This is a genomic window from Paraburkholderia sp. CHISQ3 (assembly GCF_030464945.1).
GTDB classification, from domain to species: Bacteria; Pseudomonadota; Gammaproteobacteria; order Burkholderiales; family Burkholderiaceae; genus Paraburkholderia; species Paraburkholderia megapolitana.
In genome coordinates this window covers 57279-172621 of the sequence record NZ_JALPRG010000013.1, presented here as the reverse complement: position 1 = coordinate 172621, position 115343 = coordinate 57279, and the positions used below count along the sequence as shown (strand labels likewise).

At 62.8% G+C, this 115343-nt stretch carries 64 protein-coding genes and 2 tRNA genes (2 of these 66 cut by a window edge); 30 read left to right on the top strand and 36 right to left on the bottom strand.

Annotated elements, in window-relative coordinates:
* Positions 1 to 1414: the 5' portion of a TonB-dependent siderophore receptor gene (locus M0D65_RS27450; protein WP_266255380.1), read on the bottom strand. 737 nt of this gene lie to the left of the window's left edge; only the first 1414 of its 2151 coding nucleotides appear in the window; its start codon is at positions 1412 to 1414; its stop codon lies beyond the left edge, outside the window.
* 418 nt (positions 1415 to 1832) lie between these two features.
* On the opposite strand from M0D65_RS27450, the gene M0D65_RS27445 reads away from it, so the two are divergent.
* From M0D65_RS27445 to M0D65_RS27380, 14 genes are all read left to right on the top strand, one after another.
* The gene (locus M0D65_RS27445; protein WP_266255379.1) at positions 1833 to 3143 is read left to right on the top strand and encodes a diaminobutyrate--2-oxoglutarate transaminase family protein; all 1311 of its coding nucleotides are present in this window, start codon (positions 1833 to 1835) and stop codon (positions 3141 to 3143) included.
* A gap of 89 nt (positions 3144 to 3232) precedes the next feature.
* Positions 3233 to 4246 carry a TauD/TfdA family dioxygenase gene (locus tag M0D65_RS27440; RefSeq protein WP_266255378.1) on the top strand — a complete coding sequence of 338 codons (1014 nt, stop codon included), beginning with the start codon at positions 3233 to 3235 and terminating at the stop codon, positions 4244 to 4246.
* Between the two features lie 419 nt (positions 4247 to 4665).
* A complete protein-coding gene (locus M0D65_RS27435) occupies positions 4666 to 9138 on the top strand; it encodes a beta-ketoacyl synthase N-terminal-like domain-containing protein (protein WP_266255377.1) in 4473 nt (1490 codons plus the stop codon).
* Positions 9135 to 12470, top strand: a complete 3336-nt coding sequence (locus M0D65_RS27430) for a type I polyketide synthase (protein ID WP_266255376.1) — start codon at positions 9135 to 9137, stop codon at positions 12468 to 12470. The genes M0D65_RS27435 and M0D65_RS27430 overlap by 4 nt, the downstream gene beginning before the upstream one ends.
* Positions 12467 to 25948, top strand: coding sequence for a non-ribosomal peptide synthetase/type I polyketide synthase (locus M0D65_RS27425; protein WP_266255375.1), 13482 nt, complete (start codon positions 12467 to 12469; stop codon positions 25946 to 25948). The genes M0D65_RS27430 and M0D65_RS27425 overlap by 4 nt, the downstream gene beginning before the upstream one ends.
* A 10-nt stretch (positions 25949 to 25958) precedes the next feature.
* Positions 25959 to 27578: an MBL fold metallo-hydrolase gene (locus M0D65_RS27420; protein ID WP_266255374.1), complete on the top strand. Its 1620-nt coding sequence runs from the start codon at positions 25959 to 25961 to the stop codon at positions 27576 to 27578.
* On the top strand, positions 27566 to 31486 hold the full coding sequence (locus tag M0D65_RS27415; RefSeq protein WP_266255373.1) for an amino acid adenylation domain-containing protein: 3921 nt from the start codon (positions 27566 to 27568) through the stop codon (positions 31484 to 31486). Before M0D65_RS27420 ends, M0D65_RS27415 begins: the two co-directional genes overlap by 13 nt.
* Positions 31483 to 40632, top strand: a complete 9150-nt coding sequence (locus M0D65_RS27410) for a non-ribosomal peptide synthetase (RefSeq protein ID WP_266255372.1) — start codon at positions 31483 to 31485, stop codon at positions 40630 to 40632. The genes M0D65_RS27415 and M0D65_RS27410 overlap by 4 nt, the downstream gene beginning before the upstream one ends.
* A gap of 63 nt (positions 40633 to 40695) precedes the next feature.
* Entirely contained in the window at positions 40696 to 50292 is a 9597-nt protein-coding gene (locus tag M0D65_RS27405) for a non-ribosomal peptide synthetase (RefSeq protein WP_266255371.1), read from the top strand.
* The gene (locus M0D65_RS27400; RefSeq protein ID WP_091016594.1) at positions 50289 to 50954 is read left to right on the top strand and encodes a glycosyltransferase family 25 protein; all 666 of its coding nucleotides are present in this window, start codon (positions 50289 to 50291) and stop codon (positions 50952 to 50954) included. Before M0D65_RS27405 ends, M0D65_RS27400 begins: the two co-directional genes overlap by 4 nt.
* 80 nt (positions 50955 to 51034) lie before the next feature.
* Positions 51035 to 51514, top strand: a complete 480-nt coding sequence (locus M0D65_RS27395) for a hypothetical protein (protein ID WP_091016590.1) — start codon at positions 51035 to 51037, stop codon at positions 51512 to 51514.
* 76 nt (positions 51515 to 51590) lie between these two features.
* Complete coding sequence (locus M0D65_RS27390) at positions 51591 to 52121, top strand: YbaK/EbsC family protein (RefSeq protein WP_266255370.1); 531 nt, start codon at positions 51591 to 51593, stop codon at positions 52119 to 52121.
* Between the two features lie 6 nt (positions 52122 to 52127).
* Entirely contained in the window at positions 52128 to 53831 is a 1704-nt protein-coding gene (locus M0D65_RS27385; protein WP_266255369.1) for a cyclic peptide export ABC transporter, read from the top strand.
* A gap of 246 nt (positions 53832 to 54077) precedes the next feature.
* Positions 54078 to 54308 (top strand): hypothetical protein, encoded by a 231-nt coding sequence (locus M0D65_RS27380; RefSeq protein ID WP_266255368.1) that lies wholly within the window; start codon positions 54078 to 54080, stop codon positions 54306 to 54308.
* 144 nt (positions 54309 to 54452) lie between these two features.
* Here the strand turns inward: M0D65_RS27380 and M0D65_RS27375 are convergent.
* The 6 genes from M0D65_RS27375 to tig form a co-directional block, all read right to left on the bottom strand.
* Positions 54453 to 54528: transfer RNA gene (locus tag M0D65_RS27375), tRNA-Val, on the bottom strand.
* 84 nt (positions 54529 to 54612) lie between these two features.
* Entirely contained in the window at positions 54613 to 54885 is a 273-nt protein-coding gene (locus M0D65_RS27370) for an HU family DNA-binding protein (RefSeq protein WP_091016581.1), read from the bottom strand.
* A 360-nt stretch (positions 54886 to 55245) separates the two neighbouring features.
* Positions 55246 to 57672, bottom strand: a complete 2427-nt coding sequence (gene lon / locus M0D65_RS27365; RefSeq protein WP_091016579.1) for an endopeptidase La — start codon at positions 57670 to 57672, stop codon at positions 55246 to 55248.
* Positions 57673 to 57851: 179 nt separating this feature from the next.
* A complete protein-coding gene (clpX, locus tag M0D65_RS27360; RefSeq protein WP_091016577.1) occupies positions 57852 to 59123 on the bottom strand; it encodes an ATP-dependent Clp protease ATP-binding subunit ClpX in 1272 nt (423 codons plus the stop codon).
* 200 nt (positions 59124 to 59323) lie between these two features.
* Positions 59324 to 59977 (bottom strand): ATP-dependent Clp endopeptidase proteolytic subunit ClpP, encoded by a 654-nt coding sequence (gene clpP, locus M0D65_RS27355; RefSeq protein ID WP_091016575.1) that lies wholly within the window; start codon positions 59975 to 59977, stop codon positions 59324 to 59326.
* A 255-nt stretch (positions 59978 to 60232) separates the two neighbouring features.
* Positions 60233 to 61579 carry a trigger factor gene (gene tig, locus M0D65_RS27350; protein WP_266255367.1) on the bottom strand — a complete coding sequence of 449 codons (1347 nt, stop codon included), beginning with the start codon at positions 61577 to 61579 and terminating at the stop codon, positions 60233 to 60235.
* A gap of 496 nt (positions 61580 to 62075) precedes the next feature.
* Here tig and M0D65_RS27345 point away from each other — a divergent pair, with 496 nt between their 5' ends.
* Together M0D65_RS27345 and M0D65_RS27340 are read left to right on the top strand one after the other, a co-directional pair.
* Positions 62076 to 63221, top strand: coding sequence for a glycerate kinase (locus tag M0D65_RS27345; RefSeq protein ID WP_266255366.1), 1146 nt, complete (start codon positions 62076 to 62078; stop codon positions 63219 to 63221).
* 63 nt (positions 63222 to 63284) lie between these two features.
* Entirely contained in the window at positions 63285 to 63758 is a 474-nt protein-coding gene (locus M0D65_RS27340) for a MarR family winged helix-turn-helix transcriptional regulator (RefSeq protein ID WP_091016568.1), read from the top strand.
* A gap of 67 nt (positions 63759 to 63825) precedes the next feature.
* Here M0D65_RS27340 and M0D65_RS27335 read toward each other — a convergent pair whose 3' ends face one another.
* The 6 genes from M0D65_RS27335 to M0D65_RS27310 form a co-directional block, all read right to left on the bottom strand.
* Complete coding sequence (locus M0D65_RS27335) at positions 63826 to 65166, bottom strand: DUF3999 domain-containing protein (protein ID WP_266255365.1); 1341 nt, start codon at positions 65164 to 65166, stop codon at positions 63826 to 63828.
* On the bottom strand, positions 65163 to 68540 hold the full coding sequence (locus tag M0D65_RS27330; protein WP_266255364.1) for a DUF2339 domain-containing protein: 3378 nt from the start codon (positions 68538 to 68540) through the stop codon (positions 65163 to 65165). The genes M0D65_RS27335 and M0D65_RS27330 overlap by 4 nt, the downstream gene beginning before the upstream one ends.
* Before the next feature lie 260 nt (positions 68541 to 68800).
* The gene (locus tag M0D65_RS27325) at positions 68801 to 69787 is read right to left on the bottom strand and encodes a 2-dehydropantoate 2-reductase (RefSeq protein ID WP_266255363.1); all 987 of its coding nucleotides are present in this window, start codon (positions 69785 to 69787) and stop codon (positions 68801 to 68803) included.
* A gap of 7 nt (positions 69788 to 69794) precedes the next feature.
* Positions 69795 to 70583 carry a class II aldolase/adducin family protein gene (locus M0D65_RS27320; RefSeq protein WP_266255362.1) on the bottom strand — a complete coding sequence of 263 codons (789 nt, stop codon included), beginning with the start codon at positions 70581 to 70583 and terminating at the stop codon, positions 69795 to 69797.
* Positions 70584 to 71210: 627 nt separating this feature from the next.
* Positions 71211 to 71474: a DUF4148 domain-containing protein gene (locus M0D65_RS27315; RefSeq protein ID WP_266255361.1), complete on the bottom strand. Its 264-nt coding sequence runs from the start codon at positions 71472 to 71474 to the stop codon at positions 71211 to 71213.
* Positions 71475 to 71750: 276 nt separating this feature from the next.
* A tRNA-Leu gene (locus M0D65_RS27310) sits at positions 71751 to 71837 on the bottom strand.
* 275 nt (positions 71838 to 72112) lie between these two features.
* Here M0D65_RS27310 and M0D65_RS27305 point away from each other — a divergent pair.
* Entirely contained in the window at positions 72113 to 72937 is an 825-nt protein-coding gene (locus tag M0D65_RS27305; RefSeq protein ID WP_266255360.1) for a squalene/phytoene synthase family protein, read from the top strand.
* A gap of 67 nt (positions 72938 to 73004) precedes the next feature.
* On the opposite strand, the gene M0D65_RS27300 is transcribed toward M0D65_RS27305, so the two are convergent.
* From M0D65_RS27300 to M0D65_RS27290, 3 genes are all read right to left on the bottom strand, one after another.
* Complete coding sequence (locus M0D65_RS27300; protein WP_266255359.1) at positions 73005 to 74252, bottom strand: DUF1501 domain-containing protein; 1248 nt, start codon at positions 74250 to 74252, stop codon at positions 73005 to 73007.
* A gap of 26 nt (positions 74253 to 74278) precedes the next feature.
* Positions 74279 to 75862 (bottom strand): DUF1800 family protein, encoded by a 1584-nt coding sequence (locus tag M0D65_RS27295; RefSeq protein WP_266255358.1) that lies wholly within the window; start codon positions 75860 to 75862, stop codon positions 74279 to 74281.
* Between the two features lie 177 nt (positions 75863 to 76039).
* Positions 76040 to 76369: a hypothetical protein gene (locus M0D65_RS27290; RefSeq protein WP_091016886.1), complete on the bottom strand. Its 330-nt coding sequence runs from the start codon at positions 76367 to 76369 to the stop codon at positions 76040 to 76042.
* A 238-nt stretch (positions 76370 to 76607) separates the two neighbouring features.
* Between M0D65_RS27290 and ompR the strand changes: the two genes are divergently transcribed.
* The 4 genes from ompR (at position 76608) to M0D65_RS27270 (ending at position 80105) form a co-directional block, all read left to right on the top strand.
* Positions 76608 to 77333, top strand: a complete 726-nt coding sequence (gene ompR / locus M0D65_RS27285) for a two-component system response regulator OmpR (RefSeq protein ID WP_091016883.1) — start codon at positions 76608 to 76610, stop codon at positions 77331 to 77333.
* Positions 77334 to 77379: 46 nt separating this feature from the next.
* Positions 77380 to 78759, top strand: coding sequence for an ATP-binding protein (locus M0D65_RS27280; protein ID WP_091016548.1), 1380 nt, complete (start codon positions 77380 to 77382; stop codon positions 78757 to 78759).
* Between the two features lie 197 nt (positions 78760 to 78956).
* Positions 78957 to 79505: a peroxiredoxin gene (locus tag M0D65_RS27275; RefSeq protein ID WP_091016546.1), complete on the top strand. Its 549-nt coding sequence runs from the start codon at positions 78957 to 78959 to the stop codon at positions 79503 to 79505.
* A 75-nt stretch (positions 79506 to 79580) separates the two neighbouring features.
* Positions 79581 to 80105 carry a carboxymuconolactone decarboxylase family protein gene (locus M0D65_RS27270; RefSeq protein ID WP_091016544.1) on the top strand — a complete coding sequence of 175 codons (525 nt, stop codon included), beginning with the start codon at positions 79581 to 79583 and terminating at the stop codon, positions 80103 to 80105.
* Between the two features lie 130 nt (positions 80106 to 80235).
* Here the strand turns inward: M0D65_RS27270 and ispF are convergent, their stop codons facing one another.
* Complete coding sequence (gene ispF, locus M0D65_RS27265) at positions 80236 to 80715, bottom strand: 2-C-methyl-D-erythritol 2,4-cyclodiphosphate synthase (RefSeq protein ID WP_091016542.1); 480 nt, start codon at positions 80713 to 80715, stop codon at positions 80236 to 80238.
* Between the two features lie 60 nt (positions 80716 to 80775).
* The gene (gene ispD / locus M0D65_RS27260; protein ID WP_266255357.1) at positions 80776 to 81486 is read right to left on the bottom strand and encodes a 2-C-methyl-D-erythritol 4-phosphate cytidylyltransferase; all 711 of its coding nucleotides are present in this window, start codon (positions 81484 to 81486) and stop codon (positions 80776 to 80778) included.
* Positions 81487 to 81637: 151 nt separating this feature from the next.
* Here ispD and mfd point away from each other — a divergent pair, with 151 nt between their 5' ends.
* The 4 genes from mfd (at position 81638) to mscL (ending at position 88207) form a co-directional block, all read left to right on the top strand.
* Positions 81638 to 85114 carry a transcription-repair coupling factor gene (gene mfd, locus M0D65_RS27255; RefSeq protein ID WP_266255356.1) on the top strand — a complete coding sequence of 1159 codons (3477 nt, stop codon included), beginning with the start codon at positions 81638 to 81640 and terminating at the stop codon, positions 85112 to 85114.
* Positions 85115 to 85333: 219 nt separating this feature from the next.
* Complete coding sequence (gene argE / locus M0D65_RS27250) at positions 85334 to 86578, top strand: acetylornithine deacetylase (RefSeq protein ID WP_266255355.1); 1245 nt, start codon at positions 85334 to 85336, stop codon at positions 86576 to 86578.
* A gap of 74 nt (positions 86579 to 86652) precedes the next feature.
* Positions 86653 to 87669, top strand: coding sequence for a threonine/serine dehydratase (locus tag M0D65_RS27245; RefSeq protein WP_266255354.1), 1017 nt, complete (start codon positions 86653 to 86655; stop codon positions 87667 to 87669).
* Positions 87670 to 87772: 103 nt separating this feature from the next.
* Entirely contained in the window at positions 87773 to 88207 is a 435-nt protein-coding gene (mscL, locus tag M0D65_RS27240; protein ID WP_096718707.1) for a large conductance mechanosensitive channel protein MscL, read from the top strand.
* A 133-nt stretch (positions 88208 to 88340) separates the two neighbouring features.
* Here mscL and M0D65_RS27235 read toward each other — a convergent pair whose 3' ends face one another.
* From M0D65_RS27235 to M0D65_RS27225, 3 genes are read right to left on the bottom strand one after another with little or no spacing between them, the layout of a single operon-like run.
* A complete protein-coding gene (locus M0D65_RS27235; protein WP_266255353.1) occupies positions 88341 to 90344 on the bottom strand; it encodes a response regulator in 2004 nt (667 codons plus the stop codon).
* A 21-nt stretch (positions 90345 to 90365) separates the two neighbouring features.
* Complete coding sequence (locus M0D65_RS27230) at positions 90366 to 90848, bottom strand: response regulator (RefSeq protein ID WP_091016525.1); 483 nt, start codon at positions 90846 to 90848, stop codon at positions 90366 to 90368.
* A gap of 50 nt (positions 90849 to 90898) precedes the next feature.
* Complete coding sequence (locus tag M0D65_RS27225; RefSeq protein WP_266255352.1) at positions 90899 to 92512, bottom strand: ATP-binding protein; 1614 nt, start codon at positions 92510 to 92512, stop codon at positions 90899 to 90901.
* 403 nt (positions 92513 to 92915) lie between these two features.
* Here M0D65_RS27225 and M0D65_RS27220 point away from each other — a divergent pair, with 403 nt between their 5' ends.
* Positions 92916 to 93413, top strand: coding sequence for a hypothetical protein (locus M0D65_RS27220; protein WP_091016520.1), 498 nt, complete (start codon positions 92916 to 92918; stop codon positions 93411 to 93413).
* A gap of 147 nt (positions 93414 to 93560) precedes the next feature.
* Here M0D65_RS27220 and M0D65_RS27215 read toward each other — a convergent pair whose 3' ends face one another.
* The gene (locus M0D65_RS27215) at positions 93561 to 95978 is read right to left on the bottom strand and encodes an AsmA family protein (RefSeq protein ID WP_266255351.1); all 2418 of its coding nucleotides are present in this window, start codon (positions 95976 to 95978) and stop codon (positions 93561 to 93563) included.
* A gap of 104 nt (positions 95979 to 96082) precedes the next feature.
* Here M0D65_RS27215 and M0D65_RS27210 point away from each other — a divergent pair, with 104 nt between their 5' ends.
* Both M0D65_RS27210 and fetB read left to right on the top strand, forming a co-directional pair.
* On the top strand, positions 96083 to 96808 hold the full coding sequence (locus M0D65_RS27210; RefSeq protein WP_266255350.1) for an ATP-binding cassette domain-containing protein: 726 nt from the start codon (positions 96083 to 96085) through the stop codon (positions 96806 to 96808).
* The gene (fetB, locus tag M0D65_RS27205; RefSeq protein ID WP_091016513.1) at positions 96805 to 97614 is read left to right on the top strand and encodes an iron export ABC transporter permease subunit FetB; all 810 of its coding nucleotides are present in this window, start codon (positions 96805 to 96807) and stop codon (positions 97612 to 97614) included. Before M0D65_RS27210 ends, fetB begins: the two co-directional genes overlap by 4 nt.
* Positions 97615 to 97627: 13 nt before the next feature.
* On the opposite strand, the gene M0D65_RS27200 is transcribed toward fetB, so the two are convergent.
* The gene (locus M0D65_RS27200; protein ID WP_266255349.1) at positions 97628 to 98191 is read right to left on the bottom strand and encodes a DUF6013 family protein; all 564 of its coding nucleotides are present in this window, start codon (positions 98189 to 98191) and stop codon (positions 97628 to 97630) included.
* Positions 98192 to 98402: 211 nt separating this feature from the next.
* Positions 98403 to 99419 carry a zinc-binding alcohol dehydrogenase family protein gene (locus tag M0D65_RS27195; RefSeq protein WP_266255348.1) on the bottom strand — a complete coding sequence of 339 codons (1017 nt, stop codon included), beginning with the start codon at positions 99417 to 99419 and terminating at the stop codon, positions 98403 to 98405.
* A gap of 167 nt (positions 99420 to 99586) precedes the next feature.
* On the opposite strand from M0D65_RS27195, the gene M0D65_RS27190 reads away from it, so the two are divergent.
* Together M0D65_RS27190 and serB are read left to right on the top strand one after the other, a co-directional pair.
* Positions 99587 to 100531: a LysR family transcriptional regulator gene (locus M0D65_RS27190; protein WP_266255458.1), complete on the top strand. Its 945-nt coding sequence runs from the start codon at positions 99587 to 99589 to the stop codon at positions 100529 to 100531.
* A gap of 106 nt (positions 100532 to 100637) precedes the next feature.
* Complete coding sequence (gene serB, locus M0D65_RS27185; RefSeq protein ID WP_266255347.1) at positions 100638 to 101477, top strand: phosphoserine phosphatase SerB; 840 nt, start codon at positions 100638 to 100640, stop codon at positions 101475 to 101477.
* A gap of 57 nt (positions 101478 to 101534) precedes the next feature.
* Here serB and M0D65_RS27180 read toward each other — a convergent pair whose 3' ends face one another.
* From M0D65_RS27180 to M0D65_RS27125, 12 genes are all read right to left on the bottom strand, one after another.
* Complete coding sequence (locus M0D65_RS27180) at positions 101535 to 102719, bottom strand: cystathionine beta-lyase (RefSeq protein WP_266255346.1); 1185 nt, start codon at positions 102717 to 102719, stop codon at positions 101535 to 101537.
* Between the two features lie 67 nt (positions 102720 to 102786).
* Entirely contained in the window at positions 102787 to 103389 is a 603-nt protein-coding gene (locus M0D65_RS27175; protein ID WP_266255345.1) for a hypothetical protein, read from the bottom strand.
* 64 nt (positions 103390 to 103453) lie between these two features.
* On the bottom strand, positions 103454 to 104638 hold the full coding sequence (gene bktB, locus M0D65_RS27170; RefSeq protein ID WP_266255344.1) for a beta-ketothiolase BktB: 1185 nt from the start codon (positions 104636 to 104638) through the stop codon (positions 103454 to 103456).
* A 134-nt stretch (positions 104639 to 104772) separates the two neighbouring features.
* Complete coding sequence (gene rimO, locus M0D65_RS27165; RefSeq protein WP_266255456.1) at positions 104773 to 106152, bottom strand: 30S ribosomal protein S12 methylthiotransferase RimO; 1380 nt, start codon at positions 106150 to 106152, stop codon at positions 104773 to 104775.
* Between the two features lie 188 nt (positions 106153 to 106340).
* The gene (locus M0D65_RS27160) at positions 106341 to 107288 is read right to left on the bottom strand and encodes a nucleotidyl transferase AbiEii/AbiGii toxin family protein (RefSeq protein ID WP_266255343.1); all 948 of its coding nucleotides are present in this window, start codon (positions 107286 to 107288) and stop codon (positions 106341 to 106343) included.
* Positions 107272 to 108093, bottom strand: a complete 822-nt coding sequence (locus tag M0D65_RS27155) for a type IV toxin-antitoxin system AbiEi family antitoxin domain-containing protein (protein WP_266255342.1) — start codon at positions 108091 to 108093, stop codon at positions 107272 to 107274. The genes M0D65_RS27160 and M0D65_RS27155 overlap by 17 nt, the downstream gene beginning before the upstream one ends.
* Positions 108094 to 108511: 418 nt before the next feature.
* Positions 108512 to 109087 carry a polyhydroxyalkanoate synthesis repressor PhaR gene (gene phaR / locus M0D65_RS27150; RefSeq protein WP_091016490.1) on the bottom strand — a complete coding sequence of 192 codons (576 nt, stop codon included), beginning with the start codon at positions 109085 to 109087 and terminating at the stop codon, positions 108512 to 108514.
* Positions 109088 to 109217: 130 nt separating this feature from the next.
* Positions 109218 to 109958, bottom strand: a complete 741-nt coding sequence (locus tag M0D65_RS27145; RefSeq protein ID WP_266255341.1) for a 3-ketoacyl-ACP reductase — start codon at positions 109956 to 109958, stop codon at positions 109218 to 109220.
* A gap of 147 nt (positions 109959 to 110105) precedes the next feature.
* Positions 110106 to 111287 (bottom strand): acetyl-CoA C-acetyltransferase, encoded by a 1182-nt coding sequence (locus M0D65_RS27140; RefSeq protein ID WP_266255340.1) that lies wholly within the window; start codon positions 111285 to 111287, stop codon positions 110106 to 110108.
* A gap of 114 nt (positions 111288 to 111401) precedes the next feature.
* Positions 111402 to 113327, bottom strand: coding sequence for a class I poly(R)-hydroxyalkanoic acid synthase (gene phaC, locus M0D65_RS27135; protein WP_266255339.1), 1926 nt, complete (start codon positions 113325 to 113327; stop codon positions 111402 to 111404).
* Positions 113328 to 113715: 388 nt separating this feature from the next.
* Positions 113716 to 114552 (bottom strand): peptidoglycan editing factor PgeF, encoded by an 837-nt coding sequence (gene pgeF, locus M0D65_RS27130; protein WP_266255338.1) that lies wholly within the window; start codon positions 114550 to 114552, stop codon positions 113716 to 113718.
* On the bottom strand, positions 114549 to 115343 hold the 3' portion of the coding sequence (locus tag M0D65_RS27125) for an RluA family pseudouridine synthase (protein ID WP_266255337.1). Its footprint extends 420 nt past the window's final position; only the last 795 of its 1215 coding nucleotides appear in the window; its start codon lies beyond the right edge, outside the window; its stop codon occupies positions 114549 to 114551. Before M0D65_RS27125 ends, pgeF begins: the two co-directional genes overlap by 4 nt.

The window sequence follows — 115343 nt, the reverse complement described above, 5'->3', positions numbered from 1 at the left end:
CCGATGGCAACGGCTTGTTGTTGTTCGTCTCGTAGGTCTGGTTCAGCGCGTCGTTACGGCGCGTCGATTCGATGTGCTCGAAGCGCACACCCGGCGTAAGACGCCAACGCCCATAAGCGATGCGATCGTCGATGTAGAACGCGTGCGCGTCCGTGGCGTTGTCGAACCGACTGACCGGGACAGTCACGCCGGTTGCACGAATCAGGTTGTTGATGTTGTCGTCGCCGCGCTCGCGGATGTAGCGATAGCCGAGCGTTATGTCGTTTTTTGTCGGACCGAGCGAGAAGCGCTGCGTGAAGCGCGGTTCGATACCGAGCGTGTTGTAGTTGCGCGGTTGATTTTGCAGAAGCCGGCCCGTCGTATCGATCAGCGTGCTGCTACGGTAGCTTTCGTTGTAGTACGCGCGCACCTCGAATTCCTGATTGGCCGACAACGTATTCACGTAGCCGAGATCGACCGCCTTGCGCTCGCCGTTCCAGTAGTCGGTTGGACGCGTGTTCTGGAACGGGTCGGCATTGTATTGCGCGACGGTGAGGCCGCCTGGTGTGCGCGACTTCACGTCGTAGTACGAAAATTTTCCGTAGAACTCGGAGGTCGGTGAGAGCTCGTAGCGAAACTTGAGCGCGAGATCGTTGACGCGTTCATCGCTGCCCGCGCGCCAGTCGCGCCCGGTCATACCCGAGTACAGCAACGCGAGACCGAGACCGCTGTCGAGCTGCGTGCCGAGGAACGTGCTGTACACCGTGTTGCTGCCGCCACCGCTCGTGTAGATGTTTTCGCGCACCGATGCATCGGCGGTCAGGCCGGGTTTGCTGGGAATTTCGCGGGTCCTGAAGTTGATCACGCCGCCGACGTTTTGCGGACCGTAGCGCACCGCTCCGCCGCTGCGCACCACATCGATCGATTCGATATTGCCGAGGCTCACCGGCGCAAACGACAACTGCGGTTGACCATACGGCGCGACCGCGAGCGGAATGCCGTCGAGCAGCACCGTCGAGCGCGGCGTGTAGCGCCCGCTCAAGCCGCGCACACCGACGTTCAGCGAGACGGCGCTGCCTGCCGTGCCGGAATTATCGGTGGCTTGCACGCCGGGAATACGTCGCAGCACATCGCCGATACTCGTCGCACCGCTCTGGTTGATCGCCTCCTTGTTGACGACCGTACGTGCGCCGGCAAAGGACTTCACGCTGTTGTGCAGACCGGTTCCGAGCCAGTCTCCCGAGACGACGATCGAATCGAGCATGACCGGCTCGCTGCTGCTTGCGGTTGGGCTTGCGGATGCGCCTTTGGTCGACGTGGAAACGTCCTCGGCGGATGCGCGTTCGGGTTGCGCAAAAAAGGCAAGCGCGGCAACTGCCGCAAAACGGGTCAACGAGCTGAGCGCATCGACGCTGCGGCGTTCGGCAAAAATCATGATTCCAGATGTCCTTCGTCCTGTCCGGCGGCGCGGTTCGCGCGACGTACCCCGCCAGGACCAAGGTGCGCCGCTATCGGAAATTGTTACCAGATATTCCAGATGAGTAGGCGCAAGTATAAATGCGAATCAATTTCAATTGAAAGGTTTGTGGAAGCCTTTGTTGCAGATTTTCGTTAAATCAAGATGGAAATGCGTTGCTGTTCGGGCATGACCAGCAGATTTCGCGTGTAAAGCGCCGCAGGCAAGCGCCGCGCATAACAAAGCGACATGCCCCGTCTTTGTCCCATTTTCCCGTTGCAGACGCGACCTGGCGTGCGTGTTCCAATCCGCCCGTACTGTCACCGCATTGGCTAGCACGAAGCGACCCTCGCGCACCAGTGTCCAACAATCCGCTTTGCAAGCCGGATGACTGCAGATGGAAAAACTCAAGTACCTGAAGAATGTCGAGTCGAAGGCCCGGACCTACGCGACATCGTTCCCCCGCCTGTTTACCCACGCCAAAGGAATCCGCGTACGCGACTCCGAAGGCCAGGAATACATCGACTGTCTGTCCAACGCCGGCACGCTCGCGCTCGGGCATAACCACGCGGAAGTCAACGAAGCTGTGATGCAGTTTCTGTCTTCCGATCAGATGCAGCAGGCTCTGGATCTGGCGACGCCAGCGAAGTATGCGTTTGTCGAACAGCTTTTCTCGCTCCTGCCGAAGAAGGTTGCCGAGACCGGCAAGATCCAGTTTTGCAGCCCGAGTGGATCGGATGGCATCGAAGCCGCGATCAAGTTGAGCAAACACTACACGGGCCGCTCGACGATCATGGCGTTCCATGGCGCGTATCACGGCATGACAGCCGGTGCGCTCGCCGCGTCGGGGAATCTTGGGCCGAAGGCGGCGGGAGGCAGCGGCCACGGCGTTCACTTCCTGCCCTACCCCTACGCGTTTCGCTGTCCCTTCGGCACCGACGGTTCGACGACCGATCAACTGAGCATCAACTACATCCGCACCGTCCTGTCCGATCCAGAGAGCGGGATCACGAAGCCGGCGGCGATCATCGTGGAAGTCGTGCAAGGCGAAGGCGGCTGCATTCCCGCGTCGAACGCGTGGCTCGTCGAATTGCGCGAGCTGACGCTGCGCCACGAAATCCCGCTGATCGTCGATGAAGTTCAAACGGGTCTGGGCCGAACCGGCGCCCTCTTTGCCATCGAACACTCGGGCATCCGCCCAGACGTACTCGTGTTGTCGAAGGCGTTCGGCGGCGGCTATCCGTTATCGGTCGTCGTCTATGACGAGCGCCTCGATACCTGGCCGCCCGGCTCGCACGCGGGCACGTTTCGCGGCAATCAGATTGCGATGGTGGCGGGCCTGTCTACGATGCGCATCATCGATCGCGACGATCTGTCGGGGCACGCGGACCGCGTCGGCAAATTGCTGGTTGCGGGTCTCGAGCGTATCGCCGAGCGTTTCCGGTGTCTTGGCCAGATCCGCGGCCGCGGCTTGATGATCGGCGTCGAAGTCGTCATCCCCGGCGCGCAAGGCCAGACCGGCCCGACCGACGGCGCGCTCGCCAGGGCGATCAAGCTGAACTGCCTGAACAACGGACTGATCATCGAAACCGGTGGCCGCAATGGCGCGGTACTCCGCTTCCTGCCGCCGTTGATCGTGTCGGAAGCCGATATCAACGAGATTCTCAACCGCTTTGAACAAGCAGTGGAAACGGCCTGCCGCGCATAAACGCGCCACGGGCACAGGCGTCGATCACGATCGGATCGGATCGAATCGAATTTGCCGCGGCGCCCACCTTCGGAAAAGGAATAGCTATCATGCAGGACATAGCGCAACGCAAGCTGCTTGCCGACGGATATTCGCCGTGGTTGCTCGAACCAACCTCGAACGAGCGCGATATCGTGCAGGTGGTGAATCACAACCGGGCGGAGCTCGATGCCCTCGTGCTGGAACATGGCGCAGTGCTGCTGCGCGGCTTCGACGTTGCGTCGGTGGATCGATTCGAACTGTTTGCGAACGCCGTGTCGGCCCAGAAATCCGATTACGTCTATCGCTCCACGCCGCGCACATCGATCGGCAACGGCGTCTTCACCGCCACTGAATATCCGCCGAACGAGACCATCTCGCTGCATTGCGAGAACTCGTATCAACGCAACTGGCCGCTGCGCGTCGCGTTCTGCTGCCTCACTGCTGCGAGGACCGGAGGCGAAACGCCGATCGCCGACATGCGCGAAGTCACGCGCAGGATCGGAGCGCGCATCATCGAGAACTTCGAAACGAAGAAGGTTCGCTATGTGAGGCACTACCGGCCGCACATCGACATCCCATGGCAAACCGTGTTTCAGACCAGCGACCGCAGCCAGGTTGCGGCCTTCTGCGAAGACAACGGCATCGAGCACGAATGGCTCGACGACGACACGTTGCGTACCTCGCAGATCAACCAGGGCGTGGCCTACCATCCGCGCACGCACGACAAGGTCTTCTTCAACCAGGCGCATCTGTTCCATATATCGAACCTCGAAGCCGCGCTCGCCAGTTCGATGGTCAGTTTTTTCGGCGAAGATCGACTGCCGAGAAACGCGTTCTATGGCGACGGCAGTGCGTTCGATCCCGCCGACCTCGAGCGGATTCGCAATGCCTATCGGGAAAGCACGATCGCGTTTGCGTGGCAACAGGGCGACGTTCTGCTCGTCGACAACATGAGAGTCGCGCACGGGCGCAATCCGTTCGAAGGCGAGCGCAAGGTCATCGTGTCGCTTCTGGACCCGTACTCTCCTGACGCAACAGAGTTGCACGCCGGCGACTATCACACCCGCGAGGCGGCTGTATAAGCGATGGCGACATTTGCGCGAGCGACGCGCGAACTGTCGCCCGATTTATTAACGGGTTTTACTGAAAACCATATGGCGATCTGAGCGCAATTCAATAAACCGTCATATGCCGCATAGCTAGCATGCTTGATCGATATTTAATGGAAAACCCTGTTCCTCTATTCACGCGATTAATTTCCGAAAAGACCAACGAACCCGACGCGTTGTCCCGCATTTCCGGTGCAGACATCGTGTTGTCGAGATGCTCTAATTTCTACAGGAAAATCGGCCCCGTGCAAGACGGCGGCACGATAGCAAACGCAATCTGCGCCTGACACATGCTCGCAAGACGACCTGTCATCGCCCGTCGGAAAAACCGCGCGTGGCTTCAACGGTAGCGTGCATTCAAATCAACGCTCAGCCTACAACAAAGGTTCAGCATGTTTCCCGACAGAAAATTCAGAACTGTTACGGAATTACTGCGGTTTCGCGGCAATAACGCGTCGGACCAGACAGCGTTTATTTTTCTCGATAACGGCGAATCCGAATTAGCGCGTCTCACGTTCGGCGATCTCGACAGGCGTGCGCGCGGCATCGCCGCGCGACTGCAAGGCATGGCACAACCGGGCGATCGTGTCCTGCTGGTGTATCCGCCTGGACTGGAGTTCATCAGCGCGTGGGTTGGGTGCCTGTATGCCGGATTGATCGGTGTGCCGGCTTATCCGCCGCGCAAGAATCGTCCCGCCGACCGCCTCAAGTCCATCGTCACCGATGCCACACCGATCGTCGCGCTGACCGACGCAGCGACGCTCGATGGTATGGAGCATCGCGCGGATGGCTATTCGGAAACGCTCGAACTGAACATTCTCGCGACCGATGACGGGTTCGATGCGCCGCTCGAGCAGTGGCGCGAACCGGAGATCACGCCGCAGACGCTGGCGCTGCTGCAATACACGTCGGGCTCCACGGGTACGCCTAAAGGCGTGATGATCAGTCACGCAAACATTCTGAGCAACGTCGAAGTCATCACCGAGGCTAACGATTGCGACGCGTCGACCGTGTTCGTGAGCTGGCTGCCTGTGTTCCACGACATGGGTTTCTTCGGCAAGGTGCTGCTGCCGATCTATCTCGGTGTGCTGTCGGTGTTGATGGCACCGGCGGCGTTCGTGCAGAAACCGGTCCGCTGGCTGAACGCGATCACGAAGTATCGCGGCACGCACTGCGCCGCGCCGGATTTCGCCTATGACCTGTGCGCACGCAAAGTGTCCGACGAAGCCAAAGCGCAGCTCGATCTGAGCAGCTGGCGCGTGGCATTCAACGGTGCGGAACCGGTGCGCGCCGAAACCGTGGCGCGGTTCACGCAGGCATTCGCTTCGTGCGGCTTCGAGGCGGAAACCATGCGACCGGTCTACGGGATGGCCGAAGCGACTCTATTCATCTCCGGTCAACCGGCCCGCTCGCGGCCCCTCGTCGTGGACTTCGACGCCGACGATCTCGCCCAGGGTGTCGCGACGAAAAGCACTCAGGGCAAGCTCCATGCGCTGGTTTCCTGCGGCCGGGTCTGGGCGGAACACCGCCTGCGCATCGTGAACGCCGATAGCGGTGTGCGCTGCGCGCCCGGACAGATCGGCGAAATCTGGTTGAGCGGCCCGAGCGTCGGCGTCGGCTACTGGAACCGGGCCGAGGAAACCGAACACACGTTTCGCGCGAAGCTCAGCGACGACGACTCGGCCTATATGCGCACCGGCGACCTCGGCTTTGTCGACGGCGAGGATCTCTTTGTCACCGGTCGGTTGAAAGACCTGATCATCGTCGCCGGGCGCAATCACTATCCGCAGGATCTCGAGCAATCGGCGGAAGCCTGTCACCCCGCGCTGACGCCGAGCGCATCGGCTGCGTTCTCGATCAATGTCGATAACGTCGAGCGGGTGGTCATAGCGTGCGAAGTGCGTCGCGAAGCGCTCAACACCTTGAACGCGGAAGCAGTCGCCGCCGAAATCCGCCGCACGCTTGCCGAAGTGCATGACGTCGATCTGTACGCGGCGGTCCTGTTGCGGCCCGCTACGATCCTGCGGACCTCCAGCGGAAAAATTCAAAGGCGCCGGACGCGCGATGCATTCCTGAGCGGACAGGGTCTCGCCATCGCGGGCGAGTGGCGCCGTTCGTTTGCCGCGGAGCATGTGCAACCCGCGGCCGTTGCGTCAGCAACTACAGCAACCGCTGCAACCCCCGCAGCTTCTCCAGTCACCACGCGCGATAGCAAAACCCTCGTGCAATGGTTCATCGAGCATGTCTCGCGGCTCGCGGGAATCGCGCCTGCCGGCATCGACCCCGATGCACCGTTCAGCGCTTACGGGCTCGAATCGAAGGACGCCATCGCATTGTCCGGCGAGTTGCAGGACTGGCTTGGTGTGCCGATCGCGCCTACCGTCGTCTACGATTTTCCGAGCATCTCGATCCTCGCCCGCCATTTGAGCGGCACCACGAACGATTCGTCGGACAGCGCCTCCACCTCTACCGGAACGCGGCCCGATATCGCGATCGTCGGCATGGGCTGCCGTTTCCCCGGTGCGAATAACCCCGCGGAATTCTGGCAACTGCTACAGGAAGGCCGCGATGCAGTCGGCGCCTCGAAGAAACGCGCCGACGATCTGCCGACCACCGGATTGCTGGACCAGATCGACCAGTTCGATGCCGAGTTCTTCGGCATCAGCGCCCGCGAAGCCGAGACGATGGACCCGCAGCAGCGCCTGCTGCTGGAAGTCGCGTGGGAAACGCTCGAGCACGCGGGAACCGCCCCCCGGGATCTCGCAGGCGCACAGACTGCCGTGATCGTCGGCATCAGCAATACGGACTACATCCGTCTCGCGCAGCAGGAAGCCGCGGATGTCGGCCCCTATGTCGCGACCGGCAATGCGCTCAGCGTGGCCGCTAACCGCATTTCCTACACGCTCGATCTGCGCGGCCCGAGCTGGGCCGTGGATACCGCGTGTTCGTCGTCGCTCGTCGCCGTTCATCAGGCGTGCCGCGCGTTGCTGCGCGGTGAGTGCGACGCCGCGCTGGCCGGCGGCGCCAATCTGATTCTGGCGCCGCAACTAAGCGCCTCGTTCACGCAATCGGGCATGCTCTCGCCCGACGGCCGATGCAAGGCGTTCGACGCGTCAGCGAACGGCTACGTGCGCGGCGAAGGTGTCGGCATGGTGTTGCTCAAGCGTCTCGACGACGCGCTCGCGAACGGCGACACGGTTTTCGCCGTGATCCGTGGCTCGGCGGTGAACCAGGACGGGCGCAGCAATGGCCTGACCGCACCGAACGGTCCGGCCCAGCAAGCCGTGATTCGCAGCGCGCAGCACGATGCCGGCGTACGGCCGCAGGACATCGGCTACGTCGAGGCGCACGGTACCGGCACGCCGCTCGGCGATCCGATCGAACTGAACTCGCTGACAGCTGTGCTGAGCGAGTCGCGTCGGCCGGACGATGTCTGCTGGATCGGCTCGGTCAAGACCAACATCGGGCATCTGGAGTCGGCGGCGGGCATCGCGAGTCTGATCAAGACCGCGCTTACGCTGCATCATCGCGAGATTCCGCCGAATCTCCATTACCGCACGCTCAATCCGCACATCGCGCTCGACAACACGCCGTTCCGGATCCCGCAGCAGGTCACGCCGTGGCATTCGGAACACGCGCCGCGTATTGCCGGTGTGAGTTCGTTCGGGTTCGGCGGCACCAATGCGCACGTGATCCTGTCGGAAGCGCCGCGGCCGATAGAAGAGATCGAAGCCGATTCGACGACGACGTCGGTGGCAAGCCTCGTGACGCTTTCCGCGCGCACGCCCGAAGCATTGCAGGCGCTGGCAGCGTCCTACGCGGCGTATCTCGACGCGAATCCTCAAGTCTGTGTGCAGGATTTCGCGTTCACCACCAACACCGGACGCACACACTTCGCGCGGCGTGGCGCCATCGTCGCATCGAGTCGCGACACGTTGCGAGCGCAACTGGATGCGCTCGCGGCAAGTGCCGCCACCGAAACCCCGCCTTCGGTAACGTTCCACTTCGCAACCGACGACGGTGCGAGCGCTGAAGCCGTTCGACAACTGCTGTCGGTCAGCCCGACATTCCGTGCCTTGTTGCACCGGCACTGCGAGACGCCCGAACTCGCCGCGCCCGACGCACTATACGTAGCGTTCCAGCAGGCGCTCGCACAACTATGGATCTCCTTCGGCATCACACCGGACGCCATCAGTAGCGCAGGCGCTGGACAACGTGCCGCAGCGTCGTTCACAGACGTGCCGCAAACGCCAGAAAGCAGCACAGCAGCCACTCAAAACATCGTCATCGAGATCGGCGCACAGGCAGGCACATGGGACGCCATCCTGCACAAACTCGGCGAGCTCTACGTGCGCGGCGCAACCATCGACTGGAACGCCTTCGAGCATGACCACCCACGCCGGCGGCTCGCCCTGCCGACCTACCCGTTCGAGCGTCGCCGCTTCTGGATCACGCCACGCGAGCCGCAACATCCGCTGCTCGGCCGCCTCATGGAACAGCAAGCGCATTTGCCCACGACATGGACCTGGGAATCGCGTTTCGACGCACCGGCCACCACGTTCCTCAGCGGTCATCGCATCAAAGGGGCGCCTGTCCTGCCCTATTCCGCCTATGTGGAAATGGCACTGGCGGCCACCTCGCAGATCGGTTCGGCCAGTCACACCACGCTGAAAGACCTCGCGCTGCACGCGCCGCTGTCGCTGCGCGAGCACGAATCGCACACCGTGCAGACCGTGCTGAGCCGCGAGTCGTTCGGGCCGTTTTCGTTTGCCGTCTATCACCGGATCGAGGACACGGGCGCTGCCGCGCAATGGCAGATGTGCGCCAGCGCCGAAATTCACGAATCGGATCGGAGCCACGTATGAAGTTCGGCTTGATGTTCTTCGCCAGCAGTGAAGAGGCGTTGTCCGGCAACAAGTACCAACTGGTCATGGAAAGTGCCCGCTTCGCCGATGCGAACGGTTTTTCCAGCGTCTGGGTACCGGAGCGCCATTTCACCGAGTTCGGCTCGCTGTACCCGAATCCCGCGGTCCTGCATGCCGCGCTCGCCGCTTCCACCAAACGCGTGAAACTGCTCGCGGGCAGCGTGGTCGCCGCGTTGCACAACCCGATCCGGATCGCGGAAGAGTGGTCGATGGTGGACAACCTCTCGAACGGTCGCGTGGGCATTTCGTTCGCCTCGGGATGGAATCCCGACGACTTCGTGTTCTGCCCGGAGAAGTACGCGACCCGGCAGGACGAAATGCTGACCAATATGCGTGCGGTTCAGCATCTGTGGCGCGGCGGCATGCTCGACGCGCAAAACGGCAATGGCAAACCGGTGCAGTTGCGGATCTATCCGACGCCCGTGCAACCGGAGCTGCCGGTCTGGGTGACTGCCGCTGGCAATCCGCAGACATTCGTGCGCGCCGGTGAAGTCGGCGCGAACCTGCTGACCCACGTGCTCGATCAGGATCGCGATCAGCTCGCGCACAAGATCAAGCTTTACCGCGAAGCACGCGCGCAGCACGGCTTCGATCCGGCTACCGGCATCGTCTCCGTGATGCTGCACACGTTTGTCGGCGCAGACCCGGTACTCGTGCGCGAGCAGGCACGCGCGCCGTTCTGCAACTACATCCGCAGCAATATCGGTCTGTTGAATGGACTCGCGCAAAGCCGCGGTCAAACGGTGGACGTGCGCAGCATGGGCGCGCGCGAACTGGACGAGTTCGTCAATTTCCTCTATGAACGCTTCGCGCAATCGCGCGGCCTGATCGGCACGCCGGAAACCGGTGTCGCGCTGGTGCGCGATCTGGAATCGATCGGTGTCGATGAAGTGGCGTGTCTGCTCGACTTCGGTCCGTCGGCGGATCTGATCCTCAGTAATCTGCCGCATTTGCTCCGGCTGCGCGAGATGTGCGCGCCAAAGCGTGTCGTTCCTCAGGGCAAGTTCGACCCGGCTCCGGTGCAGGCTCGCTGCACCGATATCGTTTCGGGCGCGGACTTCAATGGCGAAATCCAGCAACACGGCGTGCAGATCGACGGCGTGTTCCACGCAATCGAACAGATCTGGCGCAGTGCCGGCGAAGCGCTCGGAAAAATCAGTCTGCCCATCGATGCGCTCGCATCGTCGCAATACGAAGTCCATCCCGCGTTTCTCGACGCCTGCAGTCGTGTGCTCGCCGCCGCTATCGATACCGACGCGCTGGACGCGAACGGCATCTATCTGCCGAGCTCGATCGGTGCGGTACGTGTTCATCATCAACCGTCGGCGCCCGACGCGTGGAGTCATGCCACGGTGCGCCAATCGACCGCACAGGGCACGCTCGAAGGCGATATCCGCGTCTATGACCTCGCCGGAAAACTGCTGATCGAAATCGACGCGCTGCGGCTGCAGCACGTGCATTCCGCGCAACCGGTCGAGCGTCATGAGTTTGCGCCGCTGCTGTATCAGCGTGTCTGGAGAGCATCGAGCGTCGAGGCGACAACCGCCGGCGCGGCTGCGGCTTCGGCTGGCGAATGGCTGATCTTCGCAGACCGCGGTGGTGTTGCTAAAAAAGTCGCGGCGTTGCTCGAAGGCACCGGCAATACGTGCTCGTTGCACTACGTCGACGACACGCTCGCCCTACCCGAGCTCGACCGGCCGCTGAAAGGCATCCTGCATCTGTGGAGTCTCGATCTCGCGCTTGCCGACAGCGCGACGAGAAAACATGTCAGCACGAGTGTGCTGCACCTGGTCAGAACGCTCGCATCGGGTGACGCGGCAGCGCGGCAAACGCGTCTGTGGCTGGTGACGTCGGGCGCGATGCCGATACTCGACGGCGAAGCGACGGCTGTGTCACAAGCCCCGCTGTGGGGCCTGGGCCGCGCGATCGCCGTCGAGCACACCGCGATGTGGGGCGGCCTGATCGACCTCGATCCCGCGCAGCAGTCCGCCACGCACATCGTGGAAACGCTGCAGGCTGCCGGCCGCGAAGACATGATCGCGTTCCGCCACGGACAGCGTTACGTAGCGCGTATCGCCCGCGACGATCGCGAGTTCGTCAGCCACCGCCCGATCCGCTTCCACGCCGATGCAACCTACCTGGTAACCGGCGGCCTCGGCGGACTCGGTTTGCGGCTCGCATCCTGGCTCACCGCGAACGGTGCCGGCAAAGTCGTGCTGCTCGGGCGCGGCGAGCCGAAACCCGCGGCCGAAAAGATTCTGCGCACGCTCGACGCTCATGTCGTGCGCGCCGATCTGTCGCAGCGCAAAGACGTCGCCGCGGCGATCGACGAGATCGCTCGCTCGATGCCGCCGCTCAAGGGCGTGTTCCATCTGGCCGGTGCGCTCGACGATGCGCTGCTCACGCGTCAGGACGACGATTTCTTCCATCGCGCCGGTAGCGGTAAAGCCGACGGTGCGTGGTACCTGCACGAGCTGACTTCAGACCTACCGCTCGACCACTTCGTCCTGTTCTCTTCGATGGCCTCGCTGCTCACGATGCCGGGCCAGGGCAACTACGCCGCCGCGAATGGCTTCCTCGACGCGCTCGCACATCACCGTCGCGCGCAGGGAAAACCGGGGCTCAGCGTCAACTGGGGACCATGGGCCGAGATCGGCCACGCCGCCACCGACTACGGGCGTCGCGCGCACGAACAGCTCGCCGGATTCGGCGTCACGCCGTTGCCGCCCGAGCTGGCCATTGCCGCGCTCGAACGATTGATGGCGTCAGGCGTCGCCCAGTCTGGGGTGGCCAAGATCGACTGGCCGACCTTGTTCCGCGTCGATGCACCAGCCGCGCAGTCGGCGCTCTTCTCCGAACTCGCGCAACCGGCCGCACAGCCGGCGCAGCAAGAAACGGAATTGCTCGCGCAGCTCAAGTCATGCGCCCCACGCGAGCGGCTCGAACTGGTCACGAGCACGCTCTCGCAGATGCTCGTCAAGACGCTGCGGCTGTCGCGTCCCGACGCGATTCCGCCGGGTCAATCGCTGTTCGATCTCGGTCTCGATTCGCTGATCGCGCTCGAACTGACTGACCGCATTACGAAGGTGTTCGGCAGACCGTTCCGCGCCACGCTGTTCTTCTCGTACCCGAATTTGCAATCGCTCGCCCAGTACATCCTCAACGAACTGTCGCCGTCGCTGCCTGCTGCCGTTGTCGAGGAAGCCTCCGACGAAGACCTCAGTGAGGACGAGCTGTCCGAACTGATTGCCCAGGAGATCGGCGCCCAATGAACTCCAAAGCCACCACAGCGCTGAAAGCCGCGCTCGACGAACTGCGCCTGCGGCGCGCGGAAATCGCGGCACTGCGTTCGGATCGTAACGAACCGATCGCCGTCATCGGTATGGCCTGCCGTTTTCCGGGCGCGAGCGATACGCCCGATGCGTTCTGGCAACTGCTCGATAACGCACGCGATGCCGTCACCGAAGTGCCGCGCGAGCGCTGGGACATCGATCGCTACTACGATGCGGACCCCGCTACACCCGGCAAGATGGCGACTCGCCATGGTGCCTTTATCGAGCGCGTCGATGAATTCGACGCCGCGTTCTTCGGTATTGCGCCGCGCGAAGCGACGTATCTGGACCCGCAACAACGGCTGCTGCTCGAAGTAGCCTGGGAGGCGCTCGAAAACGCCCATCTAGCCCCCGAGCGCTTCAGGCAATCGCCCACGAGCGTGTACGTCGGCATCACCTGCTTCGATCACGCGATCCAGGTGTCCAGCGCGTCGACGCCGTCGAGCAGCTACGCGGGCACCGGTAGCGCATTGAACATGGCCGCGGGCCGGCTGTCGTTCGTGCTCGGTCTTACCGGCCCAAGCATGGCTATCGATACGGCGTGCTCGTCGTCGCTGGTCTGTCTGCACCTCGCGTGCGAGAGCCTGCGTTCGCGCGAAAGCAACATGGCGCTCGCGGGCGGCGTCAATCTCATGCTCTCGCCCGAGGTCATGATCAGTTTCTCGCAAGCCCGCATGCTGTCGCCGGATGGACACTGCAAGACCTTCGATGCATCCGCGGACGGCTACGTGCGCGGCGAAGGCTGCGGCATGGTGGTGCTGAAGCGCCTCTCCGACGCGCTCGCCGACGGCGACCGTGTGCTCGGCATCGTGCGCGGCACAGCCGTCGACCAGGGCGGTGCGGGCGGCGGACTGACCGTTCCGAGCCGCGATTCGCAAGAGCGTGTGATCCGTCGCGCGCTGAATCAAGCTGGCCTCGTGCCCGGCGACATCTCCTACGTCGAAGCTCACGGCACCGGCACGTCGCTCGGCGATCCGATCGAGGTCGAAGCACTGGCCGGCGTTTATGGACCGGGACGCGCGGCCGCCGAGCCGCTCATGATCGGTTCGGTCAAAACCAATATCGGGCATCTGGAATCGGCGTCCGGCATCGCCGGGCTGATCAAGGTCCTGCTGTCGTTCGAGCACGACCGGATTCCCGCGCATCTACATTTCAGGCAGCCGAATCCGCACACGCCGTGGCAGGACATCCCCATCCGCGTCGCCGCCGATCCGGTTACGTGGCAGCGCGGCGAACGCAAGCGGGTCGCAGGGCTAAGCGCATTTGGATTTAGCGGCACGAATGCCCACGCCATCATCGAGGAACCGCCTGTCGCTAGCGCGCACGATGCGCAACGAGCAGTTCTGCTGCTGTCGGCGAGATCGGAGACGGCGCTGAGCGCGCTGGTACAACGCTACGAGAGCGTGCTCGCGAGCGCAGCGCCGCAGGAGTTGTTCGCGATCAGTCGCGCTGCGGCCACAGGACGTAGTCACTATCCGTTCCGTGCGGCGTGGACATCGTCGGGTGTGACACAGGTTGCGACGGAAGCCGCGCGCACAGGTAAAGCCTCGCGCATGGGCTTCAGCTTCGGCTTGGCCCTCGACCCGCAGGAAACGAGCGTCGCAGATATCGCGCGCGAACTCCACGCAACGGAGCCGCATTTCCGCGCAGCCTTCGATCGTTGTGCGGTCCCGCTGAGCGCACTCGATACCGACGCGGGTCGCTTTGCCATCGACTTCGCCTGGGCCGAACTGTGGAAGGCGTGGGGTATTCAATCGTACGTCGTGTCGGGCCATGGCATCGGCGCGTATGTCGCGGCTTGCGTCGCGGGTGTCGTGAGCGTCACCGACGCGCTGCGCCTGGTCGCCGTGCGATCCGATACCGAGGCACTGCGTACAACGCTTCAGGACGTAGTACTTACACGTCCCTCGGTCCGCCTGATCTCCGCGCATTCCGGCGCCGAAGTAACCGACGAGGCCACGAATCCGCAGTACTGGTTGCAGCATGCCGCTTCGTCGAGTCAGAGCGAAGCGCCGCGCAGGGCCGAAGAACTCGCCGCCGCCGATGGCTGGTTGCCGGCGCCCTGCTCCGGCTCCGCCCTGGAGCAGGCAATCGCGAGCCTGTACGTGCAAGGCTGGCACTTCGACTGGAGCGCGTTGTTCCCGACGTCCGCCCAGCCCGTCACGACCTTGCCGAACTATCCGTTCGAACGGCAGCGTTTCAGTCTCGGGGAAACCCAGTCGCCGACCGTCGGTATGGATGCCGCCAGCATCCAGGAAGCGTTGCGACAACTGAAGAAGTCCGGCAAGTATTCGGACGAGTTGCTGGCCACGTTCCCGGAATTGTTGCAAACCGCATTCGCTCCGGTCGAAACCGCTGCCTCCTCGGATGCACACCCGCTCTATCACGTGGTGTGGGAACAGCAAGCCGCGCTACCGGTGGCCGAGTTCGCTGGCGAGCCCTCTTCGTGGCTGATCTTCGCGGACGAGAGCGGTGTCGGCGAGCGCTTTGCGACGCTGCTGCGCGAGCGCGGTGCGTCCTGCTCGCTGGTTCGCCCTGGCAGCAAATACGGTGAACGCAAAGACGGCGCCTGGTACGTCGATCCGGCGAAGGCTGAACATTTCGTCCGCTTGCTGAAGGACGCAGCGGTCCCAGGACAGCGCATCGTCTTCCTGTGGGCGCTCGACGAAGTGGTCGGTGCGGCGCGCATGTCGACGGCCTTCCTGCATCTCGTGCGCGCACTGGGTGGTAACGAACGCGAGTGGGCGCCGCAAACCCGCCCGAAGATCTGGGTGGTCACGCGCGACGCGGTCGAAGCCGGCGAAACGCCGCTCGTATCGGGGCTCGCGCAGTCCGCGCTGGTGGGTCTCGCACGCGGCGCGATGATCGAGCATCCGGAATTGTTTGGCACCGCCATCGATCTCGATCCGGCTGCACCGGAGGACGAAACACAGGCGCTGCTGCAGGAGGTGCTCGGCGAGAGTCGCGAAGAACAGGTCGCCCTGCGGCACGACGCGCGCTATGTCGCACGACTGAGCCAGCTCGCTCAAGCCGAAACAAGCGCACTACAGATCGACCCGGAAGCGGCGTACCTGATCACCGGCGGTTTCGGCGCACTTGGATTGCACACCGCCAGATGGCTGGCAGCGCACGGCGCGGGCACCTTGATCCTGGTCGGCAGACAAGGCGCGGGGAGCGAGGAAAGCCAGCGCGCAATTGCCGAACTGCACGACCAGAACGTGACCGTGCGGTGCGAGCGCCTCGATATCGCCGACTCCACCGCCGTCGAAGCTTTCTTCGCCGCGCTCCAGCGCGAAGGCGTGCCGCTGCGCGGCATCGTGCACGCGGCCGGTGTCATTGGCTACAAGCCGATCCTGCAGGTCGAGCGCGAAGAACTTGAAGCCGTGCTGCAGCCGAAGGTAGCCGGCGCCTGGCTGCTCCATCAGCACAGCGAGCCGTTCCCGCTCGACTTCTTCATTCTCTTTTCTTCGATCGCCTCCGCATGGGGTTCGCGCGATCAGGCGCACTACAGCGCCGCGAACCGGTTCCTCGATGCGCTCGCGCATCATCGCCGCAACCTCGGCTTGCCGGCCCTGAGCCTGAACTGGGGACCGTGGGCAGAAGGCGGCATGACCTTCCCCGAAGCCGAAGCGTTGCTGCGGCGTGTCGGTATCCGGACACTCGCGGCCGAGCGTGCACTCGACGTGCTCGATCATCTCCCGCTCGTGCCCCAGGTCGCCGTCGTCGATATCGACCTCGCGTTGTTCCAGGGTTCCTACGAGGCGCGCGGACCGAAGCCGTTCCTCGACCGCGTGCGGGTCGGTGCAGCCCCTGCGAGCAAGCTTGCGATGCCCGCCTTGATGAGCGATAAATCGCCGCGCGAACGCAAGCGTCTGCTCGCGGAGATCATCGAACGAGCGGTGGCTCAGGTGCTCGGCTTCGGCTCGACGGCGCTGAACCGCGATCTCGGCTTCTTCGAGATGGGCATGGATTCGATCATGGCGCTCGACCTGCGCACGCAACTCGAAAAAACGCTGGGCACCGCGTTGTCGGTTGCGCTGCTGTTCGATCATCCGACGGTCAACGCGCTCGCCGATTTTCTCGTGGAGCAGTCGTCGGCCACGGCACCCGATGCGCCTGTAGCACCTGTGGTAGCCGCGTCGACGCAACCGGCAACGCAAGCTCCGGCGACACGCGAAGCCGGCACGCCCGAACCGATCGCGATCGTCGGTATGAGCTGCCGCTTTCCGGGCGCCGCACGCGACCTCGACGCCTACTGGCAACTGCTCAGCAACGGCGTCGATGCGATTACCGAAGTGCCGCGCGAGCGCTGGAATATCGACGCGTACTACGATGCCGATCCGGAAGCGCCGGGTCGCATGTATTGCCGCTCCGGTGGCTTTATCGACGACGTCGACCAGTTCGACCCGGCATTTTTCCGCATCACGCCGCGCGAAGCGGCCGCGATGGACCCGCAGCAGCGTCTGCTGCTCGAAGTCAGTCACGAAGCGCTCGAACACGCGGGCATTCCTGTCGACAGTCTCAAGGGCAGCCGGACCGGTGTCTTCGTCGGCATCACCACCAACGATTACGCGAACCTGCAGCTCAACAACGGCGACGGCAGCGGCATTGACGGTTACTTCTTCACCGGCAATCCGCTCAACACGGCGGCCGGTCGCATCTCCTACGGTCTTGGCGTACATGGCCCGAGCATGGCGATCGATACCGCCTGTTCCTCGTCGCTCACGGCGATTCATACGGCCAGCCAGAACCTGCGCGCGGGCGACTGCGATCTCGCGATCGCTGGCGGCGTCAATCTGATCCTCTCGCCCGATAACTCGATCGCGGTCTCGCGCACGCGGGCACTGGCGCCGGACGGCCATTGCAAAACCTTCGATGCGGCCGCAGATGGTTTCGTACGCAGCGAAGGCTGTGGCGCACTGGTACTCAAGCGTCTGTCGGATGCGCAGGCTGCCGGCGATCGCGTGCTCGCCGTGATTCGCGGTTCGGCGGTCAACCACGACGGTGCGTCGAGCGGCTTTACCGCGCCCAATGGACGCGCCCAGGAAGAAGTCATTCGCAAGGCGCTGGGCGGCATTCCCGCTGCATCCATCGATTACGTGGAAGCCCACGGCACCGGCACTCCCCTCGGCGATCCGGTCGAAGTGCAGGCACTCGCGACCGTGTTCGGTCCCGACCGCGACGCGAGTCGGCGGCTACGCGTCGGCTCGGTGAAAACGAATATCGGCCACGCGGAATCGGCCGCCGGTATCGCGGGGGTCATCAAGGTCGTGCTGTCGCTGAACCACGACCGCATTCCCGCGCACCTGCATTTCCGCAATCCGAGCCCGCTGGTGCGCTGGAACGAGATTCCCATCGAGGTCTGCGCCGAAGCCAGCGACTGGCTGCCTGGCGACCAGCCGCGCCGAGCCGGTGTCAGCGCGTTCGGCGCGAGCGGCACCAACGCTCACCTGGTGCTCGAAGAAGCGCCCGCACCGGCACTGCAAGCAACGCCGTCGCGCCACAAGGTGCATCCGCTGGTCCTGTCGGCGAAGACGCCCGCGGCACTGCGCGAGCTCGCTGGGCGTTATCAGCGGCAGCTCGAAGCCGAACCTGCGCTCGATGTCGCGGCGGTCGCGTTCTCGGCGTCGACGGGTCGCTCGCATTTTGCGCATCGGCTGGCACTACCGGTGTCGTCGATCGAAGACGCGATCGAAAAGCTGCGCGACTTTCAGGCGAAGCAGACGAAGGAATCCACCGGTGCCTCATCGGCCAACACTTCGCAACCCAACACACGGGTGAAGATGGCGTTCCTGTTCACCGGCCAGGGTTCGCAATACGCCGGCATGGGGCGCCGCCTGTACGACGCGTACCCCGTGTTCCGCGCGGCCATCGACCGCTGCCGCGCAGTCGCCGATCCGCTGCTCGCCAAACCGCTGCTCGATGTGTTGTCCGCCCAGAACGAGGACATCCATCAGACCGGCTACAGCCAGCCCGCGCTGTTCTCGCTGCAATTCGCACTGACCACCTTGCTCGCGTCGTTCGGCGTCGTGCCCGATGCCGTGATGGGACACAGCGTCGGCGAGTACGCGGCAGCCTGCGCCGCCGGCATCTTCTCGCCGGAAGATGGCCTGCGCTTGATCATCGAGCGCGGTCGGCTCATGCAGGCGTTGCCGCACGGCGGTGAAATGGCGGCGATCTTCGCCGACCTCGCGACTGTCGAGCGCGCAATCGCAGCCTATCCGCACGACATCGCCGTCGCCGCCGTCAACGGTCCCGCCAGCATCGTGATCTCCGGCAAACGCGAGAGCATCGCGAAGGTCATCGAAGCGTTCGCAGCACTTGAAGTACGCTCGGTGCCGCTCAACACCTCGCACGCGTTTCACTCGCAGCTGGTCGAGCCGATGCTGGACAGCTTCCAGGCCGTGGCGAAAGCCGTTCACACGAATCCTCCGGCGATCCCGTTCTATTCCAATCTCACGGGCACCGCGCTCGACGAGGCGCCCACCGACGAGTACTGGCGCCGTCACTGCCGCGAGCCGGTGCAGTTCGCGAGCAGCGTCGAGCGTCTCGCCGAAGCCGGCTTCAACCTGCTCGTCGAAATCGGTCCGAAGCCGGTGCTCGCGAATATGGCGCGTGCCTGCTGCGCAGCGGACGCCGGCATCCAGTTCCTTAGCCTGCAGCGACCGCAGGTGGAGCAGCAAGCCCTCGTTGAAACTCTTTTGAATCTGTATGCCCGCGGCGTGAATGTCGCCTGGGCCTCTGCCGAAACGCCTGCGCTCAGGCGTGTTTCATTGCCTTCCTATCCCTTCCAACGCAGTCGTACCTGGTTCCAGATCCAGAAAGCGGACAAGCCCATGACTCAGACAAGCGCACTCTCCATCGCCGAACCGCTGCCCATCGACCGCAGCGCCGAGGTTCTCGAATGGCTTCGCGGCAAGATCGGCGAATTGATCCAGGCCGATCCTGCCAGCATCAATATCGAACTCCCCTTCCTCGAGATGGGCGCCGACTCGATCATCCTGATCGAAGCGATCCGTCACATCGAAAAGCAGTACGGCGTGAAGCTCGTCATGCGCCGGTTCTTCGAAGACCTGGCGACCGTGCAGGCACTGGCCGAGTATGTCGCCGAGAACCTGCCGCAAGAGGTGCCGGAAGCGGTGCAAGTCGTCGAGGCTGCACCGGTAGCGGACGCAGTCGAGGTAGCTTCGTCCACCGCAGTGGTTGCGCCGGTCGCACATGTAACACCACTCACGCTCGTCCCGACCGGGTTGCCGGCTGCCGAAGGCGGCTCCGCAGTGGAACGCGTGTTGCGCGAGCAGAACCAGTTGTTGTCGCAGGTCATGAGCCAGCAGATGGATCTGCTGCGCACGTCCCTGACGGGTCAGGTCGAAGTGCGGCAGACGGTCGCTGCGCAAGCCATCGCGAGCACGGTGCTCAAGGCGGCCGTTGCAGTGCCGGCGCCGACTGCCGTGAAAGCGGTCGCGCCCGTAGCGAAGGCGACGCCTGCCGCTGCGACTGCACCTGCTGCAGAAGCCCCGCGCAAACCGATGATGCCGTGGGGTAGCCCCGTCGAACAACGCGCGCGCGGTCTGTCCGCCGTACAGCAGGAACACCTTGAATCGCTGATCGTGCGCTACACCACGCGCACGAAGAAATCGAAGGAATCGGTGCAGGCGTCGCGCTCGGTGCTGGCCGATAGCCGCGCCACGGTCGGCTTCCGTTTCTCGACCAAGGAAATGCTGTATCCGATCGTCGGTGATCGCGCGGCCGGTTCGCGGCTGTGGGATATCGACGGCAACGAGTACATCGACTTCACGATGGGCTTCGGTGTGCATCTGTTCGGCCATACGCCGGACTTCATCGAGAAGCAGGTCACGCGCGAATGGCAACGTCCGCTCGAACTGGGCGCACGCTCCGCGCTTGTCGGCGAAGTGGCCAAGCGTTTTGCGCGCGTCACCGGTCTCGATCGCGTTGCGTTCTCGAACACCGGCACCGAAGCGGTCATGACCGCGATGCGCCTCGCGCGTGCGGTAACGGGGCGCGACAAGATCGTGATGTTCACGCACTCGTATCACGGCCACGCAGACGGCACGCTCGCCGCGGCGAACGCGGAAGGTGTCACCGAAGGCATCGCGCCGGGCGTGCCGTTCGGTTCGATCGAGAACATGGTTCTGCTCGACTACGGCACCGACGCGGCGCTTGAAGCGATCCGCGGGATGTCGTCGGAGATCGCCGCGGTGATGGTGGAGCCGGTGCAAAGCCGTAACCCGTCGCTGCAACCGGTCGCGTTCCTCAAGGAACTGCGCCGCATCACCGAAGAAGCTGGCGTCGCGCTGATTTTCGACGAAATGATCACGGGCTTCCGCGTCCATCCGGGCGGCTCGCAGGCCATCTTCGGCATCAAGGCCGACCTCGCGACGTACGGGAAGATTATCGGCGGCGGTCTGCCGCTTGGTGTGATCGCCGGCACGCGACGCTTCATGGACTGCATCGACGGTGGCATGTGGGAGTACGGCGACCACTCGTTCCCGGCTGCCGACCGTACCGCATTCGGCGGCACGTTCTGTCAGTATCCGCTCGCCATGGCGGCCGCACTGTCAGTGCTCGAGCATATCGAACAGGAAGGCCCGGAACTGCAGGCGAAGCTCAACGACCGGACCGCGCAGATCGCCGAGACGCTGAATGCGTTCTTCAAGGAAGCCGAAGCACCGATCAAGGTGACCTGGTTCGGTTCGATGTTCCGCTTCGAGTTCACCGAGAACCTCGACCTGTTCTTCTATCACATGCTCGAAAAGGGCATCTACATCTGGGAATGGCGTACCTGCTTCCTGTCGACCGCGCATACGGACGCCGATGTCGATCGCTTCATCCGTGCGGTGAAAGACAGCGTCGCCGACCTGCGCCGCGGCGGCTTCATCCGGCCGCACTCGAAGCACGGCACCGTCGCTGCGCTGAGCGAAGCACAACGCCAGTTGTGGGTTCTGTCGGAAGTCGATCCGGAAGGCTCGCTCGCCTATAACGTCAACACCACGCTCGAACTGAACGGCAAGCTCGACGAGCCGGCCATTCGTGCTGCTGTACAGGGTCTGGTCGATCGGCATGAAGCGCTGCGCACTACGCTGACGCCGGACGGCTCCGGCCAGATCGTGCATCCCACGTTGACGCTGCAGATTCCGTTGATCGACACGGATCAGGATGCCTGGCGCGAAAGCGAAAGCCGTCAGCCGTTCGATCTCGTGAACGGCCCGCTGTTTCGTGCCGCGCTCGTGCGTGTGAACAGCGAACGTCATCTGCTGGTGATGACCGCGCATCACATCATCTGCGACGGCTCCACGTTCGGCATTCTGCTAGAGGACCTGGCGCTCGCGTACGCCGGCGCTGCACCGGCCGCCGCGCCGCTGCAGTTTCGCGACTACCTGAAGCAGGTCGACGCGCAGCGCAACAGCCCGGAGATGAAAGCGAATCGCGCGTACTGGCTCGCGCAATCCGCCGACGAGGCCGAACCGCTCAACCTTCCACTGGACTATCCCAGGCCCCCGGTAAAGGCGTTTCATGGCGAGCGGGTTTCGCTGCATCTGGACGCAACCTCGGCGGCATCGCTGCGCACGGCCGCTCGCAAGAACGGCTGCACGCTGTACATGATGCTGCTCGCGGGCTTCAATCTGTTTCTGCATCGCGTTGCCGGGCAGAACAGGATCGTCACCGGTATTCCGGTGACCGGTCGCTCGGTGAGCGGTAGCGATCGACTCGCGGGCTACTGCACGCACTTGCTACCGCTGCGCTCGACGCTGCCGCACGATGCCACCGTGAAGAGCTTCCTCGCCGGCACGCGACAGAGCTTGCTCGATGCGCTCGATCATCAGGACTTTCCGTTCGCCGAACTGGTGCGCGAAATCGGCGCACAGCGCGATCTCAACGCTGCGCCGCTGGTATCGGTGGTATTCAATCTGGAGCCGGTGTCGGCATTGCCCGAACTGCCCGGCCTCAAGCTCGATCTGGTCGCGCCGCTGATCCGCTATACCGCCTTCGATCTGAACGTCAACGTCCTCGATGCGGGCGAGGAACTGCTGATCGATTGCGACTACAACACGGATCTGTTCGAAGCGAGCACCGTGCAGCGTCTGCTCGGCATCTACCGGAAACTGCTGACGAGTCTTGCCGACGATACGACGGCCGCCGTGGCGAAGCTGCCGTTGCTCGATGCTGCGGCGCGCGACACGCTGACGGTCGAGTGGAATCGCACCGAGACGGATTTCGGTGCGGCCGGTGAGCAGCCGTTACATCGTTTGTTCGAACAGCAGGTCGAGCGCACACCTGAAGCCATCGCCGCCGTCTTCGAGGATGCGTCGCTGACCTACGCCGAACTCAACGTTCGCGCGAATCGCCTCGCGCATCGTCTTATCGAACTCGGCGTCGTGCCCGATGCGCTCGTCGGTGTCTCGATGGAGCGTTCGCTCGACATGATCGTTGCCCTGCTTGCAGTGCTCAAGGCAGGTGGCGCCTATGTCCCGGTCGATCCGGATTACCCCGCCGATCGCGTGCGCTTCATGATCGATAACGCGCAACTGCGCTGGCTCCTGACGCAGCAGCATCTGCTGCCGGCGTTGCCTGAGATCGCGGCGCAATTGATTGTGGTTGATCGCGATGCAGCGGATATTGCCGCCGCGCCCGCGACGAACCCGACAGCAGCGCTTACCGGCGACAACCTCGCCTACATGATCTACACCTCCGGCTCGACCGGCCGGCCCAAGGGCGCTCTCAACACGCATCGCGCCGCGACCAACCGCATCGTCTGGATGCAGCACGCGTACGGTCTCGACGCGCAGGATAGCGTCCTGCAGAAGACTCCGTTCAGCTTCGACGTCTCGGTGTGGGAATTCTTCTGGCCGCTGATCGCCGGCGCCCGCCTCGTGTTTGCGCGCCCCGGCGGCCAGCGCGAGGCCGACTATCTGATCGACCTGATCGAGCGCGAACAGATCACCACCGCGCACTTCGTGCCTTCGATGCTGCGTGCGTTCCTCGATCAACCCGACGTCGAGCGCAGCACGTCGCTGCGGCGCGTGGTGTGCAGCGGCGAGGCCCTGCCCTTCGATCTGCAACAGCGTTTCTTCGAACGTCTGGATGCGCAGCTGTACAACCTCTACGGCCCGACTGAAGCCGCCGTCGACGTCACCGCGTGGGAGTGCCGGCGCAACGACGTGCATCGCACGGTCTCGATCGGCAAGCCGATTGCCAATGCGCGCCTCTATATCGTCGATGCACAGATGCAGCCGGTGCCGGTCGGTATCGCGGGCGAACTGCTGATCGGCGGTGTGCCGGTTGGGCGTGGCTACTACGGCGAACCTGAACTGAGCGCGGCGAAGTTCATCGCCGATCCGTTCTCAAGCAATCCGCAGGACCGGCTCTATCGCACCGGCGATCTCGCGCGCTACCGGCCCGACGGTAATGTCGAGTTCCTCGGTCGCATCGATCACCAGATCAAGCTGCGCGGCCTGCGTATCGAACTCGGCGAAATCGAGGCCACGCTAGCGTCGCATCCGTGGGTCGATGCAGCGATCGTCGCCGTACGTGGCGAAGGCGACGACGAGAAACTCGTCGCGTGGCTGCTGTCCGCGCGTCCCGAAGCCGAACTGATCGGCGCAGTACGCGGCCACCTGCAGCAGCGTCTGCCCGATTACATGGTGCCGTCCGCGTTCGTCGTTCTCACTGCGTTCGAACATCTGCCCAACGGCAAACTCGATCGCGCGAGCCTGCCCGAGCCGACGAGCGATCTGCACCACTTCGCACCCGACAACGAACTCGAAGCGCAGCTCACGGCTATCTGGCGCGAAGTGCTCGGCAAGACGCAGATCAGCACGACGGCCAATTTCTTCGAACTGGGCGGCAATTCGATCACTGCGACGAAGATCGCCGCGCGCATCCGTCGCGATCTGCATGTGAAGCTCGAAATCCGCAGCATGTTTTCGCACCCGACTATTTCGAGCCTCGCGAAACGCATTGCCCATACGCAACCTATCGATTACGCCCCGGTGACACCGTTGCCGGCGCAAACGAATTACGAACTCTCGCCGGCCCAGACACGGCTGTGGGTTCAGGATCGCCTCAGCGGCGCGCAGGCCGGTGGCCCGTTGCCTGCCTCGCTGCTGTTCGAAGGTGTGCTCGACGTCGACGCACTCGTGCGCTCGTTCCGCGCACTCAGCGAACGCCACGAAATCCTGCGTACACGCTTCGTCCTCGCAGGCAATCAACCGCTGCAACAGGTGCTGCCGCCCAGCGAAGCCGCCTTTCCGGTCGAGGTCGTGGACCTGCAGGAAGCCGCCGATCGCGATGCCCAGGTCAAGACAATCGAAGCGCGCGAACTACTCGCCCCGATGGATCTCGCCACCGGACCGCTGTTCCGCGTCAAGCTGCTGCGCCTCTCCGAAATCCGTCACGTCTGCATCTGCACGATGCATCACATCGTCAGCGACGGCTGGTCCACCGAAGTGCTGCTCGACGACCTGTCGCAGATCTATAACGCGTTCATCCAGCGTCAGGACAATCCGCTACCCGCACTGTCGATCCAGTACAAGGACTACGCCGGCTGGCTGAACCGGCTGCTTGCCGGGCCGGAAGGCGCGCGCATGAAGGATTACTGGTTGACGCGACTCGGTGGCGGTCTGCGTGCACTGGACCTGCCGGGCGACGTCGAGCAACCTGCCGCACCGAGCTGGAAGACCTGGCAGTTCGAACTGCCGGCCGCGACGACGACGGCACTCGAAGCGCTCGGCAAGCGCCATGGCGGCACCTTGTTCATCGCGTTGCAGTCGGCGATCAAGGCGCTGTTCTATCGCCGCTCGGGCCAGGAAGACATCGTGATCGGTACGCCGGTTGCGGGCCGCGAACTACCCGAACTCGAATCGCAGGTCGGCCCCTACCTGAACGTGCTCGCGTTGCGCGATCGCGTCGCCGGCGACGATCACTTCGATACGCTGCTCGGTCGCGTGCGCGACACCACCATCGAAGCGTTCTCCAACCAGTTGTATCCGCTCGACCGCCTGATCGACGAGCTGCATATCAAGCGCGTGCCGGGACGCAATCCGCTGTTCGATATCGGCTTGACGTTGCAGAACCAGCGGCAAGACGCCGTCGACCGCTACGCGGGACAGGTGCGCATCTCCGAGCGGCCGAACCACGACCTGCAGGGCGCGAATGCCGAAGCCGCCACCCATTTCTGGTTCCTCGCCGAGCCGCGCGCCGAGGGTCTTGCGATCAGCGTCGTCTATAACGGCGGCCTCTTCAGCGAGTCGCTCGTACACGACCTCGCCGGCGAACTGACATCGATCGTCGACGAAGTGCTCGCCAACCCGCGAGTACGCATCCGCAACCTGACCCTGGGCCAGCGCGCGCTGCGTGCCGAGACCGGCCAGCTTGCCGTCGAACTCAGCGCGTTCTAAGGAGCATCGAGTGACTATCTCGTCCAGCACGCAAGTCTATCTGCGACCCAACATTCAGTTCGATCCGCTGATCAATGGCTGGTACGCGTGGTTTCACACCCTTCCGCCGTTGACCTCCGCCCTCAATGTGGCCGAGCGGTTCCTGCCGCGGATGAAGTCTTACGTCGCATCGCCGATGATGCATGCGGCCGCCATCAACAACCCGGCCATGCGCGGCGGTCCGTTCATCAACCTGGGTGGCCAGCGTGTCGATGAAATTCGCGCGTTGATCGAACAAACCACCGAGCGCGCCGCCAAGCAGCTCGAACTCGCCGCCGCTTACAAGGCATTCTCGACGCTCGTGCTCGAACAGGCGAAGGGGATGGCCACCGACCCGATCTATCCGCAGATTCCCGAAGCGTTGAAAGGCTTTGTCGAGATCTATTACGACCTCGAACACAACCCCTCCTTCCGGGTCTTCGAGAGTCTGCTGTATGCGAGCCCGTTCTATGCGCGCAATGCCCAGAGCATTGCGCTGTCCGCGATCGACGAAAACACGCCGCGCCCGTTCATTCTCAGCACACCGCGGCTCAAGGACGAGCGCACGGTGTTCTGCAACATGCCCTTCGATAGCCGCGCGCTCGATACGCTGTTCAGCATGCACGAGAAACCGGGCAGCTACGCGAAAATCGTCGACCTGATGCGTATCGAGGAGAAGGACGAGCCGCTGTTCCGCTCCTTCTTCGTCGAGGAAGCGCCTGAGCTCAAGCAGGATCGCTCGTTCGACGGCGACGATATCCGCATCCGCTACTACGGTCACGCCTGCATGCTGATCCAGAGCCGCGGCGTGAGCATCCTGCTCGATCCGGTCATCAGTTACGGCTATGACACGGACCTGCCGCGCTACACGTACGCCGATCTGCCCGATCAGATCGACTACGTGCTGATCACGCACAGCCATCACGATCACATCGTGCTCGAAACGCTTTTGCAGCTGCGCCACAAGGTCAAGACCGTGGTGGTCGGCAGGAATTGCGACGGCTTCCCGCAGGACCCGTCGCTGGAACTCGCGTTGCGCAACGTCGGCTTCGACAACGTGATCGAGGTTCGCGATGCGCAGGAACTGAAAGTGTGCGAAGGCGGTAGCATCACCGCAATTCCGTTCATGGGCGAACACAACGATCTGGCGATCCAGAGCAAGGCGGGTTTCATGATCCGCTTCGGTACGCGCTCGGTATTGAGCATCGCCGATTCGTGCAACCTCGACCCGAGCCTGTACGAGCATATTTTTCGCATCACCGGTAAGCCGGACACCCTGTTTCTCGGTATGGAAACCGAGGGTGCGCGACCGTCGTGGGTCTATGGCCCGCTGTTTCCGAAGGCGCTACCGCGCGACATCAACAACTCGCGCCGCGCGCGCGGTTGCAACGTCGCCGAGGCGACCTCGCTGGTCGATCACTACCCGTTCAGCGCGGCCTATGTCTACGCGATGGGTCAGGAGCCGTGGTTGAACCACCTCCTTGACAACACCTTCGACGAAAACTCGCCGAGCCTGATCCAGTCCACCCAGTTTGTCGAGCACTGCAAGGCGAAAGGCATCACATCCGAAAGCCTGTACGCGCAGAGGGAGATCGTGCTTTGTCAGAACTAAATCTCAACACGCTCGCGACCAGCGGGCAGTACCAGGACCACATGGCGTTCTGGCATGACGCGCTCGGTCGCATCGAAGGCGACTTTCGTCTTCAGCAATCGTGGCAGGCGTATGCGCTGCCGCTTGGGCCCGAACCTGTCGAGACGCTCAAGCTCGATGGTGCCGCGGCGCAGGTGCTGGAGAAACTTGCTGCAGGCAAGGACCTGAGCGCGTTCGTCGTGGTGCTGGCGGCTGTCTTCCATGTTCTCAGGCACTACGACACCCACTCCGGGCTGTTTGTGGATTCGCCGCACCTGATCGTCGAACCGGCAGCGGAAACTGGCGGCACCGTTCCGCTGATCGACGGCATCCGTTCAGGCGCCACGGTTCGCGAGTATCTGAACCAGGTTCGCGACCGCGTGCAACGCAGCTACTCGTACCAGGATTTTCCGATCGCCGCGCTCGCGCACAAGCTGCATGGCGAAACGCCCACGACCAACGTCGCGATTCGCTTCGACGGGCTGCACGAAGCCTCGCGCACGACTGACCACGATCTGTCGATCGAGATCAGCCATCGCGCAGGCTACGAAATTGTCCTGACGGGCCGACCGACGGTTTTCACGCTGCATTATCTGCAGCATTTCGCGCGGCATCTGCGCAACGTGCTCGCCGGCTTCGATGCACTGGATGCGCCGCTCGATACGGTCTCGCTGCTCGACGACGAAGAGCGCGCGCGCCTGCGTTCGCAGGCGGCGCCCGTTGCGGTACAGGACACCTTCCTCGCGCAGTTCGCGCAACTCGTGGCGTCGGCACCGGACAGCATTGCAGTCGCGACCGTCGACACAACGCTGACCTACGCGCAACTCGACGACCAGGCGTCGCGCCTCGCCGGCTTCCTGCTCAGCGAATACGCAATCGAACGCGGCGACACGGTCGGCGTAGTGGCCGACCGCTCGGAACGCTGGATCGTCGGCATGCTCGGCGTGCTCAAGGCAGGTGCGGTCTATCTGCCGCTCGACCCGGAGTTTCCGCAGGAACGCCTGCGCTTCATGATCGAAGACGCCAAAGTCAAGGCACTGCTGACGCACTCGACACACCTGTCATTGCTCGCGGATTTCTGGGAAATCCCCATCTTCGCGCTCGACTTCCAGCTCGACACGCTGGAAGCCGCACCGACGTCTTCACCGGTAGATGTCCAGCCCGACGACGCGGCATACATCATTTACACCTCCGGCTCGACGGGCGTGCCGAAGGGTGTCGTACTCGAACACGCGGGTCTGCTGAACATGGCGCAGTACCACGTCGACACCTTCGGCTTCGATGCCACCGACCGCTTCGTGCAGTTCTATTCGCCAGGCTTCGACGGCTCGATCATGGAGATCTTCGTCACGCTGCTCGCAGGCGCACGCCTCGTGCTTGCGAAGACTTCGGTGATCAAGGACGCACCGCGTTTCGTCGAATACATCGCACAGCAAGGCGTCACCACGATCAACGCGGCGCCGGCGTATCTCAACGCGCTCGACTGGGACTTGCTCGGTAGCGTCAAGCGCGTGATCAGCGCGGGCGACAATGCGCGCGTGGCCGATATCTGCAAGCTGGCCCAGACACGCTCGTGCCACAACTCGTATGGTCCCACCGAGGCCAGCGTTTGCATCACCGACTATGTGGTCGACGCGACAACCGCGTACGGTACCCGTCTGCCGGTCGGCCGGCCGATCCACAACATCCACCTCTATCTGCTCGACGAGCATGGCGCGCTGGCTCCAGAGGGCTGCGTCGGCGAGATCTGCGTGTCCGGCATCGGACTCGCGCGCGGGTATGTCGGCCGCGACGATCTGACTGCCGCCGCGTTCATCGCCCATCCGTTCGAAACGGGCGAACGTCTGTATCGCACCGGCGACCTCGGCGTCTGGTTGCCGGACGGCAATCTGGAAATCACCGGCCGTCGCGACGCGCAGGTGAAGATTCGCGGCTATCGCATCGAACTCGGTGAAATCGAAGCGGCGCTGCGGCAGCACGCCGACGTTGCCGAGGCGATCGTGCTCGTGCGCGAAGACGCTGCGCAACACAAGCAACTCGTTGCCTATGTCGCACCGGCTACCGCAAGCACCGCCGGCCTGCGCGAACATCTGAAAGAACGCCTGCCCGAATTCATGGTGCCGGCGTCGATCGTGACGCTCGAACGCATTCCGTTCACGCCGAACGGCAAGATCGATCGCAAGGCGCTGGCCGCCATGGAACTGGCGCCCATCGAGCGCGAAACCGGTTACACGGCGCCCAGCAACGATATCGAAGCGCGTCTCGGCACCATCTGGTCCGAAGTGCTGGGCCACGCTCAGATCGGCGTGCACGACAACTTCTTCGAACTGGGCGGCGACTCGATCCTGATCATTCAGGTGATGTCGCGGGCGCAGCAGATCGGCCTCAAGTTCACCGCCGAGCAGTTTTTCGCTCATCCCACGATTGCGGAACTGGCTCAGGTCGCCGTGGATGCGCCGGTCGTCAGCATTTCGCAGGAGCCGGTCGTCGGCCCGGCACCGCTCACGCCGATCCAGCACTGGTTCTTCGAGCAGGACGTGGAAGATGCGCACCACTACAACCAGTCGACCATGATCGAAGTGCCCGCGTCATTGCGGGCGGACGTGATCGAGCAGGCGCTGCTGGCTGTCGTCACGCATCACGATGCGCTGCGTTTGAACTTCGAGCGCACCGGCGACACCTGGCAGCAATCGCATGCGGCAGCGCCTCTCGCGATACCGCTCGCGGTCACCGTGCTGGCCGACGTGACGCCCGCTGAGCAGCAAGCCACCATGCTCGCGATCGCCACGCAGATGCAGGAAAGCTTCACGTTATCCACAGCGCCACTGCTGCGCGCACACCTGTTTCAGTTCGGCCCGGCGCAACCGCAGCGTCTGCTCGTGGTCGCGCATCACCTCGTGATCGACGGCGTTTCGTGGCGCATCCTGTTCGAGGATCTGTACGCGGCGTGTCGTCAGATCGAAGCGGGCAATGCGGTCCAGCTTCCGGCGAAGACAACCGCCTGGCGCGACTGGTCGAACCGTCTCGGCGAACTCGGTGCTACTGCTATCGAGGGTCTCGACTACTGGCGCGAGAGCGACGCCGAAGCGCAGGCGTTTTTCGCCGACATGCGGCCCGGCACCATCGGCGACGCCGGGTCGGTCGTCGTCGAATTCGACGAACAGCAGACGCACGCGCTGTTGCAGGACGTGCCGCGCGCCTTCAATACCCAGATCAACGAAGTCCTGCTGACCGCGTTGCTGCTCGCGTTCGGCGACTGGACCGGCAATGCTTCGCTGGTGGTCGATCTGGAAGGCCACGGCCGCGAGGACATCTTCGAAGGTGTCGATACGTCGCGCACCATCGGCTGGTTCACCTCGCACTACCCCGTGCTGCTGAATGCCGGCGACGCCACCGTGGCCGCCGAGGCGTTGCGCAACGTCAAGGAACAACTGCGCGCGGTACCGCTGCGCGGACTCAGCTATGGCGTCGCACGCTATCTCGGCAAGGACGCACGCATCGCCGCGGAGCTGGCCCAGCAGCCGACCGCGCCGGTGCGCTTCAACTACCTGGGCCAGATCGATCGCCTGCTCGCCGACGATACCGGCTGGAAACCGGTGCTCGATTTCCATAGCCCCGAACACAGCCCGCGTGCGCAGCGCGGCCATCTGTTCGAGATCGACGGGATTGTGTTCGAGGGCCGTCTGCGCCTGACCTGGCACTACAGTCGCGCAGCCTGCGAACCCGGTGTCATCGAACATCTGACGCAGTGCTACCGCAGCCGTCTGCTGTCGATCGTCGCCGCCAGCAGCGATGGCGACGCTCAGCCCGGGCTGAGCCCAACGGACTTTCCGGCTGCACGCATCAGCCAGCAAGCGCTGGACGTTCTGGTCTCGAGGATCAAATCGTGACAACCCCCACCATTGCCGACATCTACGAGCTCTCCCCCATGCAGGAGGCGATGCTCTTTCATGCCGTGCATTCGCCCGGCTCGAGAAGCAGCTTTAACCAGCTCGGTTGCCGCATCGTCGGTAGTCTCGACTCCGCGCTGTTTCGTGCGGCGTGGCAGCAGCTCGTCGACCGGCATCCGGTGATGCGCACGTCGTTCCATTGGGAGGAATTCGACAAGCCGATGCAGGTCGTGCACGCGCACGCCGCGCTACCGTGGGTCGAGGACGACTGGCGCGACCTGTCGGAAGACGAGCAGCACACACGCTGGAGCGAGCATCTCGAGCGCGATCTGAGCGAAGGCTTTGCACTCGATCGCGCGCCGCTCGTGCGTTGCCGTCTCGTGCGGGTAGCGGACGATACGCATCTGTTCAGCTGGAGTCATCATCACATCCTCGCCGATGGTTGGTGCCTGTCGCTCGTCATCGAAGAGATCTTTCAGGTCTACGGTGCGCTCACGCAGGGCCTGCCGTCGGCACTGCCCGCCGTGCGTCCCTATCGCGACTATATCCAGTGGCTCCAGCAACGCGAACCGCAGGCCGCGCGACACTACTGGACGCGTTACCTCGAAGGTTTTCACTCGCCGACTCCGCTGCCCACAGCGGCACGCGCAGAGGCAAGCGAGCGCTTTGGCCAGGGCCTTGCGCAAGTTCAGGCCGATCTGTCGGTCGATCTCAGCGCACGCCTGCGGCAATTTGCAGCACGCCATCAGCTCACGCTCAACACGCTCGCTCAGGCGGCCTGGGCGCTCGTGCTGTCGCGCTACAGTGCGGAAACGGACGTCGTGTTCGGCGCCGTCGTCTCGGGTCGAGGCGCCAATCTGCCGGGTATCGAAAGCATGCTCGGCCTCTTCATCAACACGGTGCCGGTGCGCGTGCGGGTCGATCCGCGGCAGCCGCTTGTGCCGTGGCTGAAGATGATCCAGGCGCGGGTCGCTTCGCGCGCGCCGTTCGAATACACCCCGCTGCCCGATATCCAGCGTTGCAGCGAAGTGCCGCTCACGACGCCGCTGTTCGAGAGCAACGTGACGTTCATGAACTACCCGCTCGACGAGTCGCTGACGCACGGCGCGCACGGTCTGGCGGTCGACGACGTACAGCTCTATAACCGTGCCGACATTCCGCTCGAATTCGTGGTGACGGCGCGCGACGACTGGAAGATGGAGCTGTCGTTCGATCCGCAGCGCTTCGATGAAGACACGATGCGGCGCATGCTCGGTCATGTGGCCGCGACACTCAACGCGTTCGAGGCCGATCCGAACCGTCTGCTCGGGCGCCTGCCGATGCTCTCCGAGGCCGAGCGTCATCAGCTTCTGGAAACGTTCAACGACACCGAGGTGCCGTTCGACGCCGAACTCACCGTCGTGCATCGGCTGGAACAGGCCGCCGCCGTTTATCCGGAACGACCGGCCGTCGAGTACCGCGATACTGTTCTGAGCGCAGGCGAGCTGAATGTGCGCGCCAACCGCACCGCGCACCGCCTGCTGGCCGCGGCGGAGTTAAAGCCTGACTCGCTGGTCGCCATCTGCATGCACCGGTCGGAGCGCCTGATGGAGGCGATTTTCGCCGTGTGGAAGTGCGGCGCGGCCTATATCCCGATCGACCCGAACTATCCGGTAAGCCGCATCCGCACGATCCTCGAAGATTCCGGTGCCGATGCGATCGTCACCTGCGACGGCCTGCTCCCCACCGATCTGGCCGCGCTCGCGCCGGTCGTGTACCTCGACGCCGACTACGCCGTCGACAACGAGATCGCCGATGCGTCCAATCCCGGGCGCCCTGTCTCGCCCGACAGCCTCGCCTACGTGATTTATACGTCCGGTTCGACCGGCAAGCCCAAAGGGGCGATGGTCGAGCACGCGGGCATGTTGAATCACATGCTCGCCGAGATCGACGAGTTTTCGCTGTCGCCCTCGTCGGTGATCGCGCAGACCGCGCCGCATTGCTTCGATATTTCGGTCTGGCAATTTTTCGCGGCACCGCTCGCCGGCGGCAAAACCGTGATCGTCGACGACGAACTCGTGCGCGATCCCGCACGCTTCCTCGAATATCTCGAAGCCACGAAGATCAGCCTTCTCGAACTGGTGCCGTCCTATCTGGCCGCCCTGCTCGAACGAGCATCGGAACAGCCGGCGCTGCTGCGACACCTGCGAGACATTCTCGTCACCGGCGAGATGGTCAGCCCTGCGCTCGTCGCGCAGTGGTTCGAGGCGTTCCCCGACATCGCCATGGTGAACGCCTATGGTCCGGCCGAAGCCTCCGACGATATCGCGCAGCACAGCATGGATCGCGCGCCGACTACGCCGTATGTGCCGGTCGGCAAGCCGATCCGCAATGTGCGTATCTATGTCGTCGATCCGCAGATGAATCTGTGTCCGATCGGCGTATCCGGCGAGCTGTGCGTGTCCGGCGTCGCCGTGGGTCGCGGCTATCTGAACAACGAAGCCCGCACACGCGAGACCTTCCTCGAAGATCCGTTCCACCCGCGGCGCGGCGTCCGCATGTATCGCACCGGCGACATCGGTTGCTATCTGGCCGACGGGACGATCCTGCTGCATGGACGCAAAGACCATCAACTGAAAATTCGCGGTTATCGCATCGAACTGGGCGAGATCGATAACGCACTGGCTGCCATTCCCGCCATCCGCCAGGCAGCAGCGCTCGATTACCGCGACGCAGGCGGCCGTGCCGCGCTGTGCGCCTATGTCGCCTTCCGCGAAGGCGTGTCGCTGAGCGACGCCGAGATCGCCGCGGCTCTGTCGACCACGTTGCCGGACTACATGGTGCCGGGCATCTATGTCGTGCTCGACTCGCTGCCGTTGAGCAGCAACGGCAAGATCGATCGCAAGTCGTTGCCGCCGCTCGACCGCTCGACGCTTGCTGCCGCTGGAGCCGAACCGACGCTGCCGCGCAACGCCACCGAAACGCTGTTGTGCCGCATCTGGGGCGAGGCACTCGGTATCCCATCGCCGGGCATTCATGACAATATTTTTGCGCTGGGCGGCGACTCGATTCTCAGCATGCGCATCGTCTCGCTCGCGGCAAAAGCGGGCCTGAAAATCACGACGCGACTGATCTTTCAGCGTCCGACGGTTGCCGAACTCGCCGCTGTGGCGACCCACAGCGAGATCAAGGCGGCGGAGTTTGTCGCGGCTTCCGGTCCGCTGCCGTTGACGCCGATCCAGAAGCAGTTCTTCGCACAGCGCAAAGTCGACCAGGACCAGTACAACCAGGCTGTGCTGCTCGAGGTTCCGGTGGATCTGGATGCAGGCTCGCTGCGTCATGCGTTGCGGCATGCGGCACGCTGGCATGACGCGCTTCGGCTGCGCTTCCACGCCGGAGCATCCGATCCGTCCAGTTGGGTACAGGAGGTCGTCGACGATCAGGAGATTCCCGTCGGTGTGTTCGATATCGCGGCCGATCAACTGGAGCAGCATGTCGCGCAGTCTCATGCGAGCCTCGATCTCTTGAGCGGCCCGGTGTTGCGCGCGGATCTGTTCCGCCTCGATGGAGGGCAATCGGCGCGTCTGCTGCTGGTTGCGCATCACCTCGTGGTCGACGGTGTGTCGTGGGGTGCGCTGCTCGAAACCGTGTACGAAGCCTATACCCGCCTGCGCAACGGCCAGGCGCCCGAATTCGCCGGCAGTGGTTCGTCATGGACCGCATGGACCCGCGCGATCTCGAACTGGGCCGGCTCCGGTGCCGCCGATGCCGATCTCGCGCACTGGCAGGCGCTCTCACATGCAACCGTGCCCGGTCTTCCGCTCGATCGCTCCGCTGCCGCCGACGCCAACTCCGTGTCGTCGGCCGAAACGATCGTGGTCGAACTCGGCGAAGCCGCGACCACGGCACTGCTCGGCGCCGCACCGCGTGCCTACGAAGCGCAGATCAACGATGTATTGCTTGCTGCGCTCGCGCGTGCCGTCAGTGACTGGAGCGGATCGACCGAGGTGCTGCTCGATCTCGAAGCACACGGCCGCGAGGAAGTTACCACGGACCTCGACGTCTCGCGCACGGTCGGCTGGTTTACGTCGCTCTTCCCGGTCCTGCTGAAAGTCGAGGCGGAAGTGTACGATCCGGCTCGTCTCGTTGCGTCGATCACGGCGCAACTGCGCACCGTACCATCGGCGGGTATCACTTACGGTTTGCTGCAGGATCGGCTTGACGGTGCCGCTGCGCAGTCTCAGTTGCTGTTCAACTACCTCGGGCAGACCGATCAGGTGTTCACCGGTGCGCGCGACTGGAAACAGGCCACCGAGCCGAGTGGCGACGGTCGCAATGCGGATCAGCAGCGCGAGCATCTGCTCGATATCAACGCCTACGTCACCGGCAACCGTCTGCATGTGGCCTGGGAGTTCAGCCGGGCCTTCCATGACACGGCCAACATCGAGCGCCTCGCGCAGGGCTATATCGCGGCGCTCGAATCGCTCGTCGCCGGGCATACGGCCCAGTCCGTCGCGGACCACCGCTCCGTTTCAGGTTCTTCTGTTGCAGATTACACAGCGACCGGTCTGTCAACGACCTCACTGCAGACGCTGACCGCAAGCATCCCGGACGAGATCACCGACATCTACACGCTGACGCCGACCCAGCAGGGCATGCTGTTCCACAGCCTGTACGAGCCGGAATCGGATGCGTATTTCAGCAGCCTCAATTTCCGTATCGACGGGGATCTCGATGTCGAACGGTTCCGCCGCGCGTGGGATGCGGTGATACACCGGCACGACATCTTGCGCACCTCGTTTCATTGGGAAGAAATCGAAAACCCGGTGCAGGTCGTGCATCGTCGCGTCGAATTGCCGTGGCATGAAGAAGATCTTCGCTCGGTCTCGGTCGTCGAGGCAGAGCAACGCTGGGACGCATATCTGACGCAAGACCGCGAACGCGGCTTCGACTTCACGCGGGCTCCGTTGACGCGCCTCGGACTCTTCCGTCTGGGTCCGCAGGCATGGCGTTTCTACTGGAGCCATCACCACATCCTGCTCGACGGCTGGAGTTCCGCGCTGCTGCTGAGCGAAGTAGTGGCCACCTATCAGGCCCTGCCCGACAACACCGGCACGAATCGCGCCGCGCCGCCGGTTTTCCACGACTACGTGCGCTGGCTGGAACGCCAGGACCCCGCGGCGGCCGAGCATTTCTGGAAGACGAAGCTCGAGGATTTCCCCACGCCGACGCCGCTCGTGCTGGGGCATCCCGAACTCGACGGAACGGCGGCTCCTGGCACCTATGTGGAAGAACAGCTTCTGCTCTCCGCAGCCGATACGCGCAATCTCGTCGCGTTCGCGCAAACCAGTCGCGTCACGCTCAACACGATCGCCCAGGGCGTATGGGCTCAACTACTGAGCCGCTACAGCGGCGAAACGGATGTGGTGTTCGGCACCATCGTCTCCGGTCGTCCGGCTTCGCTACCGGAGTCGGACCAGATGGTCGGGCTCTTCATCAACACGCTGCCGGTGCGCGTACGCATCGACCAACGCCCGACGTCCGCGTGGCTCGCGCAGTTGCAGATCGATCTCGCGCAGCAGGAGGACTATGCGCACTATCCGCTCGCCGAAATCCAGAAGTTCGCCGATCTGCCGCCGGGCGTGCCGCTGTTCCAGAGCCTGCTGATCTTCCAGAACTATCCGGTCGAAGAAGCGCTGACCGATGCGCTCGACGGCTTGAGGATCGGTGAATTCCAGATTGCCGATCCGAACAACTACCCGCTGACGCTGGTCGTGACACCGGGTGAATCGTTGTCGTTGCAGGTGCTGTACGACGATGGCCGGTTCGATCGCGACACGATCGTCCGGCTGCTGCGCCATGTCGAAACCCTGCTCGTCGGCCTGACTTCTGCCGACGATCGTCCGAACGGCAGCATCCCCCTGCTCACCGAAGCCGAGCGCAACGAAATCCTGCTCGACTGGAACGACACGTTCACGGCGATTCCTTCCGACAAGACGCTGCCCGAACTGATCGAGGCCGTGGCGGCCGCTCACCCTGAGCGCGTCGCCGTGCGCTACGGTACGGTGGTTCGTACCTATCGGGATCTCGTCGAAGGCGCCGATCGCATCGCGCGACATCTTCTGCAAACAGCACCGATCCAGCCCGACGACCGCATCGCTGTATGGATGCCCCGCTCGGACCTGATGCTGGAAACCATTCTGGCCATCTGGAAGGTGGGTGCGGCCTACGTTCCCGTCGATCCCGCCTACCCTGCGCAACGCGTCGAGGCGATCCTCACGGCGGCTGAACCGATCATCATCGTCGCGAGAGACTGCGTGGCGCCGGCTGCGCTGTCGTCGATCCCGATGATCGATCCCGCGCATCTGCCCGACGAACAGCGCGCAGACGCGCCCTTGTTGCCTTGTTCCCGGCCCGCGAACCTCGCGTATGTCATCTTCACCTCGGGTTCGACCGGCAAGCCCAAGGGCGCCATGGTCGAGCATCGCGGCATGTTGAATCACGTGCTCGCGATGGCGCGTCGTGTCGAACTCGGCGCGCACAGCGCGGTTGCGCAAACCGCTTCTCATTGCTCCGACATCTCCGTCTGGCAATGCTTCGCCGCGCTCGTGTCGGGCGCCACCACGGTGATCTATCCCGATGCCGTCATCCTCGAGCCCACGCTCCTGATCGACAGTCTGCATCGTGACCGCATCACGGCGATGCAATTCGTCCCGTCCTATCTGGCCACCTTTCTCGTCGAACTGGAACGGCACGCCCTGCCGACCTTCCAGCACCTCGACACGCTGGTGACGATCGGCGAGACCTTGCAGGTGTCCTCCGCGCAGGCCTGGTTCCGCCTGAATCCGACGGTCCGCCTGATCAACGCCTATGGACCGACCGAAGCGTCCGACTCGGTCGCGCACTACACGATGGAACGTGCCCCGAACCTGCCCGCGATTCCAATCGGCAAACCGATCGCGAACCTGCGCCTCTACGTCGTGGATGCGGACATGAATCTCTGTCCGGTCGGCGTCAAGGGCGAGATCTGCATCGCGGGAACCGGCGTTGGGCGCGGCTATCTGTTCGACGAGAAACGCACTAAGGCCGTGTTCCGCGACGATCCGTTCAGCACGGAACCCGGCGCACGCCTGTATCACACCGGTGACATAGGCTGCTTCGGGCCGGACGGCAATATTCACTTCTTCGGACGCCGCGACTTCCAGGTGAAGATCCGCGGATATCGCATCGAGCTTGGCGACATCGAGGCGGCGCTGACCGGTCTTGCAGGCATCTCCAATGCCGTCGTAGTCGCACGTGAGGGCACAGGCGGCGACAAATACCTGTGCGGCTACGCATCGGGAACCGGTTGGACATCCGCGCTTCTGCGTGAGGCGTTGCGCGAAAAACTGCCGGTGCATATGGTGCCCGACTTCGTGATGCTGCTGCCGGCGCTGCCCGTTACACCTAACGGCAAGATCAATCGCGCCGCGCTGCCGCTTCCGGACACCTCCTACGTACCCGAAGCCGTGTCGGCCGAACCCCAGACACCGACCGAAGCGGCGCTGCTGCGCATCTTCGCCGAAGTGCTCGGACGGCAACCGAACGGCATCGACGACAACTTCTTCGAGCAAGGAGGCCAGAGCATCAAGGCGATCCAGATGGTGAGCCGGATCAGGCGCGAACTGAAACTGGGCGTCGCGATCGTCGATATTTTCCATGCACCGACGCCGCGCGAGCTTGCGAAGAAGCTGGTTGGCACAACGACCGTCGATGCCGAGGAAATCATCCCGGCGCTTCCCGCGCAACCGTCGTACGCGGCGTCGAGTGCCCAGAAGCGCATCTGGCTTGCGAGCCGCAGCGCCGATCCGTCGACGTACAACATGGCCGGTGCGCTGCAACTGAACGGCGCGATCGATACCGACCGCCTTGTCCGCGCATTCGATGCGCTGGTCGATCGGCATGAGAGCTTGCGCACGGTGTTTGCGATGATCGAAGGCAGTCTCCGGCAACGCGTGCTGACGCGCGCGGAATCCGGCTTCCGGGTCGAGCAGATGCAGTTCGCGCAGGAAACTTCGACGGAGGAAATCGACCGGCTGATCCGCGCGGAAGCGGAGCAACCGTTCGATCTCGCCGCAGGCCCCCTGCTGCGCGTCAAGCTGATCCGGCTCTCGTCGGTGCAGCATCTGCTGTTGCTGAACATGCACCACGTGATATCGGATGCGTGGTCGATCCGCGTTCTGACCGACGATCTGCATGCGCTGTATGCCGGTCGCGATCTGCCGGCGCTGACCATCCAGTATCGCGACTACGCCGCCTGGCACAATGCGCATCTGGAAAGTCCGCGCGCGGCCGCACATCGCGACTACTGGCTCGAGAAGCTCGCGGCGCCGGTACCGCGCCTGCAACTGGCACTCGATTACCCGCGTCCCGAGCGACTCAGCCACGCCGGGCAGACACTCGATCTGCCGCTGTCCGACACCCAGCTTGCCGGACTCGCGGAGCTGGCGCGCGCTCGCCATACCTCGACCTACTCCGTCATCCTGGCCTCGTTCTGCGTGCTGCTGCATCGCTATACGGGACGTGAGGATATCGTGATCGGCAGCGTGTCGGCCGGACGCGACAGCGAACAACTCGAAGCGCAGATCGGGGTGTTTCTCAACACCGTTGTATTGCGTGTGCCGCTGCACAAATCCGCGACAGTGAACGAGGTGATCGACGCTGTTTCGAAAGCGTCTACGGAAGCCATCGAGCACGCGTCTTATCCGTTCGATCTGCTGCTCGAAGATCTGAAGGTACGCACGCCGGCGAATCACTTCCCGTTCTTCGATATCCAGGCGAACTACATCTCCGTGCCGCCGGCGCAGCAGGATCTGCAGATCGCCGATATCTCGCAGACCGACACGACGGCGAAGTTCGATCTGTCGTTCCAGATCGTGGAGAGCGAAGGCAAGCACCTGATCCAGTTTATCTACAACACCCGCCTGTTCCGTCCCGCGACCATCGCCGCGATGCGCGATCGACTGCTCGACATACAGGAAGTGTTCCGGCGCGATCCGAACACGCCCGTCGATCGTATTGCGCTCTCCAGCAATGCGCCCGCCGCCGGCCCACGGGTTCGTGTCGGTCTTCGTCTGAAGACCGCACCCGAGCCCACCGCCGATGACGCGCTCGAGGAGAAAACATGATGCGGGCCGGTGCAGTGGGTTTCACGTTGCTTTGGGTGAACACAACGTCTCAAGGAGTTTTCTGTGCAAGACAATAACGTCCTGGTCACCGACCGTCGCTTTGAGCAAACCGCGACTTTCTGGCGCGAGTGTTTGTCTCTGGTTACGGGCGTTTATCGTATTTCGCCGCATGCATCTAACGCTTCGGGTGCTTCAGGTACGCAACAGGGTGGCCCGCTATCGCGCACGGTGTCGCTCACGCCTGCTTCGCTTGAGGTGTTGAGAAGCATCGCCGACGGCGAGCTTGCCGAGTTTGCGATCACGGCCGCCGCCGTCGCGCTGCTGCTGTGGAAATACTTCCGTATCCCCGTCACGGTGCTTGGCACGCCGGGACTCGGCGAACATGCGCCGGCCGCTGCGACCACCGTTCCGCTGATCATCGAGGTACGTCCCGACGAACGCATCGAGGACTACCTGTCGCGCGTGGCCGGGATCGTGGAAGACAGCTACGCCGAGCCGCATTTCCCGCTCGCAACGCTCGTGCGCAACGAAAAGGACATGGACCTCGCGCAGCTCACGAAGGTCTCGCTGGCGGATGAACGGGTGCACGACGCCCTGACGCGGCAAGACGACGATTTGCAGTTGCACTTGCGGCTCGCGCGCGGCGAGATCGAAATCCGTTACTCCGGCGCGATCGAGCCTGTGTTGCTCGACGGCTTTGCCGGCAGTCTCGACACGGTTCTGCGCGAATTCGAACACCTTCAGAAGACGGTCGGAGAAATCGACTCGACCCCGCCCGAAGAGCAACGCATGCTGGCTGCCTTCAACGAAACCGCGACGCCCGGCCCGAGCCACCCCACGGTCGTCGCGATGTTCGAAGCGCAGGTTGCTCGCACGCCGTCGGCGCCGGCGCTCGTCACCGACAGTTCGCTCATGACCTACGCGGACCTGAACGCGAAGGCCAACAGCCTCGCGCATCAGTTGCGCAGCAACTACGGCGTCGGACCGGAATCGCTGATCGGCATCATGCTCGACCGCTCCGAACTGATGATCGTGGCGATTCTGGGTGTGTTGAAGGCGGGCGCTGCGTTCGTACCGCTCGACCCGGCGTACCCGGCCGAGAGGATCAATCACATCCTGAGCGATACCGGTTTGTCGCTACTCGTGACGCAATCGGGTCAACTGACGCAGTGGTACGAATTCTCCGGCATCACCCTGTTGCTCGACCAGGAGCTTCCGCGCTGGAAGCCGTTGCCGGCCAATCCGTCTTACACCGCGTTGCCGGAGCAGCTCGCTTACGTGATCTACACGTCGGGTTCGACCGGGCGGCCGAAAGGTTGTCTGCTCGAACACCGCAATCTCGCCCACTATATCTCCTGGGCCACCCAGTACTACTTCCCCGACGGGACGTCCGGCAGCTTCGGCCTGTATAGCTCGCTATGCTTCGACTTCACGCTGACCAATGTGTTCTGCCCGCTCGTGCGCGGAAAAACGCTGCGTATCTATCCGCAGTCGGACAGCATCGACACGATACTTTCGAGAGCGTTCCAGCCCGGTAGCGGCGTCGATACGCTCAAGCTCACGCCGACCCACATTCACCTGCTGGAGTACATGAACCTTGCCCGCTCCGGCGTGCGCAAGGTGATCGTCGGCGGCGAAGAGCTGACGTCGCAGCACATCGCGATTCTGCGCAAGATCGACCCCGCTATCGAGATCTACAACGAGTACGGCCCCACCGAGGCGACGGTCGGTTGCATCGTGAAACTCGTCGACGACGAGGCTTCTTCGGTGCTGATCGGGCGGCCTATTGCCAACACACGTGTGTACATTCTCGACGAAGCACTGAAGCCGGTTCCCATCGGTGTGGCGGGAGAAATCTGCGTGGCGGGTCACGGGCTCGCGCGTGGTTATCACAACCGCCCCGACGTTACGGCCGCGAAATTTGTCGAGAACCCTTTCGCCGGAGAGCAGCGCATCTATCGCACCGGCGATATCGGCCGATGGCTGCCCGACGGGCAGATCCAGTGCTACGGACGCATCGACGATCAGGTCAAGATACGCGGACACCGCGTCGAACCGGGCGAGATCGAAGCCGCAATCGCCACGCATACCGATGTCGTCGGCGCGGCGGTCATGCTGCGCGAAACGGCGCATGGCGTGCGCAAGCTGGCCGCCTATGTCAAGGGCACGCCGGACCTGAGCGTGGCGGACCTGCGGACCTTCCTCGCCGGCAAGCTGCCCGACTACATGGTCCCGTCGGACTTTTTCCTGATCGCCGAATTTCCGCTCAATGCCAACGGCAAGCTCGATCGCCGGGCGCTGCTCGCGATCGAACCCACTGCGGCAGCCGATGCAGCCGACACCGTCGATCTCGATGCCACACCGATCCAGCTAGAACTGGTGCGCATCTGGCGCGAGGTGCTCGACAATCCGGCCATCGATCTGACCGGCCGCTTCTTCGACTACGGCGGCGATTCGCTGCAGGCCATGCAGCTCGTCTCGCGAATCTGGAGCAGTTTCTCCGTCGAAATCGGCATCGATGCGATCTTCGAACTGCAAACCGTGAGCGCGGTGTCCGATCTGATCGAAGCATCGTCGCCGCTGTCCGGCTCGATGGCTGGCAACATTCAACCGGCAGCGCGCACCGACGACCTGCCGCTGTCGTTTCCGCAGCAGCGCCTGTGGTTCCTCGCGCAACTGGAAGGTCCGTCGGCCGCCTATAACATTTCGAGCGCGCTGCGTTTCGAAGGCGCGCTGGACGTGCAGCGTCTGCAGGCCGCCGTGTCCGAAATCAGCCGACGTCACGAGATTCTGCGCACGACGTTCCCCGCTATCGACGGTCGCGGCGTGCAACGCATCGCGGCGCCGGCGCCGGTCACGCTCGCCGTGGTCGATATCGCCAGCGAGTCCGACTCGCTCACACTGCTTGCCGAGGAAACCGACCGCCCCTTCGATCTCGCTACCGGACCGCTGTATCGCGCCGTGCTGTACCGCGTCCGTGAAGACCTGCATATCTTCGGCGTCGTGATGCATCACATCATCTCGGACGCGTGGTCGTCGGGCATTCTCATCGGCGAACTGGCCGCGCTCTACGACGGCCAGTCCCTGCCCGATCTGGCCGTGCAGTACGCGGACTACGCCGTCTGGCAGCACGAACGACTCGCCTCCGCCGACACGCATCAGGAGCTCGCGCTTCTGAGCGCATCTCTGGCCGATGCGCCCGATCTGATCGAGCTGCCCACCGACCGTCCGCGGCCCGCGATCCAGAGCTTCCGCGGCTCGGTGCTGCCGTTCCAGCTGGAAGGCGCCCTCGCCGATCGCCTGCGCGCCATCGCCCATGCTTCCGGCACCAGCACGTATATGGTCGTGCTCGCCGCGTACTCGCTGCTGCTCTCGCGCTACAGCAATCAGCAGGATATCGTCGTCGGTTCGCCGATCGCCAACCGGCGCTCGAGCATGACCGAGCCGCTGATCGGCTTCTTTGCCAATACGCTCGCACTGCGCGTGGACCTGTCCGGCAACCCGACCTTCGATGAGTTGCTGGCGAGGGTGAAGCGTGTCGCGCTGGACGGTTACAGCCGCCAGGAGATTCCGTTCGAGCAGGTGGTGGAGTCGCTCAAGCTCGAGCGCAATCTGGGCCGCACGCCGATTTTCCAGGTGATGTTCGCCTACGAGAAAGTGCCGGCCAACGGGCCGACCTTTCCTGGCCTGAGCGTCACGCCGGTGTCGGTGGAAACCTTCACCGCGAAGTTCGACCTCACGCTCTATATGCAGGATTCCGACAGCGGACTCGCGGGCGCGCTGGAATACAACACGGATCTGTTCGATGCGGCCACGATCGAGCGGATGGCGCAGCACTTCCGCAATCTTCTCGATGCGGTGGTCGAGGGTTCGAATCAGCCGCTTAACGGGCTCTCGTTGTTGAGCGATGCGGAACGCGACGTGCTAACGGTCGAGTGGAACAGCACCAAAACGGATTTCGGCGCGGACGCCGAACAACCGTTGCATCGTTTGTTCGAGCAGCAGGTCGAGCGCACGCCCGAAGCCATCGCGGCTGTCTACGAGGGTGCGTCGCTGACCTATGCCGAACTCAACGTTCGTGCCAATCGCCTCGCGCATCGCCTTATCGAACTCGGCGTCGTGCCCGATGCGCTCGTCGGTGTGTCGATGGAACGTTCGCTCGACATGATCGTCGCCCTGCTCGCGGTGCTCAAGGCAGGCGGCGCTTACGTCCCCGTCGATCCGGATTACCCGGCCGATCGCGTGCGCTTCATGATCGATAACGCGCAACTGCGCTGGCTTCTCACGCAGCAGCATCTGCTGGCGGTGTTGCCTGAGATCGAGGCGCAGTTGATCGTGGTTGATCGCGATGCGGCCGAGATTGCAGCGGCTAAAGCGACCAATCCCGCGCCAGCGCTCACCAGCGACAACCTCGCCTACATGATCTACACCTCCGGCTCGACCGGCAGGCCCAAAGGCGCGCTCAACGCTCACCGTGCAGTCACGAACCGCATTCTCTGGATTCAACACGCGCACGCCATCGGCGCCGGCGACAGCGTCCTGCAGAAGACGCCGTTCAGCTTCGACGTGTCGGTGTGGGAATTCTTCTGGCCGCTCGCCGCCGGCGCCCGCCTGGTGTTTGCGCGGCCCGGTGGCCAGCGTGAGGCCGACTATCTGATCGATCTGATCGAGCGCGAGCAGATCACCACCGCGCACTTCGTACCCTCGATGCTGCGTGCGTTCCTCGATCATCCGGACGTCGAGCGTTGCACGTCGCTGCGCCGCGTGGTGTGCAGTGGCGAGGCGTTACCGTTCGATCTGCAACAACGTTTCTTCGAGCGCCTGAATGCGAGGCTGTTCAACCTCTATGGCCCCACCGAGGCCGCCGTCGAAGTCAGCGTCTGGGAATGCCGTCGCGACGACCCGCAAGGCATTGTTCCAATCGGCAAGCCGATTGCCAATGCGCGCCTCTATATCGTCGATGCGCAGATGCAACCGGTACCGGTCGGCATTGCGGGCGAACTGATGATCGGCGGTGTGCCGGTTGGGCGCGGTTATTACGGCGACCCCGAACTGAGCGCCGCGAAGTTCATCGCCGATCCGTTCTCCAGCAATCCGCAGGATCGGCTCTATCGCACCGGCGATCTCTCGCGTTTCCGACCCGACGGCAACATCGAGTTCCTCGGTCGTATCGATCATCAGATCAAGCTGCGCGGTTTTCGCATCGAACTCGGTGAAATCGAGGGAACGCTGCGCAAGCATCCGTCGGTCGGCGACTGTGTCGTGATTGCAAAGATCGACGGTCCGCGGACGTCGCTGATCGCCTATGTCGCGACTTCTATATCCGATACGTCCGGGTTGCGCGGCTATCTGCGCGAACACCTGCCCAGCTACATGGTGCCGTCGACGTTCGTCGCACTTGAATCGCTGCCGCTGCTTCCCAACGGCAAGATCAACCGCAAGGCGCTGCCGGTTCCCGCTGAAATCGTCGACGATACCCACACCGACGCGCCTGCCGTTACGCCGCGGGAAGTCCTGCTGTCGTCGATCTGGAAAGACGTGCTGCAACTGTCGTCGATCGGTATCCACGACAACTTTTTCGAACTCGGTGGCGATTCGATCCTGAGCATTCAGGTCGTCTCGCGCGCCAACCAGGCGGGGCTGCGCATTACGGCGAAGCAGCTGTTCCAGTATCAGACGATCGCCGAGCTGGCAGGCGCGCGTGATGAACGCAGTGCATATGCATCGACGGTCGATCCGCTCGGGGACGCGCCGCTTACACCGGTCCAGCACTGGTTCTTCGATCAGGATGTCGATACGCCGTCGCATTTCAATCAAACGGTCCTGATTCAGGTGCCGGCCGATATCGACGAAGCGCGGCTCGCCGATGCGATCCAGCAGGTCTTCGAGCACCATGACGCGTTGCGTCTGCGGTTCTCGCGCAGCGCGGGCTACTGGACTCAGAAGGTTGTCGGCGGCGGCGACAGGCCCGCTCTCTTCGCGAAGCAAGCGATAACCGCCGACGCCGCCGATGACCGTATCGCAGCGATGCGTGCCGCCGCGGCTGACGCCGAACGTGGCATCGATATCGAACGTGGCCCGTTGCTGGCGGCTCGTCTTTTCAGCTTCGCCGACGAGCCGTTCGCCCGTCTGTTCGTATCGATTCATCACCTTGCGGTGGACGGTGTCTCGTGGCGCGTGCTGCTCGAAGATCTGCATGCCGCGTACCATGGCCAGCCGCTGTCGGAGAAGACGACGTCGTTCCGCGAATGGGCGCTGCATCTGCAGCAACTGGCGCAATCGCCGGCTATCGGTAACGAAGCCGGACTCTGGCAGGAGATCCTCTCGCAGAAGATCGAACCGATGCCGGTCGATTATCCAGCCGCCCGTGCGGCCAACTACGTCGGCAACACGGCGACCGTTTCGTTCGAACTGGACGAAGCCGAAACCACCGCGTTGCTGCGCCGCTTGCCGCAGGCCTACGACACCCGCATCAACGACGTTCTGCTCGCCGCGCTCGCACAGGCGTGCAGCATGGTCACGGGCAACTCGCGCACACAGATCGATCTCGAGAGTCATGGCCGTCACGTGTCGGACGCGCCGATCGACCTCACGAGAACCATCGGCTGGTTCACCTCGATTTACCCCGTCGTGCTCGAAATCGCCGCCGTGCAAACGCCGGAGGAAGCGCTGCGCGCCGCACGCCAACAGCTACGCCGCATTCCCAACGAAGGTCTTGGCTATTCGCTACTGCGCTACCTGAGTCCCGACGACACCGTACGCGACAGTTTCGCCAAACTGCCCGGTGCCGACATCCTCTTCAACTATCACGGGCAGCTCGATACGGTGTTGCAGCGATCGGATGGCTGGAACCCGGCGACCGAAGACCTCGGTTCACTACGCTCCGACAAATCGCTGCGCACGCATCTGTTCGAAATCGTTGCTTCCGTGTCCAACGGCAAGCTCCAGGTGGACTGGATCTACGGTGAGCGTATCCATCGACGCCAGACCGTGCAGAACCTGGCCGCACACTTCAAGGACCGTTTGCTCGACTTCGTGGCGTCCGTTCCCGACACGGTTGCGGCGGGCTGGGACAACGTCGAAGACAGCTATGCGCTCTCTTCGCTGCAACAGGGTCTGCTGTTCCATACGCTGTACGACCTCGATCCTGCCGCTTACTTCCAGCAGTTCAGTTTCTCCGTCAGCGGTGCGCTCCAGGTTGCAGCGCTCAAGCAAGCGTGGACGAATGCGCTCGAGCGCCATGCGATCCTGCGCACCGCGTTTGTCTGGGCAGATCGCGATCAGCCGGTGCAGACCGTCTTGCGCAACGTCGAGCTGACGTGGGAGTCGCACGACTGGCGATCGCGCAATGCATCGCGTCGCGACGATGACTTCGATGCGTTCCTCGCCGAGGACCGGCGACGCGGCTTCGACTTGCAGCAGGCGCCGCTATTTCGCTGCACGCTGATTCAGGAAACCGAGCAGCGCCATCGCTTCTGCTGGAGCGGGCATCACATCATTCTCGACGGCTGGAGCACCGCCACGCTGATGAAGGAGGTCTTCGAGGACTATGTATCGCTTGCCCGCACCGGCGTACCCGCCGTGGCGGCGTCGGCTCCGGGCTACCGTCGGTATATCGACTGGCTCTCGCGTCACCCGCGCTCGGCGGATGAATCGTGGTGGCGTAACGAGCTGGCCGGTTTTCGTGCCGCGACGCCGATCCTTGTGGACACCAATGCGGGCAAGCAAGCCGCCGGCGATGCCCCGCGCCAGGACAAGCGCCGTGAACAGCACTTCCTGCTGGACGAGGCGCTGACGACGCGGTTGCAGGCGCTCATGCGATCCAATCGACTCACGCTCAACGTGTTGATGCGCGCGGTCTGGGCCCTGGTGCTGCGCCGCTATTCGAAAACCGACGATGTCGTGTTCGGCGTTACCGTGTCCGGCCGGCCGGCGACGCTCGACGGTGTCGAATCGATCGTGGGGCTGTTTATCAATACGTTGCCGTTCCGCGTGCGCATCGCACCGCAGCGCCCGTTCACCGAATGGCTGGCGACTGTCCACACAGCGCAGACGGAGATGGAGCCGCATTCGTATAGCTCGCTCGTCGATATCCAGAAGTGGAGCGAGCTGCCTGCTCGCGACAGTCTGTTCGATAGCCTGCTGGTGTTCGAAAACTTCCCGGTTGCCGCCGCGCCCGATCTCGGACCGGATGAAATCGAAATCCACGACACGCGTGCTTTCGCGGAATCGAACTACCCGCTGACGCTGACCGTGCATCCGGATACGCGCCTCGCGTTCCGTATTTCGCACGATGCGAACCGTTTCGCGCCGGACGTGGTGCGGCAGATGCTCGATTACATCCGTGGGTTGCTGGAACGGTTCGCTGAAGATCCGGCGCAGCTTACCGGTAGTCTCGCCGATGCTCTGGTGTCGGGCGATGGTGTTCGTAACGACTCTGAGTCTGGGTCTGGGTTTGGGTCCGACTCTCACTCCAGCAGCAAGCTGGATTCAAGCACTGCAACCGGCGAACCTGGCGCACAACCGGACACTGCTGTTGCATCCACAACCACACGCGTCGTCGCCCCCACGCCGGACGAAAGCACGTTGCTCAAGATCTGGCAGATGGTCTTTGAAAGAAAGGACATCAAGCTCAGCGACAACTACTTCGACCTCGGTGGACATTCCATCACCGCGATCCGGCTGATGGCCAATGTCGAAAAAGCATTCGATCGCCGGCTGCCGATTTCCTATCTCTTCGAGAATCCCACGATCGAGAAACTGGCAGCAGCACTCGGCAAGAAAGATTCGTCCGCGACTTCCGGCGGACTCGTGCCGATCAAGGATGGCGGTCCCGCTGCCCCGCTCTTCCTGCTGCCGGGCGCCGGCGGCAACGTGATCTACTTCCGCCCGCTCGCGCATAGCCTCGTCGACACACATGCTGTGTACGGGCTGGAAGCGCTCGGCCTCGATGGTTCGTGCCTGCCGCTCACCAAGGTCGAAGACATCGCGGCGCGTCATATCGAACGCATCTGGCCGCTGGTCGGCGCGGGCCCCTACTACCTGGCGGGCCACTCGTTCGGCGCGCAGGTGGCGCTGGAAATGAGCCGGCAACTCGTCGCCAAGGGCGCTACCGTGAAACTGCTGGCGATCTTCGATGCGTCCGCGCCGGTCGTCACCACGGGCGAAACCTACTGGCACAACTGGGACGACACCGAGTGGCTCGTCGCGATCGCGCACGAGATCAGCACCTTCCTCGGCACCGACCTCCAGGTGACGCGTGATGACCTGGTCAATCTCGATCCCGACAGCCAGGCTGGCTTGATCCTCGAAAGAATCGGCGACCGTGGCAACTGGTTTGCCGACACCGGATCGGACCGCCTGCGCGCTTATCTGCGCGTCTATCAGGCCAATTTCAAATCGGACTACGCACCTGCAGCAGAACCGCTGCCCGTGCCGATCACGTTGTTCCGTAGTACCGAGCGCGATCCTGGCGATTTCGATCCGTCGCCCGAAGTCGCACAGCTGCATCTCGATCCGACCTGGGGATGGTCCGGTTTCTCGGCACTCCCGGTCGAGGTAGTCGACGTACCCGGCGACCACCTGACCATGCTGCTCGATCCGCACGCGAGCGTCCTTGCAACCCATGTCAATCAGTCTCTGGAGAAGAATCGCCAATGAAAGCCACGCCGACAATCGATAACTCCTTCGCTCGCAAGGTCTGCATCAATCTGGACCGGCGCCCCGACCGCTGGGAAGCCATGCAACAGAAGTTTGCCGAGCAGAACATCCTCACGGTGGAACGTCTGTCCGCCGTCGATGCAAAGCTCGTTCCCGTGCCGGAAGCGCTGAGCCATATGCGCCCGCAGGATTTCGGCTGCACCATGAGTCACCTCAATGCAGTGAAAGAGGCCAAGGCCGCCGGCGCAAGCGAAGTCATGATCTTCGAAGACGACGCGTTCTTCGACGCCGACTTCGCCACGCGCTTTCCGGAATTCATCGAGCAGGTGCCGGACGACTGGCACATGCTGTTCCTCGGTGCGTATCACTTCGCCCAGCCGATTCCGGTTGCGCCCAACATCGTCAAAACCGTCGAGACGCTCACGGCGCACGCCTATGTCGTCAGAGACACGCTTTACGACGCATTCATCGCGCTGAACGAAAACCCGCCGGCCATCGTCGATCGCAATAACCTGCTCCTGCAGCAGAAATTCAATTGCTATTGCTTTGAACCGAATCTGGTCGGTCAGGAATCCGGTTACTCCGACATCATGGAAGAGGACATGCCGGAGAAGCCACTCGCTTATCCGTTTCCGATTCCTAATGGTGGTAACGGCTGGTAGTGCCAGGGGACACCCGCCGAAGTCAACCGGCCGGCAACGCCGGTTGACCATCTGAATACCTCAACGGGCCACTGAACATCATGGAAATGACCACCGTCGACGTCAAGGAAGAGTTTGTCCAGTCCGTGCTCGATTCGCTGCATCGGGATCGCAGGCTCGGCGAGGCCATTTCGCTGGCCCACGGAAAATGCGAATCGGCTGCCGGCGTGATCGATCTGATTTTTCCTTTGATCACACAGAGATTGCGCATCGATTACATCCTGATGCTCAGCATCGAGAACAACCCTCGTGTGCTGTTGCAGTTTCTTCGACTGGTCGAATCGCGGCTCGTGCAGAACGACAGCTGGACCGTTGCGTCGGTCGAGGCATCGCTGCGTAGTGCGGTCGGCTCGTTGAACCTCGGTTGGGATCGTGCGCAGCGCTTGCTCAAGTGCTGCATCCTGTTCTCCGATTCGCCGCTTGAAATCGTTAGAAGCATCATGTGCCTCGGAAAGCAGGAAACGTCCCTCAGGTTGCGATCGGCCGCCGAGAACATCGAGCTTAGCCACCTGATCAGCTGAGTACCCTTCGTTCCACCATAAAAACTACTCACCAATATGCCGACAATTTTCGAATGTATCGATGCGGAGATGAACAATGGTTTTAGTCAACGAAACAGAAGCCGTTGCGGGTGTGGCTAGAGAAGACGCGGTGTTTTCCTTCCGAAGAATCATCGATTTTCTGGTTGCCGAAAAAGTTAACCACCGGGTGATGGTGCATCCACCGGAAGGGCAAACCGTTGCGGCCAGCTTGCTGCGCGGACATAGCGTTGAACAGGCTGCCAAATGCATGGTGGTAGAGGTCAAACATGACAATGGCGAGCTTTCTTATGTCCTCGCCGTTGTGTCCGGAAACAGAAGGGTCGCTTTAAAAAACGTGGCCGGTTTTCTTGAAGGCGTCAAGGCCAAGCTGGCACCGAGCCATATAGCGTCCCAGTTGACCCGGTGCGTGATGGGGGCTGTCCCGCCCATATCGTTCGATGACCGTCTTCAGGTCGTGGTCGACCGTGGACTGCTGTCCACCGAGGAAATCGTATTCAGTGCGGGGCGGCTCGATGTGTCGATCGGCGTCAACACCGACACCTACCTGAATGTCATTCGACATCAAATCGGCAGTATCTCCGAATAGTGATCCATGGACTCCGCTCAAAATAAATCGCCGCCGTGGCATTCGGTCATCGCCCTGATGTGGCGCAGTCACCCCTGGCTTACCGTAGGTACCGTCGTCACAGGTCTGATTAGCGGCGTTGCATCGATTGTCGGTGTGGGACTGATCACCAGAGTGCTGCACGATCAGAACAATCGGCAAACACTGCTGCTGATCTTCATCGCACTGAATGCGATTGCAATTTTGTGCAGGACCGCTGCTGCTGCGATGCCATCGTATGCCTGCATGAAAATCATGACGAGGCTGCGCGTCGATCTATGCAAGAGGATTCTGGCGACTCCGCTAGAGGAAATTGATAGACGCGGTGCGCCCAATGTTCTGACGATGTTGACGCAGGATATTCCGCAGCTCAGTCAGACGTTGTTGACGATCCCGACGATCATCGTTCAGGCCGTCGTGCTGGTGTGTAGCATCCTCTATCTGGCGTATCTCTCCTGGATCGTCTTTATCTCGACCGTCACGTTGATAGCCGTCGGCGTGGTGCTTTATCTATCGTTCTATCGGAAAGCAATCAACTTCACCGAAAGAGTGCGTGACGAATTCGTCCAGTTCAACGAGTACACACATGGCCTCGTGTTCGGGATCAAGGAACTCAAACTCAATCGGGACAGGCAGCGCTGGTTCACCAAGGCAGCGATCGAACTATCGTCGAAACGAGTGGCGGGATACAACTACACCGAGCGTTTCTGGTTCATGGGCGGCGACAGCCTCGGTCAGTTCACTGTAGCGGTGCTGCTCGGGTTTCTGCTTTTCGGCGTACCTGCACTCGGCGTCGTCGACCCTACGGTACTCACGGCAAGCATTCTGGCTGTTCTTTACACGATGGGACCGTTGACCGCGTTGATCAGTATTTTGCCGGCCATGGCCGAAGGCAGAACGGCGCTCGCGCGGTTGTCGGACTTTGGGTTCTCGATTGATGAGGCGCAAGAATCGCCGCAAAAAACGCAGTCCTCTGGCGTCAAGGAGTTTCTTGCGGCGAAGCCGTGGCAGTTCATCGAGTTGAAAGACGTGAAGATGAATTACCACGACTATGACTCGTCAGCCGACTTCGCGCTGGGTCCCATCAACATGACCATTCATGCCGGGGAGCTGGTCTATATCATCGGTGGGAACGGCAGCGGCAAGAGTACGTTGGGCAAGATACTGAGCGGCCTCTATGCGCCTACCGAGGGCCATATTCTTCTCGATGGAAAGGTCGTCGACAACGATGGCAGGGAGCGTTATCGCAATCTGTTTTCTGCGGTGTTTACGGATTTTCATCTGTTCAATCGAATCATCGGACCGGCTCAGAGGAGCTCAAGCATCGAGCTTGCGCAGAAGTATCTCGAGACGCTGAGGCTGGCGGATAAGGTTGAGATTCGCGGGAAAACTTATTCGACTACCAAGGCTTTGTCGACGGGACAACGTAAAAGGCTCGCGTTGCTGTGTGCCTATATCGAAGATCGCCCGATCTACATCCTGGATGAATGGGCTGCCGATCAAGACCCGGTCTTCAAGCGGTTTTTCTATGAGGTGCTGGTTCCCGATCTGAAGTCGCGCGGGAAATGCGTGATCATCATTACTCACGACGATCAGTATTTCAAACTGGCGGATCGGGTCATACATCTCGATAGCGGTCGCATCTCTTCCGATACCGCGATGTATGCCGTGCGCGCCAAAGTTGCCGGATGATTGTTGGGTCGCCGTCACGCTACTGTCCGGCTTCTGCGGGACAGTAGCGAATCGTTTCGATGTTGCGAATGCCAGCCATCACGCGGGCACCTGTTGCGCGTTCATCGGCCGCGTCAGAGCTGTATGAAAATCGACAACATTCTTTTGTTCTGCCGGCGCTTAATGGCAAACGACCTTCGGACTAGACTGGCTTCACTGAATCGCAAACGGGTGTTTGCGAAGAAACGAAGTCTGGAGGTAAATATCATGAAACTCGCTCAATCACTGATCATCGCCGCTGCTCTCGCTGTGCCGGCTGTTTCGTTTGCAGCATCGAATGGGGTGGATAACGCCGCCGCACAAAACGGCTTTGTAGCGGGCACTCATCACGCGCTGCATACCGTGGACCAGGCACTGGTTCGCGTCGATCACAAGATTCGTGCATCGATTCGTCCCGACGCTAACGACGGTATGAAGTCGATTTACTTTGGCGCGTGAAGTGGTGATGCTGCTTTCTGTTGAAGCCGTTGCACGACAGAAAGCAGGTAACAACAAAAAACCCGTGGAGCGGATAGCCACGCGGGTTTCGGTGTACTACAGCAAGTCACTGCGGACCTACCTGGAAGCAAATCGCGAAACGGTTGGTGGGTGCTGAGAGGCTCGAACTCCCGACCTACGCCTTGTAAGGGCGCCGCTCTACCAACTGAGCTAAGCACCCGTTCCGCGACTTCCACTTGCCACCTGAGTGATTAGCGCTAAAACCCTCAGCGCTCACAACCGTCAATCAGGTAACAACAGCCCGCTAGTTTAGCGCATCTTTCAGTGCCTTGCCAGGCTTAAATTTGGGTACCTTGGCGGCCTTGATCTTGATGGCGGCACCCGTGCGCGGATTGCGCCCGGTACGCGCGGTACGCTTGCCTACGGCGAACGTCCCAAAGCCGACCAGCGTGACCGAACCGCCCGTTTTCAATGTTCCTTTGACACCGCCGATCACCGCATCGAGCGCGCGTCCCGCCGCTGCTTTGGAGATGTCGGCTTGCTGCGCAATATGGTCGATCAATTCCGTTTTGTTCATTCCAACCCCCGAGAATGTTTTGGGCAATCATGACAGCGCAGGAATGCGCCGAACAGGTATCCATTTGGTCCGACAGAACGCCGGGCCAACTCATTAGAATGGGCCGAAACCCTTGTGTCAAGCGGGGTTGAGCCTGATAACCCCGGCTGGCGCCACTCCGCTTCATGACAGGATATTGCGCGGAGTCGATGCGCGTGCAACGACCTGATAAACGGGGGAAACTGCTCAGAAAATGGGATCGAATGAATACGACCGATTAAACGGCGAAACAGCCGCCCCTCTACGCTTCAATAATCGTTCGGGCAATAAAAAACCCGCGGACAAGGCCGCGGGTTTTGCTGGCGAAAAACTGCCTGAGCGTCAGTGCTTCACGAACTCGCTTGCGCCAGCATCCTTCGCCGGCTCGGCGACCGGAGCAGCGGCTGCCGGTTTCGCTTCTTCTTCGGGCAACGGCTGCGGCGTGCGTTCGAGCGCCAGTTCGAGCACCTTGTCGATCCAGCGGACCGGCATGATTTCGATGGCGTTCTTCACGTTATCCGGAATCTCCGTCAGATCCTTGACGTTCTCTTCCGGAATCAGCACCAGCTTGATACCGCCACGGTGCGCCGCAAGCAGCTTTTCCTTCAACCCACCGATCGGCAGTACTTCGCCACGCAGCGTGATTTCACCGGTCATCGCCACATCTGCGCGCACCGGGATGCCGGTCAACACCGACACCAGCGCCGTCGTCATGGCCACACCGGCGGACGGACCGTCCTTCGGCGTCGCACCTTCCGGCACGTGGATGTGGATGTCCCGCTTCTCGAACGCTTCGTCCTTGATGCCGAGACGGCGCGAACGCGAACGCACGACCGAGCGCGCCGCTTCGACAGATTCCTTCATGACGTCGCCGAGCGAACCCGTGCGGATCACGTTGCCCTTACCAGGCATCTCCGCCGCTTCGATCGTCAGCAGATCGCCGCCGACTTCCGTCCACGCGAGACCGGTAACCTGACCGATCTGGTTTTCCTTCGCGGCCAGACCGAAGTCGAACTTGCGCACACCAAGGAACGTGTCGAGGTTGCTGCCGTCGACCTTCACCGCGCCCTCTGCCTTCTTCAGCAGAAGCATCTTCACGACCTTGCGGCAGATCTTCGAGATTTCACGCTCGAGCGAACGCACACCGGCTTCACGCGTGTAGTAACGGATGATGTCGCGAATCGCCGTCTCTGCGACGTCGATCTCGTCGGTACTCAAGCCGTTGTTCTTCTTCTGCTTCGGCAACAGGTAACGCTGCGCGATGCTGACCTTCTCGTCTTCCGTATAACCCGACAGACGGATCACTTCCATCCGGTCGAGCAGCGGCGGCGGGATGTTCAGCGAATTCGACGTCGCGACGAACATCACGTCCGACAGATCGAAGTCGACCTCCACATAGTGGTCGGCGAACGTATGGTTCTGTTCGGGATCGAGCACCTCAAGCAAGGCCGACGACGGATCGCCGCGGAAGTCCTGCCCCATCTTGTCGACTTCGTCGAGCAGGAAGAGCGGATTGCGCACTGCGACCTTGGTCAGGCTCTGCAGGATCTTGCCCGGCATCGAACCGATGTACGTCCGGCGATGGCCGCGAATCTCGGCCTCGTCGCGCACGCCGCCGAGTGCCATACGCACGAACTTGCGGTTCGTTGCGCGCGCAATCGACTGGCCCAGCGACGTCTTGCCGACACCCGGAGGCCCAACCAGGCACAGGATCGGCGCCTTGACCTTTTCAACGCGTTGCTGGACCGCGAGATATTCGAGAATGCGTTCTTTCACCTTCTCGAGACCGAAGTGGTCCTCGTCGAGTACACGTTCCGCATTCGCGAGGTCGTTGTTGACCTTGCTCTTCTTGCGCCACGGCAAGCCGATCAGCGTATCGATGTAGTTGCGCACGACCGTTGCTTCGGCCGACATCGGCGACATCAGCTTGAGCTTCTTCAGCTCGGCATCCGCCTTCTTCTTGGCTTCCTTCGGCATGCGCGCAGCGGTGATGCGCTTCTCGAGTTCCTCGAGATCCGCACCTTCTTCGCCTTCGCCGAGTTCCTTCTGGATCGCCTTGACCTGCTCGTTCAGGTAGTACTCGCGCTGGCTCTTTTCCATCTGGCGCTTCACACGCCCACGGATGCGCTTTTCCACCTGCAGGATGTCGATCTCGGCTTCGAGCTGCGCGAGCAGATGCTCGAGCCGTTCGATGACCGGGAACATTTCGAGGATGTGCTGCTTCTGGTCGAGCTTGAGCGGCAGATGCGCCGCGATCGTGTCGGCCAGACGCCCGGCTTCGTCGATGCCCGACAGCGAGGTCAGGATTTCCGGCGGGATCTTCTTGTTCAGCTTCACGTACTGATCGAACTGCGACACGATGGCGCGGCGCAGCGCTTCAGTTTCGGCGCTGTCGGCATGGTCGGGTTCGAGCGGCATGACTTCGCACGAAAACTGCGTTTCCTGTTCTTCGATGGAGAGCGTCTTCGCGCGCTGCAGACCTTCTACCAGCACCTTCACGGTGCCGTCGGGCAGCTTCAGCATTTGCAGGATGTTGGCAATACACCCTACTTCGTACATGTCTTTTTCGGTTGGCTCGTCTTTTGCCGCCGTTTTCTGGGCAACCAGCATGATGTGCTTGCCGCCCTCCATTGCCACTTCAAGTGCTTTGATCGACTTGGGCCGGCCTACGAAGAGCGGAATGACCATATGCGGGAAAACCACCACGTCGCGCAGCGGGAGCAGCGGGAGCGTGATGCGTTCCGGCGGGAGGAGTTGGGTTCCTGACATTTCATTTCCCCATTAATGGAATCAGTTCGTTCGATAGTTGAGGCCAGCAGAAAAGATTGCAAGCCTCCGCGGGTGGGAAAAGTTCAGTGACCACAAAAAGTACTGCCTGACCACAAGATAAACGAAAAAGCCGTTCATCACTCGTATGAACGGCTTTTTTCCGGAACTCTTTAAGCCGATCAATTCGATCCTGCCACCTTGGGCGCGTCTTCGTAGATCAACAGGGGCTTTCCATCGCCGTCGATGACGTTGTCGTCGATGATGACCTTGCTGACGCCTTTCATGGCCGGCAGGTCGTACATCACGTCGAGCAAAGCCTGTTCCAGGATGGAGCGCAAACCACGGGCACCGGTCTTGCGGCGAATCGCCTTGCGCGCTACGGCTTGCAGCGCGGCCGGACGAATTTCCAGCTCGACCCGTTCCATGTTGAACAGCTTGTGATACTGCTTCACGAGCGCGTTCTTCGGCTCCACGAGGATCTTCATCAGCGCGACTTCATCGAGCTTGCCGAGGGTCGCAACAACCGGCAGACGGCCGATCAGCTCGGGAATCAGGCCGAACTTGATCAGATCTTCCGGTTCGACTTCGCGCAGCACTTCGCCCGCATCGCGATCCTGCTTGCTCTTCACGCTTGCGCCGAAGCCAATGCCGGTCTTTTCCGTCCGGTCGACGATGACCTTTTCGAGGCCATCGAACGCACCGCCGCAAATGAACAGAATGTTCGTCGTATCGACCTGGATGAAGTCCTGGTTCGGATGCTTGCGCCCGCCCTGCGGCGGCACCGACGCCATCGTGCCTTCGACCAGCTTCAGCAGCGCCTGCTGCACGCCCTCACCCGACACGTCGCGGGTAATGGACGGGTTGTCGGACTTGCGGCTGATCTTGTCGATTTCGTCGATATAGACGATCCCGCGCTGCGCCTTGTCGACTTCGTAGTTGCAGTTCTGCAGGAGCTTCTGGATGATGTTTTCGACGTCCTCGCCGACATAGCCCGCTTCCGTCAGCGTCGTCGCATCGGCGATCACGAACGGTACGTTCAGGAGGCGTGCGAGCGTCTGCGCGAGCAGTGTCTTGCCCGAACCGGTCGGGCCGATGAGCAGGATGTTGCTCTTCGACAGCTCGATTTCGTCTTTCTTCTCGAGATGCTTGAGCCGCTTGTAGTGGTTGTACACCGCGACCGCGAGAATCTTCTTCGCGCGTTCCTGGCCGATCACGTATTGATCGAGGATTTCACGGATTTCCTGCGGGCTCGGCAGATCGGACCGCGACAACCCGGCCTCGACACCTGCACCTGCCGCTTCATCGCGGATGATCTCGTTGCACAGGTCGATACATTCATCGCAGATGAACACCGACGGGCCGGCAATGAGTTTCTTGACCTCATGCTGACTCTTGCCGCAGAACGAGCAATACAACAGCTTTTCGCTGTTAGAACCTTTCTTGTCCGCCATAGATGTATGAGCCTCCGGACACTCGTGTGACATGATACGCCGTTTGCCCCACCCCCGCAGTCTGGGCGGGGATGACAGGGCAATGGCAGGAACGGCGTGGGCCGCGGGCGCTCAGGGCGGGCTTCGCTGGTTTTGCGGATTTTTCCGGCCAGGCGCCCCAAAACGGGGCAACCCGGGCCAGATCAAATCCGCTCAACCTGTCAGGGGCGCTTGTGCAGCACCTGATCGACGAGGCCATACGCCTGCGCATCCTCGCCGGACATGAAATTGTCGCGGTCGGTGTCGCGCGCAATCCGTTCGACCGGCTGGCCGGTGTGATGGGCGAGCAGACCGTTCAGGCGCTCTTTCAGGTACAGGATTTCGCGCGCCTGAATTTCGATGTCCGATGCCTGACCGCGTGCGCCGCCGAGCGGCTGGTGGATCATCACGCGCGAATTGGGCAACGCGAACCGCTTGCCCTTCGCGCCGGCTGCCAGCAGGAATGCGCCCATGCTGGCCGCGAGCCCCATGCACAGCGTCGATACGTCAGGCTTGATGAACTGCATCGTATCGTAGATCGCCATGCCCGCCGAAACGGAACCGCCCGGGCTGTTGATGTAGAAATTGATGTCCTTGTCGGGATTCTCGCTTTCGAGAAACAGCAACTGTGCGACGACGAGATTCGCCGTCTGGTCGTTCACTTCACCGACGAGGAACACGAGACGCTCTTTGAGCAGCCGCGAGTAGATGTCATACGAACGCTCGCCGCGACCGCTCGTCTCCACGACGATTGGCACGAGACCGAGCGCCTGTGCTTCGAGATCCCGCGACGACTGGGAAGTCAACGTGTCCAGCATTTGGGCGCGAAAGGTCATGCAATGGATCCTTGTCTGGGAATATCTGTTCGGGACTGGACAGGCGAGTGCGAGGTGAGTCCGAGGTGGGTCCTGTAACGCTGTATTCAAGTACACGAAACCGCACGACCGCACGACTCCGACACACGCTGCGCACCAGCTTCGCAAACGCCGCACAACACTGCGGCGGGCATGACGGCAACCCAGCACACGCAACCTGAAAAAACGGCGTGCAGACTGTCTGCTTCGACAGCCGGCACGCCGTTGCAGCGATGCTTACGCTTGCGCGGTCGCGCTTGCCAGTTCTTCGAAGCTCACTTCCTTGTCCGTCACCTTGGCCTTCTCGAGCACGAAATCGACGACGTTGGCTTCCACGACGTACGCTTCCATCTCGGCGAGGCGCTGCTGGTTGGAATAATACCAGCGGACGACTTCCTTCGGGTCCTCGTAGCTTTTCGCGAATTCGTCGACTTCGGCGCGGATCTGTTCCGGCTTCGCCTGCAGTTCGTTCGCCTTCACGAGTTCGGCCAGCACGAGGCCGAGCTTGACGCGACGCTCAGCCTGTTCCTTGAACATTTCAGCGGGAATCGGTGCGCTTTCGGCGTTCGGCACGCCACGTTGCGCGAGGTCCTGGCGCGCCATTTCGACGAGACGCTGCTGGTCCTGTTCGATCAGCGCGTTCGGCACGTCGAGCTCGGAGATTTTCAGCAGCGCGTCCATCACCTGGTTCTTCACGATGGACTGCATGCGGCGCTTCGCTTCGCGCTCGAGGTTGTCCTTGATTTCGGCGCGCATCTTCGTCAGATCGCCGTCTGCAATGCCCAGCGACTTCGCGAATTCCGCATCGATTTCCGGCAGATGCGGCCACTCGATCTTCTTCATCGTGATCGTGAACTGCGCGGTCTTACCGGCGACATCCTTGCCGTGGTAGTCAGCGGGGAACGTCAGGTCGAATTCGCGTGCTTCGCCGACCTTCTGGCCAACCGCGGCCTTTTCGAATTCCGGCAGCATGCGGCCTTCGCCGAGCACGAAGGCAAAGTCTTCAGCGCTGCCGCCCTGGAACACTTCACCGTCGATCTTGCCGACGAAGTCCACCGTGACGCGGTCGCCGTCTTTCGCTGCGGTGTCGGCACCGCCGTCGCCATGCTCGCCTGCTTCGCCGCGCGCGTGGAAATGCACGCGCTGCTTGCGCAGGATGTCCAGCGTGCGGTCGATTTCGGCTTCGCTGATCGTGGTCTTCGTGCGTTCGATTTCAGCGGTGGCGACGTCGCCCAGCTTCACTTCCGGATACACCTCGAACGTGGCGTCGAAAGCGTAGTCGCTTTCCGGTGCGTCGACCTTCGGGGCAAAGCTCGGTTGGCCGGCCACGCGCAGGTTTTCTGCGCGGCTGATGTCGAAGAATTCCTTGCCAACCTTGTCGCTCAGAACCTCGGCTTCCACCTGACCCGAGTACTGCTGGGTGACCATCTTGAGCGGCACCTTGCCCGGCCGGAAGCCCGGCATCCGCACGTTCTTTGCAAGCTGACGGATACGGGAATCCACTTCCTTCTGCACGGTGTCCTTCGGCAGGGAAATCGTCACACGGCGTTCGAGCTTGCCGAGGTTTTCAACAACGTTAGCCATGGCTTCAATCGTCCTAAAATTATTCGAGCGAATCAGTTATCTTTGCCGTGCCGTCTGTCGAGGTTCGTCCGGGCCTGGTGTGCGTCCTGTCTGAACGCCACCTGGGTGCCCCCCAGGAGCAATGAGCCGCGGCGTCGCCGGATATCCGGGAACGATCGCGCGCCTGTCGCCGCGGGCTCTCAGGCCGCCTGCAGCACGGTTTGGGTCAAAAGAGCCGAATATTTTAGCAAACTATTCGCGCGCCTAACCGGGAATCGATGTTTGGCGGGCTTTTTGTCTGCTTTACAGCCCATTTTCGGGCCGTTCCAACGGACTTTTCCTGCTTCGGCGGCTCATGGACCGCCTGGCGACCACGCAACCGCCGCCCCATGCCGGTCATGCCGTCCCACATATTCAGCCGCGCGCGTCATGCTGATAAGCTTGCGAACGCGGCGCACGCGGCGGATCACCACGTGCCGCAGCGCGACTCCAACCCTCCAGAGACACTCGAGACACCATGCCCAGTCCGCAGTCCACGCCCGTCGTCGTCATTGCCCCCGATTCGTTCAAAGGTTCGCTGAGCGCCGAGCAGGTCGCCCAGGCGATCGCCACCGGCATCGGCCGGGCCCGTCCCGACGCAGTCGTACGAATCTGCCCGATGGCCGACGGCGGCGAAGGCACGCTCGATGCCATGCTCACGCGAGGCGGCGAACGACGCATCGTGTCGGTGCGCGGTGCGGCAGGTGCGTTGCGCGACGCCACGGTCGGCGTGCTGGCCGACGGCGGCGCGATCGTCGAAACGGCGGAAGTGGTCGGCATCACCGATCCAGTCGGCATGGGCGTGCCTGTCGAGGCACGCAGCACACGCGGCATGGGCGAAGCAATCGTCGCGCTGCTCGATGCAGGCGTAAGACGTTTCTTCGTCGCGCTCGGCGGCAGCAGTACCAACGACGGTGGCGCCGGCCTGCTCGTCGGGCTCGGTCTGAAGCTGTATGACGCGCAAGGCGAAGCACTCGAGCCGACACCGGCCCAGCTCGCGCGGCTCGCACGTATCGATGCGTCGCAACTCGACGCGCGGGTGGCCGAGGCGACCTTCATCGGCATGTCCGACGTCGACAATCCGCTCACCGGCGAACATGGCGCCACCGCCGTGTTCGGTCCGCAAAAAGGCGTGCAACCGGAACAGATCGCACCAATCGATGCCGCGCTCGCGCACTTCGCCGATCTGCTCGAGCCGGCGCTGAACCGCACCGCCCGCGACGAACCGGGCGCGGGCGCGGCCGGCGGCCTCGGCTTCGCGCTGCGCATGCTGGGCGCGCAGTTCGAACCGGGCGCGGAAGTCGTCGCGCGGCAGATCGGTCTCGATGCCGCACTCGACGGCGCGCACTGGCTGATCACCGGCGAGGGCCGCTCGGACGTGCAGACGCTGCACGGCAAGGCGCCGTTCATCGCCTGTCGCCATGCACAGGCAGCGCAGGTGCCGGCCACCCTGCTCTCCGGCGCCGTCGATCCGGCCGCACTGCCGCGACTCGCCGAGCATTTCAGCGGGTGTTTCTCGCCGGCGCCGGGTCCGATCACGCTCGAGGTCGCGATCCGCGATGCGGCGACGCTGCTCGCCAACGAAGCCGAGCAACTGACACGCCTGAAGTACGGCACGCGTTGACCCGGTCGGCGGATGCGGCAACAATCACACCGCCAGCCGCATCCACCTACTACAGGGAAGACCATGAAGGCCGCCGACAAAGCCGGACTCGACCAGTTTCTGACATATCGCCTGCACGTATTGAACAAACTCTCCGAGCGCGGCATCGGCGAACGGTATCAGGCGAAGCTCGGCATCACGGTGCCGGAAGCGCGCGTGATTGCCTCGGTGGGATCGTTTGGACCGTTCTCGATCATGGATCTCGCGCGTCACGCCAATCTCGACAAGAGCCAGGCGAGCCGCGCAGCCGAAGCGCTGATCAAACAGGGTCTCGTGCAACGCGAAGCGAGCGACGACGACGGCCGCGTCGTGCTGGTGTCGCTCACGACCGAAGGCCGCGCGCTATACCGCAAGGTGATGCCGATCGCGCGCAAGTGGAACGAGGATTTCTTCGACTGCCTCGACGACAAGGAAAAGGCGCTGCTCGGTCACGCGCTGGACAAGGCAATCGAGAACGCGCTCGCCCGCATGGCGGGTGAAGTCGAGGCGCGCGCATAACGGCTGCTGCGCCGGGTTATCCGGCGCTCGCTTCGCTTCTTACCCTTCGCTTGTTAGCGCTCGCCTGTCATCCGCGGCTCGCTCCGCGAGCCAGCCGCCAGGCCATCGCGCCGAGCGACCCGACTGCCAGGATCAGCGCCGCCCACAGCACGTAACGACGCTTTGCGTCGCGGTCTGCGGCAGGCGGCGCGGGTGCGTCCTGCGGTAACGCCGGCAGCGCGGCGCCGACCCGTGCGGATGCCGTGCTGGACGACTCGTCGATCACGATGTCTTCGCGCTTCGCGGCCACCGAAGTCAGCGCGCCATTACCCACACCCAGTGTGAACGGCGCTTCACCGCGTGCGACGAACGTCAGCACCGCGGGTCGCCAGCCCACGGCGACGGTCAACGCACCGGCGCCTAGGCCGCCGTTACGCATATCGACCGATACACGCCATTCGCGGTCCGAATCCGGTTCTACCTCGAGCGGCGGATTCACCTGTTCGCCGCTCGCACCGTGCAAGCGATACAGCGTCGCCTGCGTGAGCTCGCGCCACGGCGTCTGCGCGTCGGGCCGCGAGTAGATCGACACGCGGGCAATCGTATTCGGTTGCGGCAGATTCAAACGCAGACGGTCTACCGGGTACGCACCGCCGGTGTCGAAAAGATATTCGCCCGCGGCAGTCCCAGGCGTCGCCGCCACCCCTTCGCGCCATTGCCGCGGCGCGCTTGCGTTCGCCGTTGCCGCCGTGTCGCCCGGCTGCACTTCGACGTCGATCGACGCAATCTGCGGCGCGCGATCGAGCCAGTGCAGACGGACATAGCGCACCCGCAAACCATCGAGCGCGATCCGCTCCTGGGTCAGCGTGTCGCCGCCATGGCCGACCTTGAGCAACTGCGCATCGGGCAACGCCTGCCAGTCGCGCAAATTGGCGCTGGCGTCGACACTCACGCGCCCCTGATAACTGTCGTTGCCCAGATGAACCTGCAACGCATCGGCACTGCCGTCGAGCCGGCCGAGATCGATCAGATCGGCCTGCGTGCCCGCGGCTGCGCCGGCGGCTTTCGCCGCAGGCGCAGCGCGTAGCGAGCCGTCCGACGCGATCGTCACGCCGAGCGCAGCCGACGGTGCTGCCGCATCAGGCGTCGGCAGCGCGAACCATTTCACTGCACGCAGCGTCGGCGCGGGCGCGGCCGCACGACGCCCATCGAGCGAATACGGCACCGGCTCCCCTGCACCGTTGAACACCCGCACGTCGCCGAGATCGGTGCGCTGGCTCGCCGCGTAGACGGTATCGGGCAACGTCAGCGTGTAGTACGCCGCGTTACCGCCGAGGTCGAGCGCGAACCGCTGGGCGAAATGATCCGTGTCCGCAGCCGCCCATGAGGACAGCGCACCCAGCATCAACGTGGCAACAAAACGCTTCATTGACTGCCTTCTCCGATTTCTCCGCTCTCCGCCCGCACCGCGCGTTTAGGCGGCAGCGGCGAAAAATAGCCGATCAGCAACAGCATCACACCGATGCCGATGAACGACACGATGCGCGCAATGCCCGTGACGTGCGACAGGTCGAACAGAAACAGCTTGACCACAGTCAGCGCCAGCAATCCCGCACCGACGAACCACAGCGTACGCGTCGCGCTGCGCGTGGCCCAGATCATCGTCGCGAGCGCGCACACCGTCCAGAATACCGATACCGAAGCCTGCACGAGCGTCGACTGCGCCATCGCGTCGAACTCGTACGGGATGCCGGTCCAGTGATGCAGCGTGCGCAGCAGCATCGTATTGAGCCACAGGAACGCGGTCGCACCGACAACAATCTGCAGCGGCAAACGATAGTTGCGCACCGGCACACCGAGCCGGTTCACGCGTACGAGCCACAGTGCGGCGAGCGCGTAGATCACGACCTGCACGAGATCGAGCGGATTGAGCAGCGGCAGGCGGCCCCAACTGCCGCCGTCCTGCGTGAGATTCGCGTAGAACGTCCAGAGCCACATCACGGCGACGAGCGGCGTCGAGGCGATCGCGCACAGCCGCACGATGCTGTCGCGCCGTGCGAGCCACAGGCCCGCAAACGCGAACGCACTCCAGCCGACGACAAACACCTGCTGGTAACCGAACGATTCGAATACCGCATCGACGTCGTACGCCGCGCCGAACCGATGATGCAGCGTGCGCAGCAGTACCGCGTTGAACCACAGGAACAGCGTAGCGAGCACCGCGTAGTCGAAAGCGCGTGGATGCCAGCGCACACCGAGTGCGGCAAGGCGCCGCAACCACACCGCGACGGCCATGAACGCCAGCAACTGCGCGACATCGAGCGGGTTCAGAATCGGCAGCCAGAAGAGCGGCGCGGCATTGCCGTCGCTCGTCACGCTGGCGATACTCCAGACCCACAGCAACGCGGCGAGCGGTGCCGAGCCCCATACCTGATACGCGAACGCAAACCGGGCGACCGGCCAGCGCACCCGCGGGCCCACACCGGACACCAGCAGGAGCAGCACGCCGAACCCGTACGCCCACGCACTCCAGCTCCACGCGCCTTCGGGCACGTAGCTGCTCAGACGCCAGTACCCTTCCAGCGCGAGCAGCACGCAGCAATTCCAGAACATCAGTGTATGGAGCGGCGCGAGAATCTTCTCGCCGACGGGGCGCTGCTCACGCCAGAGCAGCCAATACGCGCCCACCACGGCGGCGAGCCATACGCCCCCCCCGAAGGCCGCGAACGGCGCCTGGTTCAATGTGAACACACTGAAAACCAGCAGCGACAGCACGGGCGCCAACGCGAGCGCAGGCCATTCGGCAAGCGACCACTTGAGTCTTGCGCACGCCGCATGCGCAAGCCACGCAGTGAGTACCGCGAAGAGCACGAAAGCTTCAGTCGTGAGACGCACGTAGCTGCCCAGCGCGACCTGTTGCGGCATGTAGGCAACAATCTCGTTGACGCCCCCGCCGATCCACCACGCAAGCCCCCACGCCGAAGCCGCAAGACCGATCTGCGGCATCCAGTCGTGCCATGCGCGTGCTTCGGCGCGCCCGTGCAGCCACCATCCTGTGAACAGACCGCCCAGTGCGATCAGCAGCGTCGCGAGGTAGGCGCTGTTGAGAACAGGCAATCCGTGCGCCGGTGTATCGATCGCGAGCCCGGTGACGAACGCGCCGGCCGCGGCGATCTGCATCGCCATGCCGAAACCGAACGGCGCGAGACGCCGCTGACGTACGCCGAGCCACACGATCGCCGCGCCTTCGATCGCCCACGCCGCGCTCGTGGTCGGGCCGGAGAATGCGAGCGGTATCGCGAGCGTCGCGAAGATCACGGCGAGCGCGAGCATCGCTTCGAACAGCAGCTCGAGCCGGTCGCGCCGGCGCATCAACCATGCCGCGACAACCAGATAGAACGCGGCGAACCCCACCGCGCTCCATGCGAGACCAAACTCGACGTCCTTGAGCAACGCGGCCTGCAAACCCATGACGACGACCGGAGTACCGAACACGAGCGTCCCGTCGACGTAGTGCTTCAACGCAAGCTCGCGATGCACCGCGTAGAGCAACGCGATGCCCACGTACATCAGGAAGAACAGGATGAGGAACGGCTCGGTGCTCGCGAACAACCCGGGATGGTAGGCAGTCACGCCCCATGCCGTGCCGATCGAAAACGTGAAGACGAACCCGAGCAGGTTGAGCGGCCGCCACGCCTTGAACCACGCGATCGCAAAGATGCCCGCGTTCAGCAGCGCGTAGTAGCCGAACAGCAGCACGTGGCTGCCGCCGCCGCTCGCCAGCAATATCGGCGCGAGAAAGCCGCCTGCGCTGCCCATGAACGCAAGCGCGCGTGCATCCTGGCGGACCGCGAGGAACGCGCTCAACCCGCAGATCGCGACCATCAGTGGAAACGCCGCGCCGGCGGGCAACAGGTGATACAACTTCGTCGCGGCGAATACGGTCAGATACAGCACACCGACACCGCCGCCCTGCAGCACGAGCCCGTACGCGCCGCGACGATCGCCGACGCGCCAGCCCACAGCGAGCAACGCCGTCGCCGCGAGCGCCACACCGGCGAGACGAAACTCGATCGGCAGCATGTTGTTGTCGGCCGCGTACTTGAGCAGAAACGCGAGACCGAAAAACAGCACGATCATGCCGACGCGCACGACGGTATTGCCGCCGACCAGCCAGTCCCGGCCTGCCTTGAAAAGGCGTTCGACGAAGTCGGGTTCGCGCGGGACTGGTGGTTGCGGCGGTTGTGGCGGTTGCGGTGACTTGGATGGCTCAGCCGGTGCGGTGACGGGTTTCGCGACCGCCGGTTTATAGGTCTCTGCGGACGGCAATGCCGGCGTCGGTGCGACCGTAGTGCTGGCTGTCGGAAGCGACACCGCCGCAGGTTGCGCAGGCAACGCCGTCTCGCGTTCGGGCGGTGGCGCAGCGCCGGTTGTAGTTGCAGCGAAGGGTTGGGTATCCGGCGCTTGCGACACCGGCGCAACGTTGCTCGCGGCGGCAGCGTCCGGCTGTCCGCGCAGTTGCGCAAGCTCCCGTCTGAGTGTGGAAACCTCCCACTCGAGCCGCTCTACGCGCGCCTCCAGGGAAGCCGGGCGGGTCCAGTCGTCGGTTGCAGGTGGCGCTGTGGCCGGTTCCCGCTCTTGCCCCGTTGCCTGACTGGTGCGAGGTTTCCTGCTGGATAGCAGTGCGCCTGACGCTGCACCGACTATCGCACCGGCGATCCCGCAACCAAAGATCCACCAGTCGTTCACGAACCCCACCGCGACGCCGATCAAGAAGCCGATCACACCCAGAACCCAGATCATTCCCTCTCCCCTTTGCCGGCTACTTCTGTATGGGCCGGTCGATATGCCGGAGTCCGGTATAGCCACTCAGCCTTATTTTCGATTATCGCCGTCGATCTACCCCGTTAAGAACGAAGTTGCTCGCCGAATACTGAAATCAGGGATCCTTCGTGGCGAATTTTCAGCATGATCCTCCGATCTGATACAGCGGTACTTCACAAGTCATAAAAAAAGCCCGCTTTTTCGCGGGCTCGCATCTCAAACATCTCAAGCGTATCGCTTCACAGTCCGCTATTCGCCGCGCGCTGTCGTAGCAAACCCAGCACCGCGTCGCAAAACGGCGTCGGCACGTTCAAGCGGCGTCCGAGTTCGGGAAACACGCCCAGGATCGGGCCGATTTCCAGCGCGCGCCCCGCTTCGAAATCCTGCAGCATCGACGTGCGAAATGCGCCGAGTTCACGCGTAACCGCGACCCGCGCCGGCGCGCTCATGCCCGTCGACAACCCCAGTTGCGCACCGATCGCGTCGGCCTCCTCCATCATCCGCAGCACGAGCGCGTGCGTGTACGGATCGTCCAGCAGACGGTCCGCTGTCGAACCAGTGAGCGCGCTCAGCGGGTTCATGTTCATGTTGCCCCACAGCTTCGCCCAGATCTCGGTGCGGATGTCTTCGGATTCCTCGACGTCGAAGCCTCCCTCCCTGAGCGATGCAGACAATGACCGGGTGCGCTCAGCCAGTTCCGCACGAGCAGCACCGACGATCAACCGGTTGCCGCGCCCGCGACGTACGACGCCAGGCGCATCGGTGGATGAAGACAGATGCACGACGCAGCCCACCGACTGCGCAGACGGCAATGCCGCCGAGACCACACCGGCCGGATCGACCGCTTCGATGTGCTCGCCGGCGAGCGCGCCCGTCGCCCCATTGAGAAACCACCAGGGCAAGCCGTTCATCGCAGCGACGATCACCGTATGCGGTCCCACGAGTGGGCGCAGGCTCCCCGCGATTGCCGGCAGCACCTGCGCTTTCAGCGCCACGACGACGAAGTCCTGGACACCGAGCGCAGCGGCATCGTCGCTTGCCGCAACCGCCGCCGTCGACTCACTGGTCCCGTCAAGAACACGGATACCTTTCGCCCGGATTGCGTCGAGCGTCTTGCCGCGCGCGAGCACACTCACCGTGTGTCCGGCACGTGCAAGCGCGGCGGCGATCAGGCTGCCTATCGCGCCGGCGCCGACAATGGCCGTGCGAGGGGAATGCTGATTCATACGTGCCTCAATCGCGATAGGAAGGATCGATCCGGTCGACCTGCCGCAGCAGCGCGTCCAGCACATCACGGCCTGCGCCGTGACGCGGATCGAACTGCAGCGAGTCTCGTGTGCAACGTGCAGCGACGTCGTCCGGAATGCGACGGGCCGGCCCGAGCGCCGCCGTTGCAAGCTGGATTTCGCAGGCGCGGTTGAGCGTCCAGAGTCGTGCGAACGCCTGGGCGATCGTCGTGCCGAGCGCCAGCAAACCGTGATTGCGTAGAACCAGCAGGGATTTGTCACCGAGGTCGGCAAGCAACCGCGGACCTTCGTCGGCGCGAATCGTAATGCCTTCGAAGTCGTGATACGCCACCATGCCGTCCAGTTGCGCGGAATAGAAGTTCGAGTTCTCGAGCCCGGCCTGCGAGCACGCAACGGCGAGGCCCGCTGTCGTATGCGTATGCATCACACAATGCGCGTCGGGCCGCGCACGATGGATCGCCGCATGCACGACGAAGCCCGCCGGGTTCACCGGATAAGCCGATTCGCCAATCACGCGACCATCCAGATCGATCTTGACGAGATTCGACGCGGTGACTTCGGTGTAATGCAAGCCGAACGGATTGATCAGAAAGTGCGTCTGCGGACCGGGCACACGCAGCGTGATGTGGTTGTAGATCAGTTCGCTCCAGCCGAGCATCGCAAAGATGCGATAGGTGCCGGCCAGCTGAATACGCAATGCGCTCTCGGCTTGCGCTGCGTCCGCGGCATCTGATGGCGCGGCAGTCTCGGAATGAGGGGTGTCGACTGCTTGCACGGCACTCTCCTGGTTCTTGGTGGCAGGCGTCGGATAGCCGCCTTCGCCATTCTACCCAATCGGCCAATCTCGTTGTGCGCGCAACGAGATTGGAGGATCGTCGGCGCCGTCGTGCAAAGGCACGATCGCCGGACAGCAACAGCAAATAACCGCTCGACGCCGCAAAAAAAAGAAAGCCCGCATAAGCGGGCTCGATGTGCGTCGAGGTGCGTTTTCGCTTCTCTCGGACGCATGGTTCAGCAGTCTGGGCGGAACGGCTTTGCGCTTCTTTTATTCCTGATGCCCGTAGCCCTCGGAAGGCAGTAGGAGATTGCATCGCAAGCAATTTCACAGCAACGGGTATAAATACGGACGTCTTTTCATGTTGCATCGAAACAACGGTAAAAATGGGCAATGCGTAGACAAAATGTCCTTGTACCGGGCTTCGAGACGACATCATCGGCGAAAGCTGGAAATTTCCTTGCTACGCCACATTGTTGGAATTTCGCATGCGATGACCGGATCTACGAACAATTCGCGACGGCGCACGGGACACGAGATCCCAGTAAACGACGAGCCCGCGCCTCCAGAGAAGCGCGGGCCCGCTAACCACCGGGCGCGGCAAGCCGCCACGCCCTGCTACGTCATTTACTGACCAGCTTGCGAAGAACCGCTCGTCGACGGGCCGTAACCGCTTGCTTTGCTCGCGTCCTCAGCGGCAACGCGCGCTTCGGCAGCCTGAATGTTGGCCGGATAGTTCATCCAGTCGTGCGGGTTGTAGCCGGCCTTCTCCAGGCGAGCGAGGTCCGCGCGGACTTCGGCGCGGGTCAGCGGCTGATTGGACTGCGCGAAGGCGGCGAGGGGCACAGTGATCAGGACAGCGATGGCAATTGCTTCAAACAGAGACTTCATGGTTGATACCTCCGAAGATCGTTTTGTATGGCGTCGCACGCGTACGGGTGCGAGTCGATGCAAGCATTCTACGGAAATACCCTTATAGGGTAAATACCTAAATCGGAAATCACTATTGCTTAAAGTGATGTCAATCGAGATCCAGATTGCTCAAAAATGGCGCTGATGGATGTGCGCTGCGCCTGATCGCAGAATGGGCGGCTCAAATACAAAACCCCGCAAGTCCAAGACTGGCGGGGTTCTGGGGAGCGTCCATGTGAAGCTCGGGAAAAATACTGGTGCGAGGAGGGGGACTCGAACCCCCACACTCTTGCGAGCGTCAGGACCTAAACCTGGTGCGTCTACCAATTTCGCCATCCTCGCAGCCGGACGATACGCATAACGTTTTCCGCTCGCGCATCACCCGATGTCTGCCTCGCCAGCGGCTGCGCGCCCTTGTAAGAAGCGGCACCCGAAAGCGTAAGCGCGAGATTCTAACTGATCGTCATCCGCTTGTCTGCATTTGCCCATGCGGGGCGGTGCTACAATTTCGCGCTCGTTGAGGCCCACCGCACCTGACGGCCCGAGCCTGGCAACCCGGGCCCAGCGACAGCCCCACACGCTTTCCATCCCGTCCGTTTCCCCACACGCCCCATCAAGTGAATTTCGACGACTATTGCCAGCAGAAGGCAGCCCCGCCCGGATCGAGCACCTACTACGCGCTCCGTCGCGCTTCCGCCGCACGCCAGCCGCTGTTGACCGCCCTCTTCGCGTTGCGTCGGGAGTTCGAGGAGACGGTCAAAGAGACCAGCGATCCGACCATCGGCCGCACGCGGCTCGCCTGGTGGCAAAAGGAACTGGCGGCGCTGGCCGCAGGTACGCCGTCGCATCCGGTGTCGAAAGCGCTGGCGGCCCATCTCGGCGATGTATCCGAAGAAGCCCCGGCGCTCGAAGCGCTGCTAGGCGGCTTCGAAATGGACCTGGACCAGGCGCGCTACCTCGACTATCCGAACCTGCGGCGCTATTTAGAAAGCGTCGGCGGCACGTTTGCGTCGATGGTCGCCCGCGCTGGTGCCGTCGATCGCGCACAGGCGTCGAGCTGGGCCGCACCGCTCGGCAACGCGCTGATGCTCGCGCAGATCGTCGCCGAACTGGGCAACGATGCGCGGCACGGTCGCATCTATATTCCCATCGACGAAATGCAACGCTTCAACGTAACCGCCGCCGATGTCATCAACCGGCGCTACAGCGATGCGTTCACCGAGCTGATGCGCTTTCAGACCGACCGTGCACGCAACGCGCTGCGCGAGGCGCTCACGAACCTGCCCGCTCAGGAGCGCCGCGCACAGCGCACGTTGCGTGCACTGGTTGCGCTGGCGCTGGCGTTGCTCGATGAGATCGAGCGCGACGGCTACCAGGTGCTGCATCAACGCATTGCCCTTACGCCGATCCGCAAGCTGTGGATTGCGTGGCGCGCCACGTGACGACTACGCGTCGCGCCGCATCGCATGCAACGGATTCATCGAACGCAGCTGCAAGCAACACGTCACATCACGCGCGCAGCAGCGGCAAGGTTTCGAACCGCTGCTGAAGAATCGACGTCGCATCGAGTCCCCACCACGGCCCCAGCACGGTCGCATACAGCTGCTGGAAATCGACGCCGACTGGCAAGTTGCCGTTGCCGTCGAGCCGCGCCAACACCGGCGGCACACCATATAGACCACCCCGCACCCGTCCACCCGTCACGAAATGCGGCGCAACAGTACCGTGATCGGTTCCGTTGCTCTGATTCTCACGCGGTCGCCGGCCGAACTCGGCATAGGTCATGACGAGCGTGTTGTTCCATCGACCGAGTTCGGTGAGCGCATCCTTCATTGCCACGAGACCGTCGGCCAGTTGCTTCAACAACGCCGCCTGCTGGCCGGGCTGATTCTGATGGGTATCGAAACCGTTCAGCGTCAGGCGAATCACTGCGACACCCTGCCCTGCAACCGGCATCCCCTGCGGCGTACCGCTTGCCGCGAGCACCTGCATCGCCGTCTTCACCGATGTGCCGAATGCGCCGTTCGGAAAATGCGTCGTGAGCGCGTATTGACCGGCACGAGGCCGCAAGCGATCGGCGGCCTTCACGATGTCGTTCTCCACATCGAGGATATGAGCGAGCTCGGGGTTACGCTCGTGCAGCGACACCGGCGTGACGAGCCGCGACGCGCGCACGAACTGCGCCGGGTTCACGAGCGCGATAGCCTGCGCGCCGTTGGCGAGCGGCCCCATCTCCGCACTACCGATCACGACACCGTCGGCTGCAAACCCCGCGGGCACCGGACGCTGCGCAAACGCGCGCGTGAGCCATCCTTCGCGCAGATACTGATCGGAGCGCGACGCGGTGTCCCATATCTCGATCGAACGGAAATGCGAGAGGTTCGGTTGCGTATAGCTGACGCCCTGCACGATCGCCAGCTGGTGGTTTTGCCAGAGCGGCATCAACGGCTGTAGCGCGGGATGCAGCGCGGTGCGCTCATCGAGCTGGATCAGTTGCTCGCGTTTCACACCGATGTTCTTGCGCAGCGCGTAATACGTCGGATCGGCGTAAGGCACGACCGTGTTCAGGCCATCGTTGCCGCCCTTCAGTTCGACGAGAATCAGCAGGTTCGTGTAGCCATGCGCCGTTGATGTCGATATCGATGCCGATGTTCCACCGAAAACACCGGACGCCGCTCCCTGCGCTGCGAATACGCGCGGCAACCACAGCGACGTGCCAGCGGCCGCGGTCATCGAGAGAAAGTTGCGTCGTTTCATGCTGCACCTCATCCGTAATCGCCGTTCTACTTCAACTGATACGCCGGGTCCATCAGCAGTGCCTCGAGATAGGCGCTTGCCGTCGAATCGGTTTCGATTGCATCGACCGGCGCTATCGGCAGCACCGCGTGCTGCAGTTGCAGTTCGGTCGACAAGCCCGCCTTGGCGGCCGGCGCAGTGTTGTAGCGCGCGAGCCAGCCGTCGATATCGAAGCGTACGCCACCCTCACCGGTACGCGCGGCTACGCGCTGAAGCGGCGCACTCGCCTGCATGCCGGCATTTGCACCTTTGGCTCCCGGATGCGGCCGTGCCGCTTCGGTCGCGCGAAACAGCTGCTCGACGAACTGTTTGCGCGCGAGCAGCGTCGTGCTGTTGATCCACGTTTCGCCGCCAGGCCAACCCTTGACGTTCGGCGGATAAAACAGGTTCTCGCCGAAATTGCGGATCGCGCCGGCAAACGGCGCCGTCGTGTCATAGCCGATATCGAACGCGCGCAAGGTGCCGACGACAAACTCCGCCGGCGATTTCACGAGCACGCCGCGATTGCTGTCATCCCAGAACGCGTCGGACAGAAAGAGTCCACGCAGCGCGACCTTGATGTCGTAATGACTCGCGCGAAAGCGTTCGGCGATCGGTGCGATGACGGCGGGCTCAGGCGTATCGGAGATGAACTCGCGCCACAGTTTCGTCGTGACGAAGGTCGCCGTCTCCGGACGCGCGAGCAGAATGTCGAGCACCTGATCGCCGTCGAACGGACCGCTCTGCCCGAGCACGGTCTTGATGCCATCGTCGTGCAAGGGGGCGCGCCACACATACGCCTGCGTATCGGGGTCGAGCGTCCAGCCGGTATAGGCACGCGCCGCTTCCGATACGTCCCGCTGCGAGTAATGCCCTTCACCGAGCGTGAACAGCTCCATCACTTCGCGGGCGAAGTTCTCGTTGGGCTTGCCCTTGCGGCTACCGGCTCCGTCGAGATACAGCAGCATCGCCGGATCTTTGGCGACGCCATGCAGCATGTCGCCGAAATTGCCGAGCGCGTCCTGTCGCAGCAACATGTTCTGGCGCGCCATCATCTGTGGATATCCGACCTTGTCCTGCCCCGACGTGAAGTGGTCGTGCCAGAAGAGTGTCATGCGCTCGGTCAGCGGCGACGGCGTCGTCACCATTTCGCGCACCCACCATGCGCGTAACTCGTCGTAACGCTGCCCGCGCACGCGTTGCTCGTCGCGTCGCTGGTCGGGTGTCCATGCATTGCGTTCGGCGCGTGTCGGAATCGGTTCGGCGACCCACGCGAGTGGCGGCGTCACGGACTCGGTGCGGGTCGACGCGAGCACACGGTCGATCGCCTGTTCACGGGTCAGCCCGACGTACTGCACGACCTCCGCGCTATCGGGTGCAAAGCCGACACGCGTCAGAAAAAAACGTGCATCGTCGGCATCGAGCAGCGCTTCGTCTGCGGTGGGAGTCTTTGCAGTGGCAGTTGTACTTGCGCGGTGTTTGGGTCGCAGCGGATGAAGCGCGTCCTGCTGCGCGGCGAGCACCGCGACACTCGAGGCTGCGACCAGCACAGCAGCCGAAAGATATCGAGCGAGCCTGGGAAAGGAGTTCATCGTCCGGGTTCCATCCACGTTGTCGGGCACCGCGAGCCTGAGACGACAGCGCAGGCGTCTCCTGCGATTCAACGAAGCTTCGAGGACACACGTTGACGGATGAATTGCAACCGAAACTTTCACGCGACCGTGACGCCTCGAAGTACCAGGATGCTGAGCGTGCACCAACGAAAAAACCTAGCGCTTGTACAACTCACGCACGGCGTCTTCAATATGCTGGCGCAACAGTCGTCTTTCTTCGGGCGTCATATGGCCGTCGCGGCGACGCTGGTCGAGATCGGGGGGAACGGCAGGACGCATCGGTTCTTCGGGCGCGGCATGCTCGGGGTTGCGCGGCTGCCTCGGAGGTTTGAAACCGCTGAAGCGCGGCGGCTTGTGTGGGTTCGCGGGGTTGTCGGCAGGAGGCTGGGCGCGAGCGGGTTGCGGGCCAAGGGTGCCTGCGAGCGTACCGGCCACAGCCAGCGCGATCATGCTTAGCCGAACGTTCGGCCAAACCCCTCCCTTCATCTTGTTCCCTTCGTCGCGCGGCAACCGGCTACCTCAAAAGCGTATGCAGACCCCGCTGCAAAGCCGGGTGCGAGAGTTTTAACCGGCTGAAGTATCCACCGAACTACCGCATTCAGTAAAGGAGTCTACGCGTGACCGCTTTACGTCGTGCCACCATGCGGGTAAATTTTGTAACTGACTGTAACCCCCGAATTGCTGCAATCGCGCACCCCTTTCTAATCGCGCTAAGATGCCGACCATGGAAACCAAAAACCCTTCGAAAATCCTCGTCGTCGATGACGATCCGCGTCTGCGCGACCTGCTGCGCCGCTATCTCGGCGAACAAGGCTTCAACGTCTACGTCGCCGAAAACGCTCCGTCAATGAACAAGCTGTGGGTACGAGAGCGTTTCGATCTGCTCGTGCTCGACCTGATGCTGCCAGGCGAAGACGGTCTTTCCATCTGCCGCCGTCTGCGTGGCAGCAACGACCGCACACCGATCATCATGTTGACCGCGAAGGGTGAAGACGTCGATCGCATCGTCGGTCTCGAGATGGGTGCCGACGATTATCTGCCGAAGCCCTTCAACCCGCGCGAACTCGTCGCGCGCATTCATGCGGTGCTGCGCCGCCAGTCGCCTTCCGAGTTGCCGGGTGCGCCGTCCGAAACCACCGAGGTCTTCGAGTTCGGCGACTTCGCGCTCAATCTCGCGACACGCACGCTCACCAAGGCTGGCCAGGAGATTCCGCTCACCACCGGCGAATTCTCGGTGCTGAAGGTATTTGCCCGCCATCCGCGGGCGCCGCTCTCGCGTGAGAAGCTGATGGAGCTCGCACGCGGTCGCGAATACGAAGTGTTCGACCGCAGTCTCGACGTGCAGATTTCGCGTCTGCGCAAACTGATCGAACCCGATCCAGGCAGCCCTCGTTTCATTCAGACCGTCTGGGGTCTTGGATACGTGTTCATTCCTGATGGTGCGGCCTGAGTTTGATTCTTGAGGTTGATCCCGCTTCTCTCGACATGAAGGGCCCATGCGGACTGACCGGCGCCTCCTGACGCTTGCGTTCGGCGGCCTTTTCTGGCGGACCTTCCTGCTGATCGCGCTGCTGATCGCCGTGAGCCTGGCTGCGTGGTTCCAGAGCTTCCGGGTGATCGAGCGCGAACCGCGCGCGCAGCGCGTCGCGTTGCAGCTCGTCGCGATCGTGAAGCTCACGCGCACGGCACTGCTCTATTCCGATCCCGACTTGCGGCGCGCGCTGCTGCAGGATCTCGAGAGCAATGAAGGCGTACGCGTGTACCCGCGCGAGACCACCGACAAATACCGCCTGCAGCCGGACGAATCACTGAACCGGTTGATCGAACACGACATCCGCGGCCGGCTCGGCGACGACACGGTGATCGCGCAATCGGTCAATGACATTCCCGGTGTGTGGATCAGCTTCAAGATCGACGACGACGACTATTGGGTCGCGCTCGATCGCGATCAACTCGATAACGCAACCGGGCTGCAGTGGGCAGGCTGGGGGGTCTTTGCGCTCACGCTGTCGCTATTCGGCGCTGCATTTATCACGAGCCTCGTGAACCGTCCGTTCGCGCGACTCGCGCTGGCGGCGCGCAAGGTCGGCTCGGGGCAGTCGCCCGAGCCGCTGCCCGAGCGCGGCATGGGCGTCGCCGCCGAAACCAATCGCAGCTTCAACCAGATGGTGCAGGACCTCGATCAGCTCGAGGCCGATCGCGCGTTGATGCTGGCCGGTATCTCGCACGATCTGCGCACACCGCTCGCGCGACTGCGGCTCGAAACCGAAATGAGTCCATCCGATCAGACCACCAAAGATGCGATGGTCGACGACATCGAGCAGATGGACATGATCATCGGCCGCTTCCTCGACTACGCGCGCCCGGTGCAACGCATGCCGGAACCCGTCGATCTGTCGGTGATCGCTGGAGAACTCGCCGCGCGGCTCTCGAATGAAGACGGCATGCGCCTGATCACCCGGCTCGCGCCTACGGCGATGATTGAAGCCGACGAGACCGATATGCGCCGCGTGGTCGGCAACCTGATCGAAAACGCGCGCAAGTATGGTTTAAGCGAAGCCGACGGCATTCCGCACGTGATTCTCGAAACGCGGGTGTCGCATGCGCGCGTGGAACTGTCGGTGGTCGACGAAGGCCCCGGCATTCCGGAAGATCAGCTCGCGCTCGTTACGCGGCCGTTCTACCGCGTCAATTCGGCGCGCACCCAGGCAAACGGCACCGGCCTCGGGATGGCCATCGTGCAGCGGCTCGTCAGCCGTTATCGCGGCACGCTGCGCCTGCGTAACCGCACGCCAGGACCCGGGCTCGAAGTGACGATCGAGTTTCCTGCGGTCAAGAGCCAGACGTCTTCGAACAAACCGCAAGAATCCCGCTGACACTCCCCGCAAACCGCTGTGCCAACGCGGGCTATCGCCGCGGTGAAGAAAATCTATCCGCCACGTTAGTTAAAAACTATTGAATAGATTGCTTAATAGAGTTATAGTCGAGGCCATGTAACGCCTTCGTTACAGCACGCAGGTAGCTTGATCAGCTGTATCTCAACCCATTTGCAACCTCTCACAGGAGCATCCGCATGAAAACTGTCGGCGATAAACTCGAAGCTTTCACCGTCACTGCTGCGAAGCCGGGCTTCAACCATCATGAAGAGAACGGCGTGTCGGCGTTCGAAGAAATCACCGAACAATCGTTCCCGGGCAAGTGGAAGATCATCTATTTCTACCCGAAGGACTTCACCTTCGTGTGCCCGACGGAAATCGTCGAATTCGGCAAGCTTGCCAAGCATTTCGAAGAGCGCGATGCCGTATTGCTCGGCGGCAGCTCGGATAACGAGTTCGTGAAGCTGGCATGGCGTCGTGAACACAAGGATCTGGACAAGCTGAACCACTACGCGTTCGGCGACGTCAAGGGCGAGCTGATCGACCAGCTCGGCGTGCGCGATCGCGAAGCCGGCGTCGCACTGCGTGCAACGTTCATCGTTGACCCGGACAACACGATCCAGCACGTGTCGGTGAACAACCTGAACGTCGGCCGTAACCCGGACGAAGTGCTGCGTATTCTCGACGGTCTGCAAACGGACGAACTGTGCCCGTGCAACCGTTCGGTCGGTGGCGCAACGCTGTAAGCGTGGTGCTCCCGAGGCCCGCATGCTTGAAAGAGCCGGCGGGCTTTTTTTGCGACAGATTGATAGGAGAAGTTAATGGAATTCTTGAACGCGATTAAGGAACTCATCCCCGACTACGCGAAGGACATTCGCCTGAATATCGACGGCACGATTGGCCGTTCGTCGCTGGAAGGCAGCGATGCAGTCGGCGTTGCGCTGGCCGCTGCGTTCGCGGCGAAGAGCAAGACGCTGATCGATGCGATCCGCAACGCGGGCGTGCTGTCGCCGGAAGAAACCCATGCCGCGCTGACTGCAGCCGCGCTGATGGGCATGAACAACGTGTGGTACCCGTACGTCGAGATGACCGGCAACGCCGACCTGAAGTCGCAACCGGCTGGTCTACGGATGAACGCCTACGCGTCGCACGGCGGCGTCGACAAGCGGCGCTTCGAGATGTATGCGCTGGCCGCGTCGATCATCGGCAAGTGCCACTTCTGCGTGAAGTCGCACTTCGATACGCTGCTCGCTGAAGGGATGAGTTCGACCCAGGTGCGCGACGTCGGTCGCATCGCGGCGGTGGTTAACGCGGCGGCTCAGGTTATTGAGGCTGAAGGGAAATAAACCGCTGGCGGTCGCCGTTACGGCTCTGCGGGACCTCTGCAGCACTTCATTTTGCAAGCCCTGCTTTCGTTCGAAAGCGGGGCTTTGTCTTATGCGCTGCGTGCGACGTGCTCAATGCCCTTCATTCCGCTCACACGCGATTCAACAACACCGCAGCCTGCGCTTCAATCCCCTCGCCTCGCCCGAGGTAACCGAGCTTCTCATTGGTCTTCGCCTTCACGTTGACTCGATCGAGCGGCAACGCAAGATCTTCGGCGATATTCGCGCGCATCGCATCGATGTGCGGCGCGAGCTTCGGCGCCTGCGCAATCACCGTGCTGTCCACGTTGACGATCGAGAAGCCTGCTTTCACGACCCGTGCCACGCATTCGCGCAGCAGTACACGGCTGTTGGCGCCGAAAAACTGCTTGTCGGTGTCAGGAAAATGACGCCCGATGTCGCCGAGCGCGGCAGCGCCGAACAGCGCATCGGTGATCGCATGCAGCAGCACATCGGCATCCGAATGGCCGAGCAGCCCGCGGTCGTAAGGCACCGTCACACCGCCGATAATCAACGGCCGCCCCGGTACCAGCGCGTGCACGTCGTAGCCTTGTCCGATCCTGAAGTCCATATACCTTGAATCCGTCTGTTGATGATGAATGTGCTGTGTATTGGTCTATGACGCGCCGGTCTACGACGCCGCCGGCCGGCTCAGAATCGCCTCGGCCAGATCGAAGTCTTCCGGCCACGTGACCTTGAAATTGCGCAGGCTACCCTGCACGAGCCGCGGCGCGTGGCCGAGCCATTCGATCGCGCTCGCTTCGTCGGTGAGATCGTGGCCGTCCTGCTGGGCCCGCAGAATCGCTTCGCGCAGCATGCCGATACGGAACATCTGCGGCGTCTGCGCCTGCCAGAGCCCATCGCGCGGTTCGGTGCGCGCAATCCGGCCGTCGCTGTCGGGTGCGATGCGCTTGAGCGTATCCGCGACCGGCAACGCAATGATTCCGCCCACCGGGTCGTCCTTCAGCGCACCGATCAGCGCGCGAATCAGCGCCGGCGTGATACCGGGCCGTGCGGCGTCGTGTACGAGCACCCAGTCGTCGTCGTGTGCGCCGAATTCGGTGAGCGCGTGCAGCCCGTTCAGCACGGTTGCCTGCCGCGACACGCCACCGCAGCGGCGTACCGCGAAGCGCAGCCCGGCGAAGCGGCGTGCGTCGAAGTGCGGGTCGTCGGGTGCGATCGCGACGAGCGTCTGCGCGAATTCGCTGCAGGCGTCGAACGCGGCGAGCGTGTAATGCAGCAGGTCGCGGCCGGCGACAGTGCGATATTGCTTGGGCATCGCGGAGCCGGAACGGCTGCCGGTGCCGGCGCACGGGATCAGGGCAAAGAGGCGTGAAGTCACGAAGGCGGACGCCGCGAAATGAAAGTGAAGGACGGATTTTATAATAGGTGGCTCGGGTCAACACCCGAAAATCGCCGCCCGAAGATGGGCAATCCACGGGCAACACGCGTAGACTTCCCGCACATTCGACGCCCACCGGCCGCTTTTTTCTATGCCAGACACTGCTGCTTCTTCGTCTTCCCTGTCGCCGGTCGCTCTCGTCAAGGCCGGCCAGCGCTTCGTTTTCGACGGTACGCACGGTTCGTCCGACGCGCTGCTGATCGCCCGCTACCACCTCGCATACCGGCAACAGGTGCCGTTGCTGGCGGTGGTGTGCGCCAATGCCGTCGACGCGCAGCGGCTCACGCAGGAAATCGCTTTCTTCGCGCCCGAAGCGCGCGTGCGTCTGCTGCCCGACTGGGAAACGCTGCCTTACGATTCGTTCTCGCCGCACCAGGACCTGGTGTCGGAGCGGCTTGCGACGCTGCACGACCTCGGCGAAGGCCGCTGCGACATTCTGCTCGTGCCGGCCACGACGGCGCTGTATCGCATGCCGCCCGCCTCGTTCATGGCGGCCTATACGTTTTCGTTTTCGCAGGGCGAGCGCCTCGACGAAGCGAAGCTCAAAGCCCAGTTGACGCTGGCCGGCTACGACCACGTGAGCCAGGTGGTGCGGCCCGGCGAATACTGCGTGCGCGGCTCGCTGATCGATCTGTTCCCGATGGGTTCGCCGCTGCCTTACCGGATCGACCTGTTCGACGATCAGGTCGATTCGATCCGCGCATTCGATCCCGATACGCAGCGCAGCCTGTACCCGGTACGCGATGTACGCCTCTTGCCCGGGCGCGAGTTTCCGTTCGACGAAGCCGCGCGCACCGCGTTTCGCAGCCGCTGGCGCGAGGTGTTCGAAGGCGATCCGAGCCGCGCTTCGATCTATAAAGACATGGGCAACGGTGTGCCGTCGGCGGGCATCGAATACTACCTGCCGCTGTTTTTCGACGAGACGGCAACGCTCTTTCACTATCTGCCGGACAATGCGCAGCTCGCCTTTGTCGGCGATCTGGACACGGCGATCAAGCGTTTCTCCGCCGATACAAAACAGCGCTTCAATTTCCTCTCGCATGATCGCGAGCGGCCGATTCTCGAACCGCAGCGGCTGTTCCTCTCCGACGACGATTTCTACACGTTCGCGAAACCATTCGCACGGCTAGCACTGCCGTCGAACGCAGGTGGCGGCTGGTCGACGCCGCTGCCGAATCTCGCGATCGATCGTCACGCCGACGACCCGGTCGCCGCGCTGCGCGCGTATCTCGCCACGACGCCAAACCGCGTGCTGTTCGCGGCCGAATCGGCGGGCCGTCGCGAGACCATCGCGCAGTTGCTGATCGACAATCACCTGCAACCGGGCTCGAGCGACAGCTACGAAGACTGGTTGACCTCGGACACGCGCTTCGCGCTCGGCGTCGCGCCGCTCGGTATCGGCTTCACCGTGCCGGCCGAAGGTTTCGCGATCGTTACCGAAACGGAACTGTACGGGCCGCTCGCGCGTCGCGCGGGACGCCGTCGCCAGGAACAGGCCAGCAACGTCGATTCGATGGTGCGCGATCTGTCCGAGCTGAAGATCGGCGATCCGGTCGTGCATTCACAGCACGGCATCGGCCGCTACATGGGGCTCGTGACGATGGATCTCGGTGAAGGTGACACCGAGTTCCTGCACCTCGAATACGCGAGCAACAGCAAGCTCTACGTACCGGTCTCCCAGTTGCACGTGATCTCGCGCTACAGCGGCGCCGATCCGGAAAGCGCGCCGTTGCACTCGCTCGGTTCGGGCCAATGGGAAAAAGCGAAGCGCAAGGCCGCACAACAGATCCGCGATACCGCCGCCGAACTGCTCAACCTGTATGCGCGCCGTGCCGCACGCGAAGGTCATGCGTTCTCACTCGAACCGCGCGACTACGTGAAGTTCGCGGAAAGTTTCGGCTTCGAGGAAACGCCCGACCAGGCCGCCGCGATTGCGGCCGTGATCGGCGACATGACAAGCGGCAAACCGATGGATCGTCTCGTGTGCGGCGACGTCGGCTTCGGCAAGACCGAGGTAGCGTTGCGCGCGGCGTTTATTGCGGTGATGGGCGGCAAGCAGGTCGCCCTGCTCTCGCCGACCACGCTGCTCGCCGAGCAGCACACGCAAACCTTCACCGACCGCTTCTCCGACTGGCCCGTGCGCATTGCCGAACTGTCGCGCTTCAAGTCGACGAAGGAAGTCAACGCGTCGATCCAGCTGATCAACGACGGTAGCGTCGATATCGTGATCGGCACGCACAAGCTGCTGTCGTCGGATGTGCAGTTCAAGCGGCTCGGGCTCGTCATCATCGATGAAGAGCACCGCTTCGGTGTGCGCCAGAAAGAAGCGCTGAAAGCGCTGCGCGCCGAGGTCGACGTGCTGACGCTGACCGCGACGCCGATTCCGCGCACGCTCGGGATGGCGCTCGAGGGGCTGCGCGATTTCTCGGTGATCGCCACCGCGCCGCAAAAGCGCCTCGCGATCAAGACCTTCGTACGACGCGAAGAAGACGGCGTGATTCGCGAAGCGATGTTGCGCGAACTGAAGCGCGGCGGTCAGGTGTACTTCCTGCACAACGAGGTCGAGACGATCGAGAATCGCCGCGCAATGCTCGAAGCGCTGGTGCCCGAAGCACGTATCGCGGTGGCGCACGGCCAGATGCACGAGCGCGAACTCGAACGCGTGATGCGCGATTTCGTCGCCCAGCGCGCAAACGTGCTGTTGTGCACGACGATCATCGAAACCGGCATCGATGTGCCGACCGCGAACACGATCCTGATCCACCGCTCCGACAAGTTCGGTCTGGCGCAGTTGCACCAGTTGCGCGGCCGCGTCGGTCGCTCGCATCACCAGGCGTATTCGTACCTGCTCGTGCACGATCCACAGGGTCTGACGAAACAGGCGCAGCGCCGGCTCGAAGCGATCCAGCAGATGGAGGAACTCGGCGCCGGCTTCTACCTCGCGATGCACGACCTCGAGATTCGCGGCACCGGCGAAGTGCTCGGCGACAAGCAGTCGGGCGAGATTCAGGAGATCGGCTTCCAGCTCTACACGGACATGCTCAACGACGCCGTGAAAGCGCTCAAGGAAGGTCGCGAACCCGATCTCACGGCACCGCTCGCCGCGACTACCGAGATCAATCTGCACGCCCCCGCGATCCTGCCCGCCGACTACTGCGTCGACGTGCAGGAACGGCTGTCGCTGTACAAGCGGCTCGCGAGCTGCGAATACGACGACGCAATCGACGGTATCCAGGAGGAACTGATCGATCGCTTCGGCAAACTGCCGCCGCAGGCGCAGGCACTCGTCGAAACGCACCGGCTGCGGCTCGCGGCAAAACCGCTCGGCATCTCGAAGATCGATGCGGGCGAAACGGTGATCGGTTTGCAGTTCGTGCCGAATCCGCCCGTCGACGCAATGCGGATCATCGAGATGGTGCAGAAGCACAAACACATCAAGCTCGCGGGTCAGGACAAGCTGCGCATCGAAACGCGGACTCCCGATCTGTCGGTGCGCGTCGCGACGGTCAAGGAAACGCTGCGTGCGCTCGGTGCGCCGGCGCGTAGTACCGCGGCTGCAGCGCGTTAATAGAGCCTTGTGATTGCCTGGCGGTGGCGCGAAAACGGACCACCAGGCGACCGCCAGACTGCTTCGTTCGATCGCACTTCACGCCACGCGGGCAGTAACGCGCGGTAACGTTTCAAACACTTGCTGCGACGCGCCATACGAAGTAGCAGCATGCGCGTTACATAGCTCGTCCGACGCTTTTTGGGTATGATCGAAAGACCCTATGCAGGAGTCTCCGTCATGTCCCAGGTCGCTGAATCAGCGAAGCCCGTGTCTTCTTCCCCCGCTTCTGGCAGTTCCTCCACGCAGTCTCCCGTTTCGCTTCCGTGGGTCACGCGGCTCGTATCGATCGATACGGTCAGCCGCAATCCGAATCTCGGACTGATAGAAATTGTGCGCGATGCGTTGCGCGAACGCGGTGTGAAAGCCACGCTCACACACGACGACAGCGGCAAATGGGCCAACCTGTTCGCAACAATTCCCGCGCACGACGGCGAGACCAACGGCGGCATCGTGCTGTCGGGTCACACCGATGTCGTGCCGGTCGACGGCCAGCAATGGGACAGCGATCCGTTCAAGCCGGAGATTCGCGGCGACAAGCTGTACGGGCGCGGCACCTGCGACATGAAGGGTTTTATCGGCGCAGCGCTCGCGCTCGTGCCGCAGATGCAGGAAACGAAACTCGCGAAACCGATTCACCTGGCGCTGTCGTTCGACGAAGAGATCGGTTGCGTCGGTGCACCGCTGATGATCGCCGACCTGCTCAAGCGCGGCATCAAGCCGGACGGCTGCATCGTCGGCGAGCCGACCAGCATGCGCCCGATCATCGCGCACAAGGGCGTCAACGCGTATCAGTGCTGCATCCGCGGTCACGCCGCGCATTCGTCGTTGACGCCGAAGGGACTCAACGCGATCGAATACGCGGCGCGCCTCATCTGCCATATCCGCGATATCGCCGACCGGTTCCGCGCAGAAGGCCCGTTCGACGAACTCTACGACGTCCCGTTCACGACGGCGCAAACCAGCACGATCAAAGGCGGCAACGCGATCAACACGGTGCCTGCCGAATGTCACTTCGAGTTCGAATTCCGCAATCTGCCGACGCTCGCTCCGGAACCGATCTTCGCGCGCATCGAGCAATACGCGCGCGAGACGCTGCTGCCGAAGATGCTCGCCGAACATCCGGCCGCCGCCATCGAATTCACGAAACTCGCGGCCGCCCCCGGTCTCGACGCAACCGAACAGGCCGCGATCACACAACTCGTGCGTGCACTGACCGCCGATCAGGACCGCCGCAAGGTCGCCTACGGCACCGAAGCCGGTCTGTTCTCACTGGCGGGCATTCCGAGCATCGTCTGCGGGCCTGGCGACATCCAGCAGGCGCACAAGGCCAACGAATTCGTCGAGCTCGAACAACTCGTCGCCTGCGAACGTTTTCTGGCCAGGTTCGTGCACAGCATGTCTGTCGACGCTCATACCCACTAGACACGCAACCGCCGGCCACGACCGGCGGTCAGTCCCGTTCACCTGCTCTTTCGCTCTTTCTCTTACTCCGCACCATGTCCACCACGCCGCAGCACACCGACCACACGATCGACGGCGAGCCGATCCCGACGCTCGATGACATCGCCACCCAGCACTTCGCGTTGACGCCCTGGGTGGTGCGCACGCCGGTGTTCGACCGGCTCGACTTTCCGTCGCTGGAAGACACGGTCATCAACTTCAAGTTCGAGTTGCTGCAAGCAGCAGGCAGCTTCAAGGCGCGCGGTACGTTCACGAATCTGCTCGCGCTCGACGAAGCGCAGCGTAATGCCGGCGTAACCTGCGTGTCGGCCGGCAATCACGCGATCGCGGTTTCGTACGCGGCGATGCGCCTCGGCGTCAGTGCGAAAGTCGTGCTGTTCCGCTCGGCGAATCCGGCGCGGATCGCTTTGTGCAAGGCGTACAAGGCCGATATCGTGATGGCGGACAACCCGGCCGAAGCGTTCGAATTCGTGCGTCGCATCGAGGCCGAAGAAGGTCGCTACTTCGTTCATCCGTTCAACGGCTATCGCACGGTGCTCGGCACAGCGACGCTCGGTTACGAATGGGCGACACAGACGCCCGATCTCGACGCGGTCATCGTACCGATCGGCGGTGGCGGACTCGCAGCCGGTGTCTCGACCGCTATGCGCCTCGCGAATCCACATATCCATGTGTATGGCGTCGAGCCCGAAGGCGCGGATGCAATGAGCCGCAGCTTCGCGGCCAATCACACGATCAAGATGGGTCCGATGCAAGGCATCGCCGATTCGCTAATGGCACCGCACACCGAGCAGTACAGCTACGAATTGTGCCGACGTCATATCGATCGCATCGTCACCGTCAGCGACGACGCACTGCGTGCCGCAATGCTCACGCTGTTCGCGCAGCTCAAACTTGCGGTCGAACCCGCGTGTGCGGCCGCAACAGCGGCGTTGCTCGGACCGCTGCGCGAAACCTTGCAGGGCAAGCGTGTCGGGGTGTTACTGTGCGGTACGAATACCGATCCGCAGACCTTCGCCACCCACATCGAACGCGCCCGCACTCAACACTAAGCCGGCATCGAGCGTACGAAGCGCACACAGCTTGTAGCAAAAAACTACCCGTTCTCCTGATCGTTGGCTATTATTGCGCCATCGACATCAAGGAGGAATCCCAATGAGCATGTTCAAGGAGTTCAAGGAATTTGCCCTCAAGGGCAACGTAATGGACCTCGCGGTTGGTGTGATCATCGGCGCGGCGTTCTCTACGATCGTGACTTCAATTGTTAAAGACCTGATCATGCCGGTAGTCGGTGTCGTGACGGGTGGCCTCGATTTCTCGAACAAATTCATCCTGCTCGGCCATATTCCCGACAACTTCAAGGGCAACCCCGACTCGTACAAAGACCTGCAGACTGCGGGCGTCGCTGCGTTTGGCTACGGCTCGTTCATCACGGTGTTGATCAACTTCATCATCCTCGCGTTCATCATTTTCCTGATGGTCAAGTTCATCAACAACCTGCGCAAGCCCGCTGCGGATGCGCCGCCGCCGGCTCCGGCCGAAGATGTGCTGCTGCTGCGAGAGATTCGCGATTCGTTGAAGAATCGTTGAGAAATCCGCGCTAAGCGTACCTGGTCGCTAGTCGACAAACCCGCAGGAAAAGATTGGCCCGCTGTACGCGATGCGTCAGCGGGCCTTTTAACGCGTGCGAGCGTTGTGCACTCGCATCGATGATGAAATAGCGTCAGCGTGACGCGCCGCCGGCCGCTGCCGGTGCGTGGGTCTCCCCTGCCTTCAGGTTCGCCGTGCTTTCGATCAGCTGTTCGAGCTGCGAGAAGTTAACCGGTTTGGTCAGATGCGCGTTGAAGCCGGCCGCGAGGCAGCGGCGTACATCTTCATCGGTGCCGAAACCGGTCAGCGCGATCGCTGGCACATCGGAATGCTCGCGATACGCCTTGATGAAATCGATCCCCGTGCCATCCGGCAGCCCCACATCGCTGACGACGAGATCGAACACCCCTACACGTGTCGCAGCGAGCGCATCGGCCACACAACCGACCACGGTCACGTCGTGCCCCAACCCGCGTATGAGTTGCGCCATCACTTCGGCGGTATCGACGTGATCCTCGACGAGCAGAATGGTCAGCAGCTCCGGCGGATGTTCCTCGCTTGTCGTCGCCACGACGGGCTCTTCGACCGGCGGCTCGGCTGTCGGCATCGTGATCGCGAACGTCGCGCCACAGTGCGCGCCCGGGCTGCGCGCGGTCACGGTACCGCCGTGCGCATCGGTCAACGCCTTGGTGATCGCTAGTCCAAGACCGAGCCCGCCGAACTGCCGCGTCATGTTCTGGCTGCCCTGCTCGAACGCATTGAAGAGCTTGCCGATCTGTTCGGGTTCGATGCCGATGCCGGTGTCCTCGATCGAGATCTGTATATGCATGCGCTCATCAGACGTGCGCACATAGATGTGGCCACCGTCCGGTGTGAACTTCGCGGCGTTGCGAATCAGGTTCCATAGCATCTGCTGCAGCCGCGCGCGATCGGCGAGCACGTAGTGATGTTGCGCATGCTTCTCGACATGCACGTCCTGCTCCTTGACCTGGATTTCGCTGCGGAACAGTTCAAGCACACTGTCGATTACCTCATGCACGTCGACCGTTTCCAGCGACAGACGCAGCTTGCCGTTCGCAACGCGCGTGAGATCGAGCAGATCGTCGATCAGCCGCGCCTCGAGTTCGATGTTGCGGCGGATCATCCGCACGCTGGAGCGCGCGCTGTCCGGCAGCTCGGCGAGCATTTCGAGGATGCGTGTGCCGGCCAGCACCGGTGTGAGCGGCGTGCGCAGCTCGTGCGAGAGCATCGCGAGAAAACGGTCCTTCGCCCGGTTCGCTTCTTCGGCGTTTTGCCGCGCGGCCTGCTCGGAGGCAAGCAGTTGCTCGCGCTCTTCGATCGCCTCGCGTTGCTGATGCACGTCGGTGCAACTGCCGAACCACTTGCTGACCACGCCGTCCGCGTCGCGCATCGCGACGATCCGCGCATCGAACCAACGATAAGCGCCGTCATGACGGCGGATTCGCAGTTCGTGCCGATAATCGACGGCGCCGCTGCGCACGGTTTTCAGCCAGGTTCGGCGAATCTCGTCGCGATCTTCCGGATGGACGGCGTCGAGCCATGCGAGCCCTTGCGACATGCTCTCGCTCAGGCCCGTGTATTCGAGCCACTGCTTCGACAGGAAATCGCAATTGCCATCGGCATTGCAGGTGAGCACGAGGTGAGGCAGCGCTTCTGACAACGTGCGGTAATGCGCTTCGCGATCGCGCAGCAACAGCGCTTCTGCCGATGCCTTCTGCAACCGCACCTGCAACAGCACACGTTCGACCGCTTCGGGCAGATAGTCCAGGTAGTCGCCCGATTTCGGCACGACGTCCGATACCCCGGCGCGCAACGCTTCGATCACGCGTGATTCGTCGGTGAAACCGGTCACGAGGATGGCTGGAATGCGGATACCCTCGGCACGCAGGCGTCGGAAGAAATCGAGCCCCGTCTCGGGACCGTCGAGCTGATAGTCGAGCACGAGCAGATCGGGCTCGCCTTCGGCGATACGCGCGCGGGCGTCGCCGACCGAGCGGCTCGCGGCTACCCGGCAGCCGGCGCGCTCGAGCGACTTGCGCGCAAGCCGCAGAATGCCCTCATCGTCATCGACGACAAGCACAAACGCGGGCGAATGCGTGGAAACGTCTTCGGTCATGCGGGTTCTTCCATCTTGCGCTTACGGCCTCGAAAGGGGATGCCCGGGCGGCAGCTTCACCACCTGCAGGAAAAAGCCGAGGCGGCGCACGGCCTCGATAAACGCGTCGTACTCGACCGGCTTGGTGATGTAGACGTTGCATCCGAGTTCGTAGCAGCGGGCGATTTCGCGCGGATCGTCGGTTGTGGTCAGCACGATCACCGGCACCGCTGCCGTGGACGGCGACGTCTTCAGACGGCGCAGCACCTCGAAACCGTCGACGCGCGGCATCTTCAGATCGAGCAGCACGACGAAATTGGTCAGCTCGCGAGGTGCGGGACGCCCGGTCGCGTCGTCGGCCGCGGCCGGATCGCCGAAGAAATAATCGAGCGCCTCCTGGCCGTCCGAGAAACGCAGGAAGCCGTTCGAAACGCCTGCACGTCGCAGGTTACGTTCGACCAGCGTCGCGTGTCCGTCGTCGTCCTCGATCAGGATGATGCCAACGGTTTCGCCATTTGTTGCCATACTGGCTCCAGGACTGCTGTCTGTCTGCGTCACGATCGTCGTTGAATAGGTCATGCGATACGCACCGGTTGTTCTGGCAAGACAATGAAGAAGGTCGAGCCCGCCCCTTCCGCCGATTCCACCCACACCCGCCCGCCATGCCGCTCGACGATCCGCCGCACCAGCGCGAGGCCGATGCCGTCGCCCTTGGCGACGTCGCCGTGCAGACGCTGAAACGCGCGGAACGTTTTCGACATATAGGCCGCGGGAATCCCGAGCCCGTTGTCGCGCACGTAGTACGTGCGCGTGCGCGGCACGCCCGGTTGCGGCACGTCGACGACGCCCGGCTCCAGCGCACCGACTTCGATACGGCCTGGCCGGCTGGGGTCGAGGTAGTTCACCGCATTGCCGATCAGGTTGCTGAAAATCTGTTCGATTGCCGACGGATCGCCCCACGCGGGCGGCAGGTCGCGCACCGTGACGAGCGCCGCGCGCTCGCCGATCGCCGCCTGCAGCGTGTCGACCACCTTGGCCACTGCCCGCCCGACGCTCACGCGCTGCCACTGGTACTCAAGCCGCCCGGCGCGCGAAATGCGCAAGAGCGCATCGATGATCGCCGCGGCCCGCGTCACCGCCGTGCGCAGAAACTGCAGCGACTCGCGGATATCGCCGTCGAGTACCCGCGTCAACCGCCGGTGCTCGTTCTCCGGCAGTCGCGCCGCATCGACGACGCTGTTCAGCTCATCGCAGGATACCTGCAGCTCTTTCGAAAACCCTTGCAGGTTCACGAGCGGCGAGCGCAGATCGTGCGACACGCTGTAGATGAACATCTCGTTGTCCTGGGTTTCCTGGCGCAATTCCTCGTTGACGCCGGCCAGTTCGGCGGCGCGCGCTTCGAGGCGCGATTTCAGCACCGCCTGGTCGCGCTCGGCGACCCGCAGCCGCGCGCCGGTTCGATGCAGCACGGCGTCGAGCGAGGCGATTTCGTCGTTGCCCGAAAGCGGCGGCATCAGCGGTTCGCCGTCACCGAGACGCTCCGCGTTGCCGGTCAGCACATCGAGCCGGCGGCCGATATTGCGCGCGAAAGCCGCCGCGGTGGCCGCCCAGATCAGCATCGAGCCGACCACTGCGGCGATCAGCGCATATTGCTGGCGCGTGCGGGTTTCGTTCAGCGACTCGCTGCGTTGCGCATCGAGCCGCGATTCCTCGGCGATCAGCGCATTCAGCTCGTCATTGAAGATAGCGATCTGCGCCGGCATGTCACGACCTTCGTCAGCGGTAAACGGGCCGATGTTGCGGCCGTCGTGGAGCGCCTGCGAGATCTCGGTGGCCTGCTTGCGATACGCCTCGATGGCCGCGCGCATCCGCAGGACCCGCGCGGTCTGCTGCGGCGTGTCGGCGACCAGTTGTTCCAGATGGGTCAGGCGATCGGACAGATCGACCCATACCGCATGACGATCGATAAACGACGCATCGCCGACCACGATCCCTGTCCTCACCCGGGCGGCCTGACGCAGCAGCGGGTCGATCACCGAGGCTGCCTGATAGAGGATCTGTTTGCTGTTGGTCGACCACTGCGCGGCCTGCGTCGTCTGTTCCTGCGCGTCGAACACGACTCCGAGCAGCGCCAGTTCGACCGCGCTTGGCACTGCGATCAGCAGCAGACCCTTCGTGAAAAGTTTCATGTACGCCTGACAGACCTTTTAGCCGTTTGTCGGCCGCGGCGGCATGGCCGGGCGCCGAAGGCGGAGCTCGAAGCCCTGTCGCGCTGCGGCACCTTGCGCAGCGCCGTCGGGACGACGCCAATTATCGACGCGAATTTGAGATATTTCAATGTGCGCCGGACGGGCGCTGGAGCACAGAAGCCGTGCTTTTTTATCGGTGACGGAAGACATACTTCGGCGCGTGAGTCTATGATGAAGACAGCGGTACAGGGAATGCGAAGGTGTGCGGGGTGTCGGTTCGGCATGGTTCGCACGGCGACAGTAGTCCGACCAGGTCGCCGCGAGCGGTCGAATCGTCGTGAATCCGGCATTTTCGTATGCTATAAAAGATCGACGTGCGGCGCGCGAAGCCGGGAGTGGTCGCATGAGGACGCTGCGTTTTTTGCAATTCTTTTTCAGGCGAATTTTTATGTCCTTCCCGAAGAAGCGTAGGCGCGCGAAGGCGGACGGCGACGAGTCGTTCCTCGCCGTGCTGAAGCATTTCAAGCCGTTCGGCCAGCTCGACACGAAAATCACGCGGGCCCGTGCGCAGGACGAGCCGGTGCTTTATGCGCATGTGCTGCCGGGGCTCGATGTGCTGTTGTGCAGTGTCCGCGGGGCACAGCCGCCGTACCCGGCGGTGGCGGAACTGCGTCGGCGCTGCATCGAATCGATTGCTAACGCGCTGGAACAGCCGCTCGATGGCCTCGAGAACGGCGGTTACTGGTACGAAGCCGATGGTTTCGGTTTTCTGGTGTTCGCGAGCCGCGCGCGCAGCCGCGTACTGCCCGAATTCGGTGCAACCCGTGCGGCTGGGGGTGGCGCGCGGCGTGGTGTGCGGCGCAACGCGGCAGGAGATGCTACGCCGCGCTCGCTGCGCTGAGACGCTCGCGCCGTAGTCTATCGGCCCCCGCCAGGCTACGCCTCTGGGCCGCCAGATCCGGCAAGTTCTCCGACGCCTCAAAGCACGACGCCCCGTTACCGGGGCGTCGTCGTATCTGGCATCCGCAGCGCTGCTACGCCGCAGCGATCAACTTCCCTTGTATGCGGCAGCGTCGGCGGGTGCCGGTGTGCGGGCCGTGGCGGGCTTGGCCGCACCGGCCGGCGATGCGCCGGGCGCCCCCTTGAGCGGCAGCTTCGCTTTTTCCTTCTGCCCCGGCGGCGGCGCGACCGGCTTGCTGTTCACCTGAGCCAGCAATTCGCTGCATGGCAAGGCCTTGTTGTTGCTCGGTGCGATCAGCGGAATCAGCGCGGCGAACGGATTGAGCAACCCCAACCCGACCATCGCGCCGCCGCGCAGCGCCAGCGCGCCCACGTCTACGCCGACATGCGGGTCCTTGAACGTGCCCTTGACATACAGCGGCGAACGTAGCGAAAAGATGCGGAAGCCCTTCGTGTGCGGATGGACGCCGAGATCGAGCGACTCGTCGCGCAGGTCGACGTGGCCGTCGATATTGATCACGGCGTCGTCGGTATCGAGCGCAAATACGCGCGCATCGAGCACACCGTTGGTCGCGACGAAATCCGCCGCCGCGCAATTGATCTTCACGTCCTTGCCGCCGAACAGCTTCTCATAGACGACATTCGCGACGTTCAGCCCCGCTGCCTCCATGAGCAGGCGACTCACCGTGCCCTGCGTCACGAGCGTCTTCACCTCGCCGTTCGACGTCGCGGCAAGCGCCGCCGGCGAGTTGCCGGTAGCCGACAGCGCCGCATCGCCGTTGATTTCGCCGAGCGCGCTCTGCATCGTCTTGAAAGTCGGGAACAGCTGCTTGAGCTTCAGGTGACGCGCCGACGTCGATACGCGGCCCTTCAGCGGTGTCGCACTACCATCGAGATGAATGTCGGAGCTAAGCGTCCCGCCCGCTACGCCGAAGCGCAGCGGCGTCAGCGACAGCACGCCATCGGTCATCACGATATGCGTGTAGAGATCGGTGATCGGCAGATCCGCGTCCTTGACGATGCGTCGGCCCGTGAACTTGACGTCGGCGTCGATTGCTTTCCAGCGATCGGTACGGAACTGCTCGACCGGCAGCACCCTGCCCGCCGGCTGCTGCGTGGTGTCGCCGCGCTTCGCCTTGCTCGCCTTGCTGTCGGCGCCGATGATCGGTGCAAGATCGGCGAATTGCAGCAGGTTCGACACCAGTTCGCCCTGTAGCAGCGGCCGCGGCTCGCGCTGCGTATAGCTCAACGTACCGTTCAGATCGCTGCCGCCGACCCGACCCGTAAAGTTTTCATAGCGGAACGTGCTGGCGCCGCGGCGGAACTGGCCGATCAGGCGGCCATCGGTTGCGTAAGGCGGGGTATCGGGCAGGGTCACGCCGGTCAGCGCATACAGATGCGCCATGCTCGTACCTTGCAGCCACAGGCGCAGGTCGAGTGCGGCGAGGTGCGCCGGATCGGTCAGCGTGCCGACCAGGGCGACGCGCAGGTCGCCGGCCTTCACGTCGGCCTGGATCGGGAATGGCCGGTCCGCATCCTGCAGCGCCAGCACACCGCCTACCTTGCCGTTGCCTGACACCGGTGTGCGGTTGTAGGTGCCTTTGACGGTCCAGCCGAGCGAATATGCCTGCACGTCCGGTTTTGCCGCGCGCGGTGCCGTGGTTGCGCTTGCGGAGGAAGCCGTGGACGCGGTCTGCGCTCCAACTGCCGCGCCGGACACTGCTGAAGACGCCGAAGCGGTCTGCGCTCGCGCCGCTGCGTCGGACACCCCTGACGCTGCCGACGCCTCCGAAGCCGCTGCTGCCGCGGAAGCCGCCGCAGACTGCGCCGCCAGCCGCCGCGCCCCCTGCTTGCCGACCACCTGCGCAGACGCACTGCGCGATGCCGCCTCCTGCTGCTTCATCACCTCGCCGACCGGGATCGGCTGACCGAGCGTATCGATCGTCACCTTCACATCGGTCTTCGACTTCTGGTCGGCCAGCGCGACATAGCCTTTCGAAAACACGATGTCGTGTAGATCGAGCTTCCACTCGGACGGCCCGGACGACGCCGGCAGTTTGAAGGTCCAGTTATTGCGGTTATCGACAAGCCGTTCGAGGTCCACCGACGGATTCACGAGATTAATGGAAGGAATGACGATGTCGTGCGTAAGTAGCGGCAACACCTCGACCTGGAAATCGATCTCATCGAGGGTCGCGAAGTGCGGCTGTTTCGTCCAGTCCGGATTGGCCACCGTGATATTGGCCGCCGAGAAACGCGGCCACGGCACCCATGCACGCCAGCCGATCTCGCCCACCGGGTGTTGCCAGTCGACCTTCAGATCGCCCTCGATCGCAAACGGCCGGCCAATAGCCTGACTCACTTTGTCGTTGACCCAGGGACGCGCGTGATTCCAGTCGAAAGTCACGATGAAAACGGCCAGCGCAGCCACCAGAACCACGATAATCGCCAGCAGCCATGCGATGATCTTGCCAACCGTTCTTCCGAGGTTGAGCGACGACACCATGAAAACTCCCTTGTTTTTCTGATAACCGGTAGGACAGCACAGCCCGTGCCCGGTTCGCACCAATATCCGCCCCGCACTGCAAAAGGCGCACCAGCCCAGCCCCCATGACTTCCGCGTCCCCTCTCGTTGCAGCAACCGACATCGCGCGCCGCGACCCGCAGCACGGCCGCTGGCTTCTACATCCGGCCAGTCTCGCGCTACATGGCGGCGAGCGCCTGTCGATCACCGGGCCATCGGGTTCGGGCAAGAGCGTGTTCCTGCGTGCGCTCGCACTGCTCGATCCGCTCGACGGCGGTCATGTCGAGTGGCACGGCAAACGCGTCGCGCGCGCAGCCATTCCGCGCTATCGCCGCAGCATCGCCTATATTCGTCAGCGGCCGGCGCTGCTCGACGGCACCGTCGAAGACAACCTGCGTTATCCGTTCACACTGCGCGCCTACCGCGACCTGCAGTTCGAGCGCGAGCGTGTCGCATCGCTCGCGCTACAGGCTGGCCGCGACAACGATTTCCTCGACCGGCGGGCAAGCGAGCTGTCCGGTGGCGAAGCGCAGATCGCTGCATTGATCCGCGTGTTGCAACTCGATCCTGAGGTGCTGCTGCTCGACGAGCCCACCGCTTCGCTCGACCCGGCATCATCGCATGCGATCGAGGGACTCATAGGCGCATGGTTCGATGCCGGCGCAGCGAGAGACGCCGCGCGTGCCTCGATATGGGTGTCGCACGATCCCGCTCAGGCCGAACGCATGAGCGAACGGCACCTGACCATGCAAGCGGGTGTGCTCGATGAAGCCCCTCTGATTTCCCTGGACCGCGAGCGCGCCACACGATGATGCTGCAAAACCTCAGTCTCTGGGATGTCGGTATCGCGGCGCTGCTGATCGTCGTGAACGGTGCGCTATCGGTTGCGCTGAAGCTCGATCTCGAACGCAAGCTCGCGTGGGCGGCGCTGCGCACCGTCGTGCAGTTGCTTGCGATCGGTTATGTGCTCGGCTGGGTGTTCAGCTACGACCGCTGGTTCGTCGTGCTACCGCTGATGGCGCTGATGACGCTGATCGCCGGCTTCGCGGGCGCACAACGCGGTCCGTGGACCTACGTGGGTCAGCGTGCCGACAGCATCGTGTCGATCTGGGTCAGTTCGTGGCTGGTGGCAGCGGTTGGCCTCTTCCTCGTGATCCGGATTCGTCCGTGGTACGAGCCGCAATATGCGATTCCGATACTCGGCATGATTCTCGGCAATACGCTCACCGGGGTATCGCTGGGTATCGAGCGGATGATCGATGAACTGACCGCGCGGCGCGACCGCGTCGAGATGGCGCTCGCGCTCGGCGCGACGCGCTGGGAAGCGGCGCAGGAACCGGCACGCCAGGCCGTGCGTGCAGGCATGCTGCCCACGCTGAACCAGATGGCCGTTGTCGGCATCGTGAGCCTGCCCGGCATGATGACGGGCCAGGTGCTGGCCGGCCAGTCGCCGTTGCAGGCAGTCCGCTATCAGATCGTCATCATGTTTTTGATCGCGGCGTCGTCGGCGCTCGGCACCGTCGGTGCCGTGCTGCTCACATACCGGCGCGTGTTCTCGCCGGAGCACCGTTTTCTTGCTTCCCGGCTGGTGGAACGCAGCACGTCAGCGCGCCGTTGATGCAGTGTGCGCGCTAGCGTTTGGCCGACAGCACGATCTCGGTGCCGTCGCTGAGCGTGACCGCTTTGGTGCTGCCACTGGTCGGCATCGTGAAGCGGACGATCTGGCTCGTCATCAACGCATTCGGACACTTCAGCGTCTTGCCCGCCTGGGTCACGCTCTTCGTGCCACGCGGCGTCTGCGCCTGAAAATTCAGTTGGACAGTCGCGGTACCGTCAGCACCGACGACCGGCGCAAGGCGCACCTGAATCTGCCGGATCATGGCGCCGTTCGCATCGAGCGGTAGCGACGCGTAGTCGGGACAGGACTCGGGGGCTGCAACCGGACCGCCTGGCGGCACGGTCTTCCATGTGTAATCGTCGGACTGGCCCGAGCGGATCGTGCGCGTGTCCTGCGCGTTGCCGAACTGCTTCGAGGTGATCTTCAGCGTGTAGCGGATCGGGCCATCGAGTGCAGCCTGGGACGTGATCTTGATCGGCGTCGCCGCGAGCGCGGAAGACGAAATCGTGACAAGCGCGCAGGCAAGGCAGGCGGCAGAAATAGCAGCAACGGCGGAAAGTCTGAAGCTCGGGCTCATACTGTCACCTCGTTGTTGTGCCGCTGCGCGGTCCGTCGAGGTCGCGCAGCCGTTCTTAAGCATGAAGCCCTGCCAGTCTACCGCCAAGCGACCGCTTGCGCGCCTCGCGTGGATCAGGTGTTACCCCGCTTGCGGCGGCGTCGTTTCCCGTTTTGCGTTTGCCATTTCCGGGTAAGCAATGCCGTGCCGCAAGCGCGTTAGCAACCCAGCATCAAAACCCGCTCAGCACCAGCTTGCCGATCGCACGCCCTTCCTCGAGCATCCGGTGCGCGCGCCGCACGTTGTCGGCGTTGATCGGACCCAGGTTCTCGCCGACCGTCGTGCGCAGCGTGCCTGCATCGACGAGTCGCGCCACTTCGGTCAGCAGCTTGTGTTGTTCGATCATGTCGGGTGTACCGAACATCGAACGCGTGAACATGAATTCCCAATGGAACGCCGCGCTCTTCAACTTCAACAGTTCGATCTCGACCGGCTTGCTGTTCTCGACGATCGTGCAGATGCCACCCTGCGGTTTCACGACCGCTGCCGCCGCGGGAAAATGCGTGTCCGTATCGTTGAATATCAGCACATAGTCGACCTGCTCGATACCGAGTTGCTTCAGTTGAGCGGGCATGTCGCCGAAGTGATCGACGATATGGTCCGCGCCCAGTTCGGTGGCCCACTTCGCCGACGCCGGGCGCGACGCGGTTGCGATCACCTTCAGCTTGCCGAGCTGTTTCGCGAGCTGGATGCCGATCGAGCCGACCCCACCCGCTCCGCCGATGATCAGCACCGAGCGCCCTTCATCCGCGCCCTGCGGCGATACACCAAGCCGGTCAAATAGCGCTTCCCACGCGGTGATTGCGGTGAGCGGCAACGCGGCGGCGTGTGCAAAATCGAGTGAAGCCGGCTTGCGCCCGACGATGCGCTCGTCCACCAGGTGATATTCGCTGTTCGCACCGGGCCGCGTGATGCTGCCCGCATAGAACACCGGATCGCCAACCTTGAACAGCGTCACTTCCGGCCCGACTGCGGCGACCGTGCCGGCCGCGTCCCAACCGAGCACGCGTGGCGTTTTCTCGACGGCGTCCTTCGGCGAACGCACCTTGTAATCGACGGGATTCACGGAAATGGCCTCGACCTTCACGAGCAGATCGCGACCGCTTGCCTGCGGTTGCGGCAGTTCGACGTCGAGCAGCGCTTCGGGGTGATCGATGGGCAGATAGCGATGCAGACCGATGGCTTTCATGACAGCTCCTGTTTCTTGATGCGGATCGATAAGGATGGGGACGCCAGGACCGGCAGCGTCTGGGGTGACAAGGGCGCGTCGCCGATCCGATGAATACCATCGTAAGACCTTGGTTATTCTTTGAAAACAGTCATAATGACTGAAACATTTTTTTGATTTTCAGAATAATGGTGCTTTCTCCTACTTCCCACACCGAACGCGACCGGCTCGATCTGCTCGATGTGGCGTTGTTCATGCGTGCCGCGCTGCTTGCCAACGTATCGGCTGCGGGGCGGGAATTCGGGCTGTCGGCGGCAGTGGCCAGCGCGCGGATCGCACAGCTCGAACGGCTGCTCGGCGCGCGGCTGCTGCATCGAACCACGCGCCGCATCAGTCTCACCCAGGACGGTGAAGTCTTCATGGTGCAGGCTCGGACGCTGCTCGATGCGGCCGACGCGGCGCGCGCATCGGTCGGACGGGCACAGGCCGAGCCGCAGGGGCGGCTGCGCGTCGCCATGTCGTCGTCGTTTGGGCGGCAACATGTGTCGCCGGTCATACCCGAGTTCCTGCGTCGTCATCCGGGCGTGAGCGTCGATCTGCGTATCACCGATCAGCTCGTCGATCTCGTCGACGCCGGCATCGATGTCGCGATCCGGCTCGGCGCGCTGAAGGATTCGTCGCTGGTTGCGCGCCGGCTCGCCGAGAACCGGCGTGTGATCTGCTGCTCGCCCGCGTATCTGGCCGAGCGCGGCACGCCGCATCATCCATCTGATCTCACCGAGCACGAATGCATCGTGCTGTCGAACCAGCGCGACTGGGGCTTCGTCACGCCCGCGGGTCATCTCAATGTGCGCGTGAGCGGCCGGCTCGACGTCGACAACGGCGAAGTGATCCGCGACGCGCTGCTGGCAGGCTTCGGTATCGCGCTGAAATCGACGTGGGATGTCGCGCCCTACCTGCGCAGCGGCGAACTCGTCGCCGTGCTCGACAGCTATCCGCTCGCGGAAACGGTCGCGATCTGGGCCGTCTACCCGAGCCGCGCGTTCGTGCCGCCCAAGACTGTGGCATTCATCGATTTCATCGCCGCGCATTTCGGCGATCCGCCGTATTGGGATCGCGAGCCTGGCACCTGATAGCAGCCCGGTTGCGCTGCGCCGACCCGGTACAATGGCGCGATTGCCTGTTGCCCGCGCATCCCGCGCGTGGCTGGCCCACTCCGCGTCCCTGCCCCGCGTCTTCATGAACCTCATCATCCAAAGTCTCACGCCAATCGGTCCGGAACATCACAAGCCGCTCGTCGGGCTTGCACGTGGCAAACATGCGACGGTCATCGATACGCAGGCGATCCGCATCGACGGCGCCGACCCTGCGCAGCGCGGCGATCTCGACGTGTACTGTCACACGCACGAACTCGACTATGCGTTCGTCGAGCCGGGCAAGCACCTGCGCGACTTCGGGCTGTTGACGATGGACATGGATTCGACGCTGATCACGATCGAATGCATCGACGAGATTGCGGATTTCTGCGGCCTGAAGGCGGAAGTCGCGGCCATTACCGAAGCGTCGATGCGCGGCGAGATCAAGGACTTCAACGAGAGCCTGACGCGCCGCGTCGCGTTGCTCAAGGGACTCGACGCAAGCGCGCTCGAACGTGTCTACGACGAGCGGCTGCAGCTATCGCCGGGCGCGGAGCGGATGCTGGCCGGCGTGAAAGCCGCCGGCCTGAAAACCCTGCTCGTGTCCGGCGGCTTCACGTTCTTCACCGAGAAACTGCGCGCGCGCCTCGGCCTCGATTTCACGCAAGCGAATACGCTTGAAATCGTCGACGGCAAGCTGACGGGCCGAGTGACCGGCGAGATCGTCGATGCGGAAGTGAAAGCGCGTACATTGCGCGACACCTGCGCACAACTCGGCATCGAGCCGTCGCGCGCGATTGCGATGGGCGACGGTTCGAACGACCTGAAGATGATGGCGGTAGCCGGACTATCGGTTGCGTTCCGCGCCAAGCCCGTCGTGCGCGAAGCGGCCAGCGTTGCATTCGATCACGTTGGGCTCGACGGGCTGCTGCGGTTGTTCTGATACGGCGGGCGGGCCGGCCGTTTTACGGATACGCATGCCGGGCCCTCGCGTATCGCCCTACGTCAGCGCGGCGAGACGCGCTTCGATATCCGCGCGCAGGTCGACCTCTTCTTCTAGACCGATAAAGAAACGCACCAGCGTGCCGCGATGCGGCCATTGCGCCTCGGTGCGCATCGAGGCGATGTCGTACGGCATCGCAAGACTCTGCGCGGCACCCCAGCTCCAGCCTATCGCAAACAGTTCAAGCGACTCGCAGAACGTATCGATCTGCGCGGCGCCATAGCGTTCATCGAACACAACCGAGAACAACCCACCTGCGCCGCTGAAATCGCGTCTGTAGAATTCGTGACCCGGACAGTCGGGTAGCGCGGGATGCAGCACCGCGGCGATCTCCGGCCGCGTCTTCAACCAGTGCGCCAGCGCGAGCGCGGTGCGGTCGTGCTGCTCGAAGCGCACCTTCATGCTCGGCAGGCTGCGCAGGACCAGCGAGCAGTCGTCGGCCGACACGCCGATACCCATGCGCATGCGCGCAAGTTTCAGCTTCAGATGTAACTCGCGATCGACGGTGATCGTCGCGCCCATCAGCACATCGGCGCCGCCCGACTGATACTTCGTCAACGCCTGCACCGAGATGTCGACGCCGTGATCGAACGGGCGAAACGCAAGCCCCGCCGACCACGTGTTGTCGATTGCAGTCACGACGCCGCGTGCGCGTGCGGCCGCGGTGATGGCCGGCACGTCGGGCACTTCCATCGTCACCGAACCGGGTGCCTCGATCCAGATCAGCCGTGTGTTCGGCAGGATCAGGTCGGCGATGCCCGCGCCGATCATCGGATCGTAGTAGCGCGCCGTGATGCCGAAATCTTTCGCGAGCCAGTCGCCGTGGTCGCGGTTTGGCGAATACACGTTGTCGGGAATCAGCACGTCGTCGCCGGCCTTGACGAGGCCGAAGTACACATTCGAGATCGCCGACAATCCAGACGGCTGCAGCAGCGCATGATTGCCGCCTTCCAGCGCGGCAAGACGCTGCGCGAGCGTCATCGAGGTCGGCGTGGCGTGCAGGCCGTAGCGCCATGCGGCATCGTTGCGCCAGTCGAGCGCGCGCATCGTTGCAAGATCGGGAAACACAACCGTCGATGCACGCGTCACCGGCACCGAGAACGAGGCGTAGCCCGGCGGCAGATCGTCCTCCGGATGCACGATGCGCGTTTGCAGCTCGTGGCTGGAATGGGATTTCGTCATGATGGAATTTGGGTTGGATCTTCTTCAGGGACTGCAGGCGGTGTCGCGCGACGTGTGCAACGCGGGTTCATTCGCCGGTGGTCAGGTTGCTGACACCGCCGACGGGCTGGGCGCCTGTCTTCGCTGCAGCTGCAGGCGCGCTCGCGGTTGCCGGTGACGGCCCGGTTTGCCCCGCCGCAAGCGGGCGCAGATCGAACGGTTGCGGATCGGAATCGTCGACGTTCATGCGGTCGCCGGCCAGCGACCCGTCGGCGGCGAACTTGCCGACCCAGTTGCCGGTGATATGCGTGCCATCGTTGGATTCTTCGACCTCGAGCGTATCGTTGTCGCGGTCGCCGGCGATCAGGATCACTTCGCCGGTATCGGCGAACTGGTATTCGCCGTGTACACCGGATGGGTCGTCGGTTTTCGGGCCGAGCCGCAGTACGATCTGACGCTTGCCCAGCGTGCCTGCATAGCGCGGAAATTTTGCGAATTCCGCACTGGGTTTCAGCGGTAGCTGGATGGGTGCGGGAGCGGCCAGTTCCTTGACTGCATCGCTTTGCGCCCATGCGTGAACCGGCATGGAGAGCGCGACGAGCACGGCACAGGCGCCGCACGCTGCAGCCGTGGCATTCACCGTCCATCCGCGCCGCGCTACGGCCTGCTTCATCGATCCTGAATCCTGCATGCTTGTCTTCCTTGCTTGCTTTTGACTGCGCGACGGCCTGCCTGCGCAACCGCCTCGCAACCGGTCAGAGTCGTTCGAATATCGCAGCGATGCCCTGCCCGCCGCCGATACACATCGTCACGAGCGCATAACGTCCGCCGATACGTTGCAGTTCGTACAGCGCCTTCACGGTGATCAGCGCACCGGTCGCTCCGATCGGATGACCGAGCGAAATGCCCGAGCCGTTCGGATTGACCTTCGCGGGATCGAGGCCCAGTTCCTGGGTCACCGCGCACGCCTGGGCGGCAAACGCCTCGTTGGCTTCGATCACGTCGAGATCGGCAACCGTCAGTCCCGCGCGTTCGAGCACCTTGCGCGTGGCCGGGACCGGGCCGATGCCCATGTAGGCCGGGTCCACGCCGGCATGCGCATAGGCGACGAGCCGCGCGAGCGGCTTGATGCCGCGACGCTCGGCCACACTGCGCTCCATCAGTACGACCGCCGCGGCTGCATCGTTGATCCCCGATGCGTTGCCCGCTGTCACCGTGCCGTTTTCTTTTGCGAACACAGGGCGTAGCTTCGCGAAATCGTCAGCGGTCGCGTTCATACGCACATGCTCGTCCGTCACGAAAAGCGTATCGCCCTTCTTCGATGCGAGCGAAACCGGCAGGATCTGTTCGGTGAAATAACCGGACTCAATTGCGTGTGCCGCGCGACGATGCGACTCGAGTGCGAGGGCGTCCTGCGCATCGCGGCTAATGCCGTATTTCTGCGCGACATTTTCTGCGGTCACGCCCATGTGAATCGACTGGAACGGATCGTTCAGCGCGCCGAGCATCATGTCGACGATGCGCGCATCGCCCATGCGCTGTCCGAAGCGTGCGGCCGGCATCGTGTACGGCGCACGGCTCATGTTCTCGGCACCGCCGCCGATCGCGATATCGGCATCGCCGAGCAGGATGCCCTGCGCCGCCGACACGATGGCCTGCAGGCCGGAGCCGCACAGACGGTTCACCGTGAGTGCGGGCGCATGCTGCGCCACGCCGCCGTTGATGGCCGCCACGCGAGCGAGGTACATGTCTTTCGGCTCGGTATGCACGACGTTGCCGAATACGACGTGGCCGACTTCGTCGCCCGAGACGTTCGCGCGCGACAGCACTTCGCGCACGACCCGCGCGCCGAGATCGGTGGGAGAGAAATCCTTCAGGCCACCGCCGAAGTCGCCGATTGCGGTACGTACACCGCTTGCCACCACCACGTCACGTTGCATGATTCGTTCCTCGCTCTCTCAGTTTCAGGTTGATCTGCCTGGTTGATCCGAATGCTGCGTCTCGCGCCGTGAGGCGCGGCGTCTGATGTGTCGTGTCGGTTTGCCGATGTCCGCGCGACGGTTGCGCGATCGTCCTAGACCTCGCCCCACAGATCGTGGCCATCCGCACCGGTGATCTTCACCGACACGAAATCGCCGACCTTGTAGCGCTTCGATGCTTTCTTCGCTGGCTCGATATACACCACGCCGTCGATCTCCGGCGCATCGGCCGCGGTCCGGCCCACGCCGCCTTCTGCATTCAGCTCATCGACAAGTACCTTCAACGTCTTGCCGACCTTGCGGGCGATACGCTGCGCCGACACTTCTTCTGCGACTTCCATGAAGCGCGCGCGACGCGCTTCGCGCACCTCGTCGGGCAACGCGCCGTCGAGTTCGTTCGCGCTAGCACCTTCCACCGGCGAATAGGCAAAGCATCCCACGCGATCGAGTTCGGCCTCGCGAATAAAGTCGAGCAACGTCTCGAACTGCGCTTCGGTTTCGCCCGGAAAGCCAGCGATAAACGTGCTGCGGATAGTCAGATCCGGGCAGATCTCGCGCCACGCACGCACGCGCTCCAGCACTTTTTCCGCGTTCGCGGGACGCTTCATGCGCTTGAGCACCTCGGGATGCGCGTGCTGGAACGGTACGTCGAGATACGGCAGCACGTGGCCCTTCAGCGGGCCTTCGGCCATCATCGGAATCACTTCGTCGACGCTCGGATACGGATACACGTAGTGCAGACGGACCCACGCACCGTACTGCGCGGCGAGTTCGCCGAGCGCACCGACCAGATCGGTCATGCGCGTCTTCAGCGGACGGCCGTTCCAGAAACCGGTGCGGTACTTCACATCGACGCCGTATGCGCTCGTGTCCTGCGAGATGACGAGCAGTTCTTTCACGCCCGAGCGGAACAGGTTCTCCGCTTCGAGCATCACCTCGGCAACCGGGCGCGAGACGAGATCGCCGCGCATTGACGGGATGATGCAGAACGTGCAGCGGTGATTGCAGCCTTCGGAGATCTTGAGGTAGGCGTAGTGGCGCGGCGTGAGCTTGATGCCCGCGGCCGGCACGAGATCGATGAACGGGTCGTGCGGCTTCGGCAGATGGTTGTGCACTGCCTGCATCACTTCGCCGAGCGCGTGCGGGCCGGTCACGGCCAGCACCTTCGGATGAACTTCTTCGATCAGACCCGAACCGCTTGCGCTCTTCTTTGCGCCGAGGCAGCCGGTCACGATCACCTTGCCGTTCTCGGTTAGCGCTTCGCCGATCGCATCGAGGCTTTCCTGCACGGCTTCGTCAATGAAGCCGCAGGTGTTGACCACGACGAGATCGGCACCGTCGTAGGTACCGGAAATTTCATAGCCTTCGGCGCGCAGCTGCGTGATGATCTGCTCCGAGTCGACCAGGGCTTTGGGGCAACCGAGGCTAACGAACCCCACTTTCGGCGGGGAAACGGGCTTGGGATTGGATTCCAGGTGGGTTTTCAACGGTCACATCCAGTTCTGTACGGGGGGCCGACCGGCGGTGCCGGTGGCTGGGGAGTTGCGCTATTTTACCTTCGTGGCGCAGAGTGATCCGTTGAATCGGGAAAAGCGTCGTGCCGGGCTTTTTTTGACAGGTGTGGGCACCTGTGCGTCGTGAATGATCGTGTGTGCACCTCGCCTCATCTGGCACCGACGATCCGCACCAGCGTTTCTTCCAGCAGACTCCGATCCGCGGCACGCTTGGCGTCGGTGCGCCGTGCCAGGTTGCCCAGTTTGTGCCGCACGGCCGGTAGTTCGGCAGCGTGCGGAAGTCCGATTAGATCGAAGTCTGGCCGCTCATCTTCGATGGATCGCAAAAACGCACACGACGGCTCGTCCAGCCACCCGGCCACACGCGACAACAGGTGCTCATGGATGACCAGCAAGGCTTCGGCTTCGACAGGTTCAGCCGTCATACCCCTGAAGTGAGCCTCGAAGGTCACTGTGAAATCCGCAGGCATGCGGGGCGCCAGCATCTCCCAGGCAGGCTTGGGGCTACAGGTGAGATAGACGAGGAAGGTCCGCCAGAGCACCTGATCCGCCCGTTCGTCTTCCAGCAATAAACCGACATCGAAAAGATCGCGCGGATGCTGTCTCGACAATGCCGCCGCCAGCTTGCCAGCATAGAGATCGGCGAAGTTCAGCACCTGCACCGAAGCAAAGCCAAATACCTCCAGGACCCTCGGGCGTACCACCATGTCCCGCGCGGGATGAACCGTGCCGCGCATCACCGGCGTCGTCTCGATCTGGACACGCGCACGACCACGACTGGCCACGAGCCGGGTGACACCTGCGCCCTCGCCCGCCGACAATTGCACCTGCAACTGCAGGGGCCGGGCACGCAACATATCGGCCAGCCGTCCAAGTGCTTCGGCAATGAGCCTCGCGTCCTCGGCATAGTCATGCACCGGCAACCAGGCTAGATCAATGTCTACCGACAACCGGGGCAGGTCGTGCTCGAAGAGGTTGATCGCCGTACCGCCTTTGAGCGCAAAGCATGGCTCCTGCGCGAGCACCGGCAAAATCTCGACGAGCAGTCGTACGCGGTCGGTGTAACGGCGATCCCAACGATCAAGCCAGGTGTTCATCGAGATCCCCCGGCAAGGTAATCTGGTAAATCGGATGCAAGCGGCCGCCAGGCACTAGCGAGCGTTTTCCCCGCCCCAGATCGACGCTATCCAGCGGCACATGCGACAGCCATGCATGCCGATGGCGCTCGGCCAACGCCAGGAACAGCCGTTTGGCCTTGATGCTGCGGCAATGGCGCAGTAACAAACCGACCCGCTGCGGCCGCAGGGTGGTCATCGCCTGCATCAGCGCATCCACCTCGTAGATCAAGGCAGCGTCCGACACGTCATCGCACAACTCCAGGATGGCGCGTTCCGGCGTGGAACAAACCAGCGCATCGGCGCCGGGCGCGGCCTGATGCCACGCCAGCCCCTGGTCGGACAGCGCCGTCGCCAGTACCTCCGCCGTGAACGAGACCGGCGGCCAATCGAATGGCCCCTTGCCCAGATACTCGAAGCGCTGCGCCAAAGACAGATTGCCCAGCCATGCCGGTGGCCGCTGCCCCCCATACAGGGTGATCGTGCCGGCATCGCCTAGACGCAGGTAGTGCTCGTGCCCCTGCAGGCTTAGCGCAAAGCGCCCCCCCACGTGCAGCGGCATGCCCTCGCCGACCTGCAGGCTACGAACCACGCCTTCCCACTGCAGGCGCCCACCCTTGCGCATGTAGACGCCGCGCGTCGGCGACACCAGCCAGCCGCTGCGCACGTAGCGCGCGACGAGGCTGTTGGAGTAGCCATGAACCCTCAACCAGCGACTCGACACCAAGCTCGTATCGCCCAGTTCGGCCAATAGCAGGTTTAATTTTCCTGAATTTTGATCACTCATAGTGCTCAAAATACACTTTCTTTAAACTTTCACCAAGTCGTGGTGGTTTGATCAGGAAGAAAAAAGATCACCCAGAGTGATCTTTTTTTGAGAAAGATAAACCAGATGTCAGTCAAGCTGCACTGGGCACAAGGGAATCCTCCGGCCCCTCCTCACCCTTACAACGTCGAGTTGGCTTATTTCGACTGCCTTATTGAGGCCAGTTGAAGCTGACGAATGCCACTTTCGGCGGAGAAACGGACTCGGGTTTGCTATTTGATTTCCGTCCACACCGCGAAGAATGACGCGCGCAATCCAGCGCGTCATGTCCGCCCAGTGCACTCAAGGAAGGAGAAGAATGGGCGCATCACGCCCAACCGGAGTCGCAGGCGGCCTACTGCAGCCGCGCCGGACCGACATCATTACAGCGCCACACCACTCACTTCTTCTCAGGCTCCGTGCTACTCGACGCCGGCTGCGTGAACGGAAAATTGCTGAACATCGATTTCGCCTGGGTCTGCATCTGCTCCTGCATCTGCACGAACATGTTCTTCGACTGCTCGATGTAGCTGGTCATCATGCCTTGCATCATCGGTGCCTGCATGTTCATGAACTGCGACCAGACCTCCGGGTTCATCGCCTTGCCTTCAACCAGGTTCTTCGACTGGTCGGCGAGCTTTGCCTGAATATCGATGAACGCCTGAATGTTCTTCTCCAGGTAGGTGCCCATCATGCCCTGCATCGCGTGGCCGTAGAAACGGATGATCTGCGACAGCATCGATGATGAGAACATCGGCAGGCCGCCGCTTTCCTCTTCGAGAATGATCTGCAGCAGGATGGCCCGCGTCAGGTCTTCGTTGCTCTTCGCATCGATGACCTTGAAGTCTTCCTGATCGAGCACGAGTTGCTTGACGTCGGCCAGCGTGATGTACGTGCTCGTCTCCGTGTCATAGAGCCGACGGTTCGGATATTTCTTGATGAGTCGTTCGGCCGTCTTCTTTGTAGTAGTCGTCATGTAACGCCCTTGAGCGCCGATAAAGCGCAATGACGACGCCCTGCCACACACAATGGATCATTGCGTGTGCGAGACGCCGCCGGAAACATCTGAACCATTCAATGCCCACCCACGACGGGCACCGTATGGATCAGCCCATATGCAGGCCGCCGTTCAGCGAAAAATCGGCGCCCGTCGAGAAACCCGCTTCGTCCGATGCCAGCCACGAGACGATCGAACCGATTTCTTCCGGTTGCCCAAGGCGTCGCACCGGAATCGTCGCAACGATCTTTTCGAGCACGTCGGGGCGGATCGATTTCACCATGTCCGTGCCGATGTAGCCCGGCGAAACGGTATTCACCGTCACGCCCTTGGTGGCCACTTCCTGCGCCAGCGACATCGTGAAACCGTGAATGCCCGCCTTCGCGGTCGCATAGTTGGTCTGCCCGAATTGCCCTTTCTGGCCGTTCACCGACGAAATGTTGACAATACGGCCCCAGCCGCGCTCCACCATGCCGTCGATCACCTGCTTCGTCACGTTGAAGAGGCTCGTCAGGTTCGTGTCGATCACGGCCGTCCAGTCTTCGCGCGTCATCTTGCGAAACACGACGTCGCGCGTGATACCGGCGTTGTTCACGAGCACGTCGATCTCACCGACTTCGGCCTTGACCTTGTCGAATGCCTCTTTGGTCGAATCCCAGTCGCCGACATTGCCTTCCGACGCGATGAAATCGTAACCGAGCGCCTTCTGGTCTTCGAGCCACTTGACCCGACGCGGACTGTTCGGACCGCAGCCGGCCACGACTTTCAGGCCCTCCTTGTGCAGACGCTGGCAGATGCTCGTGCCGATGCCGCCCATACCGCCTGTTACGTATGCAATTCGCTGAGACATAAACCACACTCCATTATCGTTTTGCGAGGCTGCCGCCCGGCAACCTCCGTCCTCGCCTTTACTGCCCAGCCACCCCCGTTGCTTCAGGGGCGCGGCTGCATCCTGCTTCGAGTGCGCCCGCAGCGCACGGACGCACTCTTCATCGAATTACATGCGTTCAACGGCCAGCGCCACACCCATGCCGCCGCCGATGCACAGCGACGCGAGGCCGCGCTTTGCATCGCGCTTCTGCATTTCATGCAGCAGCGTCACGAGAATACGGCAGCCGGATGCGCCGATCGGATGGCCGATCGCGATTGCGCCGCCGTTCACGTTGACCTTCGACGTGTCCCAGCCCATCTGCTGATGCACCGCCAGCGCCTGCGCGGCAAACGCTTCGTTGATTTCCATCAGGTCGAGATCGCCGGGCGTCCAGCCGGCACGCTCGAGACAGCGGCGCGAAGCCGGCACCGGGCCCATGCCCATCACCTTCGGATCGACACCCGCGCTCGCATACGCCTTGATCCGCGCGAGCGGCGTGAGACCGAGCGCTTCCGCCTTCTTCGCCGACATCACGATCACTGCGGCAGCGCCGTCGTTGAGCCCCGACGCATTCGCCGCCGTCACCGTGCCTTCCTTCGTGAACGCCGGCTTCAGACCTGCGAGAGATTCGGCCGTCACTCCGTGACGCACGAATTCGTCGGTGGCGAAGCGCAGCGGCTCGCCCTTGCGTTGCGGAATTTCGACCGGGACGATTTCAGCATCGAAACGGCCGGCTTTCTGCGCGGCCTCTGCCTTGTTCTGCGACAGCGCTGCGAACGCGTCCTGCTGTTCGCGTGTGATGCCGTATTCCTTTGCGACGTTCTCCGCGGTAATGCCCATGTGGTACTGGTTGTACACATCCCACAACCCGTCGACGATCATCGTGTCGATCAGCTTCGCATCGCCCATGCGGAAGCCATCGCGCGAACCCGGCAGCACGTGCGGTGCCGCACTCATGTTTTCCTGGCCACCGGCGATCACGATGTCGGCGTCGCCAGCAATGATCGCGTTAGCCGCGAGCATCACCGCTTTCAGGCCGGAGCCGCAGACCTTGTTGATCGTCAGGCCCGGTACCGAGGTCGGCAAGCCGGCCTTGATCAGTGACTGTCTCGCCGGGTTCTGGCCGGAGCCTGCGGCCAGAACCTGACCCAGGATCACTTCACTGACCTGCTCGGGCTTCAGGCCCGCGCGTTCGAGAACTGCACGGATTACCGTGGCGCCGAGTTCGGGTGCGGCGATTTTCGCAAGCGAACCGCTGAATTTGCCGACTGCCGTACGGGCGGCCGATACGATCACTACATCAGTCATTTCCGTTTCCTCCGGGTGCTGCGGCCAGTCGCTCCGCCACCCGTCAAGTTAAAAAACCACCCACTTCTCTATGTCCGCGTCGGCATGCAGTCGGCGCTCAAACATTCCTTTGCTTCAGTCGCGCTTTTGCACATAGCGTCCAGGCGCCGCCTCGATGACGGGGTAGTCAGCGGAACCGGCCTGTGCAGGCGGCTTCACCTTCTTGCCGCCGTACTGATCGAGCCACTGGGTCCATTCGGGCCACCAGCTGCCGGGGACCTCTTCGGCCGCTTCGAACCAGCCGTCGGCGGTGTCGGGCAGCTTTTTGTGGCTGCTCTTTGCCGTCTTCGCAGCGGTCTTTCCGGTGCTTTTCGCTGTTTCGTTGTCAGAGTCCTTCACCACCCAGTAGCTGCGCTTGTTCTTGGCGGGCGGATTGATCACGCCCGCGATGTGTCCCGACGCGCCCAGCACGAAATGTCGCGGCCCAGTAAGTAGCGGCACCGATGCATAGGCTGTCTTCCACGGCACGATGTGGTCTTCGCGCGAACCGTAGACGAACGTCGGCACGTCGATACGCGACAGGTCGACCGCTTCGCCGCACACGGTTAGCGCGTTGGGTTCGCGCAAGCGGTTCTCGAGGTACGTGTTGCGTAGATACCAGACGTACATCGGTCCAGGCAACCCGGTCGAATCGCTGTTCCAGTACAGCAGGTCGAACGGCACTGGCGTGCGGCCCTTCAGATAGTTGTCGACGACGTAGTTCCACACGAGATCGTTGGGGCGCAGGAACGAAAACGTATTCGCGAATTCGAGGCCGCGCATCAGGCCCGGCTGCGTACCGTTCTTTCCACCGATCGTCTGTTCGCGCATTTGCACATGCGCCTCGTCGACGAAGACATCGAGCACACCGGTGTCCGAGAAATCGAGCATCGCGGTGAGCAGCGTCATCGACGCCGCTGGATGTTCCCCACGCGCCGCCGCAACAGAGAGCGCCGTAGCGAGCATCGTGCCGCCGACGCAAAACCCGAGCGTGTTGATCTGCTCGCGCCCGCTGATACGACGCACGGTTTCGATAGCAGTGAGCACGCCTTCGTCGACGTAGTTGTCCCACGTCTTGTGTGCAATCGATGCGTCCGCGTTGCGCCACGAAATCATGTACACCTGATGGCCCGAGTCGAGCCCGTGCGCGACGAGCGAGTTCTCCGGCTGCAGATCGAGAATGTAGAACTTATTGATGCACGGCGGGACGATCAGCAGCGGCCGCTCGCGCACGGTTGCCGTGCGTGGCTTGTACTGGATCAGCTGGATCAGGTCGTTCTCGAATACCACCGAGCCTTCGGTGTTCGCCAGGTTCTTGCCGACCACGAAACCCGATTCGTCGGTCTGCGAAATCTTGCCGCGCTGCAGGTCATTCAGCAGATTCTGCACGCCGTGCCGCAAGCTCTCGCCCTGGCTGTCGAGCAAGGTCTTCTGCGCCTCGGGATTGAGCGCGAAGAAGTTGCTCGGCGAAGCCGCCGCGGTCCACTGCTGGACCGCGAAGCGAATGCGTTCGCGCGTCTTCGGTTCTGCGTCGAGCGCATCGACGAGTTCGTGCAGATAGCGCGCATTCAGCAGATACCATGCGGCCGTGAACGCATAGGCGGGTGTCTCGCTCCATGCCTGCGCGCTGAAGCGTCGATCTTTGAGTGCGGGGACCTGCGGCTTCGCTTCGGATGCCTGCTGGATCAACTGCATCGCTTCGCGCGAATAGTCGCCCTGCAACTGCTGAAGACGCTCCTGCGGAATCGATGCGGAAGGCAGCTTCAGCCCCGCGAGCGGTTGCATGAACGGCTGCAATGTAGCGGCAAACTGACTCAGATCGGACATCGCCGCAAACGGCGACATGGGGGACGTGGCTGACATGGATGAGGCACCGTTCGCCCCAGCCTGCCCGGCAACCGACTGCCATGCATTCATCCAGGCGTGGAACCATTGCTGTGCGCCCGCAGGTTGCTGCGGTTGCGACTCGCGGGCTGATGTATCCGTACGGGAAGAATTCGGGGATTGTTGTGATGCAGCCATACCTGCTTTAGACCGGTGAGTCCTTGCGGACGGTTGAGAGGCAGGTTTCTCGCGCACGTGGGCGATTGCTCGCGACCTCGTCACGCCCTGTTCCGTGTGTGGGAAACATTCTTGCTCCCCATCGCAAGGCATGTCAATGCTTGTCCCGGATTTTGCCGCAGTGCGATATTTTTTTAATTATCGTTTTCCCCATGTGCGGCCTGTGGCGCGGCTTTCCGGGCGATCGACAATCTCGTGCGCATAAAAATGCGGCCATCTGAGCGTTATTGAAACAAGCTGTTTTGCGAACCGCATAGGCACACGACGCACGAAACCGCAAAAGCGCATCGCCGCCACGCGATGCAGCAAAATCACCGCAGCGCCGATGTCTACGCGTCGGCACCAGATTTCAATCTGCAAGCCAGATCAATGCGGCCATGCGACCCGTGTCGCGATCGCGGCGATAGGAGAAGAAACGTTCGCGTTCGGTGACCGTGCAATGTTCCCCACCGACGATTTGCGTCACGCCGATACGCCGCAACCGCACGCGCGCAAGCGCAGGCAGATCGGCGAGGTATTTGCCCGGCGTATCGGGATGCGCGACGAACGCTTGCGCAGTTGCGTCGCGTTCGTCAGCAGCGGCCTCGTTCATGAACGCGTCACGCACGTCCACACCGACTTCGAACGCGGCAGGTCCGATCGACGGGCCGAGCCATGCGTGCAGCACGGTCGTATCTACGGCGGCAAGTTGCGCAACCCGCTGCGCCGTGTTTTCGATGACACCCGCAGCGAGTCCACGCCAACCGGCATGTGCCGCGCCCACTGCCCGGCCTTCCGGGTCGCATAGCAGCACCGGCATGCAATCCGCGATCATCACGACACAAACAGTGCCGGGCACGTTGCTCACGCTCGCATCTGCCGGCGTCGGTGCGCCCTCTTTGCGCTGACGCGCAAGCACCTCGTCGGCATTGACAACGTCCGCGCCGTGAACCTGCTGAAGCCACGCGGGTTCCCGAATACCCGCGAACTGCTGCAGACGCGCACGGTTCGCAAGAACAGCACCCGGATCGTCGCCGGCACGCAAACCGAGGTTCAATCCGCCAGGACTATCGATGCCTTCGTGCCAGCGCCCGAACGGCGGCTCGCTCACACCACCGTTACGCGTCGTGACCAGCGCGCGCACGCGCGCAGCGACAGGCCATTCGGGTTGCAGAATATCGGCCTGCGTCAGGTCGGGCAGCGTCATGCGTGGTCGTCCTCATCGTCATGCGTATCGAACGATGCGTCGTCCTGGTCGTAAACGTCGTCGTCCATATCGTCGTATTCGTCCGCATTGCCTTGACCGAAACCGAGCGCCTCCGATAGCGCCGCGATATCGTCGGGCACCGCCGCTCGCCATTGCATCGGACGGCCGGTCTGCGGATGGATCAGGCCGAGGCGCCATGCGTGCAGCGCCTGACGCGCGAAGTCGCCCGGCAGCGGCGCCACCGAACGCTTGCCGCGGGCACGGCCATACACCGGATCGCCAAGTAACGGATGGCCAATATGCGCGCAATGCACGCGAATCTGATGCGTGCGTCCGGTTTCCAGATCGCAATGAATCGCCGATACCGGCTGGCGCTCCCACACCGTGCTGTCGACCCGCCGGAAATGCGTGCGCGCCGGCTTACCCGCCGCACTGGTGACCACGGCCATGCGCGTGCGTTCGCGCGGGTCGCGGCCGATCGGTGCATCGATGGTGCCCTCTTCCCGCACGTTGCCCCATACGAGCGCGAGATATCTGCGCTTCACGGTACGCGCCTGCAACTGACGCACGAGGTCGGTTTGCGCTTCGAGCGTCCGCGCGACCACCATCAAGCCGGACGTCTCCTTGTCGAGCCGATGCACGATGCCTGCGCGCGGTAGCCCCGCGGCGGCGGCGCCATAGCGATGCAGCAGGCCGTTCAGCACCGTGCCACTCCAGTTGCCGGCCGCCGGATGGACGACGAGACCCGCGGGCTTGTCGATGACGACGAGCGTGTCGTCTTCATAAACGAT

Excerpts from the sequence above, each read along its gene's own strand:
- M0D65_RS27235 (WP_266255353.1), bottom strand. The coding sequence starts at position 90,344 with ATGACCGAAGACGTTTCCACGCATTCGCCCGCGTTTGTGCTTGTCGTC.
- M0D65_RS27220 (WP_091016520.1), top strand. The coding sequence starts at position 92,916 with ATGAGGACGCTGCGTTTTTTGCAATTCTTTTTCAGGCGAATTTTTATG.
- M0D65_RS27430 (WP_266255376.1), top strand. The coding sequence starts at position 9,135 with ATGAAGTTCGGCTTGATGTTCTTCGCCAGCAGTGAAGAGGCGTTGTCC.
- M0D65_RS27340 (WP_091016568.1), top strand. The coding sequence starts at position 63,285 with ATGAAGGCCGCCGACAAAGCCGGACTCGACCAGTTTCTGACATATCGC.
- M0D65_RS27160 (WP_266255343.1), bottom strand. The coding sequence starts at position 107,288 with ATGAACACCTGGCTTGATCGTTGGGATCGCCGTTACACCGACCGCGTA.
- M0D65_RS27175 (WP_266255345.1), bottom strand. The coding sequence starts at position 103,389 with ATGCAGGATTCAGGATCGATGAAGCAGGCCGTAGCGCGGCGCGGATGG.
- pgeF (WP_266255338.1), bottom strand. The coding sequence starts at position 114,552 with ATGACGCTGCCCGACCTGACGCAGGCCGATATTCTGCAACCCGAATGG.
- M0D65_RS27395 (WP_091016590.1), top strand. The coding sequence starts at position 51,035 with ATGGAAATGACCACCGTCGACGTCAAGGAAGAGTTTGTCCAGTCCGTG.
- M0D65_RS27440 (WP_266255378.1), top strand. The coding sequence starts at position 3,233 with ATGCAGGACATAGCGCAACGCAAGCTGCTTGCCGACGGATATTCGCCG.
- phaR (WP_091016490.1), bottom strand. The coding sequence starts at position 109,087 with ATGACGACTACTACAAAGAAGACGGCCGAACGACTCATCAAGAAATAT.
- bktB (WP_266255344.1), bottom strand. The coding sequence starts at position 104,638 with ATGCAACGTGACGTGGTGGTGGCAAGCGGTGTACGTACCGCAATCGGC.
- clpX (WP_091016577.1), bottom strand. The coding sequence starts at position 59,123 with ATGGCGGACAAGAAAGGTTCTAACAGCGAAAAGCTGTTGTATTGCTCG.
- M0D65_RS27245 (WP_266255354.1), top strand. The coding sequence starts at position 86,653 with ATGTCCACCACGCCGCAGCACACCGACCACACGATCGACGGCGAGCCG.
- M0D65_RS27215 (WP_266255351.1), bottom strand. The coding sequence starts at position 95,978 with ATGGTGTCGTCGCTCAACCTCGGAAGAACGGTTGGCAAGATCATCGCA.
- ompR (WP_091016883.1), top strand. The coding sequence starts at position 76,608 with ATGGAAACCAAAAACCCTTCGAAAATCCTCGTCGTCGATGACGATCCG.
- M0D65_RS27290 (WP_091016886.1), bottom strand. The coding sequence starts at position 76,369 with ATGAAGGGAGGGGTTTGGCCGAACGTTCGGCTAAGCATGATCGCGCTG.
- M0D65_RS27140 (WP_266255340.1), bottom strand. The coding sequence starts at position 111,287 with ATGACTGATGTAGTGATCGTATCGGCCGCCCGTACGGCAGTCGGCAAA.
- argE (WP_266255355.1), top strand. The coding sequence starts at position 85,334 with ATGTCCCAGGTCGCTGAATCAGCGAAGCCCGTGTCTTCTTCCCCCGCT.
- M0D65_RS27200 (WP_266255349.1), bottom strand. The coding sequence starts at position 98,191 with ATGAGCCCGAGCTTCAGACTTTCCGCCGTTGCTGCTATTTCTGCCGCC.
- M0D65_RS27195 (WP_266255348.1), bottom strand. The coding sequence starts at position 99,419 with ATGAAAGCCATCGGTCTGCATCGCTATCTGCCCATCGATCACCCCGAA.
- M0D65_RS27370 (WP_091016581.1), bottom strand. The coding sequence starts at position 54,885 with ATGAACAAAACGGAATTGATCGACCATATTGCGCAGCAAGCCGACATC.
- mscL (WP_096718707.1), top strand. The coding sequence starts at position 87,773 with ATGAGCATGTTCAAGGAGTTCAAGGAATTTGCCCTCAAGGGCAACGTA.
- serB (WP_266255347.1), top strand. The coding sequence starts at position 100,638 with ATGAACCTCATCATCCAAAGTCTCACGCCAATCGGTCCGGAACATCAC.
- M0D65_RS27390 (WP_266255370.1), top strand. The coding sequence starts at position 51,591 with ATGGTTTTAGTCAACGAAACAGAAGCCGTTGCGGGTGTGGCTAGAGAA.
- M0D65_RS27330 (WP_266255364.1), bottom strand. The coding sequence starts at position 68,540 with ATGATCTGGGTTCTGGGTGTGATCGGCTTCTTGATCGGCGTCGCGGTG.
- M0D65_RS27295 (WP_266255358.1), bottom strand. The coding sequence starts at position 75,862 with ATGAACTCCTTTCCCAGGCTCGCTCGATATCTTTCGGCTGCTGTGCTG.
- M0D65_RS27270 (WP_091016544.1), top strand. The coding sequence starts at position 79,581 with ATGGAATTCTTGAACGCGATTAAGGAACTCATCCCCGACTACGCGAAG.
- lon (WP_091016579.1), bottom strand. The coding sequence starts at position 57,672 with ATGTCAGGAACCCAACTCCTCCCGCCGGAACGCATCACGCTCCCGCTG.
- M0D65_RS27425 (WP_266255375.1), top strand. The coding sequence starts at position 12,467 with ATGAACTCCAAAGCCACCACAGCGCTGAAAGCCGCGCTCGACGAACTG.
- M0D65_RS27180 (WP_266255346.1), bottom strand. The coding sequence starts at position 102,719 with ATGACGAAATCCCATTCCAGCCACGAGCTGCAAACGCGCATCGTGCAT.
- M0D65_RS27400 (WP_091016594.1), top strand. The coding sequence starts at position 50,289 with ATGAAAGCCACGCCGACAATCGATAACTCCTTCGCTCGCAAGGTCTGC.
- fetB (WP_091016513.1), top strand. The coding sequence starts at position 96,805 with ATGATGCTGCAAAACCTCAGTCTCTGGGATGTCGGTATCGCGGCGCTG.
- M0D65_RS27335 (WP_266255365.1), bottom strand. The coding sequence starts at position 65,166 with ATGAAGCGTTTTGTTGCCACGTTGATGCTGGGTGCGCTGTCCTCATGG.
- M0D65_RS27225 (WP_266255352.1), bottom strand. The coding sequence starts at position 92,512 with ATGAAACTTTTCACGAAGGGTCTGCTGCTGATCGCAGTGCCAAGCGCG.
- M0D65_RS27385 (WP_266255369.1), top strand. The coding sequence starts at position 52,128 with ATGGACTCCGCTCAAAATAAATCGCCGCCGTGGCATTCGGTCATCGCC.
- M0D65_RS27145 (WP_266255341.1), bottom strand. The coding sequence starts at position 109,958 with ATGTCTCAGCGAATTGCATACGTAACAGGCGGTATGGGCGGCATCGGC.
- phaC (WP_266255339.1), bottom strand. The coding sequence starts at position 113,327 with ATGGCTGCATCACAACAATCCCCGAATTCTTCCCGTACGGATACATCA.
- M0D65_RS27280 (WP_091016548.1), top strand. The coding sequence starts at position 77,380 with ATGCGGACTGACCGGCGCCTCCTGACGCTTGCGTTCGGCGGCCTTTTC.
- clpP (WP_091016575.1), bottom strand. The coding sequence starts at position 59,977 with ATGACCTTTCGCGCCCAAATGCTGGACACGTTGACTTCCCAGTCGTCG.
- M0D65_RS27435 (WP_266255377.1), top strand. The coding sequence starts at position 4,666 with ATGTTTCCCGACAGAAAATTCAGAACTGTTACGGAATTACTGCGGTTT.
- M0D65_RS27155 (WP_266255342.1), bottom strand. The coding sequence starts at position 108,093 with ATGAGTGATCAAAATTCAGGAAAATTAAACCTGCTATTGGCCGAACTG.
- M0D65_RS27230 (WP_091016525.1), bottom strand. The coding sequence starts at position 90,848 with ATGGCAACAAATGGCGAAACCGTTGGCATCATCCTGATCGAGGACGAC.
- M0D65_RS27380 (WP_266255368.1), top strand. The coding sequence starts at position 54,078 with ATGAAACTCGCTCAATCACTGATCATCGCCGCTGCTCTCGCTGTGCCG.
- M0D65_RS27300 (WP_266255359.1), bottom strand. The coding sequence starts at position 74,252 with ATGAAACGACGCAACTTTCTCTCGATGACCGCGGCCGCTGGCACGTCG.
- M0D65_RS27325 (WP_266255363.1), bottom strand. The coding sequence starts at position 69,787 with ATGAATCAGCATTCCCCTCGCACGGCCATTGTCGGCGCCGGCGCGATA.
- mfd (WP_266255356.1), top strand. The coding sequence starts at position 81,638 with ATGCCAGACACTGCTGCTTCTTCGTCTTCCCTGTCGCCGGTCGCTCTC.
- M0D65_RS27275 (WP_091016546.1), top strand. The coding sequence starts at position 78,957 with ATGAAAACTGTCGGCGATAAACTCGAAGCTTTCACCGTCACTGCTGCG.
- ispF (WP_091016542.1), bottom strand. The coding sequence starts at position 80,715 with ATGGACTTCAGGATCGGACAAGGCTACGACGTGCACGCGCTGGTACCG.
- M0D65_RS27315 (WP_266255361.1), bottom strand. The coding sequence starts at position 71,474 with ATGAAGTCTCTGTTTGAAGCAATTGCCATCGCTGTCCTGATCACTGTG.
- M0D65_RS27445 (WP_266255379.1), top strand. The coding sequence starts at position 1,833 with ATGGAAAAACTCAAGTACCTGAAGAATGTCGAGTCGAAGGCCCGGACC.
- tig (WP_266255367.1), bottom strand. The coding sequence starts at position 61,579 with ATGGCTAACGTTGTTGAAAACCTCGGCAAGCTCGAACGCCGTGTGACG.
- M0D65_RS27210 (WP_266255350.1), top strand. The coding sequence starts at position 96,083 with ATGACTTCCGCGTCCCCTCTCGTTGCAGCAACCGACATCGCGCGCCGC.
- M0D65_RS27345 (WP_266255366.1), top strand. The coding sequence starts at position 62,076 with ATGCCCAGTCCGCAGTCCACGCCCGTCGTCGTCATTGCCCCCGATTCG.
- M0D65_RS27190 (WP_266255458.1), top strand. The coding sequence starts at position 99,587 with ATGGTGCTTTCTCCTACTTCCCACACCGAACGCGACCGGCTCGATCTG.